Here is a 92,684-nt window from a genome sequence, read left to right as displayed (position 1 = left end):
GGTTGCGCTCGACCGCCGTACCGCCGGCGTGTATGTCGGCGACCAGGAAATCGAATTGCGTGCGATGAGCCGCCTGGGCGAAGCCTTCCCGGAAAATACCGGCAAAATCTCCGTCACCAGCTACAACCGCCAGGTGCTGCTCACCGGCCAGGTGCCGGACGAACCCACCCGCGCGCGCGCCACCGACGTCGTCAAGGGTGTCCCCGATGTGCGCACGGTGTTCAACGAACTCAGCATTTCCGGCGTCACCTCGTTCACCGCCCGGGCCAACGACACCACCATCACCGGCAACGTCAAAACCCGCCTGCTGCGCAACGAACAGGTTCCCGGCACCAAGATCAAGGTGGTGACCGAATCCGGCGTGGTCTACCTGATGGGGCTGGTGACCAAGGCCGAGGCCGACATTGCCACCGGGATCGCGCGCACCTCCTCGGGCGTGACCAAGGTCGTCACCCTGTTCGAAACCATCGACTGATGCCGCGGGCCGCCTGCGAATGTACCTGCTCATGATTGGTCGCCCATGATCTACCGCGACCTGCGCGATTTCATTGCACAACTCGAAAAAATGGGCGAGCTGAAACGCATCGCCGTCGAAGTCGATCCCAAACTGGAAATGACCGAAATCGCCGATCGCGTGCTGCGCGCAGGCGGCCCGGCGCTGCTGTTCGAAAACCCCAAGGGCGGCACCATGCCGGTGCTGGCGAACCTGTTCGGCACAGTCAGGCGCGTGGCACTGGGAATGGGCGAAGACGACCCGTCGCGGCTGCGCGAAGTCGGCAAGCTCCTGGCCTACCTGAAGGAACCCGAGCCGCCGAAAGGACTGCGCGACGCCTGGGACAAGTGGCCGGTGCTGAAACAGGTGCTGAACATGGCGCCGAAGGAAGTGAAGCACGCGCCGTGTCAGGAAATCGTGTGGGAGGGCTCTGACGTCGATTTGAGCCGCCTGCCGATCCAGCACTGCTGGCCGGGCGACGTCGCGCCGCTGATCACCTGGGGGCTGACCGTCACCCGCGGCCCGCACAAGACACGCCAGAACCTCGGCATCTACCGCCAGCAGGTGCTCGCGCCGAACAAGCTCATCATGCGCTGGCTGGCGCATCGCGGCGGCGCGCTGGATTTTCGCGAGCACACGCTGGCGCATCCGGGCGAACCGTTTCCGGTGGCGGTGGCGCTCGGCGCCGACCCGGCGACCATCCTCGGCGCAGTCACCCCGGTGCCGGATTCGCTGTCGGAATACCAGTTCGCCGGCCTGTTGCGCGGCGCCAAGACCGAAGTGGTGAAATGCCTCGGCAGCGAGCTGCAGGTGCCGGCCTCGGCCGAGATCGTGCTGGAAGGCGTGATCCATCCCGGGGAAACCGCGCTGGAAGGCCCCTATGGCGACCACACCGGCTATTACAACGAGCAGGAAACCTTCCCGGTGTTCACCGTCCTTCGCATCACCATGCGGCGCGACCCGATCTACCACAGCACCTACACCGGCAAGCCGCCGGACGAGCCGGCGATTCTCGGCGTGGCACTGAACGAGGTGTTCGTGCCGCTGCTGCAGAAGCAGTTTCCCGAGATCACCGATTTCTATCTGCCGCCCGAGGGCTGCTCCTACCGCATGGCGGTGGTGAGCATGAAGAAGGCCTACCCCGGCCACGCCAAGCGCGTGATGTTCGGGGTGTGGAGTTTTCTGCGCCAGTTCATGTACACCAAGTTCATTCTGGTGACCGACGACGACGTCGACGTGCGCGACTGGAAGGAAGTCATCTGGGCGCTCACCACGCGCGTCGATCCGGCGCGCGACACGCTCTTGGTGGAAAACACGCCGATCGACTATCTCGACTTCGCCAGCCCGGTATCGGGCCTGGGCAGCAAGATGGGCATCGACGCCACCAACAAGTGGCCGGGTGAAACCAGCCGCGAGTGGGGCACGCCGATCGTGATGGATACCGCAGTGAAGGCGCGCGTCGACGCGCTGTGGAAAGACCTGGGTCTTTAGGCATGGCGACCCGGGACATTTTCCTCGGCCGCCAGCCGATCCTCGACCGCGACCAGCGCCTCGTCGCCTACGAGCTGCTGTTTCGTACAGCCGACACGTCCTGCGTGACCGTCACCGACGACATGCACGCGACCGCCAGTGTGATCCAGCACGCGTTCAGCGAGATGGGCGTGCAGACCGTGCTGGGCACGCAACTGGGCTTCATCAACGTCAGCGCCGACATGCTGCTGTCCGACATGGTGGAATTGCTGCCCAAGGCACAGGTTGTGCTGGAACTGCTCGAGACCATCATCGTCACCGACGCCGTGGTCGAGCGTTGCCGCGCGCTCAAGCAGCAGGGCTTCACGCTGGCGCTGGACGACTTTCTATTCACCGACAGCCACCGGCCGCTGCTGGCGCTGGTCGATATCGTCAAAATCGACTTGCTGCAGCACAGCCAGGATGAACTGCGTGCGGCGGTCAGCCAGCTGAAACCATGGCCGGTCAAGCTGCTGGCCGAAAAGGTCGACAGCGCCGAGCAGGCCGCCTATTGCCATGCGCTCGGCTTCGATCTGTTCCAGGGCTATTTCTTCGCGCGTCCCGCGGTGCTTTCCGCCAAACGCACGGACCCCAGCCAGATGGCGCTCATCCAGATGCTCGGGATGGTGATGCGCGACGCCGAAACCGCGCAGATCGAACAGGTGTTCAAGCAGCATCCCAACCTGACCTACAACCTGATCCGGCTGGTGAACTCGGTGGCGATCGGCGCCCAGCGCAGTATTGCCTCGGTTTCGCAGGCACTCATGGTGCTGGGCCGCAAACAGTTGCAGCGCTGGCTGCAACTGTTGCTGTTCACCCTGCAAACCGGCTCGGCCTATCCCAGCCCGCTGCTGGCGCTGGCCGCCACGCGTGGCAAGATGATGGAACTGCTGGCGATGAAACAACAGCGCAACGCGGATTATTGCGATGAGGCCTTTATGGCCGGAATCCTGTCACTGATCGAGACCCTCATCGCCAAGCCGCTGGCCGACATCGTCGGCGAACTCAACCTGAACGAGCGCCTGGCTGCCGCCCTGTTGCGCCGCGAAGGCGAATTGGGCACCTTGCTCCAACTGGTCGAAAGCGTCGAGCATCCCAATCTGGGCCACACGCTTTCATTGCTGGCGCAATCCGGAACGCTTTCGCTGTCGGACCTCACGGCGGCCGAAATCGAGGCCATGTCCTGGGCCAATCAGGTTGCCGAAGCGACGGCCTGAACCCTTCCCGAATCCGGCAGACGAATGACCAACATGACCGAAAAACCCCGGGGCAGGCGCACCAGCCTCTACAGTCCCGCACAGCTCGATGTCATCGTCAGCGACATGGCCCGCCAGGCAGCGGGCCTGCTGACGGGGCGCACGCAGGTTGCGATTGTCGGCATCCTGCGGCGCGGCGCGCCCCTGGCCGACCGGCTACACGCCCGGCTGCAGGAAACTTGGGGGCTGACGGACTGCGTGCGACTGGATCTGCACAGATCAAGCGCTATGCCGACGATCTCACGCTGCTCTATCCCGAAACCCGGCTGACAGAAAACCCGACCCACGCCTGCCTCGATCTCGCGGGCTCCGTGCTGGTGGTGGACGACGTGATGTATCGCGGGCATTCCATGCTGCGCGCGGTGGAATATCTGGCATGCAGGCAGCCGGCCGAAATTCGCACCGTGGTGCTGGTGGACCGCGGCGCGGCTAAATTGCCGGTGCGCACCGACATCATCGGCGTCCGTCTGGACGTCGCGCCCTCGGATGTCATCGAGTGCAATGTGCCGCCTTACGGGGACAGCTTCAGGATCGACCTGCTGCAGCCCGAATAGCGGCTCCCGGCCGCTCCCCAACGCTGGCTGTGGGCGCAGAGAATCCGTGTCATCTTGTACTATCAAGTGCGTTGAACGTGTGCCATCCCCAAACCTTCAAGGAAAGATCATGAATAAATCGATGTTGACAGGCGTGATAGCAGGGGCCATTGCCGTAACCGCGATTGGCGGCGTGGCGGGCTACAAGGCGCTCAATCCTGAGCCTGAATTTGCCGAAGTGCTGGCCGCCAAGCCGGTGACCGAAACCACGAAAACACCCAAAGAGATATGCGACGACGTGGCCGTCAACGAACAGGCGCCGGTCAAGGATCCCAACCGCATCGCCGGCACTGCGATCGGCGCGGTGGCCGGCGGCCTGCTCGGCAGCCAGGTGGGGGGCGGCAGCGGGCGCACCCTGGCCACCGTCGCCGGTGCGGCGGGCGGCGGCTACGCCGGCAACCGGGTACAGAAGAACATGCAGGAAAAGAACACCGTCAGCCGCACCGAGAGGCGCTGCAAAACCGTCTACGAATCGCACACCCAAACCATCGGCTACGACGTACGCTACCGCCTGGGCGAGGAAGAAGGCCAGGTGCGCATGGACCATCAGCCCGGCGCGCGCATCGCGGTGAAGAACGGACAGCTGCAGCTGGACGCGCCTGCTGCGCCCTAAGCGCGTCAGACCTCGCAGTCATCCCGTTTGGGGAGGCCATGCAGATAGCGTCGCCTCCCAGTCGGCTGGCGGCGTGGTCTGGCCCAGCCGCACGATGCGCCCCACTTCGTTTTCGTACCAGCCGTAATCCTGCTTGTTGGGCTCGGCTTCATAGCCCCACCATGTTCCATCCTCGTCCTGCGCCAGCCACCTCACCCAGCCGGGCAGCTTATCGAACGTCATCGTCGTCCCCGCACTGGCGGCAACCAAGGATGCTGAAGTAGCGCAGATACAGCCACAGTGCGCCCGGCAGCAACGCCAGCCGGATCCATTCCGATAGCGTGTCCGGCCATTGTCGGGCCTGCCAGGCCGCCACCGCCACCGGCAGCGCCTGGAACAGCGCCAGCAGCACCAGAAACAGGCCCATCACGCGACAGCCGGGATTCATCGCGACGCCCCTTCATCTGCCGGCATCGCGCCGGCCTGCCCTATAGGATTCTTTTCAATACCCTCTTGCGAGGTACTCCGATCCACTACGGGCTCTTGTGCCTTTAAGGGTAGAAGTCCGTGTGGAGTCGTATGCCCTAAAGGACTCCGATCCACTACGGGCTGAAGCCCGTGTGGAGTCGTATGCACCCACTCCAGCAGGGCGCGCTGCGCCGCCTCGCTGCGGCGCGCGTTGGCGTGATTGACCAGCATGACGAAGCTGACGCGCTGGCCATTCACGGTGTACACATAGCCGGCCAACGCGCTGACGTCGCGCAGGGTGCCGGTTTTCAGGTGCGCATTGCCACTGAGCGGGCTGCCGTTGAAACGCCGCTTCAGGGTGCCGTCACTGGCGACGATGGGCAGTGCCGACTGGAACTCGGCGAACAGCGGGCTGTTGTAGGCGGCGCGCAGCAACTGGTTCAGCGCATCCGCACTGATGCGCTCGATGCGCGACAGGCCGGCGCCGTTTTCCAGCACCAGCTTGCGGGTGGACACCCCGCGCTGCGTCAGCACGACGCGCACCGCACGCGCGCCTTTTTCCAGCGTCGCCGGTGCCCCCTCTTTTTCCGCGCCCAGCGTCAGGAACAGGTTGCGCGTCATTAAGTTGTTGGAATATTTATTGAGGCGGATAAGGGCTTCGGTCAGCGGCACCGAGGAAAATTTCAGCAGCGGCTCGGATTGCGGCGCCCGGCCCGCCACCGTCGCGCCGGTCAGCGTGCCGCCCGACTCCGCCCACAGTCCGCGAAAAACGAAATCGAAGGTTGCGGCCGGCTCGAACAGGCTGAGCGACCACGCCTGCTCGCCGCAGCCGCGCGCGTAGCGCCCGCTCACCACCAGTTCAAGGCGTTCGGGGTCGGGCAGGGCCGGCGTGAGCGCATCCTTCCAGCCATTGCATTCCGCACCGTCGGTCAGCACCAGGCGCGAGGTCAGCGTCAGCCCCGGCAGCGCGATGTCCGGCACGATCAGCACCTGCTCACCGTCCGGCTTCAGGCGCAGTGTCATCGCGCTGAAGTTGGCCACCAGCGCGCCCGGCGCGGCGTTGTACAGGGCAAACGGCTCGCCGTCGAAGGCACCGGGATCGATCGCCAATAGCTCGAAATGGCTGAGGTCGAGCACCAGATTGCCGCGGATGTGGCGCACCCCGCGCGCGCGCAATTCGCGCTGTAGCAGCCACATCCGCTCCAGCGTCAAGGTGGGGTCGCCATGGCCCTTGATGACGAGGTCGCCGTGCAGCACGCCGTCCTCGACCGTGCCATTCGCCCAGACATCGGTCGTCCACACGTAGCCGGGCCCGAGCTGGTTGAGCGCCGCAAAGCTGGTGACCAGCTTCATCACCGAGGCCGGGTTCAGCGCCGCCTCGGCGTTGTGGCTAAGCACAGGTGCCGCTGCATCCAGCGGCTGCACCACCACCGCCACATGATCGAGCGGAATCCCGGCCTGCTTCAAAGCATCGGTGAAGACGGCGGGCAGCCCGGCAGCATGGGCAGACACGACAAGGCCTGCGAGCAGCAGGCCAGCGAGAAGGCGGGAGGCGATTCGGGCAGACGGCATCATGCCATTATGCCGAATTCCGGTGCGGGGTTTGTCGGCAGCCGTCAGAGAGACTGCCTGATGGCGAGCACGGCCTGATTGCGCAGCGATTTGAGCAGCGAAAGTTCTTTCTCGGGGATCGTGATGTCGCCGGGCTGCGGGCGGGCGGCGTAGATCAAACCGATCGGCTTGCCTCTGACGATGATCGGGAATAGCACGAAAGTGCGCGCCGATACGTGCTGCCGGTACCATGCCGGAATCCGCGTCGCGATTTTCGGATCGTCGATGTCGGTGATGAAGATGTCGGCATTGTTCTGCAGCGCGACGAGGAACACATCGGGCTGCGCCGCCAGGGGAAAATCAAAGGCCTTGATCAGGCTCTGCACGCCGTCGCCAAAACCGAACTTGCCGCACATCGTGTTATGGCGGCCATCCTTGATGCACAGCACCACATGCGCGAAGCCCATGCCGGTGTACATGGCTTCCAGGATCATGCGCAAAATATCGTTGACGGACATGTTGTCGTCGATCAGCGAGTTGCTGACGTCCTGCAGGCCCGCAGTCAGGACGGACTGGACCGCCTCGGTGGTGCGCTGCGGCTGGCCGCCGGCTTCGCCGGGTGCGGCATCGAGAATGGCCGCGTGTTCGTGCAGCGCGGTCGCTTCCAGCAAGCTCGGGGCATCGGGTTCCGCCCCCGCCAATGCGTCCGCTGCAGGCGGCGTGGCCGCGGGCGCCGCGCCCGGTGCTGCGGCCATGCCTGCCCATTTCGATGCCTCCTGCGCAAAGGCGCTTTGCCTCAGGTTCACATTCACCGCCATGGCGAACGGCGCGATGTCCCGCATCGACTGTTCCATCAGGCCGGAAATCTGCTCCACCGTCACGGGCACGCTGTCGCCGTAACGCGCTGTGAGCGCGGCCAGTGCCTTGCCGCGATCCGCATCCGACGTACCGAGCACAATGTCGCACAATTCGTTGGAAAATCCCGCCAGCGCGCACAGCCGTTCAGCGTTGCTCGCGCATTTCCTGACCTTCCCGGCCGGGAGTTGCTTCATGCTCAACACCAGCTGATCCGGAAATCCCCAGTTGCGGGCGATGCCCATCCCCAGATTCTCGTACGACAGCCCCAGCACCTGGATCGATGCCCTGGCATCGTTCAGCCCCTCGGTCTCAACAAGCTGATTGATCGCTTCGGTTTCAGCGGGGAAATAAAACAGGGTCAGCATGCGTCCCAGCTTGTGCAGCATGGCGCCGATGAACGCCTCCTCCACATCCCTCAGCTGCGCCTTGCCCGCCATTTCGCGCGCCAGCATCCCGGCGTACAGCACCTTGACGAACTCCTCCTTCAGCTGCTGCGCGTGCGCCTTGTTTTCCAGGTTGTCGAACAGGATCAGGCTCAGCGCGATCGACCGTACCGCGTCGAAACCGAGAATCACCACCGCGCGCGAAATGGTGCTGATCGAGCCGCCGCCGACCTGGTTGTAGAACGCGACGTTGGCCAGCTTCAACAGCTTGTTGGTCAGCGCAAAGTCCTTGAGGATGTTGTTGGAGAGTTCGTTGACCCCCTCGCGGTCGGAGGAAGCGATGCGGTTGATGTCGCCGATGGCCTCGGACAAGGCGGGGAAATCGCTCTCGGTCCGCATGCGCCGCAGCAGGACATCCAGCGCACCCTCCCTGGCCTCGGCGGCCGGATCGAGCGGTGCGTGTTCGTTCAAAACCTGCCCGCGCCCAGCCGGCTTTTCGCTTCGATTCTTCAAGTCAGACAGGCTGCTCGCCCAGATCCCGCACGTACCAGTCCATCCCCTCCGCCAGGCCCTCGCCGATGCGGTGGGTGGGTTCGTACCCCAGGCGGGTGCGGGCCTTGGAAATGTCGGCCAGCGAATGGCGCACGTCGCCGGCGCGGAAGTCGCGGTAGACCGGCTTGAAGTCGGCCAGGTGGGGATACTTCGGCACTAGCAATGAACGGATGGCCTCGAACAGCTGGTTGAGCGTGGTGCGGTCGCCGACGGCGACGTTGTAGACCTGGTTGGCGGCCTCTGGATGCTGGCTGGTGGCGGCGAGCAGGTTGGCCTGGATGACGTTGTCGATGTAGCAGAAGTCGCGGCTGGTTTCGCCGTCGCCGTTGATGTACACCGGCTCGTTGTGGATCATGCTGGCGACCCACTTCGGCACCACGGCAGCGTAGGCGCCGTTGGGGTCCTGGCGGCGGCCGAAGATGTTGAAGTAGCGCAGGCCGATCGACTCCATGCCGTAGCAGCGGCCAAACACGTCGGCATACAGCTCGTTCACCAGCTTGGTCACCGCGTAGGGCGACAGCGGCTTGCCGATGACGTCCTCGACCTTGGGCAGGCCCGGGTGGTCGCCGTAGGTGGAACTCGACGCGGCGTAAACGAAGCGCCTGACCTTGGCATCGCGTGCGGCCACCAGCATGTTGAGGAAGCCGGTGTTGTTGGCGGCATGGGTCGACAGCGGGTCTTCCAGCGAGCGCGGCACCGAGCCGAGCGCGGCCTGATGCAACACGTAATCGATGTCCTTGCAGACAGCGTGGCAGGTGATGAGGTCGCGGATGTCGCCACGCTTGAAGCTGAAGTTTTCCCAGCGCTCGGGGCCGACGCTGGCCAGCACCTGCGCCAGGTTTTTTTCGTGGCCGGTGGCGAAATTGTCGAGGCCGACGACGCGCTGGTCGAGCAGCAGCAGGGCTTCGACCAGGTTGCAGCCAATGAAGCCGGCAGCGCCGGTGATGAGCCAGGTCTTGGGCTCGGCACGAAGCTGCGTTTTCAGCGCGTCGAACGCGGTCATCACAGCCTCCAGAGCGTGAAGCCCGCCGCATTCACCGCGGCCGGGTCGTAGGCCGATTTGACGTCGGTGAAGGCGCCGCCTTTTTTCAGTTTGGCGGTAAGTTCAGCAAAGGATTTATCGAGATACGCCGTGTGCGAAACGGCGGCGACGATGGCGTCGCACTCGGGCAAGTCGTCCCACGCGGTGAGGCTGATGCCGTATTCGTGCTCGGCTTCCCTCGATTCACCGAGCGGATCGTTCACATGCACGTCGCAGCCGAAGGACTGCAGTTCGCGGATGACGTCGACCACCTTGGAGTTGCGCAGATCCGGGCAGTTTTCCTTGAAGGTGAGGCCGAGCACGTTGACCTTGGCACCCTTCACCTGCACGCCGTTGGCGATCATGTTCTTCACCGTTTCCTGCGCCACATAAGCGCCCATGCCGTCGTTGATGCGACGGCCGGCGAGGATCACCTGCGGGTGATAGCCCAGCATGTCGGCCTTGTGGGTGAGGTAGTAGGGATCGACGCCGATGCAGTGGCCGCCGACCAGACCGGGGCGAAAGGGCAGGAAGTTCCACTTGGTGCCGGCCGCCTTCAGCACTTCCAGCGTATCGATGCCGAGGCGGTGGAAGATCAGCGAGAGCTCGTTCATCAGCGCGATGTTGAGGTCGCGCTGGGTGTTCTCGATCACCTTGGCGGCCTCGGCCACCTTGATCGAGCTGGCGCGGTGCACGCCGGCGGTGATCACGCTGCCATACAGTTCAGCCACCTTGTCCAGGGTGGCGGCGTCATCGCCCGACACCACTTTCACGATCTTGGTGATGGTGCGTTCCTTGTCGCCGGGGTTGACGCGCTCGGGCGAGTAGCCGACGTGGAAGTCCTGCAGCCACTTCATGCCGGACTGCTTTTCCAGGATCGGGATGCAGACCTCTTCGGTGGCGCCGGGGTAGACTGTGGATTCATACACCACGGTCGCGCCCTTCTTCATGTATTGGCCTACAGTGGTGGAAGAGCCCACCAGCGGCGAAAAATCCGGGATATGCGCCGCATCGACCGGGGTCGGCACGGCGATGATGATGAAGTCGGCCTTCGCCAGATCGGCGGGATCGCTGGTGACCGTCAGCTGCGTCGCGGCCTCGAGGTCATCCGCCGAAACCTCGCCGGTGGGGTCGCAGAATCGACGGTAAGCCTCGATTTTTTCAAGCGAAAGGTCATACCCGATGGTGGTCATTTTCTTGCCGAATTCCACCGCCAACGGCAGGCCCACGTAGCCCAGCCCGACAACCGCAACAACGCTCATACCTGGATTCCCCTATGAATAGAAAGTCTTTACTGTCGCCCGGATTGTATCGAATTTGCGTGACGCTTCCCGATCCTGTCTGGCGACTGGCCGCTTCATGGCTCAGCAAGCTGCGTACCCGTTGGACGCTGATCCTGCTCGTGGCGGCCCTGCCCGCCCACGCCGACGTCGCCGATACGCTGCAATCCGTGAAGCCGGGCGTGGTCGGCGTCGGCATCTTCAACCCTATCGGCAGCCCGCGCGCCAACCTGCAGGGCACCGGCTTTGCGGTGCTGGACGGCACCTACATCGTGTCGTGCGCGCATATTTTCACCAAGCCGCTCGACAGCGAAAAAAACGAAACCCACGCCGTGTTCCTCGGGCGCGACCGCCAGATGACGGTGCGCCCCGCCAAGCTGATCGCCACCGACAAAGCACGCGACCTGGCGCTGCTGAAGATCGAGGGGGACCCGCTTCCCGCACTGAAGCTGGGCGACTCGAGCCGGGTGCGCGAGGGCTGGCAGCTGTATTTCACCGGCTATCCGATCGGCTCGGTGCTGGGGCTCAATCCGTCCACCCATCGCGCCGGGCTGGCCGCCATCATTCCCATCTTCACGCCGCTCCCCAGCGCCTCGCAACTGACCGTGCGCACGCTGAAACAGGCAAAAGACGCGTATGAGGTGTTCGAGCTTGACGCCGTCGCCTACCCCGGCAACAGTGGCAGCCCGGTGTGGCAGCCGGATACCGGCGAGGTGCTGGGGGTGGTCAATTCGGTGTACGTGAAGGGCGCCAAGGAAGCTGCGCTCTCGGCGCCGAGCGGGATCAGCTACGCCATCCCGGTGAAGTACGTGCACCGGCTGCTGGAGCAGGCGCTGCCGGAGGCAAAATAAACGGGCATCTGGAATCAATTGTTGAAACCAAGATTCTTTCTCATTGGGAATTGGCAACGAAGACCGGGGGCACGCGCAGAAACAGTTGCAAACGCCAATGGCGGCAACCGGCCAGGAAGAGACGATGGAGGCATGGCCGTCGAAAGCCTGTTCAGTGGCAGACAGCAGCCATCTGCAAATGGATGCCATCTGGTTTTAATCGTGAAACATTTCAAGTTGCCGCAAATTTAGAGAGTAGGCCGCTTTGCTTTTAGGCCCCACTACATTGCGGAATACACTGGTCCGCTGCCACCTTCCGGTGGTTTCCACACAATGTTCTGCAGGGCATCCTTAATATCGCAGGTTTTGCAATGAATGCAGTTTTGTGCATTGATTTGCAGATGGCGCTTTTCATCTGTGACAACTAGTTCGTAAACCCCAGCAGGGCAGTAACGTTGTTCCGGCGCGTCGAATTTTTCTATGCTGATGGAAACGGATTCTGTTTTATCAAGCAGGTGCAAGTGGCAGGGCTGATCGCGATCATGTGTGATATTGCTGAGCGCGACGGAGCCAAGCTTGTCGAAGCTGATTTTTCCATCCGGATTTGGGTAGTCTATTTTCGGCATTTCCGATGCAGGACGTGTGCACTCATGGTCAGCCTGCTGATGACGCAATGTCCAGGGCAATCGCACCCCGGCAGCGGCCAGCCACATTTCAACCCCGCCAAACAGCGTGCCGATGACAGTTCCGAAACGGGATAGCATCGGCTTGACGTTACGCACGGCATGCAAGTCACGCCAGACTTTTGAGTTGCGCAGTGCGGTCGGGTATTCACTGAGACAATCATGGCCGCGATTCGCTGCCAGAGCGGACATCACGGCTTCGGCTGCCAGCATCCCGGATTTCATCGCATTATGAATGCCCTTGATGCGCGGCACATTGACCATCCCGGCACTACATCCGATCAACGCTCCGCCAGGAAATACCAGTTCAGGCCAGGATTGCAAACCGCCTTCGGTGATGGCGCGTGCGCCATATGACAAACGCTTGCCGCCTTCAAGCAGCGGACGAATGGCCGGATGTGTTTTGAATCGCTGAAACTCGTCGAAGGGTGACAGGTGTGGGTTGGCGTAATCGAGGTGAACCACAAAGCCGATCGAGACCAGGCCATCGCCATAATGGTAAATAAACGAGCCGCCCCCCGTGTCCGAGGCAAGCGGCCAGCCAAGACTGTGTTGCACCAGCCCGGGGCGATGCTTCTCCGCCGCAACCCGCCAGACCTCCTTGATCCCGAGGCCGTACTTTTGTGGCGACGAATTTTTGCGAAGTTGAAACCGCTGTTCCAGGTCGCGGGTAAGCGAGCCGCGTGCACCTTCGGCGATGAGCGTATAACGGGCGTGAATTTCAATACCCGGCGCAAATTGCGGGCCTTCCTCGCCGTTTGCGGTACGCCCCATGTCGCCGGTTATGACACCTGCAACCTCGCCCTGTTCGCCATACAGGATTTCCTGCGCGGCGTAACCCGCATAGATTTCCACTCCTGCTGCTTCTGCCTGACTCCCCAGCCATTGGCAAAACTCGCCCAGGCTGGTGATGTAAGCCCCATGATTGGCCATCAATGGCGGCAATAAAGCAACCGGTATGCGCCAGGCACCCCGTTCACCCAGCACAAGAAATTCGTCTTTGCTTACTGGCGTAGTCAGCGGTGCTCCCAGCACACTCCAGTCAGGAATCAACTCATTCAATGAAGCGGGATCAATCACCGCACCGGAAAGAATATGCGCCCCAACCTGTGCGCCTTTTTCCAACACGCAAACACTGATCTCCTGTCCGGTTTTCTGCGCACACTGTTTCAAGCGCAGCGCCGCCGCAAGCCCGGCTGGACCAGCACCGACAATCAACACGTCATACGACATGACATCCCGCGACATATCAGGAGCACCGTTACATTAACAATTCATGACATTATAATATGTCCTCTGGAAGTGCCGTATGGTGGCTTAAATGAAGTTATTGGTGGCAGTAAAAAGGGTTGTAGATCACAACATCAAAGTACATATCAAGCCTGATGGCTCCAATGTGGAATTGGCCGGAGCCCGTATGAGCATCAATCCTTTTGATGAAAATGCCATGGAAGCAGCCATGCGGCTAAAAGAAAGCGGTGTGGCAACCGAGGTTGTTGCAGTAACAGTAGGCACAACAGCCGCACAGGATGTATTGCGACATGCTCTGGCCATGGGTGCGGATCGAGCCATTCTGCTGGAGAGTGGTGATGTATTACAGCCTTTGGGTGTGGCCAAATTGCTCAAGATATTGGTTGAACGCGAACAACCCGGCCTGGTACTTCTCGGCAAGCAATCAATCGATGACGATACTGGCCAGACAGGCCAGATGTTGGCTGCGCTACTGGACTACGGGCAAGGCACATTTATTTCCACACTGAACATAGAAAATGGCGAAGCCGTAGTCACCCGCGAAGTAGAAGGCGGCACCGAAACGATTGCGGTGGCATTGCCTGCTGTATTGACTGCCGACCTGCGGCTCAATGAACCGCGTTATGTGAAACTTCCCAATCTGATGATGGCCAAGAAAAAACCGATACAGACCATCAGTGCAGCAGAATTCGGAATTGATGTATCGCCAAGACTGGCCTTGGTCAAAGTTGCAGACCCCCCTGTTCGCAAAGCATGTGCCATGGTCAACAACGTGCAGGAGCTGGTTGAAAAATTACGCTCTGAAGCGAGGGTGTTGCCATGAATGTATTGATTCTGGCCGAACATGAAAATCAGAAGCTGAAGCCCTCTGTTGCCCAACTAGTCAGCGCAGCGCAATGCTGGAAACAGACTGTGCATGTGTTACTGGTTGGCAACGACCTCGCTGCTGCAGCCCAGAGCGCTGCAGCCATCACCGGCGTTGCTTGCGTGATGTGTGTTGAGGCTCTGCATCTGCAACACCCGCTCGCCGAAGACGTCGCCAATATTATTGCAGGTATGGGCCGCGAATATTCTGTGATTCTGGCTGCGCATAGCGCCTTTGGCAGGAATATATTACCGCGTGCTGCGGCACTTCTGGATGTGGCAATGGTTAGCAATGTTGTTGAAATACAGGCACCTGCAACCTATGTGCGACCAATCTACGTCGGCAATGTCTTTGCGACCGTGCGCAGCAATGACCCGATTCAGGTGGTCACGCTGCGCGCCAGCCGGTTTGATATGGCCTCTACAGGCAATAACGCTGAAATCGTCAACCTCGCACCACCACCTGCCTCAGGTAAAACACGCTGGCTGAGTGAAATGCGTAACCAGTCTGATCGACCTGAGCTGGGTTCAGCGAGCGTTGTGGTTTCAGGTGGACGTTCGTTGGGTAGTGCAGAAAACTTTGAATCTGTGCTGGCACCACTGGCGGACAAACTCCATAGCGCACTGGGGGCCACCCGTTCCGCAGTGGATGCCGGATTTGCGCCCAACGATATCCAGATAGGACAAACGGGCACTGTGGTTGCACCCGAGCTTTATATCGCGGTTGGCATATCCGGCGCCGTGCAACACACAGCGGGCATGCAAGACAGCAAGATCGTCGTTGCCATCAATCACGATCCCGACGCCACTATTTTCCAGATGGCGGATTATGGTCTGGTAGCAGACCTGTTCGAAGCCGTTCCTGCCCTGACTGCGGCCCTCCCCTGAACATAAAAGTCTGCCATGTCTCCTGAAAAACCCTCAAGCAATACCACAAGCGCACGCGTCTTGAGCGTGCATCACTGGAACGACACATTATTCAGTTTCACAACCACACGCGACCCCGGCTTACGCTTTGAAAATGGCCAGTTTGTCATGATCGGCTTACTGATTGACGGGAAACCGCTGATGCGCGCATACAGCATTGCCAGCCCCAATTACGCAGAACACTTGGAATTTTTCAGCATTAAAGTACAAAACGGCCCGCTGACCTCGCGCTTGCAACACCTGAAGGTGGGTGACGAGGTGCTGATTTCCCGCAAGCCAACAGGCACACTGGTTGTGCGGGATTTGTTGCCTGGGCGTAACCTCTACCTGCTTTCGAGCGGCACAGGAATGGCGCCATTCATAAGCCTTATTCAGGATCCGGAAGTTTACGAACTTTTTGAAAAGGTAGTACTGGTCCATGGCGTTCGCCAAGTTAGCGAACTAGCCTATGCCGATTTCATCACCAAAGAACTTCCACAAAACGAATTTTTTGGTGAACAGGTACGCGAGAAATTGATTTATTACCCCACCGTCACGCGTGAGCCCTTCCGTAATCAGGGCCGCCTGACCGATCTGATTGGTAACGGAAAATTATTCACTGATATTGACTTGCCGCCATTAGATCCCGAGAAGGATCGGGCCATGGTTTGCGGTAGCCCCCAAATGCTGAAAGACACCATGCTTATACTCGATCATTTTGGTTTAAAAATATCGCCGCGCAGTGGTGAACCTGGTGCCTACGTAATTGAACGCGCTTTCGTTGAAAAGTAGGAAACCTAAAATAAAAGCAAATCAAAGAAGCTAGTAAAAAGCTTGGGCCAGATGGTGTCCGTTTACAGACGGCCGCTGTCCGCCGCTGAATATGTCTCGACTGTCTCTTCTGGGTCGAAAGCACTCGTTAACGCCTGCTTTCGACATCGCATGCTTTGAATCAGCAGGAATCCTGGGGCCGTTTCCACATGGTATTCCGGACATCCAAGCAAACCTGGCCTACATGCCTTCGGTCAGGCTGACCCCGAAACCGAGCGATTGCTGGCTGTGGTCGTAGTCGACCAGCGATTCGCCGTAGCCGTTGAAATACTGCACATAGCCCTTCAGCCGTCCGTACAGCGGAAAGCTCCAGTTGAGTTTCACCGCGCCGCGGTTGTCAGTGGACTTGAAGTTGTTGCGCAGCAGCAGCGAGTAGGCGTTGCGGCCCTTGCGATAGACCGCCAGCAGGTCGCCGTGCCCCAGGTAATCCTCGATGTCGGGATTGTCGTCTTCATCGCGTTCCGGGATCCGGTACCAGGGCCGGATCAGCAGCGACAGATTGTCGCGCTCTAACCCGAACTGGGCGTAAACGCGGTTCCAGCTGCGCGACAGCCCTTCGCTGCGGCCATTCGACTGATGCACCATCCCCAGGTTGATGAAACGGCCGCGGAAACCGGCGATTTCGTAATCCGTGCGAAACACCAGCATCGCTTCCGGTTCATAGTTGGTCTCGCGAAACGGCGAGGAAATGGTGTCGTTGTAGGCCTGCCAGAAAGAAGTAATCGTGTAGCCGAACCACAGGTCGAGGTTGTCGTGGCCGAACACGCCTTCCATTCCCTTGATCTTGAAGCTCAGCTGCAATTCGGCCTCGACCGGGTCGAGTCCCAGGTCGGGCTGGGCAAACGTATCCTGAAATGGGGTGTTGTTGGGCGAATTGCTGTATTTGATCGGCAGGAAATAATTGGGGCGGTGGGGCCTGAACAGGAAGGCGCCCTGCTTGGCTTCGTCATCGAGCTCCCAGTGGCGCGACAGCGCCGACAGCAGTTCGGGCTCGGGTTCGACTGGGATCTGCTGCGCCGCCACGGGGGGCAGCCCAGGCAGCACATCGGCCCTGGCGTCGGCCGTCGGGACGGATGCCGCCTCGGGCTCCGGCTGCGAACGCCCGGACACGCGGTCGTAGCACGCCAGGCGATCGACATCTGCCGGGATCGAACTGCAGCCCTCCCAGTCGGCAATCGAGGCAGCCTGCCCATGATTCAGCAGACCGGCGCCCAACAGGGCCAACAGGATGCGTCCGGGCGAATAGTGTTTGTTAGCCATTTTTGCCTTCTAGTCCAGAATGACGCTGTGGCCCGGCGCCGGGGCCATCGCGTCCCAGCCGAACTGCGTCCGCAGGTCTTCAGCAAAGCCGGTCGCCACCGTCTCCTCGCCGTGCACCACGAACACCTGGCGCGGCTTGCTGCGGAAGTGGCCCAGCCAGGCGAGCAGCGCGCTGCGGTCGGCATGCGCCGACAGGCCGCCCAGGGTATAGAGGTCGGCGCGCACCGGGATGTCCTCGCCGAGCAGGCGCACGCGCTTGGCGCCGTCGACCAGACGGCGGCCGAAGGTGCCGGCGGCCTGAAAACCGGTGATGAGGATGGTCGATTCGCGGCGTGCCAGATTGGCGCGCAGGTGGAACTTGATGCGCCCGGCCTCGCACATGCCGCTGGCCGATATGATGACGGCTCCGCCGGTGATGCGGTCAAGCGCCTTTGATTCTTCTACGTCCTCAACAAAATTGAGCTTGCGAAAATGCGCCGCGCCGCCGTGCTTGCCCATCAACGCGTGGGTTTCAGCGTCCAGCAGTTCCATGTGCTTGTAGGTGATTTCGGTAGCGGCGGTCGCCATCGGCGAATCGACGAATACCGTGAGTTTGGGGATGCGCCCCTGCCGGGTCAGGTCGGCCAGCAGATAGAGCATGTCCTGGGTGCGGCCCACGGCGAAGGCGGGAATGATGACGTTGCCGCCCTTCCTCTCGATGGTGTCGTTGATCGCCTCCACTAGTTCGTCCTGCGTCGCTTCCATGCTCTTGTGGTCACGGTTGCCGTAGGTCGATTCGACCACCAGATAGTCGGCATCCTGGATGTGCGTGGGGTCGCGCAGCAGCGGCCGCGCGGGCTGGCCGAGGTCGCCGGAAAACACGATCTTGCGGCGGCGCTCGCCTTCGCCCACCCACACCTCGACGATCGCCGAGCCGAGAATGTGGCCGGCGTCGCGGAAGGTGCAGCGCACCCGCAGATGTGGCGCGATTTCCAGGTCGTAGTCGACCGGATTCAGCTGCTTCAACGAGGCCTGCGCCTGCGCCACGGTATACAGCGGCGCCGTGTCGCGCGGTGGCGCAGCCTCGAATGGCGCTGCGTTATCACGCAGCACTCTGCGCGCCTTGTCGCGCCGGTCCATGTCCTTGCGGAAGCGGTTGAGGTTGGCGTATTCGGCTTCCTTTTCCTGGATGTGCGCGGAGTCCGGCAGCATCACCGCCAGCAAATCGCAGGTGGCGCGGGTGGTGTGGATCGCGCCCCTGAACCCCATCGCCACCAGTCGTGGCAGCAGGCCGGAGTGGTCGATGTGGGCATGGGTGAGAATGACGAAATCGATCGTGCGCGGATCGAAGGCGAAGGCGCGCTGGTTCTTGGCGCGCGTCTCGCGGCCGCCCTGGAACATGCCGCAGTCAACCAGAAAGCGCACGCCGTCGGCTTCCACCAGATAGCTGGAGCCGGTTACTTCGCGCGCCGCGCCGAGAAAGGTCAGTTTCATCTTGAATTCCTCACCACAGAGGCACAGAGGCACAGAGAAAAGCCAGGCCCGGCGACACCGGCATGTTGAATGCGCCACGTGCAGGAATGTCTTGTTTTACCTCTGTGTCTCTGTGTCTCTGTGTCTCTGTGGTTCAAGGGTTTCCCCTGTCTTCATGTTGCCCGTCCCTCGCCTGCTTCTTCGTAGGTTTTGCCGTCGCGGATATGGTAAATGCGTTTGAAGGTGGGAATGATTTTTTCGTCGTGGGTGACGACGATGATCGCGGTCTGGAATTCCTGCGCCAGGCGGTTGAGGATCTTCACCACGGTGAGTGCGCGTTCGCTGTCGAGCGGCGCGGTCGGTTCGTCGGCCAGAATGATCGGCGGCTTGTTGGCGAGCGCGCGCGCAATCGATACCCGCTGCTGCTCGCCGCCCGACAGTTCGGCAATGCGCGCCTGCGCACGGTGCTGCACGTCGAGCGCGCTGAGCATTTCCAGCGCGATCTTGCGTGCTTCGGGATTCGGTACGCCGGCCAGCATCGGCAGCAGCGCGACGTTGTCGGTGGCGTCGAGAAACGGAATCAGATAGGGCGCCTGGAACACGAAGCCGATGCGGTCGCGGCGCAACGCGCGCAGGTCGCTGGTTTTCCAGCCGTTGTCATAAATGACTTCGCCGCCGAGGGTGAATTTTCCGGCGGTCGGCTCGATCACCGCGCCCAGGCATTTCAGCAGCGTGGACTTGCCGGAGCCGGACGGTCCGATCAGCCCCACCACCTCGCCTGGATAGACCGTCATGTCGACGCCCTTCAGCGCATCGACCGCGGCACTGCCGCTGCCGTAGCGCTTGGTGATGCCCTCGATGAGGATCGCGGGTTGGATTGGAACAGCGTCAGCCACCGATCGCCTCCGCCGGGTCGATCTTGAGCGCGGCGCGGATTGCCAGCAGCGAGGCCAGCGCGCACACCACCAGAGTCAGCACGAAGGCGCGCGCGGCGTCGCCGGTTTCCAGCAGGACGTATTTGGGGAAAGCCGGCGCCCACAGGGTGGCGGCGAACTTGCCGACGAAAAAGCCGATCACGCCGAGGCCCAGCGCTTCCTGCATGATCATCGCGGCGATGGTGCGGTTTTGGGTGCCGATCAGCTTCAGTACGGCGATTTCCTTGATCTTGCCGAGCGTCATCGTGTAGATGATGAAGGCGACGATGGCCGCGCTCACCACCGCGAGGATGATCAGAAACAGGCTGATCTGTTTGGCCGCGGTGGCGATCAGTTTGGCCACCAGAATCTCTTCCATGTCGTCGCTGGTGTAGGCCGTATAGCGCTGCCAGCGCGCAATCGTGTCGGCCAGCGCACGCGCATCAAAGCCCGGCTGCAGCCGCAGCAGCACCGCGTTGACCTTGTGGCTGGAAGCCTGGATTGCCTGCACCGCTTCCAGCACGCCGGGCTGGCCGGGGCGGTTGAGCGCCGGGTTGGCGGCAAGCCGCTTGCGGCCCTCGATGATGGCGTCGTTGTCTTTCAGGAACTGCGCTTCCTGCGCGTCCTTCAGCGGAATGAACAGCATCGGGTCGCCGCCGGACGACACCATGCGCCGGGTCAGCCCCACCACGGTGTAGTCGTTGCGCCGGATGCGCACCACGTCGCCGACCTGAAATCCGGTCTTGGCGTCGGCCACCGCCTCGTAATGCGCGCGGGCGATGGGACGGCCGGCGACCAGAAACGCCGGCCCGCCCGGTTTGCCCGGCTCGAAGCCGGCGACCATCACGCGCTGGGATTTCCCCTGATGCGACACCTGCATGGTGAGGTAGGCGACGTTGCCGGTCTGCGCCACGCCTTCCAGCCCCAGCAGCGCACGGTAGAGGTCGTCCGGCACACTCGACGGTTCGGCAAACGGACCCAGGGTGTTCTGCTGCACCACCCAGACGTCGGCGTCGACTGCATGCAGCAGCACCTTGGCGTCGTCGACCATGCCGCGGTACACCCCGGCCATGGTCAGCGTCACCCCGATCAGCAAGCCGAGCCCGAGGCCGGTCAGCAGATAGCTTTTCAGGTGGTGGGCGATGTCGCGCCGCGCGAGATTGATCATCCTGAGTTCTTCACCACAGAGGGACAGAGGGACAGAGGGAAAAACCAGTTGTTGCGGCACAAAGCGCTAACGGGTTTCTCCGTGTCTCTGTGCCTCTGTGGTGAATGCATTGTAGTTTTTAGGGTCATCGCGGCGTCAGCCGCTGTTCGCGTACCCGCACGCCGTCGTCGAGCTGTTTCGCGCTGTAGACGATGACGCTGCTTCCTTCAGCAAGGCCCGACACGATCTGCACCTGCTCTGCGGTCTGCATGCCGGGCTGCACCGGCTGGAAGCGCGCGCGGCCTGCCTCGACCCGCCACACACCCGCCTCGCCGCTGACCTGCGCCAGCGCGGCGCGCGGCACCGTCAGCACATCGCGCACGCCGGGAAGCTGGATGGTCACTTCCGCCAGTTCGCCCGGATACAGCTGCGCCGGCGCGGGATCGAAGGCCACGTTGATGATGCGCTCCTCGGTCACTGCATCGCTTTGCAGGTCGATCCGCACCACTTTTCCGGGCAAGCTCGCGCCCGGTACGGAGCGCAGCACGATGTCAGCCGCCTGCCCGGCCTGCACGCCCTGCGCGCGCGCCTGATCGACGCGTGCACGCACCCACAGACGGGCCGGATCGACCAGCCGCAGCACGGCCTGACCGGCGACCACGGTAGCGCCCGGCTCGGCTTCGCGCGCCGTCACCACACCGTCGATCGGGCTCACCAATTTGAGACTTTGGCGCAGTTGGTCAATGCCCCGCAATTCGGCCTCGGCGCGGCCGATCTCGCGCAGCGCCCCGCTGGCGTTGGCGCGCGCCGCGGCCAGTGCTGCCGTTGCGGCGGACGCTTCGTGGCGGCGGCTGTCGGCCATTTCCCTGGCGACGAAATTCTGCCGGTATAGCGCCTGGTAACGCTCACTGTTGGCCTGCGCCAGCCGCGCGCGGCTATCCGCCTCGGTCACCTGCGCCTGTGCGGCCTGTGCGGCCTGGCGCGCCCGTGCGGCAGCGCTGCTCGCCGCTTCGGCACGCTGGCGCAAATCCACCGGATCGATTTCGGCCAGCAGCTGGCCGGCTTTCACCAACTCACCCTGATCGACCCACACCCGCAACACCCGGCCTGCCTGGATCGGCCCCACCGAGTAGGCGTGTTGCGCTTCCACCGTGCCGATGCCGTACACGCTGGGGCTAAGATCGGCGCGCGTGACCGTGGCGGTTTCCACCCCCACCGGCGCCAGCGGCCCGCGCGTGGCGAGCAGCCAGACAAAGGCGGCCAAAAATGCCAGCGCACCGATGGCCAGGATTAAACTGCGTTGGCTGAGTTTCATCGCAGATCAGTGCCTGGCGTTGAGCGCAGGCGTCTGAATCTGATAGGTGGCGTGGCAGGCCACGCACTTCTGCAGGGTGGCCGAAAGCTGGCCGAGGCTGTAGCTCACGTCCTTCAGGCTGTCGGCATCCAGTGCGATCTGGTCGAAATCACGGTGCACCGAAAAACCCAGCTGGCGGAATTCCATCGGCAGCTTGGCGCGCAGCGCGGGCGGCACCTCGTGCACCATTTTCTGTCCCATGTCGCGTGCCGCTTCCGCGACGGCCGGCATGTCCTGCTGTCCCAGTGCGCCGGTCATTTTCTGCACACCGGTGAGAAACATGCGCATCTCTTCCAGGATCATGACGCGTTCGCTCGAGGTCAGTTCCAGCACGACGCGGGCGTCGTGGTCGGACGTGGGATGCTGCGCGTGTTGATCCTGTGCATGGACAGCGGTCAGGCTAAGCAGGGCGACGAGGGCGATGGGATGATGTTTCATGCTTGCCTATTCGGTTTGTTGCCAAAGTGATTGAGCGTACCCAAGACGGTATCTACAGGGAATTGGTTTTGGCAACAAACCGGATAGGCAAGGTTTCATGGAGTGGCTCCTTGTGTTGAGGGTGGGCGGACGGCCTGCAGGAAAACCGGGAAGGTGCGCGCGGCTTCCACCGCGAGGGTGCGCTGGCCGCGCAGGATCGAGGTTTGCAGCACCAGCCCCTGGATCATGCCAATGTAGAGGGTAGCGGCGGCGTGGGCGTCGAGGTCGGCCCGCGCCAGACCCTGCGCCTGCGCGTCGGTCAGCAGGCCGGCGATCTTCGCCTCGTAGCCCAGCATGATTTCGGTCACCAACCGGCGCAGCGCCGTGCTGCGGCCGTGCAGGTGCTTCGACATCAACACGCTCGGAATCGCTGGATAGCGGGAAATGAAGTCAATGTGGGCGAAAAACATGCGCTGCAGCGCGTCCAGCGGGTCGCGCCCCTGCGCCGCGGCGCGTCCCAGCACCGGCATCAGGCGGTCGCGCACCCACTGCATCACCGCCAGCCAGATCGCGTCCTTGCTCGGGAAATGACGGAACACCGCGCCCTGGGTCACCCCCATCGCCTGCGCCATGTCCTGCGTGGTGACGTCGTCGACGCCCTGCTTGGCGGCGAGCGCCAGCGTCACGCGGATGATTTCCTCGCGCCGCTCGTCGGCACCGAGCCGTTTGCGTGCAGGGTCGTCTGACATGGTCCGACTCCAGTTAGATAGTGATTGATTACTACCTTAGTCGGGCGGATGCCATGCGTCAAGCGCAAAACTGACACACGAACTCAGATCGCCGGGGTGTCGAGACAGGCCAGCACCACATCCGCCAACCCGCGCATCTCGTCGGCGCTCGTCACATAGGGTGGCATGGCATACACCGTGCGGCCGATCGGGCGCAGGAACACGCCCTGCGCCAGCGCCGCCTGATGGAAGCGGGTAGAAAAACCCGCGGTGGCATCCGCCACGTCGAACGCCCAGATCATCCCCAGATGGCGGAAATGGCGCACCCGTGGGTGAGCGGCCACTTCCGACAGTATCCCGGTGAATTCAATGGACTTGACCCGATTGGCGGCAATCACCTGATCGTGTTCGAAGATGTCCAGCACCGCCAGCGCGGCACGGCAGGCGAGCGGGTTGCCGGTGTAGGAATGCGAATGCAGGAAGCCGCGCGCGGTGGCGTTGCCGTAGAACGCCGCATAGACGTCATCGGTCGCCAGCACTGCCGACAGCGGCAGGTAGCCGCCGGTGATGCCCTTGGACAGGCAGATGAAGTCGGGTCTTATATTGGCCTGCTCGCACGCGAACATCGTACCGGTGCGTCCAAAGCCGACGGCGATCTCGTCGGCGATCAGGTGCACTCGATATTGTGTGCACAAGTCCCGCGCCCGCTTGAGATACGTCGGGTGATATATCGCCATCCCCGCCGCGCCCTGCACCAGCGGTTCGACGATGAAGGCGGCGGTGGTGGCCGCGTGCTCGGCCAGATGCGCCTCCAGCGCAGCGGCGCAGCGCAGCGCATAGGCCTCGGCGGTTTCTCCCGGCTCGGCCAGCCGCGCGTCCGGGGTGGGCACCTGCACCGAGTGCCGCAGCAAGGGCGCGTAGGTGTCCTTGAACAGCGGAATATCGGTCACCGACAGCGCACCGAGGGTTTCGCCGTGGTAGCCGTTCTTGAGACTGATAAAGCCGTTTTTCTCCGGCTGGCCCGAGTTGCGCCAGAAGTGGGCGCTCATTTTCAGCGCAATCTCGGTGGCCGAAGACCCATCCGAACCGTAAAACGCGTGGCCCAGTCCGGTCAGCTTTGCCAGCCGCTCCGACAGATCTACCACCGGTTCGTGGGTGGCGCCGGCCAGCATCACGTGCTCGATTTTGCCGAGTTGGTCGATGATGGCCGCGTTGATGCGCGGGTTGCAGTGGCCGAACAGGTTGACCCACCAGCTTGAAATCGCGTCCAGGTAGCGCCGCCCGTCCGTATCGATCAGCCACGCCCCCTCGCCACGTGCAATCGCAAGCGGCGGGGCGGCCTCCAGCTGTTTCATCTGGGTGCAGGGGTGCCAGACGGCGGCGCGGCTACGGTTTAATAAATCATCCATGGGCTTGAAATTGTCACAATGCGCCCCTACTATTAGCACTCTATGGCGGCGAGTGCTAACAGCACCCTTGCCGCTTCCTTATTTTCGGGCAGCCCTGGCTGCCTTTATCAACGCAACCGCAATGGAGACTTTGCAATGAAAATCCGTCCTCTGCACGACCGAGTGATTGTCAAACGCATGGAAGAAGAGCGCAAGACCGCTTCCGGGATCGTCATCCCCGACACCGCCACCGAGAAGCCCGACCAGGGCGAAATCGTCGCCGTGGGCGCAGGCAAGAAAGACGACCAGGGCAAGCTGATTCCGCTCGACGTGAAAGTCGGCGACCGCGTGCTGTTCGGCAAATACGCCGGCCAGGCGGTCAAGGTCGAAGGCGATGAGCTGCTGGTGATGCGCGAAGAAGACATCATGGGCGTGGTCGAGGCTTAAGCCCACCTCAAACCCTTAACCACAGAGACACAGAGGCACGGAGAAAAACACAAACGAGATCCGAATACGGGTGTCTCTGTGTCTCTGTGCCTCTGTGGCGAATGCATTTTTTAGGAGTTAAAACATGGCTGCAAAAGACGTACGTTTTGGCGATTCCGCCCGTCACCGCATGGTGGCTGGCGTCAACATTCTGGCTGACGCCGTTAAAGTGACCCTGGGCCCGAAAGGCCGCAACGTGGTGCTCGACCGTTCCTACGGCGCCCCCACCGTGACCAAGGATGGCGTGTCGGTCGCCAAGGAAATCGAACTGAAGGACAAGCTCGAGAACATGGGCGCGCAGATGGTCAAGGAAGTCGCTTCCAAGACCTCCGACATCGCCGGTGACGGCACCACCACCGCCACCGTGCTGGCGCAGTCCATTGTCAACGAAGGCATGAAGTTCGTCGCCGCCGGGATGAACCCGATGGACCTCAAGCGCGGCATCGACAAGGCCGTGATCGCCATCGTCGCCGAACTGAAGAAAATTTCCGTGCCCTGCACCAGCAGCAAGGAAATCGCTCAGGTCGGCTCCATTTCCGCCAACTCCGATGCCTCGATCGGCGACATCATCGCCGCCGCGATGGACAAGGTCGGCAAGGAAGGCGTGATTACCGTTGAAGACAGCTCGGGTTTGGATAACGAGCTCGACGTCGTTGAAGGCATGCAGTTCGACCGCGGTTACCTGTCGCCCTACTTCATCAACAACCCCGACAAGCAGATGGCGATCATGGAAGATCCCTTCATCCTGCTGTTCGACAAGAAAATCTCCAACATCCGCGACCTGCTGCCCGTGCTGGAACAGGTGGCCAAGGCCGGCAAACCGCTGATGATCGTCGCTGAAGACGTCGACGGCGAAGCGCTCGCCACCCTGGTGGTGAACAACATCCGCGGCATCCTCAAGACCTGTGCCGTCAAGGCGCCGGGCTTCGGCGACCGTCGCAAGGCGATGCTGGAAGACATGGCCATCCTCACCGGCGGCACCGTGATCGCCGAAGAAGTCGGCCTGTCGCTGGAAAAGGCCACGCTGGAGGATCTGGGCCGCGCCAAGCGTATCGAGATTGGCAAGGAAAACACCACCATCATCGACGGCGCCGGCAATGCTGACGCAATCAAGGGCCGCATCACCCAGATCAACAAGCAGATCGACGAAGTCACCTCCGACTACGACAAAGAGAAGCTGCAGGAGCGCAAAGCCAAGCTGGCCGGTGGCGTTGCCATCATCAAAGTGGGCGCGGCGACCGAAGTCGAGATGAAAGAGAAGAAGGCCCGCGTCGAAGACGCGCTGCACGCCACCCGTGCTGCCGTTGAAGAAGGCATCGTCCCCGGCGGCGGGGTCGCGCTGCTGCGTGCGCGTGCCGTGGCCGCTGCGGTGAAAGGCGACAACCACGACCAGGAAGCCGGCGTGAAGATCGTGCTGCGCGCCATCGAAGAGCCGCTGCGCCAGATCGTCAAGAACTGCGGCGAAGAGCCCTCGGTCGTCGTCAACAAGGTGCTGGAAGGCAAGGGCAACTTTGGCTACAACGCCGGCACCGGCGAATACGGCGACATGGTGAAGATGGGCGTGCTCGACCCGACCAAGGTCACTCGCATCGCCCTGCAGAACGCGGCGTCGATCGCCGGCCTGATGCTGACCACCGACTGCATGATCGCCGACCTGCCGGAAGACAAGCAAGGCGCGTCGATGGGTGGTGGCGACATGGGTGGGATGGGCGGCATGGGCGGCATGGGCGGCATGATGTAAGGTGGTTGTTCAACCATGGCCGACTACCCCTTGTGGGTAAAAAGCCCGGCTGTTCAAGCTACAAAAAAAGCCCCGCATTGCGCGGGGCTTTTTTATGGCGCTTAAAGCAGTCGTTCAGCTCAGGACTGCGGGCGGGCATCGCCGGTATTCAGCGCCTCGCTCAGCTTCAACCCGGCCAGTTCGCGCGTCGCGCGGGCCAAATAGTAAAGCGCACCCATCATCATCAGCATCGATGGCAGGGCGATCATCGGATAGCTCACCAATGTCAGGCGCCCGAGCTCGGCGTTGAACGCCTCGCTGCCGGCCGGGCTGGTGACGATCCAGCTGGCCAGAAAATAGTTCATCGCTGCGGAGAAGAAGAAGGTGCCGCCCAGCATATAGGTGGCATGCTGCAGGCGCGCCTCGAAATCCCGCACCGTGCCACGCGCTTCGAGATGTTGTTGCACCCGCGCCACGTCGATCAGCGTCGGGTTGTAGAGCAGGGTTTTCACCAGCGGGTAGCGGGTGCGGGTGGACACCAGCACGGCCAGGCCGATCAGGCCCGGGATCGCGGCTTCCTTCACCGCCAGCCACTGGGTGTCGAGCTGCAGCAAGCCGATGCCGCCGGTGAGCAGGATGCTGACCAGGCCCAGCACGGAAAAGAAGTTGACCTTGCTGCGCCCGAGCAACTCGAACGCGCCCCATCCGAGCGGAAACGCCAGCGCCACCAGCAGCCCGCCCACGGCGCCAAGGTCCTGCTCGCCGCTGAACTTCATCAGGATGACGGAGGGAATGACGATGTTGATCAGGAGCTCGAACAGCGGGTTGGATTTTTGGGTCTGGGTCATGAGTGGATGTGCGGTCAGGTTCTGTTTGTCACTGACCCGGCAATGAGGCTTTAGTTTCGGGGCTGGCCGAGGCGGCCGAACCGATCGGGCCCGGCAATTTTTGCATACGATTGCGGATGCGCTGTAAATTGTAAAAACCCGTGCTGTCCCGACATCCGCCCATGACCCATATTATTGCGCTCGCCAACAGCCTGCACCGCGCAACCCTCGACGCATTGCGGCGGCAGGCACCCTTTTCGGCAATGACGGAAAACGCGCTTCTATGGCTGGTGCGGCGCCTGTCGGTAGCCTATTTTGCGCGCGACGCAGTGTTGCTGGCGCCGGCCGACACGCCGCCCGATGTCCTGTTCATCGTCAAGCAGGGGACGGTGGCTGGTGCCACCGCCGAGGGGCACACGGTGCTGCAGCTGGCGACGGGCGAGATGTTTCCGCTGGGCGCGCTGCTGGCCGGGCGCGGCGCGGCCAACCGCTATATCGCGGCAACCGATACCTTTTGCTACCTGCTGCCCGCCGCCGATTTCCACGCGCTGCTGGCGAAAAGCCCTGAATTCAACGATTTCTGCACGCGCCGCATCGCCAGCCTGCTGGAGGAATCGCAACGCGCGGTGCAATCGGAATACGCGCTGGCGCTCGACGACGAAAGTCGCTTTGCGCGCCCCCTGTCCAGCCTGATCCGGCGCACCCCCCTGAGCGTGCTGGCCGATGTGCCGCTGGCCGATGCGCTGGCGGCGATGGAGGCCGCGCGAGTGGGGTCGGTGGTGGTCACCGACGCTGCCGGGCAGCCGCTCGGCATTCTCACCCTGAAGGATGTGCTGGCGCGCGTGACCCTGGCCGGGGTGCCGCTGGCCACGCCCATTTCGGCCGTGATGACGCCCGATCCGGCGACCCTTCCCGCCGATGCGCCGGTGGCAGACGCCCTGGTGCTGATGGCGCGCCAGGGCATTCACCACATCCCGCTGGTCAGAGAAGGGCGGCTGGCCGGCGTGGTGTCGGAAAAGGACATCTTCGCGTTGCGCCGCCTGTCGGTGGAAGGCATCACCTCGGCCATTGCGCGCAGCGAAGACCCCAGCCGCCTGCCCGCGCTGGCACTCGATATCGGCGACCTGGCGCACAGCCTGCTGGCGCAGGGGATGGACGCGGAAAACCTCACCGCGATCATTTCCAGCCTCAACGACCGCCTCACCGAGCGCGTCATCGCGCTGGAATGCGAGGCCGATGATGCGCTCGTCGGGCTGCGCTGGTGCTGGCTGGCGCTGGGGTCGGAAGGCCGCATGGAACAGACGCTCGCCACCGACCAGGACAATGCGCTGATCTTTGCCGAGGCGAACGACGCCCAGCGCGATGCGCTGCTGGCGTTTGCGCTGCGCGTGAATAACCGGCTCGACACCTGCGGATTTCCGCTGTGCCGCGGCGACATCATGGCCAGCAATCCGAAATGGTGCCTGTCGGCGGCTGACTGGCAGCAGCAGTTCACCCAGTGGATCGATCACGGCAGCCCCGAAGCGCTGCTGCACGCCAGCATTTTTTTCGACTTTCGTCCGCTCACCGGCGATGCCGCGCTGGCGCTCGACCTGCGCGCCTGGCTCAACCGCGCCGCGCAGAAGAATCCGCGCTTTCTGCACCAGATGGCGGGCAACGCCCTGCGCAACCGCCCGCCGTTGGGACTGGTGCGCGACTTCGTGCTGTCGGACGACAATGCCCACCCGCACACCATCGATCTCAAGCTCAATGGTGCCACGCCGTTTGTCGATGCGGCGCGCATTTTTGCGCTGGCGGCCGGCAGCCCGCAGACCAACACCGCCAAGCGGCTGCGCGCAGCCGCGCATGCGTTGCATATTCCCGATGCCGAACTGGCCGACTGGAACCGCGCGTTCCACTTTCTGCAACTGCTGCGGCTGCGCCATCAGCATGAGCAGCAGCGCACCGGCATCACGCCCGACAACCATCTCGACCCCGACACGCTGAACCCGCTCGACCGCCGCATCCTGAAGGAAGCCCTGCGCCAGGCGCGCAAGGTGCAGGCGCGGCTGGCGCTGGATTACCAGCTGTGATCTGGCCGTTTACAAAACACTCACTGCCCGCCCTGGACGCCACCAGCAGCGCGCGGCGCGCAGCGCTGGGGCGCCAAAAGATCGACCTCAATCTGCCGCTTGCCGACATGCGCTGGTGCGTGGTCGACGTGGAAACCGGCGGACTCAACGCGCAGCGCGATCCGCTGCTGGCGATCGGCGCGGTGGCGATCGAACACGGCCACATCGCACTCGATGCCAGCCTGGAAGTCGGGCTCACGCAGGCGCAATCGACCGCTGCCGCCAACATCCTGATCCACGGCATCAGCGGCAGCGAACAGCGCGCAGGGCAGGCGCCGCACGAGGCATTGCTGTCCTGGCTGGAATTCACCCAGGGCGCGCCGCTGGTCGCCTTCCACGCGGCATTCGACCAGACGGTGTTGCAGCGCGCGGTGCGCGAGCAATTGCGCCTGACGATCGCCTCACCGTGGTTCGACGCGGCGGTAGTCGCGCCGCTGCTGTTCCCCGATGCCGCGCCGCACTGCCGCCACCTCGACGACTGGCTGGCGCATTTCGGCATTGCGGTGTACGCGCGCCACGGCGCATTGGCCGACGCCTACGCCACCGCCGAGTTGTGGCTGGTGCTGCTGCAGGCGGCGCAGCGCGACGAGATCACCACCGCGCAGCAACTGCGCGGCCTGCTGCGCGGCCGGCGCTGGCTATCAGCACATTAGCGCCTACTAATCTGTTTGTCGGCCGCATAACAAGTCCTTACACTCCGCGCACGCGCGACTTCTATTAATAAAGCGCGTTCCCCACTCATGCTCACGGAGGAGTTGCCATGCAATTGTCGGAGAGACATCAGGAGTACTGGCGCAAGAATCTGCGGATCACCGCAGTCCTGTTAGCCATCTGGTTCGTGGTGACGTTCGTCGTCATCTACTTTGCCCCCCAGCTCAATGAAATCGTCATCATGGGCTTCCCCTTCGCCTTCTACATGGCCGCCCAGGGTTCCCTGATCATTTATGTCCTGATCATCTGGTTCTACGCCCGTCGCATGGACCAGCTGGACAATGAATACGGCGTACAAGAGGGGGAGGAATAACATGACCACACAGACCCAGAGCCAGTTCTTCCAGCAGCTCAAAAAGTACTACACCTTCTACACCGGCGGCTTCATCGCCTTTGTCATCGTGCTTGCGATACTGGAGCAGATGGGCCTTCCCCCCAGATGGATCGGCTACATTTTCCTCGCCGCCACCATCTCGCTGTATGCCGGCATCGGCATCATGTCGAGAACCGCCGATGTGTCGGAGTACTACGTCGCCGGCCGCCGTGTACCCGCCCTGTTCAACGGCATGGCAACCGGCGCCGACTGGATGTCGGCCGCGTCCTTCATCGGCATGGCAGGCACCCTGTACCTGGCCGGCTTTGACGGCCTCGCCTTCGTCATGGGCTGGACCGGCGGCTACGTGCTGGTGGCGCTGTTCCTCGCGCCCTACCTGCGCAAGTTCGGCCAGTTCACCATTCCGGACTTCCTCGCCTCGCGCTACGGCGGCAACCTGCCGCGCGCCATCGGGGTGATCGCAGCCATCATTTGCTCCTTCACTTACGTGGTGGCGCAGATCTACGGCGTCGGCATCATCACCGCCCGTCTCACCGGCCTGGAATTCCAGATCGGCGTATTCGTCGGTCTGGCCGGCATCCTGGTGTGCTCCTTCCTCGGCGGCATGCGCGCGGTGACCTGGACCCAGGTGGCGCAGTACATCATCCTCATCATCGCCTACATGATTCCGGTGGTGTGGCTGTCGGTGGTTCACACCGGCAACCCGGTTCCGCAGGTCGTCTACGGCCAGGTGCTGCAGCAGGTGACGCAGTTGGAAAACGAGTTCAACAACGCCGATACCGCCAAGGGCGCAGCCGAAGCCTCGGCGCGTGCGGCATTCAAGGCGCAGCAGGATTCGTTCGAAGCCAACATCGCGGCGCTGGACGAAGCCGTGGCCACCGGCAATGGCGACGCCTTCCTCGAAGCCCAGCGCACGGAAGCCGGCAGTCCCGCCGACTTCCCTGCCACCCCCGACGCGCTGAAGGCGCAGTGGAAGAAATCGGCCGACGGCGCCAAGGCCAAGACCGGTCCGGTCGCAGCCCATGCCACCCCGTTTGCCGGCAAGGGCGCGGAGTCGGATCTGCTGAGGAGCAATCCCGACGCCAGCGCAGCGGAAATCGCCGCCGCGCAAGCCGCAGATCAGGAGGCTTCCAACATCAAGCGCCGCAACTTCATCGCACTGGTGCTGTGCCTGATGGTCGGCACCGCTTCGCTGCCGCACATCCTGATGCGCTACTACACTACGCCGTCGGTGCGTGAAGCGCGCAAATCGGTGTTCTGGTCGCTGCTGTTCATCTTCCTGCTGTACTTCACCGCGCCTGCACTGGCGGTGCTGGTCAAGTTCGAGGTCTACAACAACCTGGTCGGCTTGCCATTCACTTCGCTGCCGGCGTGGGTGGCGAACTGGCAGGCGGTGGATGCGACCCTGATGAAGATCGTCGACATCAACCTGGACGGCATCGTGCAACTCGCCGAGATCACCATCGGCGGCGACCTCATCGTGCTGGCCACACCGGAGATCGCCGGCCTGCCCTACGTGATCTCGGGCATGGTGGCGGCAGGCGGTCTGGCGGCTGCGCTGTCGACCGCAGACGGCCTGCTGCTGACCATCGCCAACGCGCTGTCGCACGACGTCTACTACAAGATGATCGACCCGAAGGCCTCGACCATCCGTCGCCTGGCCATCTCCAGGAGCCTGCTGCTGGTGGTCGCCATCTTCGCCGCGTACACCGCCTCGCTGAAGCCGGGTGACATCCTGTTCCTGGTCGGCGCCGCGTTCTCGCTGGCAGCCTCGGCGTTCTTCCCGGCGCTGGTGCTCGGCGTGTTCTGGAAGCGCGCCAACTACCTCGGCGCGGTCATCGGCATGCTGGCCGGTTTGGCTGTGTGCATGTACTACATGGTCATCACTTACCCGTTCTTCGGCGGCGTGGCCGCCAACGAGTGGTTCGCCATCAAGCCGATCGCCGCCGGCGTGTTCGGCATGCCGATCGGCTTCATCGGCGTCATCATCGGCTCGCTGCTCTCGCGTGCGCCCAGCCTGGAAATCCAGCAACTGGTCGATCACGTGCGCTATCCGAACCTGGCGGGCGACATCGACACCCGCGCAACCTGATCGCTGCACCCAGCGCGCCCCCGGGCGCGCAACAAAAAAGCCAGCCTCGTGAGGCTGGCTTTTTTACGCCTGGATGTTCAATCCCGGATCATTCATCCGGGCGCGATCGGTCACGGCTGAGCCCTACAGCTGCATTGAACCCAGCCGATGCATATAGTCGCTGCGCCCGGTATCGCGAATCAACCGCTGCGCAGTCTGCGGGTCGTGCGTCAGCGTGTGCTCGATCACCGCCGCCACCTTGTCCGGCTCGTTGCAATGCTGCCAGGCCATCCCCAGCGCATACCAGGCCAGCCCGTTCATCGGCTGCAGCCGGCCGGCCTCGGTCAGCGCCGCCGCCGCGGCGGCATGGCGGCCATGCCGCGCATGCAGCATCCCCAGCCCGTACCAGGCGCGATCGTTACTCGGATTCAACTCGGTCGCCCGCTGCATGGCCGCGATCGCCGCCTCGTCCATGCCGCCCCTGTCACGCACATAGCCGAGGTTGAACCAGGTGGGGGCATCGTCCGGCTCGATCTCGATCACGCGCTCAAACCAGGCTTCCGCCGCCGCCCAGCGCTCCTGCTTCGCCTCCAGCCAGGCCAGCGTACGCAGCGTCGCGACATGGGTGGGATCTGCCCGATGGCTGTCGTGATAGGCCGCCAGCGCGCGCTCCGTCCGGCCCAGCATATTGAAAAACAAGCCCCGCAGGCCATGCCGCACTCGGTCATAATCCATCATCTGCACACCCACTCAAGTCAACCCGCATTGTCATGGGCAGGCGCCAAGCTTGCAAGCCGCGTTAAAATTATCGATTCGCTTCAGGAACACTCGCCATGCCGCTCGACATCCTGCTGGTTTTGATTCTGCGCACCCTGGTCGAGATCGCCGGTTTCGCCCTGCTTGGGCAAGGTGTGCTGGCGCTACTGGCCGGCAAATATCGCGAGGACAACATTTTCTACCGCACGCTGCGCATCGTCGCCAGCCCGGCGGTGCGCACCGTGCGCTTCATCACCCCGCGCTTCATCCTCGACGCCCACGTACCGTTTCTCACCTTCTTCCTGCTGTTCTGGTTGTGGGTCTCGCTGGCAATCGTCAAACGCCATCTGTGCGGCCTGCATGGATTGGCATGCTGAGTTGGCGCAGCACGGCTTTTCCTTGACGGCAAGGGGGCAAACCGGTTAAATTGCGCCCTCTTTTGGCCAGGTAGCTCAGTCGGTAGAGCAGCGGATTGAAAATCCGCGTGTCGGTGGTTCGATTCCACTCCTGGCCACCAAAATACGAGCGGCTTCCCGTGGTTTTCCCACCGGAGGCCGCTTTCTTTTGTGTGGTTCTTGCGTCATTGCGCCAGAAAAAAATCTCTGGGAATCACCTGCTGTACGTGTCCGCCTAAAGGCCGCACTCAGCAAAAAAGCGCTTGGTCTGGCGCACAAGGCCCACCAAGACGCGTGATCTGCCCAACTCACCCGGCAGACCCCGGGCGGGCGATGAGCACCTTCCTGCCCACCACCAGTTTGTCCATCTGTCACCCCACCACTTTCAGCCTGAACCACGCTGACCAAGCTGCGCCTTCATTTTGCGTTTCTGAGATTGCCGGCCACACTCGACCCCCGACGCGGTCCTCACTGTAGCCAAAATAGAACAGTAGAATTTAATAATTTGATGCAATAAATAAATTGTACTAATGTAAAGCTGCTTTTCCCTCGATCAAAACAAAGGAGACAGCCATGAGCAAGAAAGACAGCAAACCGCCCACGCAACCCGAGGCCAAACTGAGCCGGAGAAAGTTTCTTGGCGCAGCCGCCGCCACCGCGACCGGCGCGGCAACCTTTGGTTTCCCCTCGATCGCGAAGGCAGCAACGCCGGTCAGCCTGCGCTTCCAGAGCACCTGGCCGGCGAAGGACATCTTCCATGAATATGCGGTGGACTTCGCCAACAAGGTCAATGCCATGTCGGGCAAGGAACTCAAGATCGAGGTACTGCCGGCAGGTGCGGTGGTCAAGGCGTTCGACCTGCTCGACGCGGTCAGCAAGGGCACCCTGGACGGTGGCCACGGGGTGATCGCCTACTGGTACGGCAAGAACACTGCGGTGGCGCTGTGGGGCTCTGGCCCGGCTTTCGGCATGGACCCCAACATGGTGCTGGCCTGGCACTACTACGGCGGCGGCAAGGAACTGCTGGCTGAAATCTACAAGAGCATGAACATGGACGTGGTGTCCATGCTCTACGGTCCGATGCCGACCCAGCCCTTCGGCTGGTTCAAGAAGCCCATCACCAGCGTCGAGCAAATGAAGGGCCTCAAGTTCCGCACCGTCGGGCTCGCGGTCGATATGTACAAGGACATGGGCGCCGCGGTGAATCCGATGCCGGCCGGCGAGATCGTGCCGGCCCTGGATCGCGGCCTGCTCGATGCGGCCGAATTCAACAATGCGTCTTCCGACAACCTGCTCGGCTTCCCGGACGTGGCCAAGGTTTGCATGCTGCAAAGCTTCCACCAGGCGAGCGAACAGTTCGAAATTCTCTTCAACAAGAAAAAGTACGACGCGCTCAACGCCGAGCACAAGGCCATCATCAAGTACGCCATCGAGGCCGCATCGGCCGATATGTCCTGGAAAGCCATCGACCGCTATTCCAAGGACTACCTCGACATGAGCACCAAGCGGGGCGTCAAGTTCTACAAGACCCCGGATGCCATTCTGCGCAAGCAGTTGCAGTCCTGGGACAAGATCATGGCGGCCAAGAGCGCGGAGAATCCCGCGTTCAAGAAAGTCCTCGATTCCATGCGCGTCTTCGCGGCCCGCGCCGCGCGCTGGCAGAACGACACCAGCGTGGACTACAAGATGGCGTACAACCATTTCTTCGGCAAGAAGAAGGCTTGAACGCAACCTGGCTTGGTCCGTGGCCGTCCGGTGCGAACCGGACGGCCATTTTTGTGTCTTAGCAAGGGTTCGTCATGCAGAAATTGCTGCTCTTTGTCGATAAGGTGAGCACTTTCGTCGGCCGGTTTTTTTCCTGGGCCATCGTTGGGCTGACGTTTCTGATTTCCTGGGAAGTGTTCTCGCGCTATGTGCTCAACACGCCCCACCCCTGGGCGCAGGATGTGCAGATCATGCTCTACGGCACCCTGTTCATGTTCGCCGGCGCCTACACCCTGGCGCATGGCGGCCATGTGCGCGGCGATGTGCTCTACGGTTTCTTCAAGCCGCGCACCCAGGCCTCCATCGACCTGATTCTGTACATCGTGTTCTTCCTGCCGGGCATTTTCGCGTTGACCTATGCCGGCTGGACCTATGCCAACGAATCGCTGGCGATACACGAAAAAACCTTCAGCCCCGATCCATTGCCGTTGTATCCCTTCAAATTCGTCATACCGCTAGCCGGATTCTTCCTGCTGATGCAGGGCATCGTCGAAATTCTGCGCTGCGTGGTTTGTCTGCGCGACGGCGCGTGGCCCTCCCGCGTCGAGGACGTGGAAGAAGTGGATGTGTACAAGCTCAAGGAAATGGTTCACGTGAAGGACGTAGACATCGCCCAGCTCGACCAGTATGTCGTACGGCAGGAGGCGAAGCCATGAAGAAGGAATTGCGCTTCGGTTTCATGCTGATGGCGATCATGCTCGCCGCCATCGCCGTTTTCATGCCCTGGGGAAACCTCACCAGCGGCCACCTTGGTCTGCTCATGCTGGCGCTGGTGGTGGTGATGATCATGCTGGGCTTCCCCACCGCCTTCACGCTCATGGGCATGGGCATGGTTTTCGGGTGGCTCTCTTACCGCAGCGTCAATCCGGACATTGCGGTGCGGCAGACGCTGGACTTGATGGTGCAACGCACCTACGGCGTGATGACCAACGACGTACTGATTTCGATCCCGCTGTTCGTGTTCATGGGTTATCTGGTCGAGCGCGCCAACCTGATTGAGAAACTGTTCAAGAGCCTGCATCTCGCACTGGCGCGCATCCCCGGTTCGCTGGCCGTGGCCACCCTGGTGACCTGCGCCATCTTCGCCACCGCCACCGGCATCGTCGGCGCGGTGGTCACGCTGATGGGCCTGCTGGCGTTGCCCGCCATGCTGCGCGCCGGTTATAACGTCAAGCTCTCGGCCGGCGTCATCACCGCCGGCGGCTGCCTGGGCATTCTCATTCCGCCCTCGGTGTTGCTCATCGTCTATGGCGCCACCGCCGGCGTATCGGTGGTGAAGCTCTATGCCGGCGCCTTCTTCCCTGGCCTCATGCTCGCGTTGCTCTATGTGGGTTATGTGATGATCGTGGCGAAGTTGAAGCCGGAGTGGGCGCCGCCGCTGCCGGAAAGCGAGCGCAAGGTGAAACTGCCCGCGCACACCGCCAGCATCGCCTCCCGCTTCGGAGACCGGGCGCTGCCTGCGTTGTTCCGCGCCGCGCTGACTCGGGACGGTGCCGGCGCAACCAAGGGTCGCATCGCGCGCGAACTCTTCACCGCGCTGCTGCCGGCCATTGTGTTCGCCATCATCATGGGGCTCGCCTGGAACAGCATCACCCGGCCCGACAAAGTGACCGACATCTCCGGCTTGCAGGAGATGGGCATGGTCAGCAGCGACCCGATGGAAGCGCCCGGTTTGAACGAGCCTCAAGCCGAAGGCGTGCAGGAACCCCCGACTGGACCCGTCGCCGAAAGCCTGCAGGAAGCGCCCGCTCCCACTGCGCAAGCCACGGCGCCGTCGATTCAGGTGTCGCCTTCGCCCGCTGCCGTGGAGCGTCTGCCCACCCCCTCTTCATACTGGAAAGTGCTGGCCGGCGGCATCGCGGTCCTGGCGTCGATATATGCCTTGTTCAGCTTTGCGCGGCTGGAAATTTTCAAGATGCTGCTGACGTCGTTCTTCCCGTTGGTGGTCATGATTCTGGCCGTGCTCGGCAGCATCGTGTTCGGTCTGGCCACGCCGACGGAAGCGGCGGCGATTGGCTCCTTCGGCGGCTTCGTGCTGGCAGCGATGTACCTGGCGCTGCGCAAAAGCCGGGAAGAACGGCGCAAGCTACGGCCGACGTGGATGCCCCTGTGGCTGGCCTTTGCCGCATCCGTCGTGTGGTTCCTTCTGTTCAAGGCTGGAATGCTCCCGACCGCACCGCCTGACTGGCTGGGCTGGCTGTCCATGGCAGCCATCGGGGTGTGGTGCGTGCTCGCTGTGCACCAGGTGCAAATGCTGCCGACGGTGAGGGAATCCGCCTTCCTCACTGCCAAGACTTCAGCCATGGTGTGCTGGCTGTTCGTGGGGTCGAGCATTTTCTCGGCGGCCTTCGCCCTGCTGGGTGGGCAGGGACTGGTCGAGCACTGGGTGCTGTCGATGAACCTCACGCCGCTTCAGTTCATGCTGCTGTCCCAGGCCATTATTTTCATCCTGGGCTGGCCGCTGGAGTGGACGGAGATCATCGTCATCTTCATGCCGATCTTCATCCCGCTGCTGGCGCACTTCAACATCGACCCGCTGTTCTTCGGCCTGCTGGTGGCGCTGAACCTGCAAACCGCCTTCCTCTCGCCGCCGGTGGCGATGGCCGCGTTTTATCTGAAGGGCGTGTCGCCGCCCCATGTGACGCTGAACCAGATCTTCGCCGGCATGATGCCCTTCATGGCGATCCAGGTACTGGCCATGTTCCTGCTCTATATGTGGCCGCAGATTGGCCTGTGGCTGCCGTCGGTGATGTACAAGTAAGCGGGCGCCGGGCAGGCGGTGTCCTGCGACGGCTTTGAGTTGCATTCAGCGGAGGGAAGCGATGAACATTGCATTCATCGGTATGGGCATCATGGGCAAGCCCATGGCCGTCAATCTGCACAAGGCGGGGCACACGGTATTCGTGCACGGCCGCCGGCCGGAAACCATGACCCCGCCTTTGGAAGCTGGCTGCGCCGGATGTGCGTCGATCGCGGAAGCGGCAGCGCAGGCCGACATCATTATCGTCATGGTGTCCGACACGCCCGACGTCGAAGAGGTCATCTTCGGCGACAACGGCGTGATTCATGGTGCCAAGTCCGGCTCGGTGGTGGTCGACATGAGCACCATCTCGCCCACTGCCACGCGCCACATGGCCGCGCAGCTGCGCGCGCGCGGAATCGACATGCTGGATGCGCCCGTATCCGGCGGCGAGGTGGGGGCGATCAACGCCACGCTCTCCATCATGGTGGGCGGCAAGCCCGAGGTGTTCGAGCGCGTGAAGCCGGTGTTCGAGGCCATGGGCAAGAACACCGTGCACGTGGGCGACTACGGCGCCGGCCAGGTGGCCAAGGCCTGCAACCAGATCGTGGTGGCAGTGACCATCGAGGCCGTGGCCGAGGCGCTCACCTTCGCCCGCAAGAACGGCGTCGATCCGGCCAAGGTGCGCGACGCGCTCATGGGCGGCTTTGCCGGCAGCCGCATCCTCGAAGTGCACGGCAAGCGCATGCTGGACAACGACTACACGCCCGGCTTCAAGACGAAGCTGCACCAGAAGGACATCAACATCGTGATGCAGACCGCGAAGGAGCTCGGGCTGTCGCTGCCGGGTGCGGCGCTGGTGATGCAGCATCTCAATGCGCTGATGGGCACCGGCGGTGCGGAACTGGATTCGGCGGCGGTGATGAGGATCGTCGAGCGCGAGTCCGGCATGGAGCGGTAGAAAACGTTTTTTCCACGAAGGGCACGAAGAAACACGAAAGGAATGTGATGGGGTTTTATTCGTGACCCTTCGTGTTCTTTATGCCCTCCGGGTATTCGTGGATAAATGGATTTCCCCTATGACACACAAAATCGTTTTTCTCGACCGCAAGAGCCTGATCGCCAGCCTGCGCACACCAAGCTTCGTCCATGAGTGGATCGATTACGATCAGACCCAGGCGAGTGAGATGGCGGAGCGCATTCACGACGCCAGCGTGATCATCAGCAACAAGGTCAAACTCCCGGGTGAAATGCTGACGCAAGCGCCGAACGTGAAAATGATCGCGGCGGCGGCCACTGGTACCGACAACATCGATCTTGCCTACTGTAAGGCAAACGGCATCATCGTTTCCAACATCCGCAACTATGCCGTGCACGCGGTGCCGGAACACGCCTTCATGATGATGCTGGCGTTGCGTCGCAATTTGCTGGGCTGGCAGCAGGATGTGCGTGCGGGATTGTGGCAACAGGCCGATCAGTTCTGTCTGTTTACCCGACCCGTAAACGATCTGTTTGGCAGCACGCTGGGGCTGGTGGGCTATGGCTCGCTGGGCCATGGCATGCAAAAGCTTGCCGAGGCCTTTGGTATGCGCGTGCTGATCGCCGAGCATAAACAGGCGACGGAAACGCGCGAAGGCTACACGGCCTTCGACGGCGTGTTGTGCGAGGCGGACGTGATCTCGCTGCATACCCCGCTGACGCCGGAGACGCGCCACATGATTGCGGCGCGCGAATTCGGCTTGATGAAATCCACCGCGATTCTCATCAACACCGCGCGCGGCAATCTGGTGGACGAAGTGACGCTTGTCGAGGCACTGAAGTCGCAGCGCATCGCCGGCGCGGGGTTCGACGTGCTCTCGGTGGAGCCGCCGAATGCAGGCAACCCGCTGCTCGATCTCGACCTGCCCAATTTCATCCTCACGCCCCATGTCTCCTGGTCCAGCCGCGAGGCCATGCAGTTTCTTGCCGATCAGCTGGTGGACAACATCGAGGCCTTCGTTGCCGGCAGGCCCAGCAATGTCGTCACCTGAACGCATGATCCTAAAAACCGCAGTTGACCGCTCATCACCCTGAGGAATGCAGCATGGATATTAGTTTTTCTGCCTTCGACCACGCCCCCCTACAGGGTGAGTCCGCTACGCACCCGCTGGCACGCCTGGTCGTGCGCCTGCCTTGGTCGCCCGTCGTTGCAGGCCCCGGCCTGCCGCCTCCTCGCTTCGCGGCATACACCCGCCCAGACGCACCATCGAGCGCGTCCAACTGCGGTTTCTAGGATGATCGAGGCCATGAAATGAGCGCACGCATCACGGTAGCCGGCCTGCAGATTGCAAAACCCCTTTTCGATCTGGTGCGCGACGAGATCGCGCCGGGCACCGGCATATCCAGCGACCATGTGTGGCAGGGTTTCGCCGACATGCTGCGCGAGCTGACCCCGCGCAACCGCGCCCTGCTGACGCGCCGCGACGAACTGCAGGCGCGCATCGATGCCTGGCACCTTGAGCGCCGGGGCCAGCCGCACGACGCCGCCGCCTACAAGCAGCACCTGGTCGACATCGGCTACCTGCTGCCGGAGGGCGAAGATTTTGTCATCGGCACCGAAAATGTCGACGCCGAAATCGCCCGCATCGCCGGCCCGCAGCTGGTGGTGCCGGTGAACAACGCCCGCTACGCGCTGAATGCCGCCAATGCGCGCTGGGGCAGCCTGTTCGACGCCCTCTACGGCACCGACGTTATTCCCTATGATGGCGGCGCCGAGCAGAAGGGCGCGTTCAATCCGGTGCGGGGTTCCAAGGTCATCACCTACGCCAAGGCCTTCCTCGACGAGGCCACGCCCTTGCGCGAGGGCAGCTACATCGATGCCATCGCCTATACGGTCAAGGCGGGTCAACTCGCGGTGACGCTGTCGAGCGGGGCACATACCGGACTGCGCGACCCCGGGCAATTCAAGGGATATCAGGAGAAATCCGGGGCAATCAGTTCGCTGCTGCTGGCGCACCACGGCCTGTACTTCGAGATTCATTTCAACACCGATCACCCCATCCACGAACTGCATCCCACCGGTATCCGCGACATTTTTCTGGAAGCGGCGATCACCACCATCATGGATTGCGAAGATTCGGTGGCCGCGGTGGATGCCGGTGACAAGGTGAATGTCTATCGCAACTGGCTGGGCCTGATGAAGGGCGAGCTCGCCAGCAGCTTCGACAAGGGCGGCAAGACGCTCACCCGCAGCCTCAACCCGGACCGCCGCTACCGCTCGCCCGAGGGCCGCGACTTCGAGATTCCCGGCCGCAGCCTGATGCTGGTGCGCACCGTCGGCCACCTGATGACCACCGACGCGGTGCTGGACGAGGCGGGCAACGAGGTGTTCGAAGGTCTGCTCGACGGCCTGATTGTCAGCACCTGCGCACTGCACGACCTCAAGGGCACCAGCCCCCTGCGCAACAGCCGCGCAGGCAGCGTCTACATCGTCAAACCCAAGCAGCACGGTCCGGATGAAGTCGCTTTCACCGTGGATTTGTTCGCGCGCATCGAAGACGTGCTGAACCTGCCGAAGAACACGCTAAAGCTTGGCGTCATGGACGAGGAGCGCCGCACCACGCTCAACCTCAAGGAATGCATCCGAGCGGCGCGCGAGCGGCTGATCTTCATCAACACCGGCTTCCTCGATCGCACCGGCGACGAGATCCACACCTCGATGGAGGCCGGCCCGGTGCTGCGCAAGGGCGAGATGAAATCCGCCGCCTGGCTCAGAGCCTACGAGAACTGGAACGTCGACATCGGGCTGACCTGCGGCCTCGCGGGGCGTGCGCAGATTGGCAAGGGCATGTGGACCATGCCCGACCGCATGGCAGCGATGATGGCGAGCAAGCAAACGCACCCCGAGGCCGGCGCCAGCTGCGCCTGGGTGCCGTCGCCCACCGCCGCCACCCTGCACGCCATCCACTATCACCGGGTCGACGTCTTCGCCCGCCAGCAGGCCCTGCGCGAACGGCCACAGGCCGCGCTCGACGACCTGCTGGCCATCCCCGTGGTTACGAAGCCAGCCTGGTCAGCCGAGGACATCCAGCAGGAACTGGACAACAACATCCAGGGACTGCTCGGCTATGTCGTGCGCTGGATCGACCAGGGCATGGGGGCGTCCAAGGTGCCGGACCTCGACAACGTCGGCCTGATGGAAGACCGGGCGACGCTACGCATCGCCAGTCAGCACATCGCCAACTGGCTGCATCACGGCGTGATCAGCGAAACTCAGGTAATGGGAGCGCTCAGGCGCATGGCGCGCCTTGTGGACCAGCAAAATGCCGGCGACCCTCAATACGTCAACATGGCGCCGCACTACATCAGCCTGGCCTTTCAGGCCGCGCAGGACATGATTTTCCATGGGCGGCGCGCGCCGAACGGCTACACCGAGCCGACCCTGCACCGGCGGCGGCGGCAGTTCAAGGCCGCACTGCGCGGCGACTGATCATTCCAGACTAACCCGCCACCCGCTGGTCATGCTGCTCGAAGCCGCGCGCATGCCGACCCAGCAGGGCGGTGGCTTCGTGGCTGGAAACCGGGGGGCTGTAGTAATAGCCCTGCACCTCGTGGCACTGCATCTGCTGCAGCAGCGCGCGCTGGGCTTCGGTTTCGACGCCTTCGGCGACGACGTTGAGATTCATGCCGCGCCCCATGGCGATCATGGCGTTGACGATAGACATGTTCTCTTCGCGGTCGAGCTCCTGCACGAAGGACTGGTCGATCTTGAGGGTGTGAATGGGGAAGCGCGACAGGTACTTGAATGAGCTGTAACCGGTGCCGAAATCGTCGATGGCGAGCCGGATGCCGGCAACGGAGAGGCGTCCGAGCTTGATGGCATTGGCCTCGAAATCCCGCATCAGGAGGGTTTCGGTGATTTCCAGCTCCAGCAGGTTGCCATCCAGCGAATACACCTGAACGGCGCGCATGACACTGTCGACGAAGTCGGCGCTTTCAAGCTGGCGGGCGGAAATGTTGACCGACAGCCGCACCGGCGGCAGCCCGGCGCGGCGCCATTCGGCCATTTGCTCGGCAGCCTGGCGCAGCACCCAGTCGCCGATGGGGACGATAACGCCGCACTCTTCGGCCACCGGGATGAAATCGGCGGGGGTGAGGAGGCCGCGCTGCGGATGCCACCAGCGCAGCAGGGCTTCGAACCCGCGCACTTCGCCGGTGACGGTGTCGACCTGCGGCTGATAGAACAGCACGAATTCATTGCGCGCCAGCGCCCGGCGCAGGTCGACCTCGATCTGCATGCGTTCGGAATAGGGCGCCTGCATGCCGGCTTCCCAGAACTGCAAACGGCTGCGGCCCTGCGACTTGGCCCGATACATGGCGATTTCAGCCTGGCGAATGAGGCTGTCGATCATGTCGCCGTCTTCCGGCGCGACGCAGGCGCCGATGCTGACCGAGATGTAGATTTCGTGGCCCTTGACGTACACCGGCTTGGACAGCACCTGAATGATCTTGCGGCAGATGTGCTCGACGTCGCTGCGCGACACCAGGGTGGGCAGCAGCACCGCGAATTCGTCGCCACCCAGGCGCGCCAGGGTGTCGCCTTCGCGCAGGCACTGGCGCAGCCGCGCCCCGACGGCGAGCAGCAACTCGTCGCCGATGGCGTGGCCGAGCGAGTCGTTGATGACCTTGAAGTGATCGAGGTCGAGGCTCAGCACCGCCAGCGGCTGCTGGGTGCGGCGGGCCTGCGCCAGCATGAGGCCGAGGTGGTCGCGGAACAGCGCGCGGTTGGGCAGCCCGGTGAGCAGATCGTGGTAGGCCTGGTAGTGCACGGTCTCCTCGGCCTGCTTGCGCTCGGTGATGTCCTTGGCGACGCCGTAGCTGCCGATGAAGCGCTGCTCAAACGGGCTGGCTTCCTCGTCGTACATGCCGGTGGCGGTGAGTTCGACCGACTTGCAGCGGCCGTTCATCAGGCGCGGGCGCCGCATCCCGGGGTTGCACTTGAGATGGATTTCGATGTTGCGCGCACTGCGGTCGCCGGCGCGGCGTTCGTTGAAGATATGCTCGGCGCGCGCGATGTCGTCTTCGTGGATCACCAGGCTGTAATGCTGGCCCAGCAGCTCTTTGCTGCTGTAACCGAGCAGGCTTTCGACGCGGTCGTTGACGAAGGTGAAGCGGCCTTCGCAGTCCAGGGTGTAGATGAAATCGGGCGAACTGTTGACCAGGAAACGATGCCACTTTTCCGACTGCTGCAGGCGCTGCAGGATGTGGTTGTTTTCCTTCTCAAGCCGCCGTCGCGTCAGCGTGTTCTCGATGCGGCGCAGCAGTTCTTCGGGTTCATACGGTTTGCGTACAAAATCGGCTGCGCCGCCGCGCAACGCGCGGATCGCCGCATCGATGGTGCTGTCGCCGGACACCACGATCACCGGGGTGTCGACGCCACGTTCGGTCACGAAGCGCAGCACCTCGTTGCCGTTGAGGTCGGGCATTCCCAAATCCAGCAAGATGGCATCGAACTGCTGCTTGCCGATGGCGATCAGGGCCTCGCAGCCGCCGTTGGCGGTCACCACTTCGTAATCGCGGGTGGCAAGCAGGCGCGTCAGGCCTTCCAGAATCAGCACCTCATCATCCACCACCAGAAGACGCTGGCGAACCGGAAAGCTGCTGATCGCACTGCACTGTGGAGAGAGTTGAATGGGATTGTCTGACACGAAGTTCTCCTTATGCACAGGTTACATCGACCCGTAGCGTGTTGTCGTGAGCGGGGCCTCGCTGTTTTGCAAGGTCGGCAGGCGGATCAAAAAATGGGTGCCTTGCGGCGTGCTGGTGCAGTTGAGGTGGCCACTCATGCGCTCGACCAGGCTGCGGCTGATGGTCAGACCAAGCCCGGCGTGATCGCCGCCCTTCTCGCTGACCACCGGTTCGAACAGGTGTGACGTCACCGCTGCCGGCAGGCCGGGGCCGGTGTCGGCCACTTCGATTTCGACCTGGCGCAGGCCGTCCACGTCGACCAGCCGCGTGGTGAATTTGAGATGGCCGCCGGCGTGCATGGCCTCGACCGCATTCTTGGCCAGGTTGAACAGCACCTGCTTCAGCAGGTCTTTCTGCAGCGGCAGTGGCGGCACGTCGGGGTTGAGGTCGATCTGCACATTGACCTTGTTCGGCGCGAACAGGGTGCCGAGCGACATTCGCACCAGTTCCGAGACGACGCTGTTGACCGACACCAGTTCGAGTGCCGCGGCAGGCGGCGCGTTTTCCTCGACCGCGGTGATGCCGCGCACGATGCGCGCCACCCGCTCGATTTCGTCGCTGATGATGCCGAGGTCGCGCTGCACCGCCGAATCCGCGCCCAGGCGATCGGACAGCAGGTTGACGTAATTGCGCATGATGGTGAGCGGGTTGGCCACTTCATGAATGGCGCGTCGGACCCGGTCGCGTGAAATGTCGTCGCTCGGCGCGGGCGCCGCTTGTATCGGCGCAGCCGGTGCGGGCATTGCCAACGGAAGCGGCATCAAGGCCTCGGCACATTCGGCCAGGGTGAACCGCCACAGCGGCAACGCGCCGAGGCCGGGCAAGGCATCGCCCGCCACCAGCACGCCCGTCCGGCCATCGCTCAACGCCAGCGACTGGCAAATAAAGCGCGATACATCGAGCAGGCGGGCGATCTGTCCGTCGACCAGCGCCGCGTCCGGATCAAAGCGCTTGAACTGCTGGGGGGCGTTGCGCGCCAGCGCGCGCGGCAGCGCCGAAAGGGCGTCGTCGGGCGGAATCGCCAGCGCGGAGAGGCCGGCGGCCGCGGGAATCAGCTGCGTCATCTGCAGGGTGCCGTCGCCGGCAGGCGCGAACAGGCAGGCGCGTTCAATCCCGAACAGGGCACGCAAAGCGTCCTGCAGCAGCGTAAACACCTGGCCGGCCCCGCTTGCCTGACGGAAGTGGCTGTGCAGCGCCGATTGCACCGCCTGCGCCGCATACAGACGGGCGAGACGCTCGAACCCGCCGCCAGACGTCGGCCCTAAAGGACTCCGATCCACTGCGGGCTGAAGCCCGGGTGGAATCGTATGCGCCAGCGCATCGACCAGCCCGAAGCGCTGCGCCAGCTGTCGCGTCTGCTCCAGGCTGTCGCCCAGCAACTGGGCGGCTTCGCCCGCACCCAACTGCAGGGCGGCGAGCGCGGCGCGCACGTCCACGCTGTCCACCGCGTCGGCACGGGTCACGAGTTGATAGGAAAGCTGGACGATGCGCACCAGCGGATGCGCTGCGCGCCCGCGTACCAGCGGTTCGGCGTGGTAGCGCACGGCGTCGGCCAGCCAGCCGTCGGAGTCGAGTTCGATCAGCCAGTCGGCGGCGTGCGCCGGCGGCGTGGGGGCCGTATCGAGATAATCCGCCAGATTGTGGGCAAGGCCGGCGATCCAGGCCGCCTCGGCATCGGCCACGCCGGCGCGGAGCGCCAGCGCCTGCGCCAGATGCGCGACGCCAAGCGACTGGCGCCAACGCGCCGCATGGGCCACCTGCGCCGCACCGGATGCGACCGGCGCGGCCAGCAACAGCGCCCGCAGCAGATCCTGCTGCGTACCGAAATCGACGGGTTGCAACTGCAGACGCAGCGCCAGCACGGGGTCGCAGCGCACGCAGGCGGTGAACTCCGCCTGCGCGACATCGCCTCGCATCAGCTGCTCCAGTGCCTCGGCCACCACACCGGGCGCACAGAGACCTGCTGTTAGCGCCGACTTCTTTAGTGATTTGTGCGAAAGTTCTTGCATCTCATTGCCATATATAACTAAATTTGCTACACCGTCAATCTAAGCTTATAAAACATTCAGGCCGCTGCCGTGAACTGTTGTTTTAAAGTTTTGGCCGGCGTGTCCGTATATTGACTTCGTGTTGCATTTCCGTCGCCCTTCATTGAAGCGAGTTCATATGAAAGCTGTACTGTCCGGATTGTTATTGTTGTGCGTTCACACCGGCGCCGCCGCGCTCGATGGCCGCACGTCCCTGCAGTGGAGCGATCAGCTCGACACGACACTATCCGCCCCGCAATCGGCGCCCGACGTTGCGCCGATGCCGGAATTTAGCGCGCATTCTGTGCTGGTGTTCGACCAGGCCAGTGGGCAACCGCTGCTGGCAAAAAACGCCAGCTTGCAGACGCCGATCGCCTCGATCACCAAGCTGATGACGGCGATACTGGTGCTCAACGCCGGGCAGCCTATGGATGAACACATCACCATCACCGAAGAAGACCGCGACACCCTCAAGGGCACCGGTTCGCGCCTGGCCTTCGGCTCCCGTTACACGCGCGGCCAGCTGCTGCATCTAGCGCTGATTGCGTCCGACAACCGCGCGGCGAACGCGCTCGGGCGCAACTACCCGGGCGGCCTGCAGCGCTTCGTCGCCACCATGAACCGCACGGCGCGCGTGCTGGGCATGAACGACACGGTCTATGTCGAGCCGACCGGGCTGTCGAGCGGCAACCGTTCGACCGCGCACGACCTCGCCAAACTCGTCAATTACGCTTATCAAAATTACCCCGAAATCCGCCTCATCAGCACCGCCGGCAATTACACCCTCGACTCGCAGCGCGTGGTGACCCAGAAAAAGCAGCAAAAACCCCAGGTGCACTACCGCACCGTGGCATTCAACAACACCAATCGCTTCACCCGCGCGGAAGACTGGCATATCGGCCTGTCCAAGACTGGCTTCATCAACGAGGCCGGCCATTGCCTCATCATGCAGGCGCAGGTCGCCAACCGCGATGTCATCATCGTGCTGCTCGATGCGCGGGGCACAGGCAATCGTGCCAGTGACGCCACCCGCATCAAGGAGTGGCTGGAATCCGCCGCACCGCTTCGCACCGACAAACGCCGCACCCCCGCCTCGCGCACCTGATCCTTCACCAGCTGGCGCGCTTCTCGCGCCAGCTGTCCTGCGGCGGCGTTATGATGAGCGCCCGTCTGTTTGCATCCCGCCTCATGTCTGCCGAGCTCGCCCAGCAACTGCTGCTTAAGACGCTGTTGCCCCTGTCCCTGCTGATCGCCGCAGGCGCCATCTGGCCGCGTTGGCAAAGCGGTATTTCCGTCGTCGGCCTGCGCGGCGAAATCAACCGGCTGGTGCTGAATTTTTTTGCGCCGATGCTGTTCTTCGCGGCAGGCGCATCCGCCACAGTTGACCTCGCCATCCTGCAGGTGCCGCTGATTCTCGGTGCCGCCACCCTGTTCGGCCTGGCGCTGGCCGCGCTGGCGCTGTTCGCCACCCCGCTCGGACGCGGCCTGTCGCGGCCACAGCGCGGCGCCATCATGCTGGCGTCCGGCTTCGGCAACGTGCTGTTCTTTGGCTATCCCTTCCTCACCACGGTGTACGGTGAATCCGGCGCGCGCTATCCCTTCTTCGCCGACATGCTCGCCACCACCCCGCTGGTGTGGTCGCTCGGCGTGTGGATCGCCTTCCGCTGCGGCAAGCACGCCGAGCACGCCTCGTTCCTGTCGATGTGGCTGAAACTGCCGCCGGTGTGGGGCTTCGCCGCGGGCATCGCGGTCAACCTCTCCGGCGCGGCGCTCGACCCCTTGATCGAGGCCGCGCGCTGGGCCGGCAGCCCGACCATTCCGCTGATGCTGTTCGTGCTGGGCCTGACCATCCCGTGGCACGACCTGCGCCCGCAAAAAGCCGTTTTCGTCGCGCTGGGCATCAAGCTCGCGCTGATGCCACTCCTGGCGCTGGGCATTGCGCTGGCGTGGCCCGGCAAGCTCACCGAACCCGGCGAAGCCGGCGTGCTGGAAGCCGCCATGCCGACCATGGTGATGGTCATCGCGCTGGCCGATCGCTTCGGACTGGACACCCGCCTGGCGGGGCTCATCATGGGCTGGTCAACGCTGGTGGGATTGGTTACGCTGCCATTCTGGCTTGTCGTCGTAAAAGGGATCGCATCATGAAAATCGGATTCATCGGCAGCGGCATCATGGGCCGCCCCATGGCGGAAAACCTGCTGCGCGCCGGGCATCAGCTGTTCGTCTACGGCCGCCGCTTCGACCGCCTCGAACCGATGCTGGTCGCCGGCGCGCTCGGCAAGGGCACGCCCACCGAGGTCGCCGCCGAGTCCGACATCACCTTCACCGTCGTCTCCGACACCACCGACGTCGAGCAGATCATCCTTGGTGACCGCGGCCTGGTGCACGGCGCCCGCCCCGGCCACACCATCGTCGACATGAGCACCGTGTCGCCCGCCGCCACCCGCCGCATTGCCGCCGCGCTGGCCGAACGCGGCGTTCACATGCTCGATGCGCCGGTGTCGGGCGGCGAGACCGGCGCCCGCGAAAGCACGCTGTCAATCATGGTCGGCGGCGAAGCGCCGATTTTCGAAAAGATCCGTCCGCTGTTCGAAATCCTCGGCAAGAACATCGTCCACGTCGGCGGCCACGGCGCCGGCCAGGTCGTCAAATGCTGCAACCAGATTGTCGTCGGCCTCACCTTCGAGGGCGTCGCCGAGGCGATCCTGCTGGCACGGCGCAACGGCGTCGACCCGGTCAAGATGCGCGAAGCGCTGCTGGGCGGCTTCGCCGGCAGCCGCATCCTCGAAGTCCACGGCCAGCGCATGCTCGACGCCAACTACAAGCCCGGCTTCAAGGTCAAACTGCACCACAAGGACATGGCCATCGTCATGGACAACGCGCAGGAAACCGCCACACCATTGCCCGGCGCCGCGCTGATCGCGCAGCAGATGAACGCGCTGATGGGCGCGGGCGACAGCGAACTCGATTCGTCGGCGATCATGCGCGCGCTGGAGCGGCTGGTGGGCGAAGGGAAATGAGCGTGAAGGAGCGCATCGCTTTTCTTGATTGTGCCGCCTTTACCGCAGACGACCTGCCGATCCCGAACTTCGACCACAACTGGAGCGAGTATCCCGATTCGGACGCAGCCGACATCGTGCCGCGGCTGTTCTGGTCTACCACCGTCATCACTCATGCCACACCGATCAATGCCGATGCAATCGGCCAGTTGCACAAGCTCATCCGCATCATCGTCACCGGCCCGGCGGTAGTCGATACGGCCGCGTGCGAGGCACGTGAGATTGCAGTGCGACATTTGCCCACGAGCGATACGCCGGGACAAACGCTGATCGATCTGCTGGAAGCGCTCATCGCCGAAGCCAGACACTAACGCCTGAGGCGAGCGGCCTTTCAGGTCCGGGAACCCGTTTGCTCGCGGCCAGACTTTCACACTAAGGAAAAGCCATGTTGCGATTCCGACTCCTGATAGTTTTCCTCGCGTCGCTGTTAAGTCGCCCGGTTGGGTCTGCGACTTTCCAGCTTGATTCCAGCCATACCGTCGCGCAATTTGAAATCGATCAACTCTGGATTTTTACCCAGCGCGGCCGCTTCGACCGCATCCACGGCAGCCTTGAATACGATGTTGAGCAACATACCGGACGTCTTAATGTCGTTATCGATGCCGATTCGCTTAACACGGGAAACGATGAGCGCGATGCCGTCCTCAAGGGCGCGGCCTGGTTCGATGTCGGCCGCCACCCCGCCATCATTTTCCGTAGCCAGCGTTTCATCTTCGAGCAGGATCGACTGGCGGCAATTGAAGGCAAGTTGACGATGCTGGGCATGGCTCAACCGATGAGGCTGGAGATTGCCCGCATCAAGTGCGGATTGAACCCGCTTTCCGGCAAGTGGCGTTGTGGTGCCGATGCACGCGGCACGCTTCAGCGTTCCCGCTTTGGCATGCGCATCCAGGTAGAGGCTTACCGGGAAAACTGAATGTCCAAGGCAGGGCCGACAGGTTCCGGGGTGAGGCACAATGAGCCCTCAGTCTTGTATCCAATATGGGAATGCCACCTACCGTGAAACTCACCGACCCCACCCTGTTCCGGCAGCAGACGCTAATCGGTGGCGAGTGGCAGGCTGCCGCCAGCGGCGCGCGCTTTGCCGTTCGCAATCCGGCTAATGCAGAAATTGTCGGCCACGCGCCGAGCTGCAGTGTCACTGATGTCGAACGGGCGATTGAAGCGGCATCTTTGGCTTTTCCCGCCTGGCGCGACCAGACGGCGAAATCCCGTTCGCAGCTTTTGCGCCGCTGGTTCGACCTGGTCCTGCAGCACCGCGATGATCTCGCTGCAATCATGGTGTCCGAACAGGGCAAGCCGCTGGCCGAGGCACTGGGCGAAATCGACTACGCGGCAAGTTTCATCGAGTGGTTCGCCGAGGAGGCGCGGCGCGTGTACGGCGACGTGGTGCTGTCGCCGTGGGCGGACCGGCGCCTGTTCACGCTGAAGCAACCCGTCGGCGTGGCGGCGCTGATCACGCCGTGGAATTTCCCTGCCGCGATGCTGACGCGCAAGGCCGGTGCAGCGCTTGCTGCGGGCTGCACGGTGGTGGCGAAGCCGGCTTCGCAAACGCCGTTCACCGCGCTGGCGCTGGCCGAATTGGCGCAACGCGCGGGGCTGCCGCCGGGGGTGCTGAATGTGGTCACCGGCGACGCGACGACGATAGGCAATGTGCTGACCTCGCATCCGCTGGTCAGAAAAGTCTCGTTTACCGGCTCAACTTCGGTGGGCAAGCAGCTCCTCGCGCGGAGCGCCGGCACCTTGAAGCACGTCTCGCTCGAACTCGGCGGCAACGCGCCCTTCATCGTGTTCGACGACGCCGACCTCGACGCGGCAGTGGCGGGGGCGCTCGCCAGCAAGTACCGTAACAGTGGGCAGACCTGCGTGTGCGCCAACCGCGTGTTCGTGCAGGATGCAATCTTCGATGCCTTCGCCGAGAAATTCAGTTCGGCCGTAGCGCAGCTGAAAGTGGGCGAGGGCTTCACGCCGGGCGTGGAAACCGGGCCGCTGATCAACGCTGCCGCGCTCGCCAAGGTTGAGGCGCACATCGCCGACGCGCTCGCGCACGGCGCCAAGCTCCTCACCGGTGGGCACCGCCACGCGCTCGGCGGGCAGTTCTTCCAGCCGACGGTGTTGAGCCACTGCACGCCCGACATGCAGGTCTGCCGCGAGGAGACCTTCGGCCCGGTGGCGCCGCTGATCCGCTTTGCCAATGAAGCCGAGGTGATCCGCATGGCGAACGACACCGAGTTCGGTCTCGCCGCCTATGCCTACACGCGCGACCTCGGCCGCGCCTGGCGGCTGGCCGAGCAGCTCGACTACGGCATGGTCGGCATCAACGCCGGCGTGATCTCCACTGCCGAGGCGGCGTTCGGCGGCGTCAAGCAGTCGGGGCTGGGTCGCGAGGGCGGGCGCAGCGGGATCGACGAATACCTGGAAACGAAATATGTGAATCTGGGAGGCCTGGGATAAGCCTTGGTGCCTGCCAGGCAAACAGCATGAAGTCGGCTTCCTCTTCACCTCGCAGCATCATCGTCATCGGCGCCGCCAGTTGCGCCGGTGCGCCCGACCCGGGCTGCGCCGAGGGGCCGGACGCGCTACGCCGTTACCGCGTATTCCACGCCACGCCGCTGCAGCACGTGGCGTGGGACGCGATCCTGCGCGTGCCGCGCGAAGCGCGGGACACGCCGCTGCATGCGGTGGCCGCGCTGAGTGCGCGGCTGGCCGCTGAAGTGGAGGCGGTGCTGCAAACAGGAAATTTTCCGCTGGTGGTGGGTGGCGACCATTCCTGCGCGATCGGCACCTGGAGCGGGGTGCATCGCGCGCTGGCCGACCGCGGGCCAATTGGCCTGATCTGGATCGACGCCCACATGGACAGCCACACCTTTGCCACCACGCCGAGCGGGCAGATCCACGGCATGCCGCTGGCCGCGCTGCTCGGCCACGGCGACGCGGCGCTCACCGCGATCGACGGACCCGAAGCCAAGCTGCGCCCCGAGCACGTGTGCCTGATCGGCGTGCGCAGCTTCGAGGCGGGCGAGGCCGTGCTGCTGCAGCAACTGGGCGTGCGGGTGTTCGACATGGATGAAATCCGCCGACGCGGGCTGGCCGAAGTATTCGACGAGGCGCTCGCCATTGTGCGGCAGGGCACCGTCGGCTTCGGTGTGAGCGTGGATCTGGATGCGCTCGACCCGGAAGAAGAGCCGGGCGTCGGCACCCCGGTGCCGGGCGGGCTGCGCCGCGCCGAACTCGCCGCTGCCTTGTCGCAACTGCGCGGCGACCCGGCTTTCGTGGCGATGGAAATCGTCGAGTACAACCCGCGCCGCGATCGCGGTCACGCCACCGCCGACGCCGCCGGCGCGCTGGTCGACGCGATCACGCCGCTGAAATAAGCCGGCCCGAGGCCGAACCCCCACATCCTGTGGGAGCGGCGCCCTCGCCGCGATTTTCGCACCCATGCATACACCACGGCATCGGCCCGGGGCGAGCCTCCTACTATTCGAACTCCATCGCCCGAAAAACCCGCCCGGCGTTGCTGCGCGCAAGCTCATCGGCAGTGTGCAGGTGCATGTAGGCCGACTGGTCGACCTTGTAGGCGTCGTCGAGCGAGCCGCCGGCCTTGACGACTTCGGCGACTTTCGCGCGCAGGTGCACCAGGTAATCGTGCGTCCACTTGCGCACGGTGGCCATGTCGGTCGGCCCGCCGTGGCCGGGGATGACAATATCGGCGCCCAGCGCCTCGAAGGTGTCCCAGGTCTCGACCCACTTGGCGGTGTCGGTGTCCTCGAAAATGGGCAGCATGCGGATGTGGAAGGCGGTGTCGCCGGCGATCACCAGTTTCTTCTCGGGCAGCCACACCATGGTGTCGCCGTGGCTGTGCGAGGGGCCGAGGTGCAGGATCTGCAAATTCCACGAGCCCATTTTCAGCTCGAGTTTGTCGTCGTAGAGCTTGTCGGGCATCACGAACTCGGTCTTGAACGCCTTGTCGCGTGCGCGGTTGCGCATGCCCGCCAGCACGTCGTAGCCGGTCTTTTCCATCTGCTTCGCTGTGTCGCGGTGGGCGATGATGGTGACGCCCTGTTCCTTCCAGTAGTTGGCGCCGAGCATGGCGTGGCCCTGGCTGTTTTCCAGCACCACGTATTTCACCGGCTGCTTGGTGCGCTTCTTGATTTCCTCGTGCAGGCTTTGCGCCAGCAGATAGTTGTCGCCGGCGTTCACCACCAGCACGCCGTCGTCGGTGATGACAAACGACAGGTTGTTGTTGTGGCCGGCGTTCACGTAGGTGCCCGGCGCGGTGGCGCCGATCGCCGACCACACGCCGGGGATGATTTCCTGCGGCAGGTCGTACAGGAAGGATGTAGGCGCCTTGTCGAATTGCTGGATCGGCAGGCCGGCGCGCTTCCAATTGAAGAAGCCGTCGCGGTAGTTCTTCACGTTCTTGTAGCCGAGCTTCATCAGCGTTTCGGCTGCCAGCGGGCTGCGCTGGTTGACACCGCAATAAACGACGATGGGCGTGGCCTTGTCCGGCACGCGCGCCTCGATCTGATATTCAAGAAATCCGCGATCGATATTGAAAAAAAGCGGCGCGTCGATATAGCCCGACAGGTTCAGCTCGGCGGGAGAGCGCACATCGATGACAACGGTTGTCGGCTGCGCTTTCAGCTGCGCCAGCAGGCCTTGGGTGTCCAATTGCGGCACGCGTTTATTCACCGCATCCAGCACGCCTTGCGCGGCCTGCGTGAGCGATGGCGCCTCGGGTGGAGGATTGACGATGGCAGTCAGATTTTGCGCCTGTGCTGCGGCAGGAAGCAGCAAGGCCGCACAGAGCAGGGAAAACGGGAAATACGAAGGCTTCATGTCAGACTCCTTTAATTTTTTGTGGCCCGCAGGGCGGATGTCAGTCTGACGCTAGGTCAACGAAGGGGTTCTCGCGACGTTCATGTCCGAAAGTGGACATGGCGCCGTGCCCCGGCACGAAGCGCACGTCATCGCCAAGCGGGAATAGCTTGTCGCGAATGGCGGCCAGCAGCGCTGCGTGATCGCCGCGCGGAAAATCGGTGCGGCCGATCGAGCCCTTGAACAGCACGTCGCCGACGAAGGCGAGCCGCGCCTGCGGCTGGTAGAACACCACATGGCCGGGGGTGTGGCCGGGACAATGCAACACGTCGAAGCGCAGGCTGCCGACGTCCACCCGGTCGCCGTCCTCCAGCCACTGGTCGGGGGTGAACGCCAGCGCGGGTGGAAAGCCGAACAGCTCGGCCTGCTGCGGTAACAGGTCGAGCCAGAACTGCTCCTCGCGCTGCGGGCCGATGAGGGGGATGCCGAGCGCATCGCGCAGTTCCGCCGCCGCGCCGACGTGGTCGAGATGGCCGTGGGTCAGCAGGACTTTTTCCAGCGTAAGTCCGCGCGCAGCAACTTCCGCCAGCAGGCGTTCGGCCTCGCCGCCGGGGTCGATCAGCGCCGCGCGGCCATCGGCATCCCACACCAGCGAGCAGTTCTGTTGATACGGAGTGACGGGGAGAATGGTAAATTCCATGCAGCCATTATCCTGCCACGCCGCCATTCAACCAATCGCATTCGACCAATCGCCCATGCCCGCACCCGACGCCCTGCTGCTGATTTCCACCCATTGCCCGCACTGCCCGGCGATGCTCACCGCGCTGGCCGAGCTGGTGAAGCAGGGCACGGTCGGCCGCCTGGAGGCGGTCAATCTGGAGCAGCACCCCGAGGTGGGGCAAGCGCTCGGCGTGCGCTCGGTGCCGTGGCTGCGCATCGGCCGCATCGAACTGGCCGGTGTCCACGCCAAGGCCGAGCTCGCCGAGTGGGCGGCCAAGGCCGACAGCGAGACGGGTATGGCCGATTATTTTCACATGCTGTTGAAGGAAGGCCAGTTGCCCAAAGCGCAGGCGATGATCGAATCTGCCCCCGCCCTGCTGGCCGCCGTGCTGCCGATCATCGGCAATGTGGACGCCAGCCTCAACGTGCGGCTGGGTGCGGGGGTGTTGCTGGAAAATTTTGCCGGCAGCGACACCCTGCGTGCGCTGCTGCCGCGTTTGGGTGAACTGTCGCAACATGAAGACGCGCGGGTGCGGGCGGACGCTTGCCATTATCTGGGGCTGAGCGGGGATGCGGCCGCGCGTCCGTGGCTGGACGCGCGGCTGACGGACGAGGATGCCGACGTGCGCGAGATCGCGGCGGAGAGCTTGCAAAATATTTCAGGTTAGCCCGCGTAGGATTAGCGCAGCGTAATCCGCCGTATGAGAGGCTCGCATTCGGCGGATAACGCTGCGCTCATCGGTATCTACTGAAAGTCCACCTACCTGAGCATTCGCGCCCATCCATGTCCGTCCCCGTTGCCTATCTGGGCGTCATCCTCATCTGGTCGACCACGCCGCTGGCGATTCAATGGAGCGCGCAGGGGGCCAGTTTCAGCTTCGCGGTGATGGCGCGGATGCTGATCGGGCTGGCGATCTGCCTGCTGCTGCTCTTCGCCACCCGCACCGCGTTTCCGTTCACCGCGGCCGCGCGGCGGCTGTATGCGATCAGCGGTCTGTCGATGTTCGTGGCGATGCTGCTCACCTATTGGGGGGCGCTGCACATTCCGTCTGGGCTGATTTCGGTCATTTTCGGGCTGTCGCCGCTGGTGACGGGGGTGTTCGCCGCGCTGTGGTTGAGTGAGCGCACGCTCACGCCGATTCGCATTGCCGGCCTGGGGCTGGCGCTGGCCGGGCTGTGGCTCATTTTCGGCCAGCCGTGGCCGGGCGACGGCCGCGCCACGCTGGGCACGCTCGCGGTGCTGGCGGGGATGACGGTGCAGGCGCTGGGCCTGGTGTGGATCAAGCGGTTGAATGTGCGCGTCTCGGCGCTCGCCATCACCAGCGGCTCGCTCGGCGTGGCAACACCGCTTTTCGTGCTGGCCTGGCTGATCGCCGATTCCGCGCGCCTGCCGCCCGACACCACGCTGCGCGCCGGTGCCGCCATCGTCTATCTCGGGGTGCTGGGGTCGGTGGTGGGCTTCACGCTGTATTACTACGTGATCAAGCATCTCGACGCCGGACGGGTCGCACTGATCATGCTGGTGACGCCGGTGGCGGCGCTGCTGCTGGGGCAGACGCTCAACGCCGAATTCATTCCGGCCCGCGGCTGGGCCGGCATTGCGCTGATCGGCGCGGGGCTGCTGCTGTATGAATGGCAGGCGCTGCGGCAGTTGCGCCAGCCGGCTATTTCTTGAACAGGTCGTCTAGCAAAGTGGGCGGCGCGGGTTTGGCGGTTTCGCTGCCGCCGGCTTGATTCGCGCCAGACTGACTCGAAAACAGCGCATCGAGCGCGCCGCGGCTGGCCTGCGCCATCGCCGCGCCGCCGCCCTTGTAGGCTTCCGGCCGCGGCACGAACCAGCCGCAATCGTTGGCGCGCACCTTGTCGGCGACGCGTTCGGCCGCCATTTCGCGGCACTGGCCGGCGCGGTGCGCGTCAAAGTGGCGGCACATTTTGCACGCATGCAGATCAGCGTGGCAGCTGGGGCAGGTTTCGCGGCGTGACAGCGGCAGCAACATGCCGGCCAGGCTGGCGCCGCATTTCCAGCATTGCAGGCTCATGCGGTCTGCAGGGCGTGGTACTGCAGGTCGGCCAGCGCGACGCTCTGCAACGCGCGCACGTGAGTGGCGTCGAGCACCACAGGCGGCGCGACGCCCGCTTCGGCCGCGTCCAGCCAGCGCGTGGCGCACACGCACCAGCGGTCACCCGCCTTCAGACCGGGGAAACCGTATTCCGGCACCGGGGTGACGAGGTCGTTGCCGCGCTGCAGCGAATAGTCGAGGAAAGCGTCGGTCATCTGCACGCACACGGTGTGGCTGCCGATGTCCTGCGGCCCGGTGTGGCAGACGCCGTCACGCACAAAGCCGGTCATCGGCGACACGCTGCACAGCTGCAGCAGACTGCCCAACACATTGCGCGCATCGCTCACGTCATTCCCCTGAATCAGCAGCCGGATCGGCAAAGGTGGGCTCAGGCGCCAGGATGAGGGTGCCCGCTGCCGCTGCGGCAGCGTGGGTTTGCTCGACGTGCGCCAGCACGCTGGGCGCGGGGTAGCCGTCGACCGGCAGTTGGTGCATGGCCTGATATTGCCGGATGGCGGTTTGCGTACGCGGGCCGAGCAGGCCGTCCGCCGCGCCAGCGTTGAAGCCCAATTCGTTCAATGCCCGCTGCAGCGCTTGCAGTTGCGCCGTGCCCAGTGCACCCGCTTCGCCCGCCTGCACGGCCAGGCCGTCGCCGCCCGCGACCTGTTGCGCCAGCTGCGCCACCGCCAGCGCGTAATTCACCGAGCGGTTCCAGCGCATCACCACGTCGAAGTTGTCGAACACCATGAAAGCTGGCCCCTGCCAGCCCTGTGGCAGCACGATCGCCGAGCGGCCGGCAACGGTCGGCAGCGGGCTGCCGTCCACCGGCTTCACGCCGAGCGCCGCCCATTGCGCCACCGGCAAACGATTGGCGATGCTCGCGCGGCGCCAGTCGAAGTCTTGCGGTGGCCGCACCTCGATGGTCACCGGCTCGCCTGTGCGCCAGCCTGCGCGTTTGAGGTAGTTCGCGCCCGAGTGCAGGGCGTCGGGAATCGATTGCCACAGGTCGATGCGGGCATCGCCGTCGCCGTCGACCGCATAGGCGCGGAAGGTCGACGGCATGAACTGCATGTGCCCCATCGCGCCCGCCCATGAGCCCTTCATGTCGATCGCGCTGACATGCCCGGCGTCGATGATGCGCAGCGCGTCGAGCAGCTGGCCGCGGAAGAACGCGCTGCGGCGCCCGTCATAGGCGAGCGTGGCGAGGCTCGCCGGAATGTTGTGGTTGCCGAGGGTGGAGCCGTAGTTGGTTTCCAGCCCCCAGAATGACACCAGCACGGCTTTCGGAACCCCGTACTGCTGTTCGACCGCATCGAGCAGCGCGGCGTGTTCGGCCATCAACGTCTGGCCGCGCGCGACCCGGCTCGCGGTGACGCGCAGCCCCAGATAATCGGCAAAGGTTTGCAGGAACTCGGGCTGGCGACGGTCGAGCTCGACCACGCGCTCGACCGGGGTGATGCCGGTCAGCGCGGCATCGAGCGTAGCCTCGGAAATGCCCTGCGCTTCGGCTTCCTGACGGAAACCGGCGAGCCAGACTTCAAAATCGGCGTAGGCATGGGCGGGAGACACCACCAGCAAGGACAGCAGGAAGAAAAGTTTACGCATGTTTTTGCAGCCAGTATTCCAGTAGCGCCAGATGCCACAGCTTGCTGCCCTGAATGCGGGTGTGGTGCTGTTCCGGGGCATCCAGCAGTTTGTTCACGTAGGCGCGGTTGTATAGACCGCGTTCGCGGCAAGCCTGCGAATTGAGAATGTCCTGCATGAAGTTCAAAAAATCTCCGCGGACAAATTTGAGTGCGGGCACGGGGAAATAGCCTTTCTTGCGGTCGATCACCGCATCCGGCACCCGCCCGCGCGCGATTTTTTTCAGCACGTGCTTGCCGCCGGATGCCAGCTTCAGCCCGGGCGGCATCGACGCCGCCAGTTCGACCAGCTGGTGATCGAGAAAGGGCACGCGCGCTTCCAGCCCCCACGCCATCGTCATGTTGTCGACCCGTTTCACCGGATCGTCGGTGATCAGCATGGTCGTGTCCATGCGCAGCACCTGATCGATGAACTCATCGGCAAAAGGTTCCGCCAGATGCGCGGCGATCATTTCCGCCGTGTAGTCGGGGCCGTGATACGCCGGCATCACCGTTTGCAGAAACTCGTCGTGATCGCGGTCGAAGTAATGGCTGCGGAAGCGCTCCAGCGGGCTGCCCGACGTTTCCGCCGCCATCAGCGGATACCAGAAATAGCCGCCGAACACCTCGTCCGCGCCCTGCCCGCTCTGCACCACCTTGACCGTCTTGCTGACCTGCTCGGCCAGCAGATAGAACGCCACCGCGTCCTGCGCGAACATCGGCTCGGACATCTGATCCACCGCCTCGGGCAGGCGGCGCAGCACTTCGGAATTGGGGATCAGGTACTTGTGGTGGCGCGTGCCGTACATCGCGGCCACCGGGTCGGAGTATTCGAACTCGTTGCCGCGCTCTTCCGGCTGGTCCTCGAAGCCGACCGAAAACGTCATCAGGTCGGGCACGCCCTGCTCGGCCAGCAAGGCCACCAGCAGGCTCGAATCGAGCCCCCCCGAGAGCAGCACACCGACCTTGACGTCGGCGATCTCGATCCGCTTTTTCACTGCCTGCCTGAGGCTGTCGTGGATGGCCTCGGTCCATTCGGCCTCGCCCCATTCTGATTGGACAGCCGGCACGGCCGGACGTTGCGCCTGTAGCGACCAGTATTTCCGGTGGCTGAGTTCGCCGCGCGCATTCACCGTCAGCGTGGTGCCGGGGGCGAGCTTGCGGACGCCGTTGAAAATCGTGCGTGGCGCCGGCACCACCGCATGCAGGGTGAACAGGTGGTGCAGGGCCACCGCGTCGATGCTGGTGTCGACGCCGCCCGCCGCCTGCAGCGCCTGCGGGGTCGAGGCGAAGCGGAAGCAGCCGAGGTTTTCGCTGTAGTACAGCGGCTTGATGCCGAGGCGGTCGCGTGCCAGGAACAGCGTTTCGCGGTTCCAGATGGCGAACGCGAACATGCCGTGCAAGCGCTCGATGCAGGCTTCGCCCCATTCCAGGTACGCGCGCAGGATGACTTCGGTGTCGCCGTCGGAATGGAAAACATGGCCGCGCCCGATCAGTTCAGCGCGCAGTTCCGGATAATTGTAGATCGTGCCGTTGAACACCAGCGCGGTGCCGCTGGCGGCGTCGAGCATCGGCTGCCGCGAACGTGGTGACAGGTCGATGATCGCCAGCCGCCGGTGACCCAGGCGCACCGCGCCGTCGGCGTGCTGGCCTTCGGCGTCGGGCCCGCGCCGTTCCAGCTTCGCCAGCATGCGCGCCATCGCCGCCGCATCGGGCGCCGTGTTGTCGAACCGGAATTCACCTGCAATGCCGCACATGTTCTGCCTTCACCTTATCTGATATTCACTAGAGACATGTATAGCAGCGCTCTGCTTGATGTCATAGCATTGATGCGTGGTCGCGACAGGACGATTTTCTCAATCGGCTAGGCGAATGCATGTTTACAAATCCCTCGCCGGTTTCTTGAATACCTGTTCCTGATGCCACTCCAGAAAATCAGGGTTGGGTAGGAACCCCCGACTTTGTCGGCGGCAGAATTTCCGAGCCATGCCTGGAAAGCAATGTCTGCCCAGTTAAGTTATGACCGGCAACATGCTGGCTGAATACAACACGAAAATTGCTTGGGTCCACTGTAAACGCGCCCAAATCGAATATCTTGTGATGAAGTGCACAAAGGGCCAGTCCGTTGTTCTCGACATCCGGCCCGCCCGCCTGGAACCACTTGATATGCGCAGCTTCCAACCCGATAGTCTGCTGCCCCAGGCGCAGGTCGTAGCCGCAGACGCAACACCGATACTCATAGGCGCGCAGTACGCGCTCGCGAAACTGGGGATCACGGTTTCTGGACTTGTATTCAGTACCCGCTGAACGGGCCATATTGTTGTCCGCCAGACTCAAACCGACAGCTTCCAGAATGTCCGTGTGGAGCGTTTCCGGAAAATGGGCATCCAAAATGCGGCGGGCAACTTCCTGAATGAGTCCCGGATCATGCTGGAAAGCAGCCTGTACGTCAGCCGAAAAACCGCCCGCAATGTGATGCTGCCTCAGTTCAGTAAGCGTAGGCGTGGAGCCTCGTGGGCGCTGCAGGATACTGGGCGGGCCGGTGAGACTCCATATTCCTCCATCCACATCCGTTGCAAGGTGCCAGAATGGAAAATGGCGGTTTTGCCCCGCCCCTGATGGGCCAAACTCATTGATGAGGTTCTTTAGAGGCGTGTCGATCTGGCTGAATTCCACAACAGGTGATTCGCCTCGCTGCATTCGGCCCAGAGCAAGCAGAACCAGTAAGGATTTATGCGGTGCCCGTTTGTCGCCCTGCTGCCAGACGCGGATGCCGTCGAAGGCATGGAGTATTTGAGTACGCCTCATGCCCAATACTTCGCCTTCTCCGGCAACACCCACCGCACCCCGCCTCGTGGGTCTTCCTTGTCGCCCCGGTAGCGCGGGATCAAGTGAATATGCAAATGCGGCACGGCCTGCCCGCCAACCTGACCGTGGTTGATACCGATGTTATAGCCGTCTGGCTGATAGTGTTTGTCCAGGATGTCCTTGGCTTGCGCCACCGCTTTGAGCAACGCCGCCTGCTCAGCGTCGCTGGCTTCGAACAGGGTGGCAACGTGTCGGCGCGGGATGATGACAGTGTGGCCCCGTGAGACAGGGAAGCCATCCTTGTAGACCACGATCAGTTCATCCTCGGCGAGGATGCGCTTGGGGTCGAGATGACAAAAAGGACAGGGTTTTTCGAGGGGCGAGCTCATGCCGGATGCAGTCAGTGTGCATTAAGAAAATCGGCGACCGTCTGAATCAGCAGGCCGCCCGCCTTGTTGCGATCATTCATCAGAAAACCGAAATCGCGGAGGTCGCCGGTGAGCAATACATCCGCCCGGCAGGCGTGCGCGGCGCGATAGATGGGACAGTCCTTGTCCGGCAATCCCGCCGGGCAATCCGCGCCCGCTGCGTCGGGCGACATGCGCAAGCCTTGGGCCAACGCGTCCAGCCGTTCCAGGCCGCCGGGAAATTTGAGCGCTAGGTTGCGGCGCGCTTCTTCCAGCGCGTAGGCGCTGGTGACCAGTTGCCAGAGTCCCGCCTGGCCGAGCTCGATGACCAGGGCGGCCTTGCCCTTGGGATTATGCGCCGCCGTAAACAGAATGTTGGCGTCGAGAAAGAGCCGCATCAGGCTTTCTGCAGCCGGGCCAGAATGCGACGGCGCTCGGCGGCGGTCAGCTTGTCCTCGCTGTCCCACTGGGCAATCTGCTCGTCGGAATAGCGTTCGATCTCCAGCACGGCTGCGGGTTTCAGGGCAAGCTCGCCGTTGCGCGTTTCGATAATCACGGCGCTGCCGGGTGCGATGCCGAGCTGCTTGCGCATATCGGCTGGCAGGGTGATCTGGCCGCGATTGGACACGATGAGGGTTTCACGCATTTTGATTCTCCGCAATACGGAAATTCCGTTATTCCGATAATAGGCTAGTGTCCGGCATTCGTCCACCGTCACGCACGGCGTGCTGAAATTCATCACGCCACCAGCGGCGGCTCGTCCATCAGCGCGATCTGCTCGCGCAATTCGAGGATGCGCGCCTGCCAGTACTGCTGCGTATTGAACCACGGAAACGCGGCGGGGAAAGCCGGGTCGTCCCAGCGGCGGGCCAGCCAGGCGGCGTAGTGGATCAGCCTCAGGGTTCTGAGTGCCTCGACCAGATGCAGTTCGCGCGGATCGAATTCGGCGAAGTCCTCGTAGCCGGTCAGGATCTCGGTCATCTGCGCCTGCTGCTCGTCGCGTTCGCCTGACAGCAGCATCCACAGGTCCTGCACCGCCGGCCCCATGCGGCTGTCGTCGAAGTCGACGAAATGCGGGCCGTCGTCGGTCCACAGCACGTTGCCGGCGTGACAGTCGCCATGCAGGCGAATGGCGCGCACGTTGCCGGCACGTTCGAAGCAATGCGCGACGCTGGCGAGGGCATACTCGACCACGCTGTCCCACGCGGCGACCAGGTCGGGCGGCAGCCAGTTGCCGTCGCGCAGAAAGTCGCGCGAGGCGTAGCCGAACGTCTCGATGTCGAGCGTCGGCCGCTGCGCAAAATTCGCCTGTGCGCCCACCGCATGGATGCGGCCGAGAAAACGCCCCATCCAGCGCAGGGTGTCGGGACGCTCGAACTCGGGCATGCGCCCGCCCTGCTTGGGGTACACGGCGAAGCGAAAACCGGCGTGGGTATGGAGGGTGGCGCCGTTCAGCTGCAGCGGGGCAACGACCGGGATCTCGCGCGCGGCCAGCTCGGCGGTGAACGCGTGTTCTTCGAGGATGGCGGCGTCGCTCCAGCGTTCGGGGCGGTAGAACTTGACCACCACGAGTGCTGCGCCAAGACCGCCCGCAGGGCGAGCGTCTGGCGGCGTACCCCTTGCGGGTGCTGCGTCCTCCACCCCCATCTGGTAGACGCGGTTTTCGTAGCTGTTTAACGCCAGCAGGCGGCCATCGGCCTTGAAGCCGGTCGTGTCGAGCGCGTCGAGCGCGCAGTCGGGGGTCAGCGCGGAATAGGGGTGCGACGAGTTCATCATAAAAACGGGGTGACGGTTAAAGGCTATAAACGAATGATGCCTCATCTCTTTGCCCATATCGCCGCACTATGATGCCAGCCGACCCTTTCAGCATGGAAATCTCCCGCCATGTCTGGGAGACCCGCTACCGTGCGCCAGGCGAGGCTGGCATCGGCGCCAGCTGGCGGCGGGTGGCGAATGCGATCGCGGCGGCGGAAAGCGGGGAACGCGAGCAGTGGGCCGAACGCTTTTACCGCCTGCTCGACCAGTTCCGTTTTTTGCCCGGCGGGCGCATTCTCGCCGGCGCCGGCACCGGGCACCGGGTGACGCTGTTCAACTGCTTCGTCATGGGCGAGATCGCCGACGACCTGGTCAGCATTTTCGAGGCGCTGAAGGAAGGCGCGCTCACCATGCAGCAGGGCGGCGGCGTGGGCTACGACTTTTCCACCCTGCGCCCGGCCGGCATGGTGGCTGCCACGACCGGCAGCATCGCCTCCGGCCCGGTGTCCTTCATGCGCATCTGGGACGCCATGTGCGCCACCATGCTGTCGACGGGGGCGCGGCGCGGCGCGATGATGGCGACGCTGCGCTGCGACCATCCCGACATCGAGACCTTCGTCGACGCCAAGCGCGACCCTGCGGTGCTGCGGCATTTCAACCTGTCGGTGCAGGTCAGCGACGCCTTTATGGCGGCGGTGGCGAACGACGGCGACTGGCCGCTGGTGTTTCCCGGCCTCTCTAGCGCGCGCATGGTGAAGGCGCGCGAGCTGTGGCAGCGCATCCTGCACGCGGCCTACGACACCGCCGAACCCGGCGTGCTGTTCGTCGACACCATCAACCGCGACAACACGCTGGCCTATCAAGAGCGGCTGACCGCCACCAATCCCTGCGGCGAAATTCCGCTGCCGCCCTACGGCGCCTGCGACCTCGGCTCGCTCAACCTCGCCGCCTTCGTGGCCGCGCCGTTCACCGCCGGCGCCCATCTCGATCTCGATGCGCTGGCCGACTCGGCGCAACTTGCTGTGCGCTTTCTCGACAACGTCATCGACGTCTCGCGCTACCCGCTGCCGGCGCAGGCCGAACAGGCCCGGCGCACGCGGCGCGTCGGGCTCGGCATCACCGGCCTTGCCGACGCGCTGGTGCTGCTCGGCCTCAACTACGACAGCGAAGCCGCACGCACGCTGGCCACGCGCGCGATGCAAACCATCCGCGACGCGGCCTACCATGCTTCCATCGCGCTTGCCCGCGAGAAAGGGACGTTCCCCGATCTCGACTGCGAGGCGTTTCTGGCGAGCGGCTTCGCCCGCCGCCTGCCGGCCAACATTCGCGATGCCATCGCCACACACGGCATCCGCAACAGTCATCTGCTGGCCATCGCCCCGGCCGGCACCATTAGCCTGCTGGCCAATAATTGCTCCAGCGGTATCGAACCGATTTTCGCCGCCGAGGCCGAACGCCGCGTGCTGGGAACGGACGGCAGCTATCGCACCCATCGTGTGGTCGACTACGCCTGCCGGCTATGGCAGCAGCAGGGCGGGGCAGGCATGCCGCCCGCCCTGGTCGAGGCGCGGCAGATCGATCCGCTGGCTCACCTGCAGATGCAGGCTGCGCTGCAGCCCTTTGTCGACAACGCCATTTCCAAGACCATCAACGTCGCCGCCGACACTTTGTTCGAGCGCTTCGCGGACCTCTACCGCCAGGCGCATGCGCTCGGCCTCAAGGGCTGCACGGTGTTTCGCCCCAACCCGGTCACCGGCGCCATCCTCAGCCAGCCATCTGAAGCTGAACAGGTACACTGCTGCAGTCTCGAACGCGAGGCCGATTAGGCCAGCAAATGAAACTGCCCTCCACCCTGCCCGGCAAAACCCGCATCGGCCTCGCCCTCGGCGGCGGCTCGGCGCACTGGTGGGCGCCGCCTATGTGGGCGGCGAGCTTGACCCGCTGGAAGCCTGGGTGCGCAGCCTGCGCCTGCAGACCGTGGTGGGCTTTCTGGATTTTTCGCTCAACGGCGGGTTGATCAAGGGCGAGAAGCTGATCGGTTTTTTCCGCAGCCATTTTGTCGACCGCGACATCCGCGAACTGGCGCGCCCGTTCGGCGCCGTCGCCACCGACCTGCAGCGCGGCCGCGAAGTATGGCTGCGCGAGGGCCGGGTGTCGGACGCGGTACGCGCCTCGATCGCGTTGCCTGGCCTGTTCACCCCGGTACAAGTCGACGGCCGCTGGCTGATCGACGGCGGCCTGGTCAATCCGGTGCCGGTGTCACTGTGCCGCGCGATGGGGGCCGATATCGTGATTGCAGTGGATCTGAACACCGACCGCCTCGGCCATCACCTCAAGCCCAAACCCGCCAAAGCGCCGCGCAAACACACCGCGGCCGAGCCCGAAACTCTGGCCGACGCAGTGATGGTGCGCATCCAGCCCGGCATGTCGCAACTCGGCATCAACCACGAAACCGGGCCCAGGATTCCCGCCATGCTCAATGTGGTGGCCAGCAGCATCAACATTGCAGGCACTGATCACGCGCAGCCGGCTGGCGGGCGACCCGCCCGACGTGATGGTGGCGCCGCGGCTCGCGGATCTGGGATTGATGGAGTTTCACCGCGCCAGCGTCGCCATCGAAGCCGGTCGGCGTGCTGCCGAGGCCGTCATGCCGCAACTGCGGGCGCGGCTGGACGACGGCAACGACAATTGAAAAGACGGATTACAACGTGGCGGCGCACAGCGCCAGCTTGCGCGCGCGATCCAGCTGCTTGATCGCCGCTTCGCGCCGCGTGGCCTCCGCGCGGCTGGCAGCCGGCTCGGCATGAACCAGCTGCACCGGACGGCGGCTGCGCGTGTAGCGTGCGCCCAGCGGGCCGTCGCCGTTGTGCTCGGCGACGCGGCGAACAACGTCGGTGGTGATGCCGGTGTAGAGCGAGCCGTCGGCGCACCGCAGCATGTAAACACACCATGCAGCGGCGCTGGCGGAAGCGGTCACCATGCTCAATTCATCCTTAAAATCGCAGTTGAACCACAGAGACACAGAGTGCACAGAGGAAAAACAACGCCTTGCATGTGTCAGTGCGCTCACCTGATGGGTGAAGGCGAATTGATCGACAAACTATTGATTTTCTGCCTTTCTCTGTGTCTCCGTGTCTCTGTGGTGAGGTTTTCAGGTTCATACGTCGTCGGACAGTTGTTGTGCCCACAGCAACGCGTCCATGTGCACGGCGTTGATGTCGTCCACCTCGCGTCCAATCTGCTTGGCCAGGGCTTCGATGCTGCTCTGGTCGTCCTGCTCGCAGGCAATCGCCAGCGCCAGGTAGGGCGCGTACGGTCCACGCTGCGAGACGATAGCCTCGGTGATTTCGGCAGGCAGGCTGATCTGTTTCAGCACCTGCTCCATCGGCATGCCCATCACCACGTCGAGCAGCGAAAACAGGCCGGCGACGAAAATTTCGTCGCGCGCCTTGGCGAACAGCGCACGCCCGGCCAGCTGCTCGGCCATGCGGCCGCGCACCAGGGCATTTTCCAGCACGGCCTGATCGAGTTCCTGGGCCTTGCCGCCGGTAAACAGGATCAGCGTCAGCCAGCGATAGAGCTTGTCCTGCCCCATCACCATCAGCGCCTGCTCGATGCCGCCGATCTTGTTCGTCAACCCCATGCCGGGAGAATTGACATAGCGCAGCAGGCGCACCGACAGCACTGGGTCGTGGCGAAACTGTGCCGCCAGCTCCGGCTGCTCGGCGCCGGTGCGCACCCGGTTCATCAGGTCCAGCACCTTGGCGCGCGACGGCCCCATGGTGGGATTGTCGAGGGTTTCGCGACGGGTGATAAAGGGCCCCATGAACAAGGCAAACTGCAGCTTGTGGCACATGTGGAAGGCTTCCAGCGTCTGCACGCCGGTCGCGACAAAGCGCTTGCCCGCCGCCACTTTGGACACGGCGGCTATTTGCGCGGTAATAGCGGGGATATCCTCGCTGTTGACGTCCATCAGCACATAATCCGCAAGCTGCAGCAGCGCATGCCACTCGGGCCGCGCCACCTCGTCGGCATGGACTGCAAAACTGAACCCGCGTGACTTCAGTTCAGCCAGACGGGCCAGCAGGGTGTCGTCGACAGAGGGCTGGGCGACAATATTCAAGAGCAACACCGTTCCAGCCGCGGGCCAGCCGTCGATAAGCGGGAGACCCAGGCTGGCCGGTGCAATCGGCACGAACGCCAGCCGCTGGCCCAGCAGGCGCGCAATATCCATACGCTGAAGGTTGCCGAGCAGGGTCTCGTCGTAGAGGCGCTGCACATCGGGCAGGTTTGAATCGCGCTGGTCGTCCAGCGCGCGGCGCAGCATGAAGGTGTAGGCGGCGACTTTCTGGTCACGGCCCAGCATGGCCTCGCGACGCATCACCGAGCCTGCTTTGGCGACCGGCCTGGCCACCGGTTCTGCCGCAGCCGGCACCACGCGAGGCGGCTGCGCGACGGCAGTCACCTTGTTACCCGACAACATTCCGACAAGACGATTCAGCACGCTTCATTCCTCCCCGACAGACTTGGGCACATCAGCAGAACAATCGGCAGCGCGGGGCGAGACTGAAGCCTGCGCGCAGAAATTTTTATTGGCAGCTTACCGCGCATACCTGAGCGAGACGATGCCACGCAAATGCCGGATGCATAGCCGGTGGCCTTGTCCAGCGGGCATTCGGCAGCAAGGGGCACTTTCATTTCGCCGCCGGGTTCCGGATCAGCACATCGCTGGCTTGGCCCGCATCGGCGACTTTGACAAGCGTCTTCAGCGCCGGGGTCACTGGCGCAGTCGGCCGGCAGGGTGGACAGGACCAGGGCGGCCAATACGGGGCTTTTATGACGGCCCCGCCAAAATGTAAAAACATGCAGCAATTCTGGTAATGCGTCGCTGTTATGCTAACGAAACTTAGTAAACCTCTTTATGACCGTCACGGGGCCCCAAATTGACCAAGAACCTCTCCCAGTATTTTTTTCGTGGCCTGATCACCGCCTTGCCACTCGGGCTGACGGTCTACCTGCTCTATGTCTTTCTGAGCTGGAGCGAGTCGGTGGCGATGCAGCTGATCCGGCCATTCATCGGCCGGCTTTATGTGCCGGGCATGGGTCTGCTGCTGGGCATTACCGGCATCATCCTGCTCGGCATGCTGATGTCGCAGCGCGGCATGGGTAAGCTGCTGTCGCTGATCGAACTGCCCTTCACCAACCTGCCGGTGGTCAAGAGCATTTATTCCTCCTTGAAAAGCTTTGCCGATTATTTTTCGCCCCAACGCAACAAGACTGCCCAGCAAATGGTGGTGATCCTCAGAATGCCGGGGCAAGATCTTGAACTGGTGGGGCTGGTCACGCGCCAAAGCGTCGATGACCTGCCTGCCGGCTTCCTGCAGGGCGACCGCGTGGCGGTTTATCTGCCGATGGGGTACAACATCGGCGGCTACACGGTGTTTGTGCCGCGCGAATGGACGCAGCCGATCGACATCTCGGTGGAAGAAGCGATGCGCGCGTCGATGTTTGCCTGGATGAGCACGGCCGGAAACGTCGATTCGCTCGATCGCAGGCAACCATGATTCAGTCACACCAACCGCTGATGTAAGGTCTCATGCAGATCGAGTGCTACGCCCAACGCCTGCTCAACCCGTTTCGCGGGGCGGTGCATGTCATCCGTTTTCAGTCGGCCGAGGCGGTGACGACCGACGGCATCGAGTGGGATATTTATGTGGCCAACGACGCCCTGCTCGACGGCCTCGGGCGCGCCGGCAAGCGGGCGCAGATTTCCGACATCCGCTACGGCCACTGGTCGGCGGAAAAAGGCCTCAAGCGCGGGCCGCTTTTTCCGTCGGACGATTTCAGGCGCTTGGAGAACATGGGCGCGGTGGTGTACGAGCACCTGCTCAAGGTGCATCGCGAGGTGCCGTTCAAATTCCGCGACCCGTTCGAGCTGTGGCTGCTCGACCGCAACAGCCAGCCGCTGGCGCTACTGCACAGCGTGCGAACCGACAGCGAAACCGACACCCAGCCGCCGCTCGACTGGCGCGCCGGCATGGCCGCGCAGGAAGGTTTCAGGAGCGCGGCCATTGCCGACCTGAACGAACCCGCCGCCGTGTATCTGACGCGCCAGGTGAACAGCCTTTCCAGTAGCGTGGCGCAATGGTTTCGCCGTGCCGACGACGGCGCCGGGCTGGGCCTGTACACGCGCAAGGGCGGCGATGCCTTGCGCGGGCGCGTGCTCGACGCCGACGCCTTCCCGCCGCTGTTCATCGCCACCGCAGGCTTGGATGCGGCGCACACCCGGCTGGTGCACGACTATCACGCCTGGCAGGCGCCGTGGATGCTGCTCCTGCCGCAGCTCGATCCTGCCACGCGCGGCGCGCTCGAAGCCTGCGCCTGCAGGCAGGCCGAGCTGATCGAAAAACACTACCGGCTGTATCCCGAGGTGATCGACCGCGCTGCGCTGCAGGCGGCACGGGTGGAAGCGGCACTGCTGCGCAGCCAGCCGCGCCCGCAAACCTCGGACGGCGTGATGCCGATGTTCTACATCGAACTCAACAGCACCGAGAGCGGTTGATCTGGCTCTTACGCCGCCACGCCCAGAATCGCGGCGGGCAGCGTGACTGACGCCCCCAGATGCGGCGTCAGTCGCACCGTCACAGCAGGATGGGCGGCCGAGAATTCTGCGATGGCCTCGGGGATGTCCTGCGCCACATGCGTGCCGGCAGCAAGGAAATGGGGAAACGCCACGATGTCGGTGGCGCCCTTCGACGCCAGCGCGGCCAGCCCGGCGGGAATGCTCGGCTCGGCCAACTCCAGAAACGCAGACTCAACGTGGTCATAAGCCTGGTCGGCTTGCGCGCGCACCGCATCGGCAAGCACACGGACTTCGTCGTTGGACGCCGCGCGGCGACTGCCGTGGGCAATGATGAGGAGGCTGGGCATAGCGGTATTCTCGCAAGGGATGACGTGACGGTGAGCCGATTTTAACCGGCCAGTTCCCCACCGTCGCCGCAAACGAGCCAACCTCCTGCCAAACACCATGGCGCTTTCCGCCGGGGAAGCACATCGCCAGCCGGCTCTTTCGGTACGAATGTTTTGTTGATCTTTCGACACCTTGCGGCAAGTATTCAACAGGCTTCGCTTCGGAGCCGTCCCAGTTGGCACACAAACACATAAGGAGGAGCAACATGAAATTACTGAATGCTACGCTCGGCGCCCTGATGATCGGGCTGGTTTCGATGCCCGTATTCGCTGATGACGGCGACAAAGACAAAAAAGCAAAGGGCGGCAACAACGAATGCCCGGTCGGTCTGGTGCGCGGCATAAGCATGGACGACGAGTTCGGCCCCGGCACCCAGGCCTTGACCAAGTGCCTCGAGAAACGCCACGACGTCAAGATGGTCGTGCAAATCAACCAGTTCTGCACCAATACGGCCAATTGTGCGGCCTCGCCCTACGGCCTCGGCAACATTCGCAACATCCTAGACGACTATGAAATCACCCATGGCATGAAGGCGGGCAAGGATTACAAAATGGTCGTCGTGCTGCACAGCCCAGGCGGCCGGATGGCGCTCAAGGACGTTGGCCTGAATGCTGACGGCGCGGAAGTTAGCGGTCGCAACCCCTTCGAAGGCACGATCCGGGGGCTGATGGCACGTGGTGTGAAGTTCTATTTTTGCCAGAACACGACGCGTGCTTTCCTCAGTCAACCCGCCACGACGATCACCTCTCTACCGAAATACCTGCTCACCGGCGAATCGGCCACCGCCCAGATGATCGAAGGCATGGAATACACCACCGCCGGCCTGACGTCGATTGCCGACTTCCAGGCACGGGGCTACCAGTACATCCAGCCCTGATCGTTCGTTGAACGGGAGAACCCCGCCCAGGCCAGCCGGCCGGGCGGGGGTTTTTTATTTGGTGGACTTAAATACGAACCGGCTCGAAGGTCGCGTCGAGATTCTGATCGTCGCAGTAGTCGAGGAAATCGCCGCGCAGGGTGGCGATGTGGGCATCGGCGGGGATGCCAAGCGTCATGTGGACGGCGAACATCGGCGCGCCGGTGTGCGGTGCCGGATAGGTCTCGGTTTCGAGCGCCTCGATGTTGATGTGCAGGCGCGCGAAGAAATTGGCCAGGCTGTTGACAATGCCGGGCTGGTCAAGCGCGGCGACCTCGACGGTGTACGGGATCAGCGGCTTTTCCGGACGGTTGGGACGGGTGCGCTGCTGGGTGAGCGACAGGCCGAGCTCCTCGCCCACGGCCGGCAGGCGGGCTTCCAGCTTGGCGAGCGCGTCCCAGCTGCCGGACACGCGCATCAGCAGCGCAAAGCGCCCGCCGAGCGCAGCCATGCGCGATTCCTCGATGTTGCAGGCGGATTCGCTGATGCGGCGGGTGAAGCCTTCCACCAGGCCAATTTTGTCTTCGCCGCTGGCGGTGATAACGAGGGATTCGGTGTCGCTTGCCATTAAATTAATTCCCTATCGGACAGTTCTTTTTTGATATACGCGTAGAACACCGGCGCGGCGATCACGCCCGGCACGCCGAAGGCCGCTTCCATCGCCAGCATGACAATGAGCAGTTCCCAGGCGCGCGCCTTGATCTGACCGCCAATGATACGGGCATTCACGAAATATTCGAGCTTGTGGATGATGACCAGGAAGGCGAGCGAGCCGGCGGCGACATAGAGCGAATGCGGCAGCGAAATGATGACGATGATGCTGTTGGAAATGAGATTGCCGAGCACCGGCAGCAGGCCGACGACGAAGGTCACCAGCACCATGGTCTTGACGAAAGGCAGCTCGACGCCGAACGCGGGCAGGATCAGGACGAGATAGATCCAGGTCAGCAGGGCATTGAGCGCAGAGATCCGCACCTGGGCGAACACCACGCGGCGGAACGCTTCGGCGAGCCGCTGAACGCGCTCGCACAACGCTTGCGCCAGCGGTGCCATGGTTTGATGCGGCGCGGCCTCGCGCAGCGCGACAAAGCTGCCGATGATGAAGCCCAGCAGAATCATCAGCAGCACGCGGCCGGCATCGCCGCCCAGCCTACGCAGGTCCTGCGCATGGTCGCGCAACCATTCGACCAGGCCGGCGCGGATCACCGACTCGTCGCCCTGCGGCAGCCATTCCCCGGCCCACGGCGGCAGCAGCTCACGCGAGTTTTCGATCACCTCGGCCATCTTGGTGAGCAGGCCGGTGAGTCCGCCCTCGGTGCGCAAATACAGGATGGCACCCGCGGTAATCCCGCCCAGCGCGCCCAGCACAATGAGGGTGATCAATGACACCACCATCACCTTGGACCAGGTATGGCCGAGCTTGCCGATGACAAACCGCGGCGCCAGCAGGTGCACCAGCTGCACCACCAGCAGGCCGGCCAGCAAGGCCGGCAACACGCGCAGGTGAAGGACAAGCAGCAGGCCTGCGGCCATCATCAGCCAGGCGGCGATCTGGTAGCGGGTAGCGGGCTGGATGGCTGTCATGGCCGCCACATTGCCAACAAAGCCTGCGCGCGGCAAGGACTTACTGACGGATGCCTGCTGATTTCAGACATCGGCCAGATACCCGAGCGCAGCGCCGGTCTGGGCGGCCGTTGTTTTCAGCGCCTCGGCCCAGCCCGGCTTGTGGCGGTCGGCCGGCGCCGAGATCGACAGCCCGGCGACCAGCTTGCCCTCGGCGTCGCGGATCGGTGCGCCGATGCACGCCACCCCCAGCTCGGCTTCCTCGCGGTCGTAGGCCAGCTGCTCGCGCCGGATCACTTCAAGCTCGGCGCGCAGCTTTTCCAGCGTGGTCAGGGTGTTCGCAGTGTAGGCGGGCAGGCCGGTGCGCTCGGCGTAGCCCATCACCCCGCTGGCACTGTCCTCGGCGAGAAATACCTTGCCGACCGCGGTGACATGTAGCGGCGCGTGCGCGCCGACCACCTGCACCACCTGGATCATCGTCTGCCCGCCGGTCACGCGCTCGACGTAGACGGCTTCGTCGCCGCGCCGCACGATCAGGTTGACCGTCTCGCCGGTCAGCTCGGCCAGTTGCTGCATGGCCGGCATTGCAACCTGACGGATGTTCAGCCGCGCGCGCAGGCGGTTGCCGACTTCCAGCCAGCGCACGCCGAGGTCGTATTCGCCGGCGCCGCTTTTCTCGATCAGGCCGTGCGCCATCAATGCGCCGAGAATGCGGTGCGCGCTGGCGGTATGCAGACCGGCATCATTGGCCAGCCGGGTCAGGCTGACCGGGCCGGGCGCGCGGGAGAGAACGCCGACCAGCGCCATGGCGCGGTCGAGCACCTGGATGGATGAGATTGTATTTTTCATAAGGTGAAAATTTATCACGCAATGTGAAAAAGCGGGAAATTTCTGCTTCAATACATCCATCGTTTCACATCATGTGAAACATTTTCATATTGTGAAAGGAATTGCCATGAGCGCAGTGCTGCAGTCCCCGCCCGAGACTGTCCCCACCTTTTGCGAGGGCATTCAGTATTTCGCCGACAGCTTTCCGGAAATCGACCGCCTGGGCGCAGCGCCGCTGCTGGGGCCGAACCAGCCCGCGCTGCCGGACGCGACCAGTGAGCAGGCCATCTACCAGACGCTGCTGGCCGCCGATGCGCTGCGCTACCTGACCCTGCAGGTCACCGGCAGCAAGTCGTCCGGCCACCCGGGTGGCTTCGCCTCCAGCGCCGACGCGGTCGCCGCGCTGCACCTGCTGGGCCACCGCAACATGGTGACCGAGGTCGGCCACCACGCGCCCGGCTTCTATTCGGCGATGTTCCTCGACACCTCGCTCGAAGACATGGGCATCTACACGGTTTCCGACATGCGGGCGCGCTTTCGCGAGCGCCACGGCCTGCTCGGCCATCTGTCGGGCGCGATTCCCGGCCTGCTGGCGCCTGCCGGCCCCTTGGGCCAGGGCCAGCATTTCGCCATGGCCGGCGCCTACCTGAATCGCGACAAGCTGTTCCCCGTCACCATCGGCGACGGCGGCCTCGGCGAGCCCTACATCATGAGCGCGTTCCAGCATTTCGCGACCGCCTATCCGGACATCACCAACTACCTGCCGGTGCTGGTGTGGAACGGCTATTCGCAGGAGCACCACAGCATGGTGTCGCTGTGGGACAACACGCGCATGACCGACTACTGGCGCGCGTACGGCTTCGACGACATACACCTGATCGACGCCCGCGAATACGCCGACACGCCCGACGCGCCGGTGTACACGGACAGCACGACCTTCGGCTTCGCCGCGCGCATGGCCTTCACCGGCGCGATTCTGAAGGCGGCCGATACCGCCGCGAAAAGCGCGCTGTCCGGTCGCCGCGCCTGCCTCATTGTCAAGCAATTGAAAGGCGCGGGCGTACACGCCACCGGCGCCAAGTCGCACAACCTCTACGCGCACCACACGCTCGACTCCGACGACGTGAAGGGCGGGCTGCAGCGCCGCGCATTGCCGATCAAGGCGTGGGAAATCACCCGCGAGAACTTCCGCCACGCCGGCGGCGGCCCGGCCGCACGCGTGGCGGTGACCGAAAGCGTGCGCGATCTGCCCAGCCTCGAAGGGCTGCCGCTGACCGAATTCGCCGTCGGCGAAAACCACGTGCCCACCACCGCCTTCGGCAACGTCGTCGGCGAAGTGGGTAAGCGCGACCCGGACTTCGTCGTCACCAACGCCGACGGCAACGAAGCGTCGGGCATGGCCAACATCAACAAGGCGTTGACCATCCGCCATCCGACTGCCGACGACCTGTATTTCCAGGGGCCTTCTGGTCAGGTCTACGAGCCGCTCAACGAAGACTCCTGCGCCGGCCTCGCGGTGGGCGTCGCGCTGTTCGGCGGCCGCAGCCTGTGGTGCAGCTACGAATCCTTCGCCATCAACGGCCTGCCGATCTGGCAGACGGTGACGCAGGCGATGGCCGAACTGCGCCGCCCGACGCCTGCAACGGTGTGCCTGTTCACCGCCGGCGCGCTGGAGCAGGGCCGCAACGGCTGGACCCACCAGCGCCCGGAAATCGAAAGCTACTTCGCCGCGATGATGCGCAACGGCAACGTCTACCCGCTATTCCCGGTCGATGCCAACATGATCCAGGCGAGCTACGACTGGGCCCTGAAGCAGCGCAACAAGGGTATCGTCATCACCGCCTCGAAGACGCCGCTGCCGATCCATGCCACGATGGCGCAGAGCTATCAGGCGATCGACGACGGCGCCATTGTGCTCAAGGAACACCCGGGTTCCCACAGCGTGGTGTTCGCGGTGACCGGCGACCTGGTGCTGCAGCCGGTGTTTGCCGCCGCCGAGAAGCTGGCCGAAGCCGGCATCGGCTCGCGCATCGTCGCCGTGGTCAACCCGCGCCGCCTGTACCGTCCGAGCGACGTGCTGTGGGACAGCGTGTCGGAACCCGACGGCCGCTTCATGGACGACGCTGCATTCAAGGCGATGTTTCATGGTGACGTGCTGATCGGCGTCACCGGCGGCCCGTCGGCACCGCTGGAGCCGGTGCTGCTGCGCAGTCAGGCCGCGCAGCGCGACGTGTTCTGCTGGAAGCGCGGCGAAACCACCGCCAACCCGCAGCAGTTGTTCGACTTCAACGGCATGAACGCGCAGGCGATGCACGAGCGCGCGCTGGCGATGCTGGAACAGGTGGCGGCTTAAAAAAACGTATCCGCTAAGGGCGCGAAGAAACGCGAAGGAAAACCCGGAGGACGCTGAATAAGTCTGTAATTTGTCATTGCGAGCGCAGCGAAGCAATCCACTGCTTGATTCGGCGAGGCTTTCTGGATTGCCGCGTCGCTTCGCTCCTCGCAATGACAGACGTATCAGTGTTTACTCAGGTCTTCTTCGCGCCCCTTCGCGTCCTTCGCGGACAAAAAAGGTTTAGATCATGACCCCGAAAATCATCGTTCTCGACGACGACCCCACCGGATCGCAGACGGTGCATTCCTGTCTGCTCCTGACGCGCTGGGATGTCGCCACGTTGAAGACGGCGCTGGCCGACGCCGCGCCGTTGTTCTTCATCCTCACCAACACGCGCGGGATGGACGCGGCGCGCGCCGCCGACGTCACGCGAGAGGTATGCGAAAACCTCAAGCTCGCGCTCGTCGATTACAAAGGGCCGGTGCTGTTCGTATCGCGCTCGGATTCAACGCTGCGCGGCCACTACCCGGTCGAGACCGACGTGATGAACGCCGTGCTCGGTTCTTTCGACGCGACCATCCTGACCCCCGGCTTCTTCGAGGGCGGGCGCATCACGCGCGACAGCACGCACTACCTGATCATCGACGGCAAGCCGGTGCCGACCCACGAGACCGAGTTCGCGCGCGACTCGGTGTTCGGCTACCGCACCGCGTATCTGCCCGACTACGTCGCCGAGAAGACCGCCGGCCGCGTCGAGGCCGCTGACGTGGCGCGGCTCACCCTCACGGACCTTCGCAAAGGCCAGGCCGATTCCTGGCTCGCATCGTTCGAGAACAACGCAATCGGCGTGGTCGACGGCGAATCCGCAGACGACTACCGCATCTTCGCCGACGCAGTCCTGAAAGCCGCCGCCTCTGGCCGCCACCTGCTGTTCCGCAGCGCGGCCTCGCTGCTCACCGCACTCGCCAAGCTGCCGCCGCAGCCGGTAGCTGCCGAATCCTTCGCCACTTTGGTGCGCGACGGCCAGCCCGGCGCGATCATCGTCGGCTCGCACGTCGCCAAGACCACGGCCCAGCTCACCGCGCTGCTGAAGGAACGCGGCGTGGTCGGCCTGCCGCTCGACGTCGCCCGTCTGCCTGACGCGCGCGCCGCGCTGGTCGACGAACTGACAGCGAGCATCGCCCACGCCCACGCACGCGGCCTCACGCCGGTGGTGTTCACCAGCCGCGCCGAGCGGCAGTTCGTCAGCGTGGCCGAGCGGCTGGCCTTCGGCGAGTCCGTGTCCGCCACGCTGATGGACGTGGTGCATCGGCTGCCGGAAACCCTGGGCTTCCTCATCAGCAAGGGCGGCATCACCTCCAACGACGTGCTGTCGACCGGGCTGGAACTGGCGACCTCGCGCGTGCTGGGGCAGATCCTCCCCGGCGTGACCGTGGTGCAGACGCCGACCGCCCACCGCCTGCCGCAGATTCCCGTCGTGATTTTTCCCGGCAACGTCGGCGGCGACGGTGCACTGGCGGAAGCCTACCGGCGTCTCGCGCCCTCGCACGCGCAGGCGAGCCCGGCTAAACTGGCGGCCTGACCGTTTCCCGCCCTGCCATGCTCAGTCCCGCCTTCCTATCCAAACTGCGCCGCCTGTTGCCGGCGCACTGCGTGCTCAACGAGCGCGAAGACCTGCTGCCATTCGAGTCCGACGGCCTGGCGGTGTACCGCAACACCCCTGACGTGGTAGCACTGCCGGAGAATGAGGCGCAGGTGGCGGCGATCCTGAAGCTGTGCCACGCGGAGAAGGTCGCAGTGGTGGCACGCGGCGCCGGCACCGGCCTGTCGGCGGGCGCCATACCCGTCGACGGTGCGGTGTTGCTGGTGCTGGCCAAGCTCAACCGCATCAAGGCCATCGACCCGCTGACGCGCACCGCCGTGATCGAGCCCGGCGTGCGCAACCTGGCGATTTCCGAAGCCGTCGCGGGGCACAATCTTTATTACGCGCCCGATCCGTCGTCGCAGATCGCCTGCTCGATCGGCGGCAACGTGGCGGAAAACTCCGGCGGCGTGCACTGCCTCAAATACGGCCTCACCGTGCACAACATCATGAAGCTGCGCGCGTGGACCATCGACGGCCAATTGCTGGAAATCGGCAACGAGTCGCTCGACGCGCCCGGCTACGATCTGCTCGCGCTCTTGACCGGCTCGGAAGGCATGCTGGCGGTGATCACCGAAGTCACGGTCAAGCTGCTGCCGCGCCCCGAACGCGCGCAGGTGGTGCTGGCCGCGTTCGACGATGTGGCGAAAGCGGGTGCCGCAGTCGGCAACATCATCGCCGCTGGCGTCATCCCTGCAGGTCTCGAGATGATGGACCGCCTCGCCATCCAGGCCGCCGAGGCCTTCGTCCACGCTGGCTACCCGCTCGACTGCGAGGCCCTGCTCTTGTGCGAGGTTGACGGCGTCAACGAGGAAGTCTCGGCCGACATCTACACCGTGCGGAAAGTGCTCGAAGCCTCTGGCGCGATCGAGATCCGCACCGCCGAGAGCGAGGCGCAGCGCCTCAAGTTCTGGGCCGGGCGCAAGGCCGCCTTCCCCGCGGTCGGCCGGCTCGCGCCCGACTATTACTGCATGGACGGCACCATTCCGCGCGGCGCTTTGCCGCACGTGTTGAAACGCATCAGCGAGATGAGCGCCGAATACGGCCTGGCGGTAGCCAACGTGTTCCACGCCGGCGACGGCAATCTGCACCCGCTGATCCTGTTCGACGCCAACCAGCCCGGCGAACTCGCCAAGGCCGAAGCCTTCGGCGGCAAGATTCTCGAGCTGTGCGTCGAGGTCGGCGGCACCATCACCGGCGAGCACGGCGTCGGGCTGGAAAAGATCAACCAGATGTGCGCGCAGTTCGCCACGCCGGAACTGAGCCGTTTCCACGACGTGAAGGCCGCATTCGACCCTGACAAGCTGCTCAACCCCGGCAAGGCTGTTCCCGAACTGCACCGCTGCGCCGAGTGGGGCGCGATGCACGTCCACGGCGGCCAGCTAACGCACCCCGAGCTGCCGAGGTTCTGATGCTGGACACCTTGATCGAGCGCATCCGCGCCGCCCATGAAAGCAATACGCCGCTCATCATCCAGGGCGGCGGCAGCAAGACCTTCTACGGCAACGCCGATGAAGGTGAAGTCCTCAGCACACGCGCGCTTGCCGGCATCGTCGACTACCAGCCCAAGGAGCTGGTGCTGACCGCACGTGCCGGCACCCCGCTGGCCGAAATCGAGGGACTGCTCGCCGAACAGAATCAGATGCTGGCGTTCGAGCCGCCGCACTTCGGCGGCCCGGCCACGCTGGGCGGCTGCATTGCCGCCGGCCTGTCCGGCCCGCGCCGACCCTACGCCGGCGCCGCGCGCGACTTCGTGCTCGGTGTGCGGATGGTCGACGGTACCGGGCAGCCGCTGCGCTTCGGCGGCCAGGTGATCAAGAATGTCGCCGGCTACGATGTGTCGCGGCTGATGGTCGGCGCGCTCGGCACGCTTGGCCTCATCACCGAAGTCTCGCTCAAGGTGCTGCCGAAACCGGCTGCGGAATCCACGCTGCAATTCGAACTGGATGAAGCCACCGCCATCCTGAAAATGAACCAGTGGGCCGGACAGCCGCTGCCGCTGTCGGCGACTTCATGGCACGCCGGCCTGCTGACGCTGCGGCTGTCGGGCGCGGCGTCCGCGGTGCAGGTCGCGCAGGCCAAACTCGGCGGCGAGGCATTGAAGGATGCCGCTGCCTTCTGGCAGCGCCTGCGCGACCAGGCGACACCTTTTTTCGACAAGCGCCCGATATGGCGTCTGGCGGTCAAGCCGACCACGCCGCCACTGAACCTGGGCGACGCGCAATGGATCGAATGGGGCGGCGCCGTGCGCTGGCTGGCAAGCAACCGGCCCGCAGCCAACTTGCGCGAAGCTGCCAAGAGTGCGGGGGGCCACGCCACCCTGTTCCGCGGCGCCGCGCCGGCCGACGGCGTCTTCGCCCCGCTCGCCCCGGCCCTGTTGGGCGTGCATCGCAACCTCAAGCAGCGCTTCGACCCCAGGGGCATTTTCAACCGCGGCCGCCTGTATTCGGACTTCTGACATGCAGACCACGCTCGCCGAATCCTTCCGCAACACCCCCGAGGGCGAGGAAGCCGAACGCATCCTGCGCAGCTGCGTGCATTGCGGGTTTTGTCTGGCCACCTGCCCCACCTACCAGATTCTCGGCAACGAGCTCGACTCGCCGCGCGGCCGCATCTATCTGATGAAACAGGTGCTCGAAGGCGCAACGCCGACGGCGAAAACCCAGCTTCACCTCGACCGCTGCCTGACCTGCCGCAACTGCGAGACCACCTGCCCATCGGGCGTCGAATACGGCAAGCTGCTCGACATCGGCCGCCACATCGTCGAGGAAAAAGTCGGCCGCAGCGTGGGCGAGACCGCGACCCGCACGGCGCTGAAAATCGGCCTCGGCACGCAACTGCTGTTCAACAGCGCGCTCAATCTCGGCCAGGGCGTGCGCAGTCTGATGCCGGGCTTTTTGAAGGCCCGCATCCCCGCCGCCGAAGCAGCAGGCATCTGGCCCGCCGCACGCCACGCCCGCCGCATGCTGGTCCTGCAGGGCTGCGTGCAGCCCGGCCTCAAACCCAACATCAACGCCGCCACCGCGCGCGTGCTCGACCGCCTCGGCATCTCGCTGGTCACGGCAAGCGAAGCCGGCTGCTGCGGCGCGCTTGCGCATCACCTCAACGACACCGATGCGGGCCTTGATGCCGCACGCCGCAACATCGACGCCTGGCTGCCGCAGCTCGACGCCGGCGTGGAAGCCATCGTGATGACGGCCTCGGGCTGCGGCGTGATGGTGAAGGACTACGGCTGGCTGCTGCGCAATGACGACGCCTATGCGGAAAAAGCCGCGCGCGTGTCCGCCGCGACGAAAGACATTTCGGAAATCCTCGTTTGCGAAGCGGCCGCGCTGAAATCTCTCACCCCTAACCCCTCACCCCTCACCCCTAAACGCATCGCCTACCACCCGCCCTGCACCCTGCAGCACGGACAGAAACTCACGGGCGGCGTCGAGGCGCTGCTGACCGATGCCGGATTCGAGCTCACTCCGGTGGCGGAAAAACACCTGTGCTGCGGCTCGGCCGGCACCTATTCGATCCTGCAGCCCGAGATCGCCAACCAGCTCAAGATGCGCAAGCTCGGCTATTTACAGGCGGGGGCGCCGGAGGTGATCGTCACCGCCAACATTGGTTGCCTCACGCATCTGCAATCGGGCACCGGGATTCCTGTGCGACACTGGGTGGAAATTTTGGACGATGCGCTGGAAAAAACGGGCGCGGATTCAAATTCGAAGTGCAACTCTGATTAACGGGTTGGGTGGGCGAGATGTGAGAGCATCCGAGCCCCTCGACCGCCAAGTCAAAGTTGCCCTGAATGAAATACACACACCTCACCCAAGACGAACGGTATCAGATTGCCATCCTTGCCAAAGCGGGACATGACAAAAGCGAGATTGCCCGATTGATGGAGCGCCATAAATCGACCATCAGCCGGGAGATGACGCGCAACCGGGGAGCGCGCGGCTATCGTCCCAAACAAGCCCATGCGCGCTCACAGTCTCGCATCGACCCACAAGAGCCGCCCAGCCTTCAACGTCATGGCAGTCGGTTATCTGGGGTTAACCCGCCATTCGCTAACTTTCCGCGAACTTCGGCTCGTCGGCCTTATGCAAAGCTTTACATAAGGCCAATGACCCGGCATCCGCCTCGAATTTTTGAATGGCGGCTCAACACGAGATAGCCGACCGTCAAAGCGTCGAAGGCCGTGATTCTTGTGGGTCGGGAAGAGTCGGTCGCGTGCGGCAGGGTTCAGCCAGGATGCAACCATAGCGCGATCATCGTGACACTCCGTTTTTTTGCCTCGGCAAAACATGATCGGCCGTTCTCGTCTACCATTTTCGAGTGGCCCTAGCGGGATCCGCAGAACCAGGATCAATGCCCGTGCCGATGATGAATATCCGGGAAATGCGGGTGTTTGTGGGTGATGGCCACATGCCGATGGGGATGGCTGTGCGGCGCTTTGCCATCCCAATCGAAATCATGTTCGTGCTGGTGATGCGCATCGTGAATGTGCGGGTGCGTGTGCTCCAGCGGCTCATGCGTATGCACATGGGCGTGACGTTCGGTCAGGTGCAGCCAGACACCCGCACCCATCAGGCCGGCAGCGAGCCAGAAAGGGGCGGGCGTGGGTTCGCCCAGCAACAGGATGGCGATGGCTGCACCGATGAAAGGCGCGGTGGAGAAATAGGCGCCCGTGCGGGCCGTGCCCAGGCCGCGCAATGCCATGACAAAAAGCACCAGGCTCAAGCCATAGCCCACAAAGCCGACTGTCATGGCTGCCCACGCGGCGGACCAGGCAGGCAATGCCGCGCCCAGCAGCAGGGCCAGGCCGGTGTTGACCGCGCCGGCGGTCAAGCCCTTGGTCCCGGCGATGAACAGGGCGTCCGAGCCTGACACCCGGCGCGTCAGGTTGTTGTCGATTGCCCAGCAGAAACAGGCGGCAGCGATGGCCAGAAGGCCGACCCCGTCCACCGTTGCGCTTCCGGCGGATGGCCAGGCGAGCACCGCGCCGCCGGCGACGATGAGCAGCATGCCGAGCACGATGCGGCGATCGACGTTTTCCTTGAAGACGACCCAGGCCAGCACGGCGGTGAAAACCGCCTCCAGGTTGAGCATCAGCGAAGCGGTCCCCGCGCCGATACGGGTCAGACCGAAGACCAGCAGCACCGGTCCCAGCAGGCCGCCGAAGACAATGGCGGCGCCGAACCAGCGCCATTCGTCTGCGGCCAGCCCGCTCGCTCGCCAGCCGCGATCCCGCAGCAGGCGAATGACCACCAGGCCCACGCCGCTGCCCAGATAGAGCAGGCCCGCCAGCAGCAAGGCGGGCATTTCGCCCACCAGCAGCTTGACCAGCGGCGTGCTGCCGCCGAACAGGGCGGCCGCGGCCAGGGCCGGCCAGATGGCCGTACGGAAATCGCTCATGGGCGCCTGCTCTGGGTCAACGGGATCATGTGAGGCTGACGGGACGGGACAAATGAAGAAGGTGAGTCATCCTGATTCATCCTAGAAACCGCAGTTGGACGCGCTCGATGGTGCGTCTGGGCGGGTGGATGCCGCGAAGCGAGGAGGCGGCAGGCCGGGGCCTGCAACGACGTGCGACCAAGGCAGGCGCACGACCAGGCGTGCCAGCGGGTGCGTAGCGGACTCACCCTGTAGGGGGGCGTGGTCGAAGGCAGAAAAACCAATATCCATGCTGCATTCCTCAGGGTGATGAGCGGTCAACTGCGGTTTTTAGGTTGAATGGTCAATCCGGCCGGTAGAGCGTCTCGTAAAAACCGCTCACTTTGACTTTGACGGCAACGGGTTTATCGCCGCGGTTGCGCCAATACCAGCCGTGCGTCCCGTCAAACGGAGCGACAAAAGCGCCCTGGGCGCCGGTCTGCTGCGTGTCTTTCCAGTAGCTGGTGAATTCGTTGCCCGCATTGGGCCGCTCGCCATGCATGTCGAAATTGACTTTGCCGCCCTCGACTGACCAGGTAAAGACGAATTGCTCGCCCTTGCGCATGGACGCCTTGATTTCCGCGCCCTCGCCGGGTTGCAGGGTCAGCGACATTTCGTCGCTGCGAAAAGGCGCTTCGCTTTTAGTTACGGCCGCTGCGAGTGTTTGCACCATGGGTGCGGCCGCTGCCGCACTGCTGGGGAGCGTTGCAGCGGAAACGGCCGGAAGCAGGGGCGCGGCAGTCTCTTCGCTGGGTGCGTTCAGCCTGGTCAGCCCCAGCGCCTTGCCCACCCCGGTCGGGTCGATGCCATGCTCTGCGGGCAGCACGGCGGCGATCAGGATTGCGGCGGCGACGATCAAGGCCCCGCCGGTCGCCTTGATGAGTTGGGGCAGGGTCGGAAGCGGGTGCGTGTTGTGTGTGTTCATGTCTGAATCCTCAAATCAAAGTGTGAAATAACTGGTCATTTGATGGCCCATCAACACGAATCCCGCGGCCATCAACACGGCATTGGCCGCGAATGCCTGATGCCAGAATGCACCGGACCGCCGCCAGAAGCCCATGGCAATCAGGATTGTGACGAGCGCGAGCAATTGCCCAAGCTCAACGCCGACATTGAATGCAAGGATGTTCGCCACCAGTCCGTCCTGCGATAGCGTGAATTCCTGCAACTTGGTGGCGAGGCCAAAGCCATGGAAGAAACCGAAAATCAGCACGGCGGCCTTGGTATTCGGCTGGAAGCCCAACACGCGCTTGAATGCGCCCAGATTGTCGAGCGCCTTGTACACGACCGAGAGGCCGATGATGGCGTCGACAATGTAGGGATTGACATGCGTGCCGCTGAGTACGCCATACAGCAGCGTGACGCTATGACCAATGGCGAATAGCGTGACGTAAGCTGCGACCTCGCGCATCCGGTACAGGAAGAAAATCACCCCGAACAGGAAGAGCAGATGGTCATACCCGGTGACCATGTGCTTCGCGCCGAGGTAGATGAACGGTATCAACTGCATACCGCTGGCTTGCTCGATAAACAGCTTGTCATCTTCTGCCACACCGTGTGCGAACGCACTGCTCGCCAGCAGGGATAGCAACAACAGCGTGATGAATGCAAACCAGCGAGCGCGCAACATGGCCTCGATCCGTTGCGACATGAAGGGTAAATTTAAAGGTTTAGTCATGTTCCAAATCCCAAATCAGGTGAGCGTCGACGAGTAACCCGTAATAAGCCTTCAGCGCCGTGACTTGCGCTTGCAGCGCACTATTCATCGCCGCGTTGGCTTGGCGACGCGCCAGCAGCAAGGCTTGCAGCTCCGCTTCGCCCAGCGTATAGGCGCGTTGCATCAGCGCGGCGTTCTGCTGCATCGCGACTGTGCCTTCGTTGGCGATTTGCAGGCTGTCGTAGGCGCCTTGCGCAGTCGCGACGGCGCTCGCAATTTCTGTTTCGAGCTGGCGCTGCCTAAACTCGACTTCCCGGCGCGATACCTCCACTACTGCCATGGCCTTGGCGCTACGCGCAAGGCGTTGGCCCCCCGGAATGGGCATGCTGATCGTCACGCCGGTGATGCGCTCACGGCCGCCTATTTCCGAGGCCGTCTGGACGCCGAGTGTGGGATCGGGAATCCTGTCCTTGCGCGCGCGTTCAGCATGTGCCTGGTCCACCACTAATTGCGTTTGCACGAGCTTAAACTCGTCGCTTTGCTCAAGGATGCGCTCGCGCCAGAATGCGGCTTCCTCCCCCAGTGGCAGCGGCGGCGGCAGCGCCCGAACTTGACGCACTACGCTGGGGAAACGCGTGGACAGTCGCGCCCAAGCGACGGCGGCCTGCGTTTTTGCGTCGTTTTCCAGGCGTCGTTGGTCGGTCAGCTCGGCGCGCGCGAGATTCAGGTCCAGCTTCGAGGCATCGCCCGCGCGAACGCGTTTGTCCACGGCCGCCAGGCTTTCCTGCGTCGCCTGCATATTCTGCCCCGCCAAGGTGTGGGCATTCTCGGCATGCAGCCACTCCACCCACAGACCCATCAGCTCGCGCGCCGCTTCGTGCCGCGCCTCGCCATAGCGTGCCTGCGACGCTTCGACGGTAGCCTTGCCGAGGTTGCGATCGGCTGCGGCTTTACCGGGCAGCCGCAGGGTGTGCTCGATGCCGACCAGCCATTCGTTGTAGCGCGGGCCGTTCTCTACTCGCCGCTGCTGTCCGGTGGACCGGGCTATCCATTCATACGGCGATTTGTCGAGCATGCCAGCCTCTTGCAGCGCGACTTCCAGACCCGCGCGCGCGGCCGCCACGCCGGGATCCTGTTCGAGCAACGGCCGGGCCATTTCGGTCGGCAGCAGCCCCGGCGGATTCACCGGCTGTACCGCGCGCGCAGTGCCCGAAAGCATCAAACTCATCAGCAGCAATCGAATCATCATGCGATCTCTCCCGATTCGACCACGGGTGTTATCCAGTAGCGCAGACCTGCACCGACGAATTGCTGACGCAGCGCGTCGAGCAAGGCCGCTTTGTCGTCCGCCGCAAAGATCACTTCCACCTCGGTGGCGCGCGCGCGACCCAGCACCTGTTCGGTTTGATCCAGATTCTCGTGGGTCAGGCCGTGAGCGGCGGTGGGCGTGCTGGTGAAGACCGTGGTGTTGGGCAACATCAGCAGCAGATCGAGCAATCTTTCCTCGGCTTGTGGCGGGCACAGCAGGGTTAAACAAAGTTCAGACATGGGAAACCTCTCGTTTCGAAAATGCGAAGCGTAAATACAGGATGGGGAGCAGCATCAGCGTCAGCGCCGTGGCGGTGATCAAACCGCCTATCACGACGATGGCGAGCGGCCGCTGAATCTCCGAGCCGGGCCCGGTCGCAAACAGCAGCGGGATCAGGCCGAACGCGGTAATCGCCGCGGTCATCATCACCGGTCGTAAACGTCGCTTCGCCCCTTGCACGACCACCTCGCTCAATCGCATGCCCTCGCTTTGCAACTGGTTGAAATAGCTGACCAGCACGACCCCGTTCAATACCGCGATCCCCAGCAGTGCGATGAAGCCCACCGACGCCGGCACCGACAGATATTCGCCGGTGACCCACAACGCGACAATGCCGCCGACCAGCGCGAACGGCACATTGCTGAGGATGAGCAGCGCCTGGCGCACCGAACCGAAGGTCGCAAATAGCAACACGAAGATCAGCCCCAGTGCGACCGGCACCACCACCGTCAAACGTGCGGCCGCGCGCTGCTGGTTCTCGAACTGGCCGCCCCAGGTGATGCGGTAACCGGTGGGTAGAGGCAGTTTCTGTGCAACCAGCGCGCGGGACTCTTCGACGAAACCGACCAGATCACGGCCGCCGACGTTGGCGATCACCACGCTGTAGCGGCTGCCCATTTCGCGATCGATCTTGACCGGCCCCGCCGCGCGTTCGAGCTTGGCCACACTGGACAAGGGCACCGTGCTGCCGTCCTTGGTCGTGATGCGCATCGCGCCTAACTCGGCCGGCGACGTCCGCACCGCCTCGGTACCGCGCAATATGATCGGCGTACGCCGGTTGCCCTCGATCACGATGCCGGCCCACTGCCCTTCGATCTGCGTGCGCAGCGCGTCCTGAATTTCTTCGACGCTCAGACCCAGCCGACCGGCCTGCAGCCGGTCCACTGTCACCCGCAAATACTGCACCCCGTCGTTCTGCACCGTGTACACGTCCTGATTGCCGGGAACCGTCTTCAGCAGCGCTTCGACCTGGCTCGCGTACTTGTTGAGCTGGTCAAGGTCGGGGCCGAAAATCTTCACCGCCAGATCGCCGCGCACGCCAATGATCATTTCCGATACGCGCATTTCGATGGGCTGCGTAAAGCTGTACTCGATGCCGGGCATCGGGTCGAGCACCTTGCGTATTTCATCCATCAGCGCTTCCTTGCTCTTCATGCGCCACTCGTCGCGCGGCTTTAACTGCAAGTACGTGTCGGTCTGGTTCAGCCCCATGGGATCAAGGCCGATCTCATCCGACCCGGCGCGCGCCACGATACCGGTAATCTCGGGAATGGCTTTCATCAGCGCCTGGTGAATCTTCAGATCGAGTGCAGCGCTCTGCTCCAGGCTGATCGAAGGGAGCTTCTCGATGCCGACGATCAGGTCGCCTTCGTCCATCGTCGGCATAAAGGTCTTGCCGACCTGCGTGTAGACCACGCCTGCCACCAGCAACATTGCCACCGCCACTGCGGCGACGACGCCCTGCCGACGCAAGCCCCAGGCCAGCGCAGGTTCGTAGAGTGCTAGCAGCTTGCGCGGCAGCCATGGGTCTTCATGCTTGACTTCGCGCAACAGATACGACGCCAGCACCGGAATGACGGTCAACGACAACACCAGCGACGCTGCCAGCGCGAATACGATGGTGAGCGCTACCGGCACGAAAAATTTACCTTCGAGGTCCTGCAAGGTGAGCAGCGGCAGGAATACGGTAATGATGATCAAAATCCCCGACGTGACCGGCACCGCCACCTCGCGCACCGCGCGATAGATCGTATGCAGCCGCGGCAGCTTGCCGGCCGTGGGGTCGGTCGCCAGACGCTGCACGATGTTTTCGACCACCACCACAGCGGCATCGACCAGCATGCCGATCGCGATCGCCAGACCGCCCAGGCTCATCAGATTCGCCGACATGCCGAAGCCGCGCATCAGGATGAAGGTGATCAGCGCTGCCAGCGGCAGCACCAGCGCTACGGTCAGCGCTGCGCGGATATTGCCCAGGAACAGCACCAGCAACACGACGACCAGCACGGTCGCTTCGAGCAGCGCGGTCGAGACTGCACCGACCGCTTTGGTGACGAGGGAGGCGCGGTCGTAGAAAGTTTTGATTTGCACGCCTTTTGGTAGCGTAGGTTGCAGCTCTTCCAGTTTTTTGCGCACCCCTTCGACCACCTGTTTTGCGTTGGCCCCGGCCAGGCCCAACACCAGCCCCTGCACCGCTTCGCCCTTGCCACTCTGTGTTACCACGCCATAGCGGGTGACGGTGCCGATCTTGACCTCAGCCAGATTACCGACACGGATGGGTGCGCCGTCCTTGGTCGTCACTACGATCGCACGCAGATCGTCCAGGCTGGTAATGCTGCCTTCGCTGCGCACCAGCAGCACTTCGTCGCCTTCGCCGAGGCGGCCCGCGCCGTCGTTGCGGTTGTTGGCGCCGATCGCCTCCTTGAGTTGCATGATGGTCACGCCGCTGGCCGCCAGCAGTACCGGATCCGGCACCACTTCATAGGCCCGAACGACGCCACCCAATGAGTTGACGTCGGCCACGCCGGGCACTGTGCGTAACGCGGGCCGAATCACCCAGTCGAGCAGGCTGCGACGTTCGGCCAGCGACAAGCCTTCGCCTTCGACCGTGAACATGAACATCTCACCCAACGGCGTGGTCACCGGCGCCATGCCACCCGAGATGCCGGCGGGCAAACTTTCCGTGAGCCCGCCCAGACGTTCGCTCACCTGCTGGCGCGCCCAATAGCGGTCGGTGCCGTCCTCGAAATCGATCGTCACATCGACCAAGCCATATTTCGTGACCGAGCGCAGAATTTTGGTTTTCGGGATGCCGAGCATTTCCACTTCGATCGGCACCGCGATCCGGCTTTCGACTTCCTCCGGCGTCATGCCGGGGGCCTTCATGATGATTTTGACCTGGGTGCTCGACACATCGGGGAACGCGTCAATCGGCAAACCGCTGTATGCGACCCACCCGGCACCGGCGACGATCAGCGTCGCCAATAGAACAAACAGGCGCTGCGACAGGGAAAATTTAACGAGGAGGGAAAGCATTACTTGCTCTCCTTTGCGTCGAGCCAGGCGCCCTTGAGCGCCACCACGCCGGACACGGCGATCCGTTCGCCCGCCTTGACCGCGCCTTGCACGCGCACGCGTTGCCCTGCGCTGGCCACGGCTTGCACGGGTCTCGCTTCAAAGCCGGTCGAGGTGCGGACAAATACGTAGGGTTGATTGCCGTCGTAGGCCAGTGCGGACAGCGGGACATCCCAGCTGCCTTGCGTCGCCGCCATCGGCAGCTCAACCGTCACAAACTCGCCCGGGCGAAGCTGGCTGGTTTTACCTTCGACCGCGGCCCGCAGCACCAGCGTCTGACTGTTGGACGAGACGGTCGGGCTGGCGCTCAGGATACGCGCCGTGATGCCCCGGCCGGGTACTTCGACCCTTGTACCCACGGGCCAACTGGCGCTTTGCGACGCCGGCAGCTGAATATCCAGCCACAACGAACCCATCTGCGCCACATGCAACAAGGCAGTGGCGGCTTCGACGCGTTGACCCGGCTGGACAGCCAGCTCGGTCACGATGCCCGCCTGCATCGCGGTCAGCGTAATGCTGTCCTGTAGTTTGCCGGAAGCGGCAACGCGATTAATTGTTGCAGCCGACATCCCACTTAAACGCAGTATTGATTTGGCCTGGTTGAGTGCGGCTTCGCCTTCCATCAAAGCCGCCTGCGCCTCTTGCACCCGGCGCTGGGGAATGATGCCTTCCTTGAACAAAGCTTGTTCGCGTCGCGCCGCTTGCCTTGCGAGGGTGGCGCGGGCGGTCGCTTGCAGCAGTTGCAGTTGCAATTGGCCGAGCTCCGGGCTGACGATGCGCACCAGCGGCGACCCCGCACGCACGGCCTGGTTTTGCTGAACCAGCACTTGTGCGACGAGGCCGGTAACCGGCGAGCTGACCACCTGTTCCGCTGTGGGCGGGAGCACGACCTGCGCAGGAAAACTCGCCTTTACCGCGCTGGTTTGAGTCTGTAATGGCGCGGTTTGAATGCCCAATGCCTGAATTTGACTGTTGGGAACGGTAAATTTGACCGGCTGATCGGCTGCCTGAGCGGTGGACGTAAGAACACACAGCGTAGCCATTGCCCATGTAGCGAACGGGATGCGGGGAAATATTTTTTTCATAGCCAACCTCGAATGGCGCCTGCAGGCGCAATAAATGTGAGTTCATCGCTCAAGACGATGTGGGAAAAATTTGCCGAACTCCGCGCGCTACGCGGAGTTAACCCCAGGCGGACGGCATCGGCCTGGGTCAAGACGGTTTGGGGAGCTTGGGCACTCGCCGCCTGCGGCAGCGCGCGCAAAAACACGGATAGCGTGAATCGCATGGTTTTCCTCGTGAAAAAACAACGGAACGAAGAACACCGGCGCGCGAAAGCAGACCGCAGCGTGAAGCCGAGTTGGAGCAAGCGCTCGCCGGTTCAGGCGTGCGCTAGAGGGGGACGGTCGAGAAGCGGGGGAGTGTGGGACAGAAAGGCAGCAGGCGACTGCGAAATGGGCCCGCTGCGCAAGGCGAAATCCAGCGTCAGGCCGGATTCCATGAGGATGGACGAAAAGACAGGGTGGTAATGGCTGCCGTGATGCCCGTCCTCGCTGTGGCCCTTGTCCGTGTTGCCGGCGGCGGAGTGATCAGGACTCGCGTGGTCATGATGGTCATGGTGATCATCATCGTGGGTATGAAAACCCAGGACGGCTACGTCCTCCCCCACATGCCCATGCAGTCCGGCCACCGCAGACCAGGCGAACTGGAGCGGAACGATGAGCATGATGATCAGGACAATGATGCGGCGCATGCGGGGCATTGTACAGCGCTGGATGTTTTCACCAAGAGGGATTTGCATAGGCTATGTCACTGTTGGTTGTTGAGGTCATGTCTTGCCCCCTGATGAAGCCCCTGTCCTTTGGCATCCCGCAGGCGCTGCCGTAGGAACGGCTTCAGCCTCGATGCGCCGCAAGGCGCAAAGGGCAAGTGCTCGCCAAGGCCTCGCCGCCGGGGGGCTGTTGTAGGAGCCCCCGCAAGGAGGAGGCCGTGGTTGTAAAAGCCGACGCGTCGGCAACAACCACGCACGCCCGCCCCCGGGCCGATACCGTGGCGGTTGCGACGGTGCGCAAATCGGGGCGAGGGCGCCCCGCCCACAGCGCTGGCCAATACCAGCAAATAACGATGAAAGCGCCTTTGCATAACTTGGCGTTTCGGCATGCTGATCTTTTAGTACCAAACAGTAGTGTCC

The 92,684-nt window shown here is 63.5% G+C and carries 86 protein-coding genes and 1 tRNA gene; 43 read left to right on the top strand and 44 right to left on the bottom strand.

Going from position 1 to position 92,684, the window contains the following annotated elements; translation table 11 throughout:
* From ABW22_RS10740 to ABW22_RS10720, 5 genes are all read left to right on the top strand, one after another.
* Positions 1–475: BON domain-containing protein (locus ABW22_RS10740; protein WP_059756118.1), on the top strand; the 475-nt coding region annotated here is incomplete at its 5' end.
* A gap of 45 nt (positions 476–520) precedes the next feature.
* A complete protein-coding gene (ubiD, locus tag ABW22_RS10735) occupies positions 521–1,984 on the top strand; it encodes a 4-hydroxy-3-polyprenylbenzoate decarboxylase (protein ID WP_059756116.1) in 1,464 nt (487 codons plus the stop codon).
* A gap of 2 nt (positions 1,985–1,986) precedes the next feature.
* The gene (locus ABW22_RS10730; RefSeq protein WP_059756113.1) at positions 1,987–3,219 is read left to right on the top strand and encodes an EAL and HDOD domain-containing protein; all 1,233 of its coding nucleotides are present in this window, start codon (positions 1,987–1,989) and stop codon (positions 3,217–3,219) included.
* Positions 3,220–3,437: 218 nt separating this feature from the next.
* On the top strand, positions 3,438–3,812 hold the full coding sequence (locus ABW22_RS10725) for a phosphoribosyltransferase family protein (RefSeq protein ID WP_237763309.1): 375 nt from the start codon (positions 3,438–3,440) through the stop codon (positions 3,810–3,812).
* Between the two features lie 109 nt (positions 3,813–3,921).
* Positions 3,922–4,464, top strand: a complete 543-nt coding sequence (locus tag ABW22_RS10720) for a glycine zipper 2TM domain-containing protein (protein ID WP_059756110.1) — start codon at positions 3,922–3,924, stop codon at positions 4,462–4,464.
* 18 nt (positions 4,465–4,482) lie between these two features.
* On the opposite strand, the gene ABW22_RS10715 is transcribed toward ABW22_RS10720, so the two are convergent.
* The 6 genes from ABW22_RS10715 to ABW22_RS10690 form a co-directional block, all read right to left on the bottom strand.
* Positions 4,483–4,686 carry a hypothetical protein gene (locus tag ABW22_RS10715; protein WP_059756108.1) on the bottom strand — a complete coding sequence of 68 codons (204 nt, stop codon included), beginning with the start codon at positions 4,684–4,686 and terminating at the stop codon, positions 4,483–4,485.
* On the bottom strand, positions 4,673–4,891 hold the full coding sequence (locus ABW22_RS10710) for a hypothetical protein (RefSeq protein ID WP_157648600.1): 219 nt from the start codon (positions 4,889–4,891) through the stop codon (positions 4,673–4,675). The genes ABW22_RS10715 and ABW22_RS10710 overlap by 14 nt, the downstream gene beginning before the upstream one ends.
* Positions 4,888–6,423 (bottom strand): D-alanyl-D-alanine carboxypeptidase/D-alanyl-D-alanine-endopeptidase, encoded by a 1,536-nt coding sequence (gene dacB / locus ABW22_RS10705; RefSeq protein ID WP_237763308.1) that lies wholly within the window; start codon positions 6,421–6,423, stop codon positions 4,888–4,890. Before dacB ends, ABW22_RS10710 begins: the two co-directional genes overlap by 4 nt.
* Positions 6,424–6,527: 104 nt before the next feature.
* Positions 6,528–8,216 (bottom strand): HDOD domain-containing protein, encoded by a 1,689-nt coding sequence (locus ABW22_RS10700; protein WP_237763307.1) that lies wholly within the window; start codon positions 8,214–8,216, stop codon positions 6,528–6,530.
* Position 8,217: 1 nt separating this feature from the next.
* The gene (locus tag ABW22_RS10695; RefSeq protein WP_059756098.1) at positions 8,218–9,258 is read right to left on the bottom strand and encodes an NAD-dependent epimerase/dehydratase family protein; all 1,041 of its coding nucleotides are present in this window, start codon (positions 9,256–9,258) and stop codon (positions 8,218–8,220) included.
* Positions 9,258–10,538, bottom strand: a complete 1,281-nt coding sequence (locus ABW22_RS10690; protein WP_059756095.1) for a nucleotide sugar dehydrogenase — start codon at positions 10,536–10,538, stop codon at positions 9,258–9,260. The genes ABW22_RS10695 and ABW22_RS10690 overlap by 1 nt, the downstream gene beginning before the upstream one ends.
* A gap of 14 nt (positions 10,539–10,552) precedes the next feature.
* On the opposite strand from ABW22_RS10690, the gene ABW22_RS10685 reads away from it, so the two are divergent.
* Entirely contained in the window at positions 10,553–11,407 is an 855-nt protein-coding gene (locus ABW22_RS10685; RefSeq protein ID WP_082708720.1) for a S1 family peptidase, read from the top strand.
* Between the two features lie 260 nt (positions 11,408–11,667).
* Here the strand turns inward: ABW22_RS10685 and ABW22_RS10680 are convergent, their stop codons facing one another.
* Positions 11,668–13,317, bottom strand: coding sequence for an electron transfer flavoprotein-ubiquinone oxidoreductase (locus ABW22_RS10680; RefSeq protein WP_059756092.1), 1,650 nt, complete (start codon positions 13,315–13,317; stop codon positions 11,668–11,670).
* A gap of 73 nt (positions 13,318–13,390) precedes the next feature.
* On the opposite strand from ABW22_RS10680, the gene ABW22_RS10675 reads away from it, so the two are divergent.
* The 3 genes from ABW22_RS10675 to ABW22_RS10665 are packed head-to-tail and all read left to right on the top strand — an operon-like array spanning position 13,391 to position 15,882.
* Positions 13,391–14,143 (top strand): electron transfer flavoprotein subunit beta/FixA family protein, encoded by a 753-nt coding sequence (locus tag ABW22_RS10675; protein ID WP_059756089.1) that lies wholly within the window; start codon positions 13,391–13,393, stop codon positions 14,141–14,143.
* A complete protein-coding gene (locus tag ABW22_RS10670; protein ID WP_059756084.1) occupies positions 14,140–15,072 on the top strand; it encodes an electron transfer flavoprotein subunit alpha/FixB family protein in 933 nt (310 codons plus the stop codon). The genes ABW22_RS10675 and ABW22_RS10670 overlap by 4 nt, the downstream gene beginning before the upstream one ends.
* A gap of 15 nt (positions 15,073–15,087) precedes the next feature.
* Positions 15,088–15,882: a ferredoxin--NADP reductase gene (locus ABW22_RS10665; protein WP_059756080.1), complete on the top strand. Its 795-nt coding sequence runs from the start codon at positions 15,088–15,090 to the stop codon at positions 15,880–15,882.
* A gap of 219 nt (positions 15,883–16,101) precedes the next feature.
* Here the strand turns inward: ABW22_RS10665 and ABW22_RS10660 are convergent, their stop codons facing one another.
* From ABW22_RS10660 to bioA, 8 genes are all read right to left on the bottom strand, one after another.
* Positions 16,102–17,181: a phospholipase A gene (locus tag ABW22_RS10660; RefSeq protein WP_059756077.1), complete on the bottom strand. Its 1,080-nt coding sequence runs from the start codon at positions 17,179–17,181 to the stop codon at positions 16,102–16,104.
* Between the two features lie 9 nt (positions 17,182–17,190).
* Entirely contained in the window at positions 17,191–18,654 is a 1,464-nt protein-coding gene (locus tag ABW22_RS10655) for an MBL fold metallo-hydrolase RNA specificity domain-containing protein (protein WP_059756074.1), read from the bottom strand.
* Positions 18,655–18,806: 152 nt separating this feature from the next.
* Positions 18,807–19,529 (bottom strand): ABC transporter ATP-binding protein, encoded by a 723-nt coding sequence (locus ABW22_RS10650; RefSeq protein ID WP_193393296.1) that lies wholly within the window; start codon positions 19,527–19,529, stop codon positions 18,807–18,809.
* Positions 19,522–20,715, bottom strand: a complete 1,194-nt coding sequence (locus tag ABW22_RS10645; protein WP_059756072.1) for an ABC transporter permease — start codon at positions 20,713–20,715, stop codon at positions 19,522–19,524. Before ABW22_RS10645 ends, ABW22_RS10650 begins: the two co-directional genes overlap by 8 nt.
* A 124-nt stretch (positions 20,716–20,839) precedes the next feature.
* Positions 20,840–22,009, bottom strand: coding sequence for an efflux RND transporter periplasmic adaptor subunit (locus ABW22_RS10640; protein WP_059756069.1), 1,170 nt, complete (start codon positions 22,007–22,009; stop codon positions 20,840–20,842).
* A gap of 6 nt (positions 22,010–22,015) precedes the next feature.
* Positions 22,016–22,486 carry a hypothetical protein gene (locus ABW22_RS10635; protein WP_059756067.1) on the bottom strand — a complete coding sequence of 157 codons (471 nt, stop codon included), beginning with the start codon at positions 22,484–22,486 and terminating at the stop codon, positions 22,016–22,018.
* Between the two features lie 95 nt (positions 22,487–22,581).
* The gene (locus tag ABW22_RS10630; protein WP_059756064.1) at positions 22,582–23,214 is read right to left on the bottom strand and encodes a TetR/AcrR family transcriptional regulator; all 633 of its coding nucleotides are present in this window, start codon (positions 23,212–23,214) and stop codon (positions 22,582–22,584) included.
* Positions 23,215–23,297: 83 nt separating this feature from the next.
* A complete protein-coding gene (gene bioA / locus ABW22_RS10625) occupies positions 23,298–24,602 on the bottom strand; it encodes an adenosylmethionine--8-amino-7-oxononanoate transaminase (protein ID WP_059756062.1) in 1,305 nt (434 codons plus the stop codon).
* 135 nt (positions 24,603–24,737) lie between these two features.
* On the opposite strand from bioA, the gene groES reads away from it, so the two are divergent.
* Entirely contained in the window at positions 24,738–25,028 is a 291-nt protein-coding gene (gene groES / locus ABW22_RS10620) for a co-chaperone GroES (protein ID WP_059756059.1), read from the top strand.
* A gap of 124 nt (positions 25,029–25,152) precedes the next feature.
* A complete protein-coding gene (gene groL, locus ABW22_RS10615; RefSeq protein WP_059756056.1) occupies positions 25,153–26,808 on the top strand; it encodes a chaperonin GroEL in 1,656 nt (551 codons plus the stop codon).
* Between the two features lie 119 nt (positions 26,809–26,927).
* Here groL and ABW22_RS10610 read toward each other — a convergent pair whose 3' ends face one another.
* Positions 26,928–27,635 (bottom strand): VC0807 family protein, encoded by a 708-nt coding sequence (locus tag ABW22_RS10610; protein ID WP_059756054.1) that lies wholly within the window; start codon positions 27,633–27,635, stop codon positions 26,928–26,930.
* Between the two features lie 161 nt (positions 27,636–27,796).
* On the opposite strand from ABW22_RS10610, the gene ABW22_RS10605 reads away from it, so the two are divergent.
* The 4 genes from ABW22_RS10605 (at position 27,797) to ABW22_RS10590 (ending at position 32,862) form a co-directional block, all read left to right on the top strand.
* Positions 27,797–29,686, top strand: coding sequence for a DUF294 nucleotidyltransferase-like domain-containing protein (locus tag ABW22_RS10605; protein ID WP_059756051.1), 1,890 nt, complete (start codon positions 27,797–27,799; stop codon positions 29,684–29,686).
* Entirely contained in the window at positions 29,683–30,378 is a 696-nt protein-coding gene (locus tag ABW22_RS10600; RefSeq protein WP_059756047.1) for a PolC-type DNA polymerase III, read from the top strand. Before ABW22_RS10605 ends, ABW22_RS10600 begins: the two co-directional genes overlap by 4 nt.
* 107 nt (positions 30,379–30,485) lie before the next feature.
* Complete coding sequence (locus tag ABW22_RS10595) at positions 30,486–30,749, top strand: DUF4212 domain-containing protein (RefSeq protein ID WP_059756043.1); 264 nt, start codon at positions 30,486–30,488, stop codon at positions 30,747–30,749.
* Between the two features lies 1 nt (position 30,750).
* Positions 30,751–32,862: a sodium:solute symporter family protein gene (locus tag ABW22_RS10590; protein WP_059756042.1), complete on the top strand. Its 2,112-nt coding sequence runs from the start codon at positions 30,751–30,753 to the stop codon at positions 32,860–32,862.
* Positions 32,863–32,985: 123 nt separating this feature from the next.
* On the opposite strand, the gene ABW22_RS10585 is transcribed toward ABW22_RS10590, so the two are convergent.
* Positions 32,986–33,579 carry a tetratricopeptide repeat protein gene (locus tag ABW22_RS10585; RefSeq protein WP_059756040.1) on the bottom strand — a complete coding sequence of 198 codons (594 nt, stop codon included), beginning with the start codon at positions 33,577–33,579 and terminating at the stop codon, positions 32,986–32,988.
* 95 nt (positions 33,580–33,674) lie between these two features.
* On the opposite strand from ABW22_RS10585, the gene ABW22_RS10580 reads away from it, so the two are divergent.
* The 8 genes from ABW22_RS10580 to ABW22_RS10545 all read left to right on the top strand — a co-directional run bounded on the left by ABW22_RS10580 (position 33,675) and on the right by ABW22_RS10545 (position 42,964).
* On the top strand, positions 33,675–33,974 hold the full coding sequence (locus ABW22_RS10580) for a hypothetical protein (RefSeq protein WP_059756037.1): 300 nt from the start codon (positions 33,675–33,677) through the stop codon (positions 33,972–33,974).
* A gap of 64 nt (positions 33,975–34,038) precedes the next feature.
* Positions 34,039–34,114, top strand: a tRNA-Phe gene (locus ABW22_RS10575).
* A 451-nt stretch (positions 34,115–34,565) separates the two neighbouring features.
* On the top strand, positions 34,566–35,717 hold the full coding sequence (locus ABW22_RS10570; protein WP_059756035.1) for a TRAP transporter substrate-binding protein: 1,152 nt from the start codon (positions 34,566–34,568) through the stop codon (positions 35,715–35,717).
* Between the two features lie 74 nt (positions 35,718–35,791).
* On the top strand, positions 35,792–36,412 hold the full coding sequence (locus ABW22_RS10565; RefSeq protein WP_059756032.1) for a TRAP transporter small permease subunit: 621 nt from the start codon (positions 35,792–35,794) through the stop codon (positions 36,410–36,412).
* On the top strand, positions 36,409–38,517 hold the full coding sequence (locus tag ABW22_RS10560; RefSeq protein ID WP_059756028.1) for a TRAP transporter large permease: 2,109 nt from the start codon (positions 36,409–36,411) through the stop codon (positions 38,515–38,517). The genes ABW22_RS10565 and ABW22_RS10560 overlap by 4 nt, the downstream gene beginning before the upstream one ends.
* A gap of 61 nt (positions 38,518–38,578) precedes the next feature.
* Positions 38,579–39,457: a 2-hydroxy-3-oxopropionate reductase gene (locus tag ABW22_RS10555; protein ID WP_059756026.1), complete on the top strand. Its 879-nt coding sequence runs from the start codon at positions 38,579–38,581 to the stop codon at positions 39,455–39,457.
* A gap of 118 nt (positions 39,458–39,575) precedes the next feature.
* On the top strand, positions 39,576–40,526 hold the full coding sequence (locus tag ABW22_RS10550; protein ID WP_059756023.1) for a D-2-hydroxyacid dehydrogenase: 951 nt from the start codon (positions 39,576–39,578) through the stop codon (positions 40,524–40,526).
* 260 nt (positions 40,527–40,786) lie between these two features.
* Positions 40,787–42,964: a malate synthase G gene (locus ABW22_RS10545; RefSeq protein ID WP_059756020.1), complete on the top strand. Its 2,178-nt coding sequence runs from the start codon at positions 40,787–40,789 to the stop codon at positions 42,962–42,964.
* 10 nt (positions 42,965–42,974) lie between these two features.
* On the opposite strand, the gene ABW22_RS10540 is transcribed toward ABW22_RS10545, so the two are convergent.
* Both ABW22_RS10540 and ABW22_RS10535 read right to left on the bottom strand, forming a co-directional pair.
* On the bottom strand, positions 42,975–45,182 hold the full coding sequence (locus ABW22_RS10540; protein WP_059756018.1) for an EAL domain-containing protein: 2,208 nt from the start codon (positions 45,180–45,182) through the stop codon (positions 42,975–42,977).
* Positions 45,183–45,203: 21 nt separating this feature from the next.
* Positions 45,204–47,231, bottom strand: a complete 2,028-nt coding sequence (locus ABW22_RS10535; RefSeq protein ID WP_237763306.1) for an ATP-binding protein — start codon at positions 47,229–47,231, stop codon at positions 45,204–45,206.
* A 157-nt stretch (positions 47,232–47,388) separates the two neighbouring features.
* Between ABW22_RS10535 and ABW22_RS10530 the strand changes: the two genes are divergently transcribed.
* From ABW22_RS10530 to ABW22_RS10500, 7 genes are all read left to right on the top strand, one after another.
* A complete protein-coding gene (locus ABW22_RS10530) occupies positions 47,389–48,354 on the top strand; it encodes a D-alanyl-D-alanine carboxypeptidase family protein (protein ID WP_059756011.1) in 966 nt (321 codons plus the stop codon).
* Between the two features lie 53 nt (positions 48,355–48,407).
* Positions 48,408–49,394 carry an AEC family transporter gene (locus tag ABW22_RS10525; protein ID WP_237763305.1) on the top strand — a complete coding sequence of 329 codons (987 nt, stop codon included), beginning with the start codon at positions 48,408–48,410 and terminating at the stop codon, positions 49,392–49,394.
* Positions 49,391–50,269 (top strand): 2-hydroxy-3-oxopropionate reductase, encoded by an 879-nt coding sequence (locus ABW22_RS10520; protein ID WP_059756008.1) that lies wholly within the window; start codon positions 49,391–49,393, stop codon positions 50,267–50,269. Before ABW22_RS10525 ends, ABW22_RS10520 begins: the two co-directional genes overlap by 4 nt.
* Positions 50,266–50,619 carry a hypothetical protein gene (locus ABW22_RS10515; RefSeq protein WP_059756004.1) on the top strand — a complete coding sequence of 118 codons (354 nt, stop codon included), beginning with the start codon at positions 50,266–50,268 and terminating at the stop codon, positions 50,617–50,619. The genes ABW22_RS10520 and ABW22_RS10515 overlap by 4 nt, the downstream gene beginning before the upstream one ends.
* A gap of 74 nt (positions 50,620–50,693) precedes the next feature.
* Positions 50,694–51,224 (top strand): YceI family protein, encoded by a 531-nt coding sequence (locus ABW22_RS10510; RefSeq protein WP_059756001.1) that lies wholly within the window; start codon positions 50,694–50,696, stop codon positions 51,222–51,224.
* Positions 51,225–51,328: 104 nt separating this feature from the next.
* On the top strand, positions 51,329–52,762 hold the full coding sequence (locus ABW22_RS10505) for an NAD-dependent succinate-semialdehyde dehydrogenase (RefSeq protein WP_419184927.1): 1,434 nt from the start codon (positions 51,329–51,331) through the stop codon (positions 52,760–52,762).
* A gap of 26 nt (positions 52,763–52,788) precedes the next feature.
* Positions 52,789–53,682 (top strand): arginase, encoded by an 894-nt coding sequence (locus ABW22_RS10500; protein WP_059755995.1) that lies wholly within the window; start codon positions 52,789–52,791, stop codon positions 53,680–53,682.
* Between the two features lie 103 nt (positions 53,683–53,785).
* On the opposite strand, the gene ABW22_RS10495 is transcribed toward ABW22_RS10500, so the two are convergent.
* Positions 53,786–55,147 carry a rhodanese-like domain-containing protein gene (locus tag ABW22_RS10495; protein ID WP_082708718.1) on the bottom strand — a complete coding sequence of 454 codons (1,362 nt, stop codon included), beginning with the start codon at positions 55,145–55,147 and terminating at the stop codon, positions 53,786–53,788.
* A 40-nt stretch (positions 55,148–55,187) separates the two neighbouring features.
* On the bottom strand, positions 55,188–55,826 hold the full coding sequence (locus ABW22_RS10490) for an MBL fold metallo-hydrolase (RefSeq protein ID WP_059755992.1): 639 nt from the start codon (positions 55,824–55,826) through the stop codon (positions 55,188–55,190).
* A 55-nt stretch (positions 55,827–55,881) separates the two neighbouring features.
* Between ABW22_RS10490 and ABW22_RS10485 the strand changes: the two genes are divergently transcribed.
* Positions 55,882–56,514: a HEAT repeat domain-containing protein gene (locus ABW22_RS10485; protein WP_059756176.1), complete on the top strand. Its 633-nt coding sequence runs from the start codon at positions 55,882–55,884 to the stop codon at positions 56,512–56,514.
* A gap of 116 nt (positions 56,515–56,630) precedes the next feature.
* Positions 56,631–57,521 carry a DMT family transporter gene (locus ABW22_RS10480; protein WP_059755988.1) on the top strand — a complete coding sequence of 297 codons (891 nt, stop codon included), beginning with the start codon at positions 56,631–56,633 and terminating at the stop codon, positions 57,519–57,521.
* On the opposite strand, the gene ABW22_RS10475 is transcribed toward ABW22_RS10480, so the two are convergent.
* The 9 genes from ABW22_RS10475 to ABW22_RS10430 all read right to left on the bottom strand — a co-directional run bounded on the left by ABW22_RS10475 (position 57,511) and on the right by ABW22_RS10430 (position 64,519).
* Positions 57,511–57,885 carry a hypothetical protein gene (locus tag ABW22_RS10475; protein ID WP_059755985.1) on the bottom strand — a complete coding sequence of 125 codons (375 nt, stop codon included), beginning with the start codon at positions 57,883–57,885 and terminating at the stop codon, positions 57,511–57,513. The two genes, ABW22_RS10480 and ABW22_RS10475, sit on opposite strands and share 11 nt — an antisense overlap.
* A complete protein-coding gene (locus tag ABW22_RS10470; protein ID WP_082708716.1) occupies positions 57,882–58,253 on the bottom strand; it encodes a DUF2237 family protein in 372 nt (123 codons plus the stop codon). Before ABW22_RS10470 ends, ABW22_RS10475 begins: the two co-directional genes overlap by 4 nt.
* Position 58,254: 1 nt before the next feature.
* Positions 58,255–59,511 carry a lytic murein transglycosylase gene (locus tag ABW22_RS10465; protein WP_059755982.1) on the bottom strand — a complete coding sequence of 419 codons (1,257 nt, stop codon included), beginning with the start codon at positions 59,509–59,511 and terminating at the stop codon, positions 58,255–58,257.
* Complete coding sequence (locus ABW22_RS10460) at positions 59,504–61,285, bottom strand: N-acetylglutaminylglutamine amidotransferase (RefSeq protein ID WP_059755978.1); 1,782 nt, start codon at positions 61,283–61,285, stop codon at positions 59,504–59,506. The genes ABW22_RS10465 and ABW22_RS10460 overlap by 8 nt, the downstream gene beginning before the upstream one ends.
* A gap of 178 nt (positions 61,286–61,463) precedes the next feature.
* Entirely contained in the window at positions 61,464–62,336 is an 873-nt protein-coding gene (locus tag ABW22_RS16805) for a phosphorothioated DNA-binding restriction endonuclease (protein ID WP_082708714.1), read from the bottom strand.
* Positions 62,333–62,725: an HIT family protein gene (locus ABW22_RS10445; RefSeq protein WP_059755968.1), complete on the bottom strand. Its 393-nt coding sequence runs from the start codon at positions 62,723–62,725 to the stop codon at positions 62,333–62,335. Before ABW22_RS10445 ends, ABW22_RS16805 begins: the two co-directional genes overlap by 4 nt.
* An 11-nt stretch (positions 62,726–62,736) precedes the next feature.
* Positions 62,737–63,141 carry a PIN domain-containing protein gene (locus tag ABW22_RS10440; protein WP_059755965.1) on the bottom strand — a complete coding sequence of 135 codons (405 nt, stop codon included), beginning with the start codon at positions 63,139–63,141 and terminating at the stop codon, positions 62,737–62,739.
* The gene (locus ABW22_RS10435) at positions 63,141–63,389 is read right to left on the bottom strand and encodes an AbrB/MazE/SpoVT family DNA-binding domain-containing protein (protein WP_059755961.1); all 249 of its coding nucleotides are present in this window, start codon (positions 63,387–63,389) and stop codon (positions 63,141–63,143) included. The genes ABW22_RS10440 and ABW22_RS10435 overlap by 1 nt, the downstream gene beginning before the upstream one ends.
* Before the next feature lie 92 nt (positions 63,390–63,481).
* The gene (locus ABW22_RS10430) at positions 63,482–64,519 is read right to left on the bottom strand and encodes a serine/threonine protein kinase (protein ID WP_082708710.1); all 1,038 of its coding nucleotides are present in this window, start codon (positions 64,517–64,519) and stop codon (positions 63,482–63,484) included.
* A gap of 92 nt (positions 64,520–64,611) precedes the next feature.
* Between ABW22_RS10430 and ABW22_RS10425 the strand changes: the two genes are divergently transcribed.
* Positions 64,612–66,324, top strand: coding sequence for an adenosylcobalamin-dependent ribonucleoside-diphosphate reductase (locus tag ABW22_RS10425; RefSeq protein WP_059756166.1), 1,713 nt, complete (start codon positions 64,612–64,614; stop codon positions 66,322–66,324).
* Positions 66,325–66,403: 79 nt separating this feature from the next.
* A complete protein-coding gene (locus ABW22_RS10420) occupies positions 66,404–67,252 on the top strand; it encodes a patatin-like phospholipase family protein (RefSeq protein ID WP_193393297.1) in 849 nt (282 codons plus the stop codon).
* Here ABW22_RS10420 and ABW22_RS10415 read toward each other — a convergent pair.
* Positions 67,200–67,478 carry a GIY-YIG nuclease family protein gene (locus ABW22_RS10415; protein WP_059755958.1) on the bottom strand — a complete coding sequence of 93 codons (279 nt, stop codon included), beginning with the start codon at positions 67,476–67,478 and terminating at the stop codon, positions 67,200–67,202. The genes ABW22_RS10420 and ABW22_RS10415 overlap by 53 nt on opposite strands.
* 177 nt (positions 67,479–67,655) lie before the next feature.
* Positions 67,656–69,002, bottom strand: coding sequence for an EAL and HDOD domain-containing protein (locus ABW22_RS10410; RefSeq protein WP_237763304.1), 1,347 nt, complete (start codon positions 69,000–69,002; stop codon positions 67,656–67,658).
* Positions 69,003–69,441: 439 nt separating this feature from the next.
* On the opposite strand from ABW22_RS10410, the gene ABW22_RS10405 reads away from it, so the two are divergent.
* On the top strand, positions 69,442–70,062 hold the full coding sequence (locus tag ABW22_RS10405; RefSeq protein ID WP_059755955.1) for a DUF502 domain-containing protein: 621 nt from the start codon (positions 69,442–69,444) through the stop codon (positions 70,060–70,062).
* A 32-nt stretch (positions 70,063–70,094) separates the two neighbouring features.
* Positions 70,095–71,060, top strand: a complete 966-nt coding sequence (locus ABW22_RS10400; RefSeq protein WP_059755952.1) for a hypothetical protein — start codon at positions 70,095–70,097, stop codon at positions 71,058–71,060.
* An 8-nt stretch (positions 71,061–71,068) separates the two neighbouring features.
* Here the strand turns inward: ABW22_RS10400 and ABW22_RS10395 are convergent, their stop codons facing one another.
* Positions 71,069–71,428, bottom strand: coding sequence for a sirohydrochlorin chelatase (locus ABW22_RS10395; RefSeq protein ID WP_059755950.1), 360 nt, complete (start codon positions 71,426–71,428; stop codon positions 71,069–71,071).
* 245 nt (positions 71,429–71,673) lie between these two features.
* Here ABW22_RS10395 and ABW22_RS10390 point away from each other — a divergent pair, with 245 nt between their 5' ends.
* The gene (locus tag ABW22_RS10390; RefSeq protein ID WP_082708708.1) at positions 71,674–72,345 is read left to right on the top strand and encodes a DsrE family protein; all 672 of its coding nucleotides are present in this window, start codon (positions 71,674–71,676) and stop codon (positions 72,343–72,345) included.
* Between the two features lie 67 nt (positions 72,346–72,412).
* On the opposite strand, the gene ABW22_RS10385 is transcribed toward ABW22_RS10390, so the two are convergent.
* The 3 genes from ABW22_RS10385 to ABW22_RS10375 form a co-directional block, all read right to left on the bottom strand.
* The gene (locus tag ABW22_RS10385) at positions 72,413–72,952 is read right to left on the bottom strand and encodes a glycine cleavage system protein R (RefSeq protein WP_059755944.1); all 540 of its coding nucleotides are present in this window, start codon (positions 72,950–72,952) and stop codon (positions 72,413–72,415) included.
* Positions 72,952–73,968: an AI-2E family transporter gene (locus ABW22_RS10380; RefSeq protein WP_059756161.1), complete on the bottom strand. Its 1,017-nt coding sequence runs from the start codon at positions 73,966–73,968 to the stop codon at positions 72,952–72,954. The genes ABW22_RS10385 and ABW22_RS10380 overlap by 1 nt, the downstream gene beginning before the upstream one ends.
* A gap of 63 nt (positions 73,969–74,031) precedes the next feature.
* Positions 74,032–74,796 (bottom strand): IclR family transcriptional regulator, encoded by a 765-nt coding sequence (locus ABW22_RS10375; RefSeq protein ID WP_059755941.1) that lies wholly within the window; start codon positions 74,794–74,796, stop codon positions 74,032–74,034.
* 106 nt (positions 74,797–74,902) lie between these two features.
* Between ABW22_RS10375 and ABW22_RS10370 the strand changes: the two genes are divergently transcribed.
* The 6 genes from ABW22_RS10370 to ABW22_RS18435 all read left to right on the top strand — a co-directional run bounded on the left by ABW22_RS10370 (position 74,903) and on the right by ABW22_RS18435 (position 82,914).
* Positions 74,903–77,128, top strand: coding sequence for a transketolase (locus ABW22_RS10370; protein ID WP_059755938.1), 2,226 nt, complete (start codon positions 74,903–74,905; stop codon positions 77,126–77,128).
* Between the two features lie 229 nt (positions 77,129–77,357).
* Complete coding sequence (locus ABW22_RS10365) at positions 77,358–78,692, top strand: four-carbon acid sugar kinase family protein (RefSeq protein WP_059755934.1); 1,335 nt, start codon at positions 77,358–77,360, stop codon at positions 78,690–78,692.
* Positions 78,693–78,709: 17 nt separating this feature from the next.
* A complete protein-coding gene (locus tag ABW22_RS10360; RefSeq protein WP_059755931.1) occupies positions 78,710–80,164 on the top strand; it encodes an FAD-linked oxidase C-terminal domain-containing protein in 1,455 nt (484 codons plus the stop codon).
* Positions 80,164–81,210, top strand: coding sequence for a glycolate oxidase subunit GlcE (glcE, locus tag ABW22_RS10355; RefSeq protein ID WP_059755928.1), 1,047 nt, complete (start codon positions 80,164–80,166; stop codon positions 81,208–81,210). The genes ABW22_RS10360 and glcE overlap by 1 nt, the downstream gene beginning before the upstream one ends.
* Position 81,211: 1 nt before the next feature.
* Positions 81,212–82,483 (top strand): glycolate oxidase subunit GlcF, encoded by a 1,272-nt coding sequence (gene glcF, locus ABW22_RS10350; protein ID WP_059755923.1) that lies wholly within the window; start codon positions 81,212–81,214, stop codon positions 82,481–82,483.
* 65 nt (positions 82,484–82,548) lie between these two features.
* Positions 82,549–82,914 (top strand): helix-turn-helix domain-containing protein, encoded by a 366-nt coding sequence (locus tag ABW22_RS18435; RefSeq protein ID WP_082708706.1) that lies wholly within the window; start codon positions 82,549–82,551, stop codon positions 82,912–82,914.
* A 191-nt stretch (positions 82,915–83,105) separates the two neighbouring features.
* Here ABW22_RS18435 and ABW22_RS10345 read toward each other — a convergent pair whose 3' ends face one another.
* The 8 genes from ABW22_RS10345 to ABW22_RS10310 form a co-directional block, all read right to left on the bottom strand.
* Entirely contained in the window at positions 83,106–84,155 is a 1,050-nt protein-coding gene (locus tag ABW22_RS10345; protein ID WP_059755918.1) for a DMT family transporter, read from the bottom strand.
* 322 nt (positions 84,156–84,477) lie between these two features.
* A complete protein-coding gene (locus ABW22_RS10340) occupies positions 84,478–85,098 on the bottom strand; it encodes a hypothetical protein (protein ID WP_059755914.1) in 621 nt (206 codons plus the stop codon).
* A 15-nt stretch (positions 85,099–85,113) separates the two neighbouring features.
* The gene (locus ABW22_RS10335) at positions 85,114–85,803 is read right to left on the bottom strand and encodes a HupE/UreJ family protein (protein ID WP_419184926.1); all 690 of its coding nucleotides are present in this window, start codon (positions 85,801–85,803) and stop codon (positions 85,114–85,116) included.
* A 40-nt stretch (positions 85,804–85,843) separates the two neighbouring features.
* A complete protein-coding gene (locus ABW22_RS10330; RefSeq protein WP_059756153.1) occupies positions 85,844–87,076 on the bottom strand; it encodes a TolC family protein in 1,233 nt (410 codons plus the stop codon).
* Entirely contained in the window at positions 87,076–87,378 is a 303-nt protein-coding gene (locus tag ABW22_RS10325; protein WP_059755904.1) for a DUF3240 family protein, read from the bottom strand. Before ABW22_RS10325 ends, ABW22_RS10330 begins: the two co-directional genes overlap by 1 nt.
* Positions 87,371–90,454, bottom strand: a complete 3,084-nt coding sequence (locus ABW22_RS10320) for an efflux RND transporter permease subunit (protein ID WP_059755902.1) — start codon at positions 90,452–90,454, stop codon at positions 87,371–87,373. The genes ABW22_RS10325 and ABW22_RS10320 overlap by 8 nt, the downstream gene beginning before the upstream one ends.
* Complete coding sequence (locus ABW22_RS10315; protein WP_082708705.1) at positions 90,454–91,578, bottom strand: efflux RND transporter periplasmic adaptor subunit; 1,125 nt, start codon at positions 91,576–91,578, stop codon at positions 90,454–90,456. Before ABW22_RS10315 ends, ABW22_RS10320 begins: the two co-directional genes overlap by 1 nt.
* A gap of 296 nt (positions 91,579–91,874) precedes the next feature.
* Positions 91,875–92,246, bottom strand: a complete 372-nt coding sequence (locus ABW22_RS10310) for a hypothetical protein (RefSeq protein WP_059755896.1) — start codon at positions 92,244–92,246, stop codon at positions 91,875–91,877.
* Between the last annotated feature and the right edge of the window lie 438 nt (positions 92,247–92,684).

It is taken from the genome of Thiobacillus denitrificans (genome assembly GCF_001530125.1).
Classification (GTDB): domain Bacteria; phylum Pseudomonadota; class Gammaproteobacteria; order Burkholderiales; family Thiobacillaceae; genus Thiobacillus; species Thiobacillus denitrificans_C.
This window is presented reverse-complemented; position numbering and strand designations above follow the sequence as displayed.

What these genes read in the sequence shown, in the direction of transcription:
- ubiD (WP_059756116.1), top strand. Translation starts at nt 521, where the DNA reads ATGATCTACCGCGACCTGCGCGATTTCATTGCACAACTCGAAAAAATG.
- ABW22_RS10730 (WP_059756113.1), top strand. Translation starts at nt 1,987, where the DNA reads ATGGCGACCCGGGACATTTTCCTCGGCCGCCAGCCGATCCTCGACCGC.
- ABW22_RS10720 (WP_059756110.1), top strand. Translation starts at nt 3,922, where the DNA reads ATGAATAAATCGATGTTGACAGGCGTGATAGCAGGGGCCATTGCCGTA.
- ABW22_RS10715 (WP_059756108.1), bottom strand. Translation starts at nt 4,686, where the DNA reads ATGACGTTCGATAAGCTGCCCGGCTGGGTGAGGTGGCTGGCGCAGGAC.
- ABW22_RS10710 (WP_157648600.1), bottom strand. Translation starts at nt 4,891, where the DNA reads ATGAATCCCGGCTGTCGCGTGATGGGCCTGTTTCTGGTGCTGCTGGCG.
- ABW22_RS10695 (WP_059756098.1), bottom strand. Translation starts at nt 9,258, where the DNA reads ATGACCGCGTTCGACGCGCTGAAAACGCAGCTTCGTGCCGAGCCCAAG.
- ABW22_RS10690 (WP_059756095.1), bottom strand. Translation starts at nt 10,538, where the DNA reads ATGAGCGTTGTTGCGGTTGTCGGGCTGGGCTACGTGGGCCTGCCGTTG.
- ABW22_RS10685 (WP_082708720.1), top strand. Translation starts at nt 10,553, where the DNA reads ATGAATAGAAAGTCTTTACTGTCGCCCGGATTGTATCGAATTTGCGTG.
- ABW22_RS10680 (WP_059756092.1), bottom strand. Translation starts at nt 13,317, where the DNA reads ATGTCGCGGGATGTCATGTCGTATGACGTGTTGATTGTCGGTGCTGGT.
- ABW22_RS10675 (WP_059756089.1), top strand. Translation starts at nt 13,391, where the DNA reads ATGAAGTTATTGGTGGCAGTAAAAAGGGTTGTAGATCACAACATCAAA.
- ABW22_RS10670 (WP_059756084.1), top strand. Translation starts at nt 14,140, where the DNA reads ATGAATGTATTGATTCTGGCCGAACATGAAAATCAGAAGCTGAAGCCC.
- ABW22_RS10665 (WP_059756080.1), top strand. Translation starts at nt 15,088, where the DNA reads ATGTCTCCTGAAAAACCCTCAAGCAATACCACAAGCGCACGCGTCTTG.
- ABW22_RS10660 (WP_059756077.1), bottom strand. Translation starts at nt 17,181, where the DNA reads ATGGCTAACAAACACTATTCGCCCGGACGCATCCTGTTGGCCCTGTTG.
- ABW22_RS10655 (WP_059756074.1), bottom strand. Translation starts at nt 18,654, where the DNA reads ATGAAACTGACCTTTCTCGGCGCGGCGCGCGAAGTAACCGGCTCCAGC.
- ABW22_RS10645 (WP_059756072.1), bottom strand. Translation starts at nt 20,715, where the DNA reads ATGATCAATCTCGCGCGGCGCGACATCGCCCACCACCTGAAAAGCTAT.
- ABW22_RS10640 (WP_059756069.1), bottom strand. Translation starts at nt 22,009, where the DNA reads ATGAAACTCAGCCAACGCAGTTTAATCCTGGCCATCGGTGCGCTGGCA.
- ABW22_RS10635 (WP_059756067.1), bottom strand. Translation starts at nt 22,486, where the DNA reads ATGAAACATCATCCCATCGCCCTCGTCGCCCTGCTTAGCCTGACCGCT.
- ABW22_RS10630 (WP_059756064.1), bottom strand. Translation starts at nt 23,214, where the DNA reads ATGTCAGACGACCCTGCACGCAAACGGCTCGGTGCCGACGAGCGGCGC.
- bioA (WP_059756062.1), bottom strand. Translation starts at nt 24,602, where the DNA reads ATGGATGATTTATTAAACCGTAGCCGCGCCGCCGTCTGGCACCCCTGC.
- groES (WP_059756059.1), top strand. Translation starts at nt 24,738, where the DNA reads ATGAAAATCCGTCCTCTGCACGACCGAGTGATTGTCAAACGCATGGAA.
- groL (WP_059756056.1), top strand. Translation starts at nt 25,153, where the DNA reads ATGGCTGCAAAAGACGTACGTTTTGGCGATTCCGCCCGTCACCGCATG.
- ABW22_RS10610 (WP_059756054.1), bottom strand. Translation starts at nt 27,635, where the DNA reads ATGACCCAGACCCAAAAATCCAACCCGCTGTTCGAGCTCCTGATCAAC.
- ABW22_RS10605 (WP_059756051.1), top strand. Translation starts at nt 27,797, where the DNA reads ATGACCCATATTATTGCGCTCGCCAACAGCCTGCACCGCGCAACCCTC.
- ABW22_RS10595 (WP_059756043.1), top strand. Translation starts at nt 30,486, where the DNA reads ATGCAATTGTCGGAGAGACATCAGGAGTACTGGCGCAAGAATCTGCGG.
- ABW22_RS10590 (WP_059756042.1), top strand. Translation starts at nt 30,751, where the DNA reads ATGACCACACAGACCCAGAGCCAGTTCTTCCAGCAGCTCAAAAAGTAC.
- ABW22_RS10585 (WP_059756040.1), bottom strand. Translation starts at nt 33,579, where the DNA reads ATGATGGATTATGACCGAGTGCGGCATGGCCTGCGGGGCTTGTTTTTC.
- ABW22_RS10580 (WP_059756037.1), top strand. Translation starts at nt 33,675, where the DNA reads ATGCCGCTCGACATCCTGCTGGTTTTGATTCTGCGCACCCTGGTCGAG.
- ABW22_RS10570 (WP_059756035.1), top strand. Translation starts at nt 34,566, where the DNA reads ATGAGCAAGAAAGACAGCAAACCGCCCACGCAACCCGAGGCCAAACTG.
- ABW22_RS10565 (WP_059756032.1), top strand. Translation starts at nt 35,792, where the DNA reads ATGCAGAAATTGCTGCTCTTTGTCGATAAGGTGAGCACTTTCGTCGGC.
- ABW22_RS10560 (WP_059756028.1), top strand. Translation starts at nt 36,409, where the DNA reads ATGAAGAAGGAATTGCGCTTCGGTTTCATGCTGATGGCGATCATGCTC.
- ABW22_RS10555 (WP_059756026.1), top strand. Translation starts at nt 38,579, where the DNA reads ATGAACATTGCATTCATCGGTATGGGCATCATGGGCAAGCCCATGGCC.
- ABW22_RS10550 (WP_059756023.1), top strand. Translation starts at nt 39,576, where the DNA reads ATGACACACAAAATCGTTTTTCTCGACCGCAAGAGCCTGATCGCCAGC.
- ABW22_RS10545 (WP_059756020.1), top strand. Translation starts at nt 40,787, where the DNA reads ATGAGCGCACGCATCACGGTAGCCGGCCTGCAGATTGCAAAACCCCTT.
- ABW22_RS10535 (WP_237763306.1), bottom strand. Translation starts at nt 47,231, where the DNA reads ATGCAAGAACTTTCGCACAAATCACTAAAGAAGTCGGCGCTAACAGCA.
- ABW22_RS10530 (WP_059756011.1), top strand. Translation starts at nt 47,389, where the DNA reads ATGAAAGCTGTACTGTCCGGATTGTTATTGTTGTGCGTTCACACCGGC.
- ABW22_RS10525 (WP_237763305.1), top strand. Translation starts at nt 48,408, where the DNA reads ATGAGCGCCCGTCTGTTTGCATCCCGCCTCATGTCTGCCGAGCTCGCC.
- ABW22_RS10520 (WP_059756008.1), top strand. Translation starts at nt 49,391, where the DNA reads ATGAAAATCGGATTCATCGGCAGCGGCATCATGGGCCGCCCCATGGCG.
- ABW22_RS10515 (WP_059756004.1), top strand. Translation starts at nt 50,266, where the DNA reads ATGAGCGTGAAGGAGCGCATCGCTTTTCTTGATTGTGCCGCCTTTACC.
- ABW22_RS10510 (WP_059756001.1), top strand. Translation starts at nt 50,694, where the DNA reads ATGTTGCGATTCCGACTCCTGATAGTTTTCCTCGCGTCGCTGTTAAGT.
- ABW22_RS10500 (WP_059755995.1), top strand. Translation starts at nt 52,789, where the DNA reads ATGAAGTCGGCTTCCTCTTCACCTCGCAGCATCATCGTCATCGGCGCC.
- ABW22_RS10495 (WP_082708718.1), bottom strand. Translation starts at nt 55,147, where the DNA reads ATGAAGCCTTCGTATTTCCCGTTTTCCCTGCTCTGTGCGGCCTTGCTG.
- ABW22_RS10490 (WP_059755992.1), bottom strand. Translation starts at nt 55,826, where the DNA reads ATGGAATTTACCATTCTCCCCGTCACTCCGTATCAACAGAACTGCTCG.
- ABW22_RS10485 (WP_059756176.1), top strand. Translation starts at nt 55,882, where the DNA reads ATGCCCGCACCCGACGCCCTGCTGCTGATTTCCACCCATTGCCCGCAC.
- ABW22_RS10480 (WP_059755988.1), top strand. Translation starts at nt 56,631, where the DNA reads ATGTCCGTCCCCGTTGCCTATCTGGGCGTCATCCTCATCTGGTCGACC.
- ABW22_RS10475 (WP_059755985.1), bottom strand. Translation starts at nt 57,885, where the DNA reads ATGAGCCTGCAATGCTGGAAATGCGGCGCCAGCCTGGCCGGCATGTTG.
- ABW22_RS10465 (WP_059755982.1), bottom strand. Translation starts at nt 59,511, where the DNA reads ATGCGTAAACTTTTCTTCCTGCTGTCCTTGCTGGTGGTGTCTCCCGCC.
- ABW22_RS10460 (WP_059755978.1), bottom strand. Translation starts at nt 61,285, where the DNA reads ATGTGCGGCATTGCAGGTGAATTCCGGTTCGACAACACGGCGCCCGAT.
- ABW22_RS16805 (WP_082708714.1), bottom strand. Translation starts at nt 62,336, where the DNA reads ATGAGGCGTACTCAAATACTCCATGCCTTCGACGGCATCCGCGTCTGG.
- ABW22_RS10445 (WP_059755968.1), bottom strand. Translation starts at nt 62,725, where the DNA reads ATGAGCTCGCCCCTCGAAAAACCCTGTCCTTTTTGTCATCTCGACCCC.
- ABW22_RS10440 (WP_059755965.1), bottom strand. Translation starts at nt 63,141, where the DNA reads ATGCGGCTCTTTCTCGACGCCAACATTCTGTTTACGGCGGCGCATAAT.
- ABW22_RS10435 (WP_059755961.1), bottom strand. Translation starts at nt 63,389, where the DNA reads ATGCGTGAAACCCTCATCGTGTCCAATCGCGGCCAGATCACCCTGCCA.
- ABW22_RS10430 (WP_082708710.1), bottom strand. Translation starts at nt 64,519, where the DNA reads ATGATGAACTCGTCGCACCCCTATTCCGCGCTGACCCCCGACTGCGCG.
- ABW22_RS10425 (WP_059756166.1), top strand. Translation starts at nt 64,612, where the DNA reads ATGGAAATCTCCCGCCATGTCTGGGAGACCCGCTACCGTGCGCCAGGC.
- ABW22_RS10415 (WP_059755958.1), bottom strand. Translation starts at nt 67,478, where the DNA reads ATGGTGACCGCTTCCGCCAGCGCCGCTGCATGGTGTGTTTACATGCTG.
- ABW22_RS10400 (WP_059755952.1), top strand. Translation starts at nt 70,095, where the DNA reads ATGCAGATCGAGTGCTACGCCCAACGCCTGCTCAACCCGTTTCGCGGG.
- ABW22_RS10395 (WP_059755950.1), bottom strand. Translation starts at nt 71,428, where the DNA reads ATGCCCAGCCTCCTCATCATTGCCCACGGCAGTCGCCGCGCGGCGTCC.
- ABW22_RS10390 (WP_082708708.1), top strand. Translation starts at nt 71,674, where the DNA reads ATGAAATTACTGAATGCTACGCTCGGCGCCCTGATGATCGGGCTGGTT.
- ABW22_RS10385 (WP_059755944.1), bottom strand. Translation starts at nt 72,952, where the DNA reads ATGGCAAGCGACACCGAATCCCTCGTTATCACCGCCAGCGGCGAAGAC.
- ABW22_RS10380 (WP_059756161.1), bottom strand. Translation starts at nt 73,968, where the DNA reads ATGACAGCCATCCAGCCCGCTACCCGCTACCAGATCGCCGCCTGGCTG.
- ABW22_RS10375 (WP_059755941.1), bottom strand. Translation starts at nt 74,796, where the DNA reads ATGAAAAATACAATCTCATCCATCCAGGTGCTCGACCGCGCCATGGCG.
- ABW22_RS10370 (WP_059755938.1), top strand. Translation starts at nt 74,903, where the DNA reads ATGAGCGCAGTGCTGCAGTCCCCGCCCGAGACTGTCCCCACCTTTTGC.
- ABW22_RS10365 (WP_059755934.1), top strand. Translation starts at nt 77,358, where the DNA reads ATGACCCCGAAAATCATCGTTCTCGACGACGACCCCACCGGATCGCAG.
- ABW22_RS10360 (WP_059755931.1), top strand. Translation starts at nt 78,710, where the DNA reads ATGCTCAGTCCCGCCTTCCTATCCAAACTGCGCCGCCTGTTGCCGGCG.
- glcE (WP_059755928.1), top strand. Translation starts at nt 80,164, where the DNA reads ATGCTGGACACCTTGATCGAGCGCATCCGCGCCGCCCATGAAAGCAAT.
- glcF (WP_059755923.1), top strand. Translation starts at nt 81,212, where the DNA reads ATGCAGACCACGCTCGCCGAATCCTTCCGCAACACCCCCGAGGGCGAG.
- ABW22_RS18435 (WP_082708706.1), top strand. Translation starts at nt 82,549, where the DNA reads ATGAAATACACACACCTCACCCAAGACGAACGGTATCAGATTGCCATC.
- ABW22_RS10345 (WP_059755918.1), bottom strand. Translation starts at nt 84,155, where the DNA reads ATGAGCGATTTCCGTACGGCCATCTGGCCGGCCCTGGCCGCGGCCGCC.
- ABW22_RS10340 (WP_059755914.1), bottom strand. Translation starts at nt 85,098, where the DNA reads ATGAACACACACAACACGCACCCGCTTCCGACCCTGCCCCAACTCATC.
- ABW22_RS10335 (WP_419184926.1), bottom strand. Translation starts at nt 85,803, where the DNA reads ATGTTGCGCGCTCGCTGGTTTGCATTCATCACGCTGTTGTTGCTATCC.
- ABW22_RS10330 (WP_059756153.1), bottom strand. Translation starts at nt 87,076, where the DNA reads ATGATTCGATTGCTGCTGATGAGTTTGATGCTTTCGGGCACTGCGCGC.
- ABW22_RS10325 (WP_059755904.1), bottom strand. Translation starts at nt 87,378, where the DNA reads ATGTCTGAACTTTGTTTAACCCTGCTGTGCCCGCCACAAGCCGAGGAA.
- ABW22_RS10320 (WP_059755902.1), bottom strand. Translation starts at nt 90,454, where the DNA reads ATGCTTTCCCTCCTCGTTAAATTTTCCCTGTCGCAGCGCCTGTTTGTT.
- ABW22_RS10315 (WP_082708705.1), bottom strand. Translation starts at nt 91,578, where the DNA reads ATGAAAAAAATATTTCCCCGCATCCCGTTCGCTACATGGGCAATGGCT.
- ABW22_RS10310 (WP_059755896.1), bottom strand. Translation starts at nt 92,246, where the DNA reads ATGCGCCGCATCATTGTCCTGATCATCATGCTCATCGTTCCGCTCCAG.